The sequence below is a fragment of the Leisingera coralii genome (assembly GCF_049056525.1).
GTDB classification, from domain to species: domain Bacteria; phylum Pseudomonadota; class Alphaproteobacteria; order Rhodobacterales; family Rhodobacteraceae; genus Leisingera; species Leisingera coralii.
The window spans coordinates 1-90,653 of sequence record NZ_JBHUPT010000062.1; the positions used below are offsets into that span (position 1 = coordinate 1).

A 90,653-nucleotide genomic window follows, 5' to 3' on the forward strand; every position below is an offset into this window, starting at 1 on the left:
AGGCCATCATCCCGATAGACCAAAGGCCAGCCATGCACTAACTTTCAACTTGGACCACTCAAGTGGGGCGGCTCAATTTTTGATTGCGCGCATCCAAAGTGCTGAATTGAGAACGGCGACTGCTCACTACGCACGCTCTCTGGGCATACGATACCAAGTTCATGCTGCTCCTACGACAAACGGCAGCTTTTCATCGCGGCGGCGCTGCCAAAGTCAAAGCCGGATCTGGCGAATGGGATGGGTTTCAAATGACGCTTTATGCTCTGCTCTGCCGCTCGTGCCTGGCGCAGCATTCGAAACATTGGGCTCTTCGGTAGCTTTCGCTGCATTTCTGAAGAACGGCTGAAATGGTGGCAGGGTGAACCTGCCGCCTTTTTTTGTTGGCCAGCGGGATTTGGACAAGCCAAACGCCCCTAGCGGTCAGGGTGAGGGCGCCGCCCTCCCCCTCGGGCAATCCTATTAGACAGGGCCGTGTCCTCGGCTGCGCCTGCGGGCCGCACCAACCCTGTCGAATAGCGTTGCCTCGCCCCCTCCCGCGTTCGCCACGTGGCAGATCAGCAGGAACAGGCGGCTGCGCCGACTGAACCTGCAAATCAGCCCTGATTTTCCCAAAGGAAGTCAGATCAAACGAAACAGGCCGCGCGAGTCGAAAACGGGAAATGGGTCAGCAATCTGACAGAAAGGTCAGTTTTGCTTGGCATTCGACAGAAGGGAAGTGGCGGACCGAGGAGGATTCGAACCCCCGACCCCTTGATTCGTAGTCAAGTACTCTATCCAGCTGAGCTATCGGTCCACTGCGGCGGGATTTAATCATAGCACCGGGGAGTCGCAACCCCAAAAACAAAAATAGTTTCATCCGCCTGCCATAATTCCACCTGCCCCTGGCAGCGGCTCAGAGGGTGCCGTCGCCCTTGGGCAGGCAGATCTCGAAGACCGTGCCGCCGGGGCCGGTTTCCTTGAGCGTCACCGTGCCGCCGTGGCCGCGGGTCAGCTCGCCGGCGATGGCCAGCCCCAGCCCGGTACCGCCCTTGCGGGTGCCGCCCTGAAACGGCGTGAACAGATTGTCCTGCGCCTTTTTCGGCAGGCCGGGACCGGTATCCGCCACCGTGATGTACCAGGCGCCTTCGGTCTCTCGGGCGGCCACCGATATCGTGCCCGCCTGCCCGGTTGCGGCAATCGCCTGCCGGGCGTTGCGCACCAGGTTCATGATGATGCGGAACAGCTGCTCCGGATCGGCGCGCAGCATCATCGGGGCGGGCACGGAGTTGATGATCCCGACCTTGGCACTGTCGGCTGCCAAGAGCTCGCTCTCGGCAATGTCGCCGACGATCTCATGCAGGCAGACGACCGCAAAGGTGGGAGACGGCTCCTCCGCCCGGCCGAACGCCAGCGTGCCCTCGCACAGCGAGACCGCGCGGGTGATCGAGTTCACGAGCTTCGGCGCCAGGCGGCGCACCAGCGGGTCCTCACTGCGCTCGATCCGGTCGGTGAACAGCTGCGCCGAAGTCAGGATGTTGCGCAGATCATGGCTCACCTTGGCCACCGCGCCGCCCAGTTGCGCCAGACGCTCGCGCTGCTTCAGCGCATGGGTCAGCTCGGTCTGCAGCTGCATCAGCGCCTCTTCCGCCTCGCGCAGCTCCACCACGCCGGAGCTGGGATGGATGATGCCGCGCGCATCCTCGGGTGCCGCCGCATAGCGCTGCATATGGCCGACCACGCTCTTGATCGGCTTCACCAGCACGATCCGCACCGCAACAAACAGCAACAGCGCGGTGAAAACGGAGATCACCGCCGACAGGATCAGGATCCGCACCCCGTAGTCCAGCATCGCCTGGCGCAGGGGCGCGGTCTCCATGGTGACCTCGATCAGCAGGCCCGCGTCCCGCACCGGCGCGCCGATCACCCGGATGATTTCATTCTCCGGCCGGGCCAGCCGTATCATTGCGTCCTTGATAAGCGTCATCGCGCCCGCCATGCGCAAATCATAGGTGCCGGTGATCTGCTGCGGGATCGGCGAGGCCAGCATCAGCTGGCGGATCTCGTCCCGGCGCAGCACCACGTTGTAGACGCCCGCGTTCTCCAAGAGCTCCGCTTCCAGCTCGGTTTCCAGCATGTCGTCCGCCAGCAGCGCCAGCGAGGCGATCTGCGCGCGCTCCAGCCGGTCCGACAGGTAATCCAGGCGGAACCGGGCGATCGAGGGGACAAAGATCAGCACCTCGGCCAGCATCACGAAGACCGTGGTCAGGATCAGAAATCTGCCCGAAAGCGTGTTGAGCATCCCCCCGCCCTTACCTCATGGAAACCAGCGCTGAACCAGGCGCACCGCGCGTTTTACCCAACTGCTTTCAAAAAGCCGCGGGGAAAAATACGCTCCCGCCGCCCGTTTGTTAATCTCGCCGAAGGAGGGATAAGGCGCAACCATGGCTGTAATCTGGCTCATTTTCAGGCGGTTGGCCAGTGCCATGGACCACAGGCTGATGAGCTCTCCGGCCTGATGGCCCGCGATGGTGGCGCCGACGGGACGCCCGCCGGAAACCATCACCTTGATAAAGCCCTTGGTCTTGCGTTCGGCGATGGCGCGGTCGTTATGCTCATAGTCAAAGCGCACCACCTCCAGCTTCACCCCGTAGCGGTCGCGCGCCTGCGCCTCGGTCAGCCCGACCTGCGCCAGCTCGGGGTCGGTATAGGTCGCCCAGGGGATATGGCTGGTCTTGACCTTCGACGGCAGCCCGAACAGCGCGGAGCGGATGATGACGCTGGCGTGGTAGCCCGCCACATGGGTGAACTGCATTCCCCCGGCCACGTCGCCGATGGCATAAACCTTCTTGTTGGTGGTCAGCAGGCTCTCGTCCACCTTGATGCCGTTGCCCTGTGTCTCGATCCCTGCGGCCTCCAGGTTCAGCAACTCGGTGTTGGCCTTGCGCCCCACCGCCATCAGCAGATGCGTGCCCTTGAACCGGCTGCCGTCCTTGGTCTCGACCTCGATTGCCCCCGCCTGGCCGGAGACGCGGGAGACCATGGCGCCCTCCGCGATCTCCACGCCCTCTGCGCGCAAGGTCTCCAGCACCAGCGCTGCGGCGTCCGGGTCATCCTTGCCCAGCGCCTTGTAGCCTTCGATCACGGTCACCTTGCTGCCCAGCCGGATATGCGCCTGCGCCATCTCCATGCCGATCGGCCCGCCGCCAATGATCAGCAGATGCTCCGGCTTCTCGCGCAGATCGAACAGCGTCTCGTTGGTCTCATAAGGCACCTTGTCCAGCGCCGGGATGGGCGGCACCAGCGGCGCCGACCCGGTGGCGATCACGATCCGGCGCGCGGTGATGCGGTACGGCCCTGCCTCCACCTCCGAAGGGGAGACGAAATGGCCGAACTCGCGGATCACCCGCACGCCCAGGCCCTCAAAGCGCTCCTGGCTGTCCACCGGCGCGATGGTGCCGATCACCTGATGCACGTGATCCTTGGCAGCGGCGTAATCCGGCTGCGGGCGCTGATCCGCCACCCCGAAATCCGCGGTATGCGCCTGGCCGTAGGCGGCCTTGGCACTGGCCAGCAGCGCCTTGGAGGGCACACAGCCGTAGTTCAGGCAGTCCCCGCCCATCTTGTGGCCTTCCAGCAGAACCACATCGGCGCCCATCTGGCTGGCGCCTGCCGCCACCGACAAGCCCCCCGATCCGGCACCGATAACCAGCAAATCGCAGTCGATACGGGTCATGTTCAGGCGTCCTTGTTCCTGCGGCCGCGGATGTTGCCGCGGACAGCCTTGACCAGGATCGGCATTGCGGCCAGCACGCACAGGCCAAGGATCGGCCCGATCACATGCGGCTCCCACAGCAGGCTGAGGTCCGGATCGCCGCCGCGGTCGAACACCGACCCGACCCCGACCCCGATCCAGGTAAAGACGATGGCGCCGGGGATGATGCCCACCGCGGTGGTCCACAGGAAGTTGCCGAATTTCACCCCCACCAGCGCAGGCAGCAGGTTGGCGACAAAGAACGGCACCGCCGGCACCAGCCGCAAAAGCAGCAGAACCTCGATCTCATTCTCCCGCAGCGCCTGTTTCAGCATCTGTACCCGGCCCTCTGCGGCCTCGATCCTGGCCGTCAGAACCGCTCCCAGCCCCATGCGCGCGGCCAGAAAAATGCCCGCCGCTCCGATGGTGGCTGCGACCACATTGAACGCGGTGCCCGCTGCCAACCCGAACAGGAAGCCGCCGGTAACGGAGGCCACCGCCGCCCCGGGCAGCGAAAACACCACAATCACGATGTAAATCCCCATGAACAGCGCCACCAGGCCCAGGTAATTCTGATCCCGGAACGCCATCAGCGCCTCCCGGTTGTCGCGCAGCGTGTCGAAGGTCAGGTAATCCTTCAGCGTCACCGCCCCGATCAGCGCCACAGCCACCACCGCGATCAGCGGCAGATGGCGGGCCAGGCCGGGCTTTGATCCAGCTTGCGGGTCGGTACTCGGGGTCTCGGTCATGTCGCTCATCGGTCCGTGGTTGCTGCAGAGCTTGTTGCTACGTGTTAAATGGCGCCGGCGCGAGGGCAAGCAGCCCTGCCTCACAGGTGCTTGAACACAGGCCCGGATTCCGTGAGCTTTGTGGCAGAATCAGCGGCCCCATGTTACAGCCGCGCTGTCCGGACCGGCCGTTCCGGGGCAGTTTTTGGCAGAAATGTTGCATATTGCCCGGAAAAGGCGGCCTGCGGGGTTTGACTTGGCCGTCATTCCCTCCTAAAGACCGGGCTTCGAGATAGACCCCGGGCGGGCGATTCCGCGCCGTACCCGTAGACATAAATGTGGAGACCGGAGCGATGAAACGCACCTATCAGCCTTCGAACCTGGTTCGCAAACGCCGCCACGGCTTCCGTGCGCGCATGGCCACCAAAGCAGGCCGCAAGATCCTGAACGCACGCCGCGCCCGCGGCCGCAAAGAACTGAGCGCATAAGCTCAGTTCCCGTTCTGACGGAGATGACACCGCCGGAGGCCCCCAAGGACGGCAAAGCTGCCCGCGGGGACACGCCTCCGGCGGTGTCCGTTTGCGCACCGGATGCGCCCAAGCTTGAGGTCATGGCCAAGCGCCGTGATTTCCTCGCCTGCGCCCGCCCCCCTGCCCGCAAGCAGGGCACCAAGGGGATGATGGTTCAGGGCCGCAAGCGCCAGGATGATGGCGGCATCCGGGTGGGCTTCACCTGTTCCAAGAAAGTCGGCAACGCAGTCGCCCGCAACCGCGCCAAGCGCAGGTTGCGCGAGGCCGCGCGGATGATTCTGCCCGCGCACGGCCGTCCCGGCTGGGATTACGTGCTGATCGGCCGCGCCGTGGAGACCGCCCAGCGCCCCTTCGAAGAGCTGAAGCGCGACCTGATCTATGCGCTGAAGAAAATCCACGGCCATTAACCGCACCGGGCCTTCGGTATTATTGCCACCCGGCCGCCCTGCTCCTATCTATCCCGCATGACCCCGCTGGCCCATCTCTTCGCCCTGCCTGTGTGCGCCTACCGGCTGCTGTTCAGCCCCTGGGTCGGCTTCAACTGCCGCTACCAGCCCACCTGCTCCGCCTACGCACTGGAAGCACTGGAGAAACACGGCGCCATCAAGGGCGCTTGGCTGACTGCGCGGCGCATCGGCCGCTGCCATCCCTTGGGCGGCGACGGCTATGATCCGGTGCCGGGCTGCGACCCGTCGCACGACCACCCCACAGCCACCCGCAAAGACAGCGCACAGGACAGCCTGGGCAGCTGAGCCCGCTACTTCTTCTCGAATAGATCGTGATCTCCCCCAGCGTCACGCCAAAGCGGCTCGTATAGGCCTTATTCAACAGGCTCTGCCCCTCTAGCAGCCACATCCAGTCATCAAAGGACACCCGCATGGTGCCGCCCTGCGGCACCGGCAGGTCGATGGTATGGGCCCGGTTTCAGGTGTCGCCGCGCTCTTCCCCGGGCGATCCCCTGCACGCCGTCTGCGGTGCCTTCCCAGCTGTCCTCGCCTGTCTTGGTCAGAGTCCGCCATGCTTGATGATGATCTGGACGAAATCCATCCGCTGTTTGCCGGTGCCCCCGCGACAACGGAGTTCAAGAAGCACAGGAAGTCTATCGTGCGCTTTGCGCGTGAGGCGATCGAACAATACGGCATGGCCGAACACCCGCCGAGGGCCGGGTTTCAGGCTGCTCCAACCTCAGTCAAAATGTTTTAGGGATTAACTTCTCCTGTTTTACTATTTATTTTCATATGGTTACAAGCTTTATAATAAAAAACAAAAAATAATCTTGAGATTCGGGAGAGCCTCCCGAATACTCCTCCCATCACATGACTTCACGGGGATCGAGGGAGGAGCCCAAAGCCATGAACCTCAAGAACACTTGCATTGCAGCCATCATCACAGCCTGCGCGACGGCAACACCGCTGCTGGCGGAAACCCTGCGCATCGGCGGCAATTTCCCGGCTGAACATTCCAGCTCCAAAGCCATAGAGCGTTTCGCCGATGCCGTCTCCGGAGCCACCGGCGGCGACCTGGAAATCGCCAGCTTCCCGGCCATGCAGCTGGGTGGCGCCAAGGAAAACGTAGACCAGGTCCGCACTGGCGTGATCTTCGGCACCTGGATTGGCACAGCCTACCTCTCCCGCACCGTACCCGAGCTGGAGGCGGTCTCGCTGCCGTTTGCCTATCCGGACCGTGAAACAGCCTTCCGGGTGATCGACGGCAAGGTCGGCGAGCTGCTGGCCGAAGAGCTGGCGGATCAGGGCTTCGTCGCGCTTGGCTGGATGGAGCTGGGGTCGCGCAATGTGACCAACAGCACCCGTCCGATCGAATCCGTCAAGGATTTCGGCGGCCTCAAGATCCGTCTGCAACCGAACGAAACCCATCTCGCCACCTTCCGCGCCATCGGCGCCAGCCCGGTGTCGATGGGCATCTCTGAGGTCTACTCGGCTCTGCAGCAAGGCGTGCTGGACGGCCAGGAAAACCCCTATTCGATCATCAAGAGCCGCCAGTTCGAAGAGGTGCAGACCTACCTGTCGGACAGCAACCACTTCTTTGACTATATCGCTCTGGTGGTAAACAAGCGGAAGTTCGAGCGTCTGAGCGAAGAACAGCAGGCAGCCCTGCGCGAAGCCGCGGCGGATGCCGTCGCCTGGCAGCGCGCTCAGGCCGCAGCCGAGGATACGGCAGCACGCGAGAAGCTGGTGGAGGCCGGTATGACCTTCACCCCTATCCCGGAAGACGTCCGTGGCGAATTGCGCAGCCTCACCGCGCCGGTGATCGAGGATCTGAAGTCCCGCATTGACCCGGCCATCATCGACGCCGTGCTTGAAGAAGTGAACGGCTGATGTCTGCCCAGGTACAGCAGGGGCCCGCACAGGCGGGCCCCCTTTTCGGCCGATGCAAGACGGCCGTCAGCCACATCGATGCCCTGTCCAAGGGCGCCGTCATCACCGCGATGGCCGTGATGACAGGGCTGGTGATCATCCAGGTGGTGTTCCGCTATGCCTTCTCCAGCGCCATCGACTGGTCTGAGGAAGTCGCCAGGCTGGCCTTTGTCTGGGCCATGTTCCTGGCCATTCCGCACGGCATCCGTCACGGCGTCCACGTCGGCATCGACGCGCTGGTGGTGCGTTTCTCAGAGCGTGCGCAGGAGGCGCTGTTCCGGCTGTCGGCGGTTCTGGGTGCGGTGCTGATGGTGGTGATCTTACGCGTCTGCGTTGATGTCACCCTCTACACCTGGCCGGAGATGATGCCGACCCTGCCGCTTACCAATGCCGTCTACTACATCGCGGTGCTGATTGCCGCGGTTCATTCAGTTCTGCATCTTCTTCTGCTGGCCTGGGGCGGCCGCGGCACCTGGTCCGGGGAGGCCACGCAATGACCCTCACCGTTATCCTCATCTTCTTCGGGCTGGCCCTTCTGGGCATGCCGTTGGCCTTTGCGCTCGGCTTTGCCTCGCTGGGCGGGCTCCTGGCGGGCGGCATCGAGTTGTCAGTGCTGCCGCAGCGCATGATGCACTCGGTCAATTCCTTCCCGCTGATGGCGATCCCGCTGTTCATGCTGGCGGGCGAGCTGATGGTGCGCGCCGGCATCATGCAGCGGCTGGTCGATTTCTCCAATTCCATCGTCGGCAAGCTGCATGGCGGCATGGCGCATGTGGCGATCGTGGCCGGCATGATGCTGGCGGCAGTTTCCGGCGCGGCCGTGGCCTCGGCCTCGGCGCTGGGGTCGACGCTGGTGCCCGCCCTGCGGCAGAACTACGACGACGGCTTCTCCAGCGCGGTTGTGGCCTCGGCTGCAAACCTCGGCGCCATCATCCCGCCGTCGAATGCGATGATCGTCTACGCGCTGATGGCAGGCTCCACCGTCTCGGTCGGCGGCCTGTTCATGGCGGGCATCGTGCCTGGTATCCTGCTGACCGTCGGCTTCATGGCGCTGGGGTCCTGGGTCAGCTGGCGCAAGGGCTATCAGCTGACCGGCGAAAGCTTCCGCATCGGCCATGCCCAGCGCGAGACCTGGCGGGCGCTGCCGGTGCTGCTGATGCCGATTGTCGTCGTGGGCGGCATCGTCGGCGGCGTCTTCACCGCCACCGAAGGCGCGGGCATCGCCGTGGCCTATGCGATGGTGATCGGCTTTTTCGTCACCCGCAAGCTGACCGTCGCCGACCTGCTGCCGTCGCTGTTCAACGCCGCGGTGGGCGCGGCCATGGTCGGGGCGCTGATCGCCTTTGCCGCCGGCGTCACCTTCCTGTTCACGATCGACATGGTGCCCGCAGCGCTGGCCGGGTTCCTGGAAAACGTGACCTCCAGCCCGATGATCTTCCTTCTGATCGTCATGGTGATCCTGATCGTCGTCGGCATGTTCATTGAATCCAACGCCGCCTACATCATGCTGGTGCCGCTGTTCGCTCCGGTTGCCCTCAGCTTCGGCATCGACCCGCTGCTGTTCGGCTTCCTCTTCGTGTTCAACCTGATCATCGGGATGATGACCCCGCCGGTCGGTGTGGTGCTGTTCGTGATGAGCGGCGTCACCCGGGTGCCGATGACCAAGCTGATCGCCAGCGTCTGGCCCTTCGTCGCACTGCAGTACGTGGTGCTGGCGCTTTGCCTGGCCTTCCCCGGCATCGTCACCTGGCTGCCGCGCACCCTCGGCTACTGATCCCATGAACAGTCAAGACACGCAAAAACACACAGACCGGCCCGGCCAAGGGCCAGCCAAGGACGAGCAAGGAAAACAGATGCGCATTCTGATGATCAACCCCAACACCTCGGAAGGGGTGACCGCGCGGCTCGAACAGGCGGCCCGCGCGGTGATGTCCCCGCAGACGGTGCTGGACAGTGTGACCGCGCCGGCAGGCGTGCCCTACATCTCGACCCGGACCGAGTCTCTGATCGGCGGCGTCTCGGTGCTGGAGATCCTTTCGGAGCGCCACCAGGACTATGATGCCGCCATCGTTGCTGCCTTTGGCGACCCGGGGCTGGGGGCGGCGCGCGAGCTGTTCGACCTGCCGGTGGTGGGGCTGGCCGAGGCGGGCATGCTCACCGCCTGCATGCTGGGCGGGCGCTTTGCCATCGTCACCTTTGCCGCCGCGCTGGAGCCCTGGTACCGCGAATGCGTCGCCTGGCACCGGCTGGAGGCGCGCTGCGCCGGGGTGCATACCCTCTCCGGCGCGTTCCGCTCGATCAATGACGTGCAGGAGGAAAAGGCCGGCCTGCTGGTCGAGCTGTGCAACCAGGTGGCAGCCAGCGGCGAAGCGGACACGATCGTGCTGGCTGGTGCCCCCTTGGCCGGGCTTGCCGCGCAGGTGCGCGACCAAGTACCAGTGCCGCTGGTGGACTGCGCCGAAGCGGCAATCGGCCAGGCCGAGACTCTGGCCCGGCTGCGTCCCGCCAAGGCGCAATCCGGCAGCTTCCGCCGCCCTGCCGCCAAGCCCTCCACCGGGCTAAGCCCGGCGCTGTCGGCCCGTATTGCCCATGACCCCGCTCACTGAGACGGCTGGAGTAGCCCGGCGCAGCCGCAGCGCAGTCAGCCGCGCGCCGCTGCACGAACAGGTGGCGGACCTGCTGCGCGGCCTGATCGTAACCGGCCGCCTGGTGCCGGGCGAGAAGCTGCGGATCACCGCGCTCGCCCGGCAGCTCGGGGTGTCGCTGACCCCGATGCGCGAGGCGCTCAAGATCCTCGCCGAGGAGCAGTTGATCGAGCTGACGCCGAACCGCCCGACCCGGGTGGCGGCGGTCACGGTGGCCGATACCCGCGCCCTGTTCGAAGTTATGGCGGGCATCGAATCCCAGGCTGCCGAGCTTGCCGCCCATCGTATGACCCCAGCGGATCTGGCCAGGCTGGAAGCGCTGCACACCGAAATGCTGCAATGCTTCTGCCAGCGCGACAACGAAGCCTACTTTGCGCTCAACAGCCAGCTGCACGACCTGATCGTGGAATGCGCCGGCAACCCGATCCTTGCCCATGTCCGGGCCAAGCTGTCGCTGCGGGCCCGGCGGGTGCGTTTTGTCGCGGTCAATGACGGCAGCCGCCGCGAGGCGGCACTGGCCGAGCACGAACGGGTGATGGCTGCCTTTCGCGCAGGCGACCCGGACGAGGCCCGCCGCGCCTGGCGCATCCACCTGCTGAACTCCGGCGCGGAGGTCTGCCGCATCCTCGCCGCCCGAGACCAATCCCCCGAATAGAAAAGGAACGCATCCGGCATGCCTGAATTCGACCTTACCATCCGCGGCGGCACCATCATCACCGCCGCCGACCGCTACGCCGCCGATATCGGTGTCCGCGGCGGCCGTATCGTGCAGATCGCCAGCCGCATCACCGGCGCTGCCGAAGAAATCGACGCCAGCGGCCTGCTGGTGATGCCGGGCGGCGTCGACGCCCATGTGCATCTGTCCCAGCCCACCAGCGACGGCACCGTCATGGCCGACGACTTTGCCAGCGGCACCCGTGCCGCGGCGGCCGGAGGCAACACCACGGTGCTGCCGTTTGCGCTGCAGGAAAAGGGCAAGTCGCTGCGCGCCTGCATACAGGACTACCATGCCAAGGCCGAGGGCAATTGCGTCATCGACGTCTCCTTCCACCTGATCGTCAGCGACCCCACCCCGCAGGTGCTGGGCCAGGAGCTGCCAGCGCTGGTGCGCGATGGCTATACCTCCTTTAAGGTGTTCATGACCTATGACGACCTCAAGCTCGACGACAGCGAGCTGCTGGAGGTGTTCGAGGTGGCACGCCGCGAGCGGGCGCTGGTGATGGTCCATGCCGAGGGCCACGATGCAATCAAGCACATGACCCGCAAGCTCGAAAAACAGGGTAAGACTGCCCCCTATTACCACGCCATCGCCCACTCCGAGATCGCCGAGCGCGAGGCCACCCACCGGGCGATCAGCCACGCCCAGCTGACCGATACGCCGATCATGATCGTGCATGTCTCCGGCCCCGACCCGATGGAGCAGATCCAGTGGGCCCGCCGCCGCGGCCTCAAGGTGCTGGCAGAGACTTGCCCGCAGTACATCGCCCTGACCAAGCAGGACCTGGCGGGGCTCAACATGGATTTCGAGGGCGCCAAATACGTCTGCTCGCCGCCGCCGCGCGACCGCAGCAGCCAGGAGGCGGTCTGGCAGGGGTTGCGCGACGGCACTTTCGACGTCTTTTCCTCCGATCACGCGCCGTTCCGCTTTGACGGGCCGGACAACACCGGCAAGGACAATCCCAACGCCCGCACTTCCTTCAAATGGGTGCCCAACGGCATTCCCGGCATCGAGACGCGGCTGCCGATCCTGTTCTCCGAAGGCGTCAGCAAGGGACGCATCACCGCCGAGCGCTTTGTCGCCCTGACCGCGACCAATCCGGCCCGCACTTACGGGCTCTATCCCCGCAAAGGTTCGATCATGGTCGGCGCGGATGCGGACATCGTGCTGTGGGATCCGCAAAAAACCGCTCCGATCCGCCAGCAGGACTTGCACCACGGCGCCGATTACACCCCCTACGAGGGGATGGAGATCACCGGCTGGCCGGTCCGCACCATCCTGCGCGGCCAGACGGTGGCGCTGGAGGGCACCGTCACCGGCGCCCCCGGCGATGGCGCCTACCTGACACGCGAGCCGTCCGAATTTGTCTGACCAGCCTGGCCATGCCTGAACAAACGGCTGCCGCAGGGCGGCCGTTCGTGATTCTGTCCAGCCCTGCGATCAAACCGTTCTTTTGGAAGCAATTCTCGCCTCCAGTTCAACGCCTTATGCGTTATTTGATTTTTTATCATTTTTCAGGCAACCTGCTGAAACACGAAAAAAATTCCAAACGGGGAGCCTTCAACATGTTCAAGCCAGGCAGGCATTTTCTGCAGATTCCCGGCCCTACCAATGTGCCCGACGATGTGCTGCGCGCAATGGACCAGCCCACCATGGACCACCGCAGCCCGGAATTCGGCGAGCTGGGCTTGCGGGCGCTCTCCGCCCTCAAGACCGTGTTCAAAACGGACAGTGACGTCATCATCTACCCGGCCTCGGGCACCGGCGCCTGGGAGGCGGCGCTGGCCAACACGCTATCTCCCGGCGACAAGGTGCTTATGTGCGAAACCGGCCAGTTCGCGTCGCTGTGGTTCAGGCTGGCGCAACGGCTGGGGCTGGAGCCGCAGGTGATCGAAACCGATTGGCGCACCGGCGCGGACGTGGCGGCCATTGCCGGGGCGCTGCAAGCCGACACGGGCCACACGATCAAGGCGGTCTGCGTGGTGCACAATGAAACCTCGACCGGCTGCACCTCCGACATCAAGGCGGTGCGGGCGGCGCTGGATTGTGCGGCGCACCCGGCCCTGCTGATGGTGGACGTGATCTCCTCGCTCGGCTCGATCGACTACCGGCATGACGAATGGGGCGTGGATGTCACGGTCGGCGGCTCGCAAAAGGGGCTGATGCTGCCGCCGGGCCTGTCCTTTAATGCAGTCAGCACCAAGGCCAAGGCGGCCGCGGCCAAGGGCTCGATGCGCCATTCATACTGGAGCTGGGAGGAAATGCTGAAGGCCAACAGCACTGGCTTTTTCCCCTATACGCCGGCCACCAACCTGCTTTACGGGCTGGCAGCCGCCGTAGACCGGCTGCATGCCGAGGGGCTGAACACCGTCTTTGCCCGCCACCAGCGCCATGCCGAGGCCACCCGCCGCGCGGTGCGCGCCTGGGGTCTGGAAGTGCTGTGCCGCACGCCCGAGCATTACTCTGGGGCGCTCACGGCTGTACTGATGCCTGACGGCCATTCCGCCGATGCCTTCCGCAAGGCCGTGCATCAGCAGCTCAACATGTCGCTTGGCAACGGGCTCGGGCGGTTGGCAGACCGGGTATTCCGGATCGGCCATCTTGGCGATTTCAACGACCTGATGCTGGCCGGCACGCTCAGCGGCGTGGAAATGGGGCTGAAATTGGCTGGGGTTCCGCACCGGTCAGGTGGTGTGCAGGCGGCGCTGGAATACCTAGCGGGAGCCGCTTCCGGAACGCGCGATGCGCAAGCTGCTTAGCACCGGCCGTCCATGCCCGCACGGCGGCTGTATTGCCCGGCCGCCGTGCCATTACCGCGGGGCAGGCGCGGTCCGGCGGTGCCCGGCTGCCCCTGGCCGGCTCTCAGGTCTGCGCTTCTTCGCGTTCCGCCTCCCAGACCTTCAGGATCCGGCAGGTCTCTTCCCCGGAGCTCAGCAGATGCCGCCGCCAGACCCTATGCGCCGCCTTGGCATCGCGCGCCCGCAGCGCCTGCATCAAATCGTCGTGGTCCTGCATCGCTTCGATGCGGTGCGGTCCGGAGGCCACGGAAATGAACCGCGCCCGCTCGGCCCGGCGGGCCAGCTGCGCGCGCATTTCCTTCAGGATATCGTTGCCGGCAAATTCAACAATCTTGTCGTGGATTTCCCGGTTCAGCTCGAAATACGGCTCCTTCTCGCCGCGTTCATGATGCCCGCGCATGGTTTCGTGCAGCTGTTCCAGACCGGCCAGCTGCTCATCGGTGATACGGGTGGCGGTCAGCTCCGCCGCGAGCGCCTCGATCCCCGCGATTACCTCGAACAGTTCCTTGGTGCCCTCGACCGTGATCGGCGCCACCCTGGCGCCGCGGTTTGGCATCAGCTCGACCAGCTGTTCGCCCGCCAGCACCTTGAGCGCCTCCCGCAAGGGCGTCAGCGACACCTGCAACTCTTCCGCCAGCTCGTTGAAGCGGATCTTCTCGCCGGTGGGCAAAATTCCCGAAACGATCATCTGGCGCAGCTGATTGACAACCTGCTCATGCAGGGACAGGCGGCTGATGGTCAGCTTGCCCTGGGCATTGTATCCTCTGCGCTTTTTCGGCGCCGGCTTTCCGTCCATACCGTGTCTTCCCTGTTCCGGCCCCGGCCGCACCGGGGCACGTTGATATTTACGCATCTGCGTCCTGCCGGGTCAATTAGGCTGTTTGTTCCAGCTTATCAACGCAGTGACCGCAATCTTATCACTAATCAAATCCCCACAGCAGCCGTCGCAAGACAGAAAGGCAGACATGACCGGACTTCTCACAGACAAGGCGGAGGCGCTGGCCAGCGCCTTGATCCGCAGCCGCGCAGGCGGCCCCAAGACCGGCCTGAGCGTAGAACACAGCGGGCCGCTCAGCGCCAGGCAGGCCTATCAGGTGCAAGAAGCGCTGGCCCGGCGCTTCGGGCCGGCCGGAGCCTTCAAGGTGGCGTGCAAACCGGGCCAGCCGGTGATCATGGCACCGATCTATGCGGCGGACATCCAGCCCTCCGGGCACAGCTTCCCCACGCCGCAGGGCGAACAGATCGGCATCGAGCTGGAAATCGGCTTCAAAATCCTCCGCCCGCTGCCGCAGCCCGGCACGGCTGATTACCGGCAGCGGCTGCGGGACTGCGTCTCGCTGGTACCGGTGATCGAGGTGGTGCTGACCCGGCTGGAGGATCCGGACGCCGCATCGCCGATGCTGCGGCTGGCGGACAATCAGCTGAACGGCGGGCTGGTGGTGGGGCCGGAAAGGGCGGACTGGCACGATCTGGACCTCACCCAAGCCACTGCCACGCTAGAGTTCGGCGATACCCGCGTGCTGGACGGCACGGTGCCGGTCCCCGGCGGCGACGCCTTTGAAAACTTCTGCAAGCTCGCAGAAATGGCCGGCAGCCATTGCGGCGGGCTGCAGCCGGGCCATGTGGCCATCACAGGCTCGTTGAACGGCCTGCCCTACATCAGCTCCGGAACTGCAGTGAAGGGATGGATCAAAGGGCTGGGCGAAGTGTCAGCTGCCTTCCCCTGACAAGTATGGCCGCTGCCGCAGGAGGATGCGGCAGCGGCCCTGCGCCCGGAATCAGCCGAGCGCATAGCGCGGCCAGTGCCAGCCGCTGCCTGCCTGTTCCATTTCCTCAGCCAGCGACAGCAGCAGATCTTCGCTGTGCAGATCGCCAACCAGCTGGATGCCAACCGGCAGCCCGGCGGCATCCAACTGTACCGGAACCGCCAGCCCCGGATGGCCGCTTGCATTGACCCAGCCGGTGTAGACCGCATGACCGCGCGGCCCTGCCGCCTGCCCGTCTATCAGCGGCGGATAGGCTTCGCCTGCAGGCCAGGGCTGCGCCGCAGCCGCAGGCGTCATGATCACATCCCATTCGCCAAACGCCTGCGACACGGCCGAGCGCAGCCTGCGCACCTCTTCCAGTGCCGCAAACAGATCGCGCGCCGGAATACCGCGGCCATTGGCGGCCATCTCCAGGTACTGCGGCGAGGCGCGCTCAGCCATGGCTGGAACCGTAGCGGCCAGATGCGCCAGCCCGATCTGTGCAAAACTGCCCCAGAACCGGTCGAGCGGCCCCAGATCAAACGGCAGCGGACCAGCCGTCACCTCATGCCCCAGCGAGGCCAGCAGGTCCGCCGCCCCGCGAGCCGACCGGCGGATCGCCGGATCGCAGGGATTGTCCCCGAACTGCTCGGAATACAGCACTTTCAGGCTGCGCTGGGCCGGAGCCGCAGGACGGCGCCCGCGCGAGGCCGGGTCCGCTGGGTCAGCACTGGCCAGCACCCCGAACATCAGCCGCAGGTCCCGCACCGAGCGCGCCAGCGGGCCAACCACCTCGAAATCCATCAGGATCTGCGGCAGCCCGCCGTGGCGCGGGATGGCACCGATGGTGGGTTTCAGTCCGAACAGCCCGGTGTGCCCGGCCGGCCGCCGGATCGAGCCGCCGCCGTCGGTTCCCAGCGCCGCGGCTGCCAGCCCCGACGCCACGGCGGCCACGGCACCGCCGGAGGACCCGCCGGGGGTCAGCTCCGGGTTCCACGGGTTCCGCGTGACCCCAAATTTCCGGCTGGCGGTATACCCTTCCACGGCAAATTCCGGGCAAGTGGTCTTGCCGGTCAGGATTGCCCCGGCCTCCCGCAGCCGCTGCACCGGCAGTTCATCGTGGCACTGCACCTCGCTGAACACCTCCCCGCCCCAGGCGGCGGGCAGCCCGCGCATCACCAGATTGTCCTTCAATGCAATAGGCACGCCCTCCAGCGGCGACCGTGCCCGGCCCCGCCGCAGCCTGGAAGCACTGTCTTCCGCCTGCGCCTCCAGGTCCGGAGCCAGCGCCGCATAGGCGTTGATCCCGGGGTTCAGCCGCGAGATTCTATCGCGCAGCTCTGTGACCACCTGTACCGGGCAGGCCTCCTCCCGTGCATAGGCATCACCCAAACCACCTGCGCCAAGGCGCCAGAAGTCATAAGCCATGGCTCAGTTCCCCATCATCGAATCGGGCAGCCACAGCACCAGATCCGGCACCGCGATCAGCAGCAGGGTGAACAGCACCATGATCAGCGCATAGGGGATCGCGCCCTGCACCACATCACGGAACGGACCGCCATCCTTTCGCACGCCCTGAACCACGTAGAGGTTCATGCCGACCGGCGGCGTAATCATACCCAGTTCACACATCAGCACGATGAAGATGCCGAACCAGATCGGGTCGATACCCGCGGCAGTCACAATCGGCAGCGCCACCGGGATCGTCAGCACCTGCATCGACAGCACATCCATGAACATGCCCAGGAACAGGTAGAAGACAATCAGCGCCATCAGCAGACCCGCAGGCGACAGCCCGAAGGAAGCCACCCATTCGGTCATCGTCTGGGCAATCCCGCCCAGCGCCAGCGTCACGTTCAGCATGAAGGCAGCGGTGATGATCAGCAGGATCATGCCGGTGGTCTTGGCGGTCTGGCGGAAGCAGTTGTCGAAGAACTCGACGCTCAGCTTGCCCTCGCGCCAGGCAAACCCCAGCGCCGCCACCACGCCGAGTGCCGCGGATTCAGTCGGCGTTGCGATGCCGAAATAGATCGATCCCATGACGATGGCGAAGATCACCGCCGGCGGCACCAGGTGCACCAGCGCAGCGATGCGTTCTGGCATCGGAACCTTCTGTTCCGACTGGCCTTCTGCACCGGGCAGGACCTTCGACTCCACTGCGATGTAGACCATGAACAGCAGCGTCAGGGCGATCCCGGGCACGATGCCCGCGATGAACAGCCGGCCAATCGATTCATTGGCGAGCGAGCCGTAGATCAGCAGGTTGACGCTGGGCGGGATCAGAATGCCCAGCGTGCCGCCCGCCGCCAGCGAACCAAGCGCCTGCCGGGCGCCGTAGCCGCGGCTTTTCAAGGCAGGCAGCGCGACCGTTCCGACGGTTGCTGCGGTGGCAACTGACGACCCCGAGGTGGCCGCAAACAGCGAGCAGCAGCCAATGTTGGTATGCAGCAGCCCGCCGGGCAGCCTGCCCAGCCACAGCGCAAGCGTCCCGTACATCCGGTCCGCAATGCCGCTGCGCAACAGCAGTTCACCCAGCAGGATGAACAGCGGCACCGCTGTCAGGATATTTTCATTCTGCACCCCCCAGATCACAGGCCCCATCGAGTTCAGCAGCGGCCAGCCATACAGCAGCACGCCGCCGATCACCCCCAGCACCACCATGATGACGGCAATGGGGAAGCTCATGAGGAGCAGGCCCATCATGCTGAAAAAGCCCACAAATACCGATCCGATTCCCATACTTCTTCCTTTCCCGGTTGGTGTTCCGCCGGTCTTGCACCGGCGGGGTGCCGTCAGCGGCGTTCGAGGTCGCTCATTTCTTCCTCGAGTTCCTCGATGGCGCCTTTGGGGTGAAATGCCTCAGACACCTGGCCAAGACGCCCGGTCGCCACCATTACCGTGGCCTTGCAGGCCAGCCAGATTGCGCAAACCGCAAACAGGCACAGCGCCCCGTACCAAGCGGCCTGCGGATAGATGAGCGGAGTGGCCCAGGGTGTCGGCGCAGTGCTGCCGTAGCTGAGCGTGTCGTCGATCACGATCCGTCCGACATAGAGGATGAACAGGCCGAAACCGGCGATCGAGACGACCGATATCCAGTCCATGATGGCCTGCAGGCGGGCCGGAAAGCGCGCGTGCAGCACGTCGATGCGGATATGGGCCCGGTCCACCAGCGCTACGGCAAAGGCGAGGCTGGAACCGACCGCCAGCACATATCCGCCCAGTTCATCCGCCCCTTCGAAGGAGAAGTTGAACAGTTTCCGGGACAGGGTTTCGACGGAGACGAAAATGGAAAGCGCGACCAGCGCAGCGCCGAACAACCGGCTGGCCAGCTGAGCAAGATAGTTCATTTGGGGAGGTCCTTTCGGAAGTCCTGGAAGGCAGCCGCGATGCCGCCTTCCAGTCCTGGATCAGTTGGTCAGGCCCAGAGCGGCCTTCCAATCGGCGGAGCAGCTGGCGTTTGTTGCGTCGCAGACTTCCGCCCAGGCCGGGAATGAAATCTCCGTCACTGCATTGCCGATGATCTCGCGGTCGCCTTCGCTGACCGGCACCAGTTTCAGGTCATAGGATTTGACCGTGTCGCAGGGGCTTTCGCCGACATTGCAGCGCACCGCATCGTCGAACAGCTCTTCCGAGTAGGCCCAGATCTCATCCACCAGCCCGTCAAACGCGGCTTCCAGCTTCTGCTGATCCTCTGGCGCCATCGCATTGTAGGTGTCCAGATTGATGCCGTAGCCGTTCAGCGCCAGCTGAAAGGCAACCGGCAGCATGTATCCGGTGACCTCAGGCCAGCCTGCCGAGTTGGCAGAACTGGGGCCGGTGATGGCGCAGTCCACCACGCCGCGGGCCAGCGACTGATGCACGTCCGGGAAACCGATTGGCACCGGGGTTCCGCCCACCGAGGCAACGAAATTGGCCAGGTTCTGATCATAGACCCGCACCTTCTTGCCCTTCAGATCGCTCAGCTGGCTGATTTCCGGCTTGCAGAACAGCACCTGCGGGCCGAACGGCCACACGCCAAGAAGCTTGGTGTTGAACTTGGCTTGCAGTTGCGCATCCACCGCATCCTCGAAGGCATCGACCGTCTTGCGGCCCGTCTCATAGTCCGGGTTCAGTCCGACCAGATCGAGCCCGAGAATGGTCGGCTCGTCACGCGAAATCTGCGACATCCGCAGCGACACGATGTCGAACAGCCCTGCTTTGAGGATCCGCAGCTGCTCTGTATCCTTGATGCCGGTCACATCCAGCGGCTTGTAGTCGGTATCGGCATCCAGCCCCGAGCGCTCCGCAAAATTCTCGAAGAACGGCTGTTCCACATTTTTCTGGATCAGACCGGTTGCCACCGGCTGCCCTAGAACCTTCAAATCATAGGTTCCTGCCATGGCTCCGCCGGCAGCAGCAGTCAGCACTGCTGCCGTTGCCCATTGTATGGTCGTCTTCATTTTTTTCTCCTTGCTGGGTTGCTGGGTTATCCGCCGGCCGCTTCTGCGGCGGCCGTTCTGGAACGTCTGGAGGGCAGGACCTATGCTCCGCCGTCGCGGAATAGGCGCCCCCATCCTTTGACCTGACGCGGGTCGGCCCCGGCCAGTTTCATGCAGTGCCAGATCGTGAAAGCAACGCTGTCGAGAACCGGAATGCCCAGTTCCTCTTCCAGCGCCGGCGCGATCCGCGTGCCGTTGAAATTCGTGCATTGGATGGCGATCGCGTCGGGTTTGCCCTCCGCCACCTCGCGCACCATGTCCGCGATCTGGGCCTCGCCGTATTCGGCAAAGGAATAGTTGCCGGGATCCTCCAGCCGCCGGTCGCCGGTGCAGCTGTAGCCTTCGGCCGCGAAATTCTTCAAAATCGGTTCCTGAATTTCCGTCAGATAGGGCGTCACCAGCCCGTAGCTCTGCACATCCAGCGCCTCGAAGGCGGCGAACAGCGCCAGCGTCGAGGTTGTCGAGGGCACACCGCAGCGGGCCTCGATCTGGCGCACCAGTTCCTCGTCATTGTCCCGTCCCAGCCAGCTGCCCGAGGTGCCGCCCCAGGCGATCACATCCATCCGCGCATCCGCCAGCAGCTCAGCCGCCGCCAGCTGAGGGCCGAACTTGAACTGTCCCAACGCATCGCCGCTCATGGAGATTTCCGTGACCCGGAACCGCCCGAAATGCACGGAGACATGATCCAGCCCCGCCAGAACCGCCGCCGATTGCGGCTCCATGATCGTATTAGAGGACGGGGTCAGCAGACCCAGCTTCAACCGTGGTGCCATAAACTCGCCTTTCATGCCCATTGGATGACAACCAGAGTACCGGCGCCCGATAAAATTTCAAATTATTTATTATATTTCTCTCATACTATTGTTTTTCATATTATTTACGACAAACAAATCCACCCAAGCCCCTCTCTTCCTGTTGAAAACAGTGAAACGCCCAAGACAGATTCGCCCGGCTTGTGGCAAGCAAAGGCCCGCATCCCTTGCAATGAGAGGTGAGCGGTAACCTTGACCGGCACTGCTGCTTTACAGCGCGGCCGCCCAGGTTTTGGCGGACCCCGTGCCATTCGGGTCCCTGACTTATCTTTCGGGCACCCGCCGCCGCATTGCCTGGTAATGCGAATGGGACCGCACCAGCCGCCGCTCCGGCGCTGGTGAATTCCGCAGGGTTCACAACAACCCGCAGGAAGCGGCGGCCGAGGCCATAGCCCCGGGCGGTCAAGCCGGAGCATCGACGGCAATGCGCCTCCATCTGACCACGATCGAGACCGCTCTGAAGCGTGACGCGCGCCAGGACGGCACCGCACCGGCAGGCCACCGCGGCTTGCAGCGGAACCACCCGTCACTTACGGTCTGTCCTGCCAAATCTGCGTGAACCAGGACATGAAAGCACCTTCTCCAACCACACCGCTGTCTGCCAAAGCCCTGCAGCTGCTGGGCGGCTGGGTGGCTGTGCTGATCGTTGCGGCCGGGTTTTCAGCCCTGCTGGAGCACCAGAAGCTGCTGGCCGAGCTGCAGACCGAAGCCCACAGCCTCCACCGCCTCGCTTCGCAACGCGCAGATCAGCACGACGCCCATCTGACGTCACTTTCTGCTTTGGCCGTTGCCGGAGAGGACGTGCGGCGCGACCTGTTCCTGGATGTCGGCGCCAGCATTCTGCGGTTCTACCCGCGGATCGGAGCCATTGATCTGGTGCCGCTAGGCGGCGACGGCTACCTGACCAGCCGCACCGGCCTGCCAGAGGAAACCATCGCGCTGATCCGCCGGTCCGCGAGGGCGTCAAACGGGCAGCTGGTACTGGCCTCCGCACCCGGCACGCCAACAGGCTACATCCTCGTGAAGCGGAGCCCGAACACCGAGAACGCGCGCTTCGGTCTGGCGCTGCAGATCGACGCGCAGGCGCTGCTGGCCTCCGACAGCGGTTTCTGGTCACGCCCGTCGGTATCACAAACCCTGCATCTGCCCGACGGAACCGCCTTGATAAGCGGCGGCCCTGCCGAAGGCGTGCAGTTCGAAAAGTCCCTCGGCAGTGCCTCCCAACCGCTGGTCTTTGCCGCTGGAATATCGCCCGGCCTGGCTGACCTGCTGCCGCCGGGTCGGCTGCTGGCCGCGGCGGGGCTCGCCACCGTTTTTTATCTGCTCTCCGTTCTCGGCCTGCGCCAACTGTTCCGGGCGCGGCAAGCGGAATCCCAGGCCAGGCTGAGCGCCCAGGACGCCCGCCTCGCCCATGCATCGCGTGTCAATGCCTTGGGCGAGATGGCCAGCGGCATGGCGCATGAGCTGACCCAGCCGCTGACCGCGATCCTTAGCCAGGCCCAGGCCGGGCGGCACCTGGCAGCACGCGGCGCTTCCGGTCAGACCGGCCCGGTGTTTGATGGTATTGTCAGCCAGGCGAAGCGCGCCTCAGCCATTCTCGAGCGGCTGCGCAACTGGACCCGGCCGCGCACCGGCCCTGCCGGTCCGGTGCCGGTGCAGGCGGCGGTCCGCGGCGTCGAACTGCTGCTGCGCCCGGAGGCCGAGCGCGCAAGCGTCCGCTTGGCCGCCGATCCGGGGCCGCCCGAATTGATGGTTCGGGCCGATCCCGTCGAGCTGGAACAAGTCGTTTTCAACCTGGTTCGCAACGCAATCGAGGCAGCAGCGCAGGGCGATGCGAAGCAGGTATCGGTCATTGCGCGGCGCAGCGGAAGCGAGGTTGTGATCGAAGTCGCGGACAGCGGGCCGGGCGTGCATGCGGAAATCCAACCGCGCCTGTTCGAACCCTTCGTGACCGGCAAACCGGGCGGCACCGGCCTCGGGCTAGCGCTGTGCCAGCGGCTGGCCGAACGTATGGGCGGTGATCTGTCGCTGGCCGCGGATGCGCCGCAAACCCTGTTCCGCTTGCGCCTGCCGGATGCACAGAGCTTGACGGCGGAGGCGGCGGAATGAGCAACCCGGTCTATCTGGTCGATGACGATGACGCGGTTCGCGATGCACTGTCCTTGCTGCTGCGGACCGTCGGCATCGAAGTCCGCGGTTTTGCCGCGCCGGAGGCGTTTCTCAGCGCCCTCGGCACGCTGCCGCCGGGCTGCCTGATCCTCGACATCCGGATGCCTGTGGTCTCCGGCCTCAAGCTTCAGGAACAGCTGCGCGCAAACGGCGTGGACTGGCCCGCAGTGGTGATCAGCGGCCACGGCGATATCGAGGCCTGCCGCCGCGCCTTCCGCAGCGGTGCCATCGACTTCCTCAGCAAGCCGGTGGACGAGCACGACCTGATCGATGCCATCCAGCGGGGGCAGGCGGAACTGGAGCGCCGCCGCCAGCAGGCCTCTGAAACCGACGAGGCCCGGCGCCTGCTAGCGCGGCTCACGGGGCGCGAAACCGAGGTGCTTGAAATGATCGCCAAGGGGCTGACCACGCGGCAGATTGCCGGGGTTCTGGATCTGTCCCCCCGCACCGTCGACAGCCACCGCGCCGCCATCGGAACCAAGGCCGGAACCACATCCGCGGCCGAGCTGACCCGGCTTTGGCTGGAGGGGAACGGCACTCCGTAGAACTACCGAGACAGATGTAAAGCCTACCAATTCCCGCATATCGGCCGCGCCGCTAGGGTTCCTCCATCAGAATTGAAGGAGGACCGGAATGATCCGCAAACTGACCCTCGCCGCCGCTGTGCTGGCCCCCGTTTCCGTTGCCGCGCAGGACCTGCCCACTGCCCCTTATCTGCCGCTGGACATGGCGCAGACCGCCGCGCAGACCGCGGTAGACGCCTGCGCAGCCGAAGGCCACAATGTCAGTGTCGCCATCGTTGCCCGCAGCGGCGTGACCAAGGTGATCCTGCGCGCCGACAACGCAGGCCCGCACACCGTCGGCAGCAGCACCGGCAAGGCCTTCACCTCGGCCAGCATGGGCCGCGATACCGCCGGCCTGGCCGGATTCATCGGAAGCAATCCGCAGAATGACGGGCTTCGCGATATGGACAGCCGGCTGGTGATCCAGGCCGGCGGCCTGCCGATCCGCATTGGCGGCGCGCTGGTGGGCGGCATCGGCGCCGGCGGCGCACCCTCGGGCGACATTGACGCGGCCTGCGCCCGCGCCGGCCTGGATGCCATTGGCGCCGAGTGAACCGTTTTTTAAAGGACTGCGGCCGCCTCGCGTGGGGGCGGCCGCCTCTCAAGGAGGATCCTGCCAATGCTGCGCATATTCCTGAGCCTGTTCCTGCTGGCCGCAGCCGCCGCGGCGCAGGCGCAGACCCCGCCTTCCTCCGCCGACCTGGCGGGTTACGAGGGCCTTCACCTTGCCGCACATGAAGGGGACGCCACCGCCATCCGCCGCATTGCCGCCGCAGGGGCTGATCTCAATGCCCGCGACCGTGCCGGCCGGACCCCGGCACATGTTGCCGCCTTCGCCTCCAATGATGCGGCCCTGCGAGCCCTGGCTGAGGCCGGAGCTGACATGAATGCACTGGAGAGCCGGGCCTATGATGTGCTCACCATCGCCGCAGTTGCGGATGATCCCGAAATGGTCTCGCTGGCGCTGGAGCTGGGCAATGACCCCGGCTTGATCACCAGCATCTATGATGGCACCGCCCTGATCGCTGCAGCCCATTTGGGCCACCATCAGGTGGTCCGCCGCCTGATTGCCGGCGGCGCGCCGCTGGATCACGTCAACAACCTGGGCTGGACCGCGCTGATGGAGGCGGTGGTGCTGGGTGACGGCGGGCCGGATCATGTTGCAACCGTACAAGCGCTGATCGAGGCCGGAGCCGATACCGGGATCGCTGACTTCGACGGCGTCACCCCGCTCCAGCACGCCAAAGCCCGCGGCTTTGCGGAGATTGCCAAAATCATCGGTGCCAGCAGGCAATAGCTTTGCGGCAAAGGCTGGAACAGGCCTGTTTCAGAGGCAGCTCTACAGCCTCGTTTCACTCGCCTTGCTTATCAGCCGGTTTGCCCCTGTGATGGCACAACGGGTGATCATGCCGCGTCTCACCTACACACTGCCGGCCCGATGGCGCGGATCGGAAGAGGCCGCGGCAGGCTCGTGCCCCATGACTTCCGGGTAACGTACCGGGTTAAATCGAACGGCAAGAACGGCCGCGGCTGCAACCCAGAATAAGTGCATGGTCCAGCCCAAAGTGAAACTGCCGGTCGCGCGATGTATTTCGGCCAGGACAAAGGGCGGTATAGCTGCCATCAGAAAGCCACCCCCCTGCATCAGCGCCGCAAGGGAGCCGGCTTGCGCAGAATCCGGCAGATGGTCAAGCGCAACCACGAGGCACAACGCGAAACTCCCGGCGAGCCCCGCGCCGCATAGCGCGACCCAGAGCGCTGAAAACGCCAAAGGCGCGAAAGCCAAGCCAGAATAACCAACGGCCTGCAGCACAATCGTTATCCACAGCCAAGGGCGGCGGTCAGGGGAGTTCCGGGCAAGCAGAGGCAAGACAACGGCACCGCACCCTTGGCTGAGCGCCATGACCGAAACAAGCGTCCCGCTGCCGGCACTGGTCCAGCCCAATTCCTGGTAGTAAGGCGCGAGCCAGGCAATCAAAGACGCATACCCTCCGTTTATGAGCCCGAATACTCCCATCAGCAGCCAGGTCCGCGGAAGCTGCAGCAGCCGGATGACGGCTTCGCGGCGGGGCCGTGCACTCCGGGTTTCGGCGAGGATCAAGGTCGTGGCAGCCGCGGCCAGAAACACTGGAAGCGAAAGCCAGGCCAGCGATGCCCGCCAGGTCAACCCGCCGCCAGTCAGATAAGGCATCAGCTGCGCCCCCAGAGCGCCGCCGGTCATGATCATCGCGGAATAGAGGCCGGTCATGACCGCAACCTGCGCTGGGAATTTCTCCTTGATCAAACCCGGCATGACTGCCTGGGCGAAAGCTGCACCCGATCCGCACAACACCGCCGTCAGGAGCAGCACGGTACCGTTCACCGCAGCAAGCCGCAGCAGTGACCCGAGAAGGAGCAGGGTAAGTGCAATCAGCAGGCTCCGGCGTGTACCGAGACTGGCTTGAAACCCTGGTGCGGCAACAGCGCCAAGGCCCATCAGGAGCATTGGCAGCAGCGTCAGCAGAGACAGCCCGCCATATCCAAGGCCAGTGTCCGACGCGATCAGCGGCAATACCGGCCCTGGTGCCGCAAGAAAGGGGCGGAGATTGAGTGCGATCAGCACAATCACGACTACCAGTGCAGCCCGCCGGGGCGCAGACGCATTCACAAGGGGGATCTCCCCTCCGGTTTCCGGACATTACGCCACAAGCTTCCGGGTTCATTCCGCAAAGCTTCAAGCCCGGCCCCGTCTACTGCCGCCCGTGCGGCCTCGGTTGCCTCGTTCATGACGGCCTGCGGATCCAGCGTTTGAGACACACGTCCGCGCATGACAATCCGCCCGTCGGCAATAACCGTGTCCGCATCCGCTGCATTCGCGAAATGGGTTATGGCGTGCAGCGGCATGTCCGGCGGCGTCAGATGCGGCTTGCGCATATCCACCAGCACGATGTCGGCCTTCTTTCCTGCTTCCAGCGAGCCGAGATCCTGTTCCAGCCCCAACGCGCGGGCTGCATCGATGGTTGCCATTTCCAGCACCTTGCCCGGCGGCAGAACCGACGGATCCCGGAAGTGGCGGCGGTGGTAATGCATGGCCTGCGCCATGTGGCGGAACATGTCATAGCCCCGGTCCGGCGCCGACGCATCCGAGCCAAGCGCCACCCGGATCTCCCGCGCGATCAGCTCGGGTGCGGGGCAGCGGCCCAGAATGGACATTATGGAGCTGGGATTGTGGGCTACTGCGGCACCGGTTTCCTCCAGCGCCGCGATATCCGCCCCAGTAAGGTCCACACAATGCGCCAGCAGGGCGAAGGGGCCAAGCAGGCCAAGATCACGGGCATAGGCGATGGTCCCGTTGCGGTGCCCGTCCTGCGTCAACAGAACACCGTGCTTTTCCCGCAGCGCAGCCACAGCAGCTGCCATACGGCGCACCTCCGCCTCTCCGGCAGCTTTGCCGCCGCCTGGCCCGTAAACCGGCATCACCAGGCAGATGCCGGTTCCGGTCTCCAAGATGCTGTCATGCCTGGCCATCAGATCCGCGCTCACCGCCAGCTGGTGCTTGAAATCCACGCTAACCTTGGTGCCGCTGCTGTCGCGGTAGCCGCGCGGGAATGGCGGGCGCCCCGGCCCCACAGCCAGCATCGTGCGTAGCCCGCTTTCACGCACCGCGGCGCAATAGGCATCGCCAAAAGCCGGATCATCGCTGCGGTAGATATCCGCCCCGCCGCCCAGCAGGGTGACGCAGGTGGTGACACCGGCCATCAGCCGTTCAAGCAGCGTCAGCCGCGCTTCGGCAGACCAGAAGGCAACATTGGTCCCGCCCGCATACAGCGCCTCGCACGCCTTGAACCAGGCTTCGGAGTCCCCTGCCCCAAGCCCCCGGACAAGCCCATGCCCGGCATGGGAGTGGCAGTCGATCAGCCCCGGGATTGCGGTCATGCCGGTGGCGTCGATCACTTCGGCGGCCTCATCGGCCAGCGGTGCCAGGTCAGCGTCGCGTCCGATGGCGGTGATCCGGCTGCCCTCAATAGCGATTGCCGAGTCCTCGACAACCAGGCGGTCCGCATCAACGGTCAGGGCGGTGGCGTGCCGGATCAGGATGCTGGTCATGCAGGCGCCATCCGCAGCGGATAGGCCGGGGTAAAGATCTCTTCGACCGGCGGATGGCCAAAGGTCCGGTCAGGGTATTGCGCCACCAGCCCGTCGAAACGGCGCTGCGCACCCGCACGCAGCGCGTCGTGGTCGGCGCCGGGAATGACGCCGTCCTGCATCACGATGCGGCCGTCGATCACAACCGTGCGCACATCGCGGCCGGAGCCGTTCAGGAGAACTGTCTGGATCGGGTCAATGACCTGCCCGACGGCCGGATCATCCAGGCCAATGACGGTGATGTCGGCCCGCGCACCGGGAGCGAGGCGGCCCAGGTCGCTGCGTCCCAGCGCCTGCGCTCCGCCCAGCGTCGCGGCATCATACATGTCGGCGGCACTGACGGCTTGCGGGTTGCTGTCTGCCATCCGGGCTGTGATCAGCCCCAGTTGCATGTTCAGGATCATGTCCGGGGGATGGGTGTCCGTCCCCATGCCGATGGTCAGACCCGCATCACGGTACCGCGCAAAGGATTTCAGCACCGCCCCCCCGCGCGCCATCACCAGCGGGCAATGCGCCAGCGCGGCGCCGCCGTCGGCCAGGATGTCCAGATCCGGCGCGCCATATTCAATCCCGTTGACGCCCGACAGGAAGGTCAGGTGCGGCAGGATCGCCCGCTGCGACAGGAAGCCGAGGTCGCGCAGCCATTCCGGCGGGCTCTTGCCATGCATCCGCACGACACTTTCGTACTCAAAGGCGGACTGGCAGCAATGCAGCCGCACCGGCACGTCCAGATTCCGCACCGCCTGCGCAGTCCGCGACAGCAGTGCTTCCGTGCAGGTCTCTATCCGGTCGGGGGCCAGCATGGTCCGGATCAGCCCGTCGGCCCGGCCTTCAAAGCGCTCGCAGAACCGCACAGCTTCGGCGAGGCCCGCAAGGCCCCGCTCCTCGTCAAAATGGAACCCGATGCCGCCGTCTTCGGCGACATAGGTGTTGCCGCTGCGGTAGGCGGGTCCGAGGTAAACCCGCAGGCCAAGCGCCTCCGCCGCCTCCGCCGCGCCGGCGAATTCGTCCCAGGTCTCGCCCCATTCGCGGTAAAACAGCGAGGCAATGGGCAGCGCGGTGGTGATGCCGTTGCGGATCAGCCGGGTAAAGGCATAGTGCTTCTGCCAGCGCAGATCCTCCGGCGGGTACATCTCGCGCGGGCCTTTTTCCATATAGCTTTGCGGCCAGACGCGGCCCTTCTTCCAGGCCGGCTGGTTGTCCAGGCCCAGAACGGTGGTGTCGAGGTCCGACAGCGCATCGAGGTCGATGAACCCCGGCCCGATCAGGGCGCACCCGCAATCGATGCGCCGCGCCACTTCCCCTTGGAACCCATGGCCGGCAAACAGGATCGCGCCGTCTTCGAACACGACTTCGCCGCGCGGCAGCAGCACATGGTGCCCGTTTTCATGGCCGACCACCCAGTCGGCGGTCATCAGGATGCGGCCCTGCTCCCTGCCCGCTGCCATTACGGAGCCTCCCGCAGGCTGCGGCCGTCGCGGGCGACGATGCGGCCCGCCTTCAGCACCAGCTTGCGCGGAGGGTGCGAAACCACCGCATGGGCGACGGTTTCGGCCTCGACCAGAACCAGATCAGCCTGGCAGCCGATTTCGAGCCCGTAATCCTCAAGCCCCATGACCCTTGCGCCGCCCCAGGAGCAGCACCACAGGGCATGTTCGACATCGCTGTCAGCGCGCAGGTTGTTGCGCTGGCCCAGCAGCATGGCACGTTCCAGCATGTCCGCATTTCCATAAGGCCCCCAGGTGTCCCGGATCCCGTCGGACCCGGCACAAAGCGTCACGCCCGCCGCCCGCAGGTCCTCTGCCAGCGGCACCGGGCGGAAGGGTGTGGCAACTGTCGCGATATGGATCTGCGCCTCGGCCAGCTGCGCCACCAGCGCCCGGGCGCGGTCGCGGTCGGGCATGCCCAGGCAGAAGGCATGGCTCACTGTCACCCGCCCCTGCATCCCCAGCGCGCGGGTCCGCTCGATGATCATCTCCATGCTGAACGCCCCCAGCTCACCGGGCTCGTGCAGGTGGATGTCGATGGGTTTTCCATGCTTTCCGGCCAGGGCAAAAACCGCGTCAAGCTGCCCCTTGGGGTCGGCATCCATGCCGCAAGGGTCAAGGCCCCCGACCACATCCGCGGGCCCGCGCAGCGCCGCATCCATCAACTCCAGCGTGCCGGGGCGCGTCATCAGCCCGGACTGCGGGAAGGCGACGATCTCGATATCCACCAGCCTGGCCAGTTCGCTGCGGGTGCGCGCAACGCCTTCGATGCCGGCAAGGCCCGTTTCGGTATCCACATCCACATGGCTGCGGATCGCGGTGGAACCATGGCCAACCGACAGCAGCGCCTGGCGCATCGACTGGCGGTGCGGATCGATGTTCCACTCCTGCCGCAGCCGGCGTTCGGTGGTGATCTTGTCGCGCAGGCTGGGACCCGCCTGATGCGGGCGCCAGCCCATGCCCCACAGGGACTTGTCCAGATGGGTATGGGCCTCCACCAGTCCGGGCAGCAGGATCGCCCCGCCGCAAGCCTCCTCCGGCACGCCGGGCCGGGCCGGCAGATCCGGACCGATCTGCGCTATGCGCCCGCCCTCGATCAGCATGTCAGCCGGTTCCGCGCCAAAAGGGCGCAGGTTTCTCAGGAGTATATCGTCAGTCATGCGTGCGTCAGCTCCCTGTTGCGGCAGTCAGTGAGTCGGTTGCGGTCAGCTCAAACTGCCGGTCCGAAACGATGTAGTTGTCGGCATGCAGCCGCGCGACCGGCTGATAGGCTTCAGGCCGGACATAGCGCCCTGCCGCATCAAGGCAGGTGTCGCGCACATGCATCTGCACCACCTCGCCCAGCACGATAGCACGGCGCGGATAGTCGATGATCTGCGACACCCGGCACTCCATCGAAGCCGGCGACTCGGCCACCCTTTCCGGCCCGATCTTGAGAGAGGGCGCATGGCTGAGCCCGGTCAGTGCGACCTCGTCCACATCATCGGGAAAACTGATACCGCAATCCACCATCTGCTGGGCGATGGCCATGTCGCAAAGGTTGACGACGAACTCGTGCGACCTGCGGATATTGCGCATTGTCTCCTTCTCGGTGCCGTCGGGACGGGCCTGGATTCCCAGGATCACGATGGGCGGATCCTGCGAGAACACGTTGAAGAAGCTCATCGGTGCCGCATTCGGAGTGCCGTTTTCGCTTCTGGTGGTCACCAGCGCGATGGGCCGGGGCGCCACGAAACTGCACAGCAGCCGGTAGCGGTCCTTCGGCGGCAGCGCTTCGAAATCGAACTCCATCAGGCAACTCCCTTCTGCGGCTCCAGCCGGGCGACCGTGCCCGAGGTATCGCTTGCGGCGCTGCCTTCACCGGGCCGGGGGCCAGCGGCCTGCTCCCCGGTGACCGCATGGCAGGCGACGACGGTGCCGCCGCTGCGGGCAACAAGCGCAGGCGATTGCTCGCGGCAGCGCGCGGTGGCAATCGGGCAGCGCGGGTTGAAGGAACAGCCCGGCGGCGGGGTGATCGGATTGGGCACTTCGCCGATTGCAGGCGCCCGGTCGCGCCGCCCCAGGCTGATATCGGGAACGGTGTCCATCAGCAGCTGCGTATAGGGATGTTCCGGCGCGGCAAAGATCCGCTCTGCCGGGCCCGCCTCCACCAGGCGCCCCAGATACATCACGCCAACGTAATCCGACATGAAATCCACCACGGCGAGATCGTGGCTGATGAACAGATATGTCAGGCCAAGCTCATTCTGCAGATCCTTCATCAGATTGAGAACTTGGGACTGCACCGACACGTCAAGCGCCGAGGTCGGCTCGTCGCAGACCAGGAACTCCGGCCGCGAGGAAATCGCCCGCGCGATCGAGATCCGCTGGCGCTGGCCGCCGGAGAACTCATGCGGGAATTTCTCGCCGTCGCGGGCCGAAAGGCCAACCATTTCCAGCAGCCGCCCGACCTCAGCCCGCTCCTCCTCGCGGCTTTCGGTTATACCGAAACTGCGCAGCGGTTCGGCAATGATGTCCCGCACCCGCCAGCGCGGATTGAGGCTCGCATAGGGGTCCTGAAAGATCATCTGAATCCGCCTGCGGAAGTCTCCACGGTCGGCGGCGGCCAGCTTGGTCAGGTCGGTGCCGTCGAAAGTGATGCTGCCAGAAGTGGCGCCATGCAGACCCACCACCAGCTTGGCGACCGTGGACTTGCCGCAGCCTGACTCGCCCACGAGCGAAAAGGTTTTGCCGCGCGGAATGTCGATACTGAGCGCGTCGACGGCACGGAGCGTGCGGCGTCCTTTGCGTTCAATCAGCCGGTTGAGCAGCGGCGGCGACAGGTCAAAGGTCTTGGACAGGCCCTTAAGCGAGACCAGCGGCTGGGTGTCGGTGGCGGTGCTCATGCCAGTTCCTCCTGGTAGAGATGACAGGCGACATGGCCGCCCTCGACCGGCAGTGCCGCCGGCTTGGTCCGTTTGCATTCCCCGAAGGCCCGCGGGCAGCGCGGGTGGAAGGCGCAACCCGAAGGCAAGTCGGTCAGACGCGGCATGGCACCGTCGATCTGGGTCAGCCGATGGGCGTTCGAGCCGACGCGCGGAATGGATTGCATCAGCCCTTTGGTGTAGGGGTGGCGCGGGTCGCGGACGACCGTCTCCACCGGCCCGATCTCGACGACGCGGCCGGAATACATCACCGCCACGCGGTCCGCGGTCTCGGCGATCACCCCCATGTCATGGGTCACCAGGATCACTGCCGCACCGCGTTCGCGGCACATGCGTTTCAACAGATCGAGAACCTGCGCCTGGATCGAGACGTCGAGCGCTGTGGTCGGCTCGTCAGCGATCACCAGAGACGGCTCGGCGCAGAGCGCCAGGGCGATCACCACCCGCTGCCGCATGCCCCCGGAAAACTGGTGCGGATACTGGTCGATCCGCGCCTCGGGGGCGGGGATGCCGACTTCGGCGAGGCACTCGATGGCACGTTTGCGCGCCGCGTCCTTGCCCATGGGAAGATGGGTGCGGATGGTCTGCACCAGCTGCTGGCCCACTGTCATCAGCGGGTTGAGGCTGGTCAGCGGGTCCTGGAAGACCGCGCCAATCCGGCGTCCGCGCAGCCGCCGCATCTCCTCGGAGGAGAGGTTGTCGATGCGCTTGCCCTCAAACAGGATCTCGCCGCGGTCGATGCGGCCGGGCCGTTCCAGAAGGCCGGTGATTGCGGTGCCGGTCAGTGACTTGCCGGCGCCCGACTCGCCTACCATGCCGAGGATTTCACCGGGGGCGAGGTCGAAGGTGATACCGTCGACCGCGCGCAGCGGGCCATGCCGGGTGTCAAAGCAGATCGACAGGCCGCGCACACTCAGAAGCGGCGATTTGGGGAAGGTCGTGGTATTCATCGTCATTCCTTTCAGCGCAGCTTCGGGTTCAGTGCGTCGCGCAGCCAGTCACCCAGCAGGTTGACCGCCAGCACCAGCGCCACCAGCGTCAGCGAGGGGAAGATCACCACCCACCAGACACCCGAGAAGAGGTACTCGTTGCCGACCCGGATCAGGGTGCCGAGCGAGGGGTTGGTGGGCGGCATGCCGACGCCGAGGAAGGACAGCGTCGCCTCGATCAGGATCGCCATCGCGAGGTTGATCGTCGCGATCACCAGCACCGGCCCCATCACGTTGGGCAGGATGTGGCTGAACAGGATGGCAAAGGGTTTGCGGCCCACCAATTGCGCGGCATAGACATATTCGCGGCTCCGCTCCACCATGGTGGACGAGCGCACGGTGCGGGCGTACTGCACCCAGGTGGTGACGGTGATGGCAAAGACCAGCACGATCAGCGCCGCGCTGTCATGCATCTCCCGCGGCAGCGCGCCGCGCACGATGCCGCTGACCAGCAGCGCCACGAGGATGGTGGGAAAGCTCAGCATAACGTCGGCGATGCGCATGAAGAACGCATCCACCGCGCCGCCGAAATAGCCGCTGACAAGGCCGACCACGATGCCGATCGCCATTGCAAGCGCCACGCTCACGAACCCCACGGCCAGCGAGATCCGCGACCCGTACAGGATGGCCGACAGGACATCGCGCCCCTGGTTGTCGGTGCCAAGCAGGAACCGCGGATCGCCGCCTTCCGCCCAGACCGGCGGCAGCTCGCTGTCCCAGAGGCTCAGCGTCGAGACATCAAACGGATCGTGCGGTGCGATCCACGGCGCCAGCAGCGCTGCAACCAGGATGAACACTGTGACAGCAGAGGCCAGGACCGTGACATATGAGGTTCGGAAGCGATAGAAGAGATCGCTTTTCAGGAACGCCGAGAGGCGGGATCGGGGGGATACTTCAAGAGCCATTGCGTGTCTCCTCACGCCCGCACCGAAAGGCGCGGATCAATTGCGAAGTAGAGAAGATCGACGATCATGTTGATCGCCACGAAGACCAGCGCGACCATCACCAGGTAGGCGGACATCACCGGAATGTCGCCAAAGCTGACAGCCTGGATGAACAGCAGGCCCATGCCCGGCCACTGGAAGACAGTCTCGGTAATGATCGCAAAGGCAATCATCGCCCCCAGCTGCAAGCCGACGATGGTGATCACCGGCATCAGGGTATTGCCAAGCGCGTGACCGAAGTTCACCGCCCGGTTGGTCAGGCCGCGGGCGCGGGCGAACCGCACGAAGTCCGAGCGCAGCACTTCCATCATCTCGGCCCGGACCAGCCGCATGATCAGCGTGACCTGGAACAGGCCCAGCATCACCGCCGGCAGGATCAGGGACTTCAGCCCGCTGACGGTCAGGAAACCGGTGCGCCACCATCCGATCTGCACCGTCTCGCCGCGTCCGAAGGACGGCAGCCAGTTCAGCCAGACCGAGAACACAAGGATCAGCAGGATGCCGGTCACGAAGGTTGGCACCGATATGCCGATCAGTGATATGACGTTGAGCATGTTGCTCAGCACCCCCTTGGGATGCAGCGCGGCATATATGCCCATTGGCACCCCGAGCAGCAGCGCAAAGACGGCGGCGGCCAGCACCAGCTCCAGGGTTGCCGGCAGGCGTTCGGCGATCATTTCGGCGACCGCGCGCTTGTTCCGGTAGGAAATGCCGAATTCACCCTGCACAGCACCCGTGACGAAGCGCGTGAATTGTACCGTGACCGGCTGGTCGAGACCAAGTTGCTCGCGCAGCTCCTGCCGGTCCTCGGCCGAGGCGTTTTCGGGCAGCATGCTGTTCACCGGATCCCCGATGAAACGGAACATGGAAAAGGCGATCAGGGCGACAGCGAGCATCACGATGACCGATTGGATCAGCCGCTTCAGAATGAAAGCGATCATTGGAGGGTCCTCCATTAGTCGGCTGTGGGCTGTGGTAAAAAGGCGGGCCTGCAAGCCGCAGCGTGCAAGCCCGCCAGGCGGGGAGGATCAGTTGATCTTCGCGTACCAAAGCCGGGGTTTGTTGTCGGCGGTGATCGGCAGATCGACGCCATCGCGCACCGCCCAGGCCAGTGGCTGCTGGTGCAGCGGGATGATCGCCACGTCATCGCGGGCAATCCTCAGCGCCTCGCTCATCATAGCGGTGCGCTTTGCAGGGTCGAGCTCGACCGCCACCTTGGAGGTCAGGGCGTCGATTTCCGGGTTGGAATAGCGGCCCGGGTTCCAGGCGCCCATCCGGTCGCTCGGCGTGTGCAGCAGCGATGACAGCACGCTGTAGCTGTCAAGCATCGGCAGCGTCGCCCAGCCCATCATGTAGATGTCCGACGACCCTGCCAGCAGCTTCTCGAAGTGCTTGGACTTGGTCTGTGCCGTCAATTTGGCCTTGACGCCGATCCGCGACCACATGGCGGTGATCGCCTGGCAGATTTCCTCGTCATTGACATAGCGGTCATTGGGGCAATCCAGGCCGACCTCGAAGCCGTCGCCGTACCCGGCCTCCGCAAGCAATGCCTTTGCCGCGGACAGGTCAGCCGGCTTCAGGACGTCCAGCGCCTCGTCGTAGCCCGGCACCGGCGGCGCCACCAGCAGCGCTGCGTTGCGGGACATGTCGCGCATGATCTTCTTGCGGATCAGTTCCATGTCGATCGCGCGCCACAGGGCTTCGCGCACGCGGTGGTCCTGCAGCGGGTTGCTGTCCGTCAGGTTGGAATTGTGCAGTTTGTCCTTCTGGTTCATGCCCAGCATGATGGTGCGCAGCGCAGGGGCAATGATGACGGAAGCGCCATCAGAGCGGTCGATGCGCTCGATATCCTGCAGCGGCGCGGGCGTGATGAAGTCCAGTTCCCCCGACAGCAGCGCGGCAATGCGCGTCGCGTCAGAGCTGATCGGGCTGAATTCGATGCGGGTCAGGTTGTGCTGAGGCTCATCCCACCAGCCCTCATGAACGGTCAGAACGGTGCGGGCATCGGGCTGGCGGCTTTCCAGCTTGAACGGCCCGGTGCCGTTGGAATTGGCTACGGCAAAGTTTTCCCGGCCGCTGCGCATGTCAGCCGGCATCAGGGCGTCATGCTCCGCCATCCACTCCTGATCCAGGATGAGCATGTTGGTCAGGTAATTCAGAACAATGGGGTCGGGCCCCGCCAGCACCACGTCCACGGTATAGTCGTCAACCTTCTCGACGGCTTCCATGCCGGGGATGTTGCTTTTTACAGGCGAGCTGTCATGCGCCGCGCGTTCCAGCGAAGCGACGACGTCATCAGCCGTGAAGGCATTGCCGTTATGGAAAGTCACCCCTTCACGCAACGTGAAACGGATACGGGTTGGCTCGATGAACTCCCAGGACGTTGCAAGCGCCGGCTCGACCTCGAGATCCTGATTGTAGCGCACCAGGCCCTCGTAGACGTGGTTGAGGAAGCCGATCGTGTTGCTTTCGGTCATCGAGTGCGGATCCATCGCCGCGATATCGGTCGAGTCCGCCATCCGCAGCGTATTGGCGCCCGCGGCCCCGGCCAGGCCAGCCGCCAATGCGCCAGCAGCGAGTCCAGCTTTGAGTCGGGATGTGAAGGTCATTTCTATCTCCGTGTTGTGGATGGGAATGCCTGCTTCTTCCGGCAGTGCTAACAATCATCGTATACAATGTTCGTATACGTTCAACCTTTTTATTTTCGGACAAAAAAGGTATACGTTTTCAATGGCTGATGCGATAACTGGGCAGATACCCGTGTCCCGGTGCACGGCTCCCGCTTAGAAAGGACAGGCCATGAAAGCTCGAATCGGGACGGAAACGGACAGTGGCGGCGCCGATTCGGGCAGCCCCACCCGCGTTGACAGCAACCTGATCTACTCGCGCATCTTCGACGCCATCGTCGATCACAAGCTGATACCGGGGACACATCTGAAGGAAGATGAGCTCTGCGACCTGTTCGGCGTTGGCCGGACCCGTGTGCGCTCGGCGCTGTCACGGCTCGCCGCGGACCATGTCATCGAGCTGGTTGCAAACCGCGGCGCCTTTGTCGCCCGCCCATCGATCGAGGAAGCCCGCGAAGTCTTCCGCGCCCGGCGTGTCATCGAAGGGCATCTGATCCGCCGCGCTGCCGAACGGCGCGATCCGCCGATGCGGCACGCGCTCACCGAACACTTGCATGGCGAACATGCAGCCAGAGAAGCGGGAGACACGGCCCAGGTAATCCGCCGCTGCAGCCGCTATCACCAGTTGCTGGCTGATCAGGCAGACAGCCCTATCATGGCCGGTTTCGTCCGCGAACTGATTGCCCGCTCATCGCTGATTGTGGCGATCTACGAAAAATCGAAGCCGGACAACTGCGAAATTGATGAGCACCGCCTGCTGTCTGACTACGTCCTGGGCGGCCACGCCGATGAGGCCGCCGAGCTGATGGAACGGCATTTGCAGGGAATTGAAGACCGCTTGGACCTGAACCGCAAGGGCGAACCCGAAAGCGATCTGCGCCAAAGCCTCGGGTTTGGCTGAGCACCACGACCGGCTAAAAAGCCAACTGCCCGGAAACGCTCGGAAATGCTGGTTGCGGCGCTATCAGGGTTGCCCGGCTGCTCCAAAGTGATTTCCGGCAGCCGCCGATCCGGAGGCCGCGCCCTTTGGGAAGCCGGTGCCGGGAAGAGGCTCTTGGGGCACTGGCTGCCGGACCATTGCCACGTTCTGCCAGGCATGACGAAAACCGCGCCATGGAAGCGGAACGGCGGTTTCAGCTGTTCCCAAAGCCCCGGGCGCCGTTCCGGCCCGGCTCCGGAGATGCAGTTTTCAAAGCGCCCTGAGCAGACTACCGGCTTCACACACCGCTTTCGGCGCTCTGGATGCCGGAGCTGTCCGGCAGCACTCACAAAGAAGGGATGGCAGCCTCATCGAGAGAGAGCTGATCACTTTTTTCCAAAGTGAGCCCTGCAAAGTCCCAGAGCTTCGGATCAAGCAGATGCGAGGGGCGCGCGTTCATCAACGCCCGGAACATAACTTGCCGGCGGCCGGGGCTGTTCTTCTCCCAGCCGTCAAGAATTTGCTTCACCTGCTGGCGCTGAAGCCCGTCTTGGCTGCCACACAGGTCACAGGGAATGATCGGATAGTTCATTGCCTGAGCAAACCGTTCGCAATCCTGTTCGGCAACATGAGCGAGCGGACGGTACACGAAGAGATCGCCTTCCTCATTCACCAGCTTCGGCGGCATGGTCGCAAGCCGCCCCCCGTGAAAGAGGTTCATCAGAAAAGTTTCCAGTATGTCATCGCGGTGATGGCCAAGCACAACCGCTGTGCAGCCCTCTTCCCGCGCGATGCGATAGAGATTGCCGCGGCGCAAACGGGAACACAGGGAGCAGTAGGTGCGTCCTTGCGGGACTTTGTCCATGACGACGGAATAGGTATCCTGATACTCGATACGGTGCGGCACACCCATTTTCTCGAGAAACTCCGGCAGAACCGTTGCCGGAAAGCCAGGCTGCCCTTGGTCGAGGTTGCAGGCCAGCAGCTCCACCGGAAGCAAGCCGCGCCACTGCAGCTCGTGCAGAACGGCCAGCAGTGTGTAGCTGTCTTTGCCGCCGGAAAGGCAGACCAGCCATTTTGCGCCCCGTTCGATCATGCCGTATTGCTCAACCGCCTCGCGCGTCTGGCGCACGATGCGCTTGCGCAGCTTGCGGAATTCCGTGGAGCCGGGCGCTCCGGCAAAGAGCGGGTGGATGTCGTCAAGGTCAACTGTCATGGGAGAGGGCATAGAGCATATCCCGCCAGGCGAAAAGAGGTCAGGATTGCCAATCGGCAACGAACTTCAGCCTGTCCCAATCTCAGTATTTGACCCGTCAAGACTTCCTGGCGAGCCCCTAAATCGTTCAGCGGGAAGGCCATTGGCCTGTTGATCTGCGCTGCTCCCCCGCCCTTGGACCGCCGGACGCTGGATTTTCCGGCCCAGCCACGATGACGGGCTGCAGCGCCAGCAGGTGAAACAGGTCCTGAACCAGCGGGAATCAAACCCGCCCGGCCGGCGCCAGATGATGTTCCGGGCGCTGATGAATGCGCGCCCGCCGCATATTCTGGCCCCGAAACTGTCTGATTTCACCGGTCTCGGGCCGAAGAATCCGGAAGCTGAGCCGGAAAATTCCGGAAATCACAAGCTGCGTTAACTCCCGGGTTAGATCAGCGCCCTAGTCTCATGCCGGAACGACTGACTGCAGACGAAGGGTCTGAGAATGACAAACACGGGTTCAGGCCTCCTGGCACGGCTACGGCAAAACCTTGCCCCCGCTCTTTTCGGGCCGCCCGTGCTCGCTTTCCTGCCTGCGCTGACGCTGGCCACCTACTGGCTCGGCGGCGAGCCGGCGCTGCTGTCGGTGGCGCTTGGCCTGCCGGTGCTGATCGCCGCCGCTGGCGGTTTCAGCAAGCTGGGCGGCCGGGGCCAGCCGCGCGACAGCATCACCGGCATGCTGCTGCGCAACGGGTTCGAGCAGGAGACGGCCCGGATCTACGAGGATTGCGCCGTGTCCGATCTGCGCTCCGCCGTCTTCATCGTGGAACTCGACGACTACAAGGAGCTTGCGGACCGGCACGGCCAGGAAGCCGGCGACCGGATCATGCAGCATTGCGGCGCGCAGATCGCCTCGGCCCTGCGCCAGAACGATACCGTGGCCCGGATCGGCGACAGCCGTTTTGCCGTGTGCCTGGCCCCAACCCTGCAGCTGGACCTGGAACTGTGCATTCAGCTGGCGGGCCGGATGCAATCCGCCACGGAAGAGCCGGTGCCGCTGGACGGCACCACGGTCTACATGACCGCCTCCATCGGCTTCTGCCAGCGCAACCGGGCACCGGGAAAAACCAGCGCCGAGTGGACCGCTGCCGCCACCGCCGCCCTGGCCGAGGCGCAAAGCAACGGCCCCGGCGGGGTCCGCGCCTATTCGGCGGACATGGCAGGCCGCGGCAAGTCCCGCTCCAGCCTGCGCGAGGAAGCCGCAAGGGCACTGGAGACCGGCCAGATCCAAGCCTGGTTCCAGCCGCAGATCTGCACCGACACCGGCCGCGTTTCGGGATTCGAGGCGCTGGCACGCTGGTCGCATCCGGTGCAGGGGCTGATCCCGCCCTCCGCCTTCCTGCCCGCGCTGGAGGAGGCCGGGCTGATGGACCGGCTCAGCCAGCTGATGCTTTACAACGCCCTGGTGGCGGTCAAGGCCTGGGACGCGGCCGGCGTGCTTGTGCCCAGCGTCGGGGTGAATTTCGCCACTCAGGAGCTGCGCAACCCCGGGCTGGCCGGGCGCGTCAAATGCGAGCTGGAGCGGTTTGAGCTGCCCGCCGAGCGGCTCTGTGTCGAGATCCTGGAAACCGTGATGACCGATCAGCCCGACGATGTGGTGACCCGCAACATCTTCGCCCTCAGCGAACTGGGCTGCCACATCGACCTCGATGACTTCGGCACCGGCCATGCCTCCATCGCCGCGGTGCGCCGTTTCAATATCTCCCGCATCAAGATCGACCGCTCCTTTGTGATGAAGGCGGATCAGGACCCGGAACAGCAGAAACTGATCTCGGCGATCCTCACCATGGCGGAGCGGCTGGATCTGGACACCCTGGCCGAAGGGGTGGAAACCGCGGGCGAGCACGCGCTGCTGGCGCAGCTGGGCTGCGGCCATGTGCAGGGCTTCGGCATCGGCCGCCCGATGCCGTTCGACCAGACGCTGGACTGGATTACCGCCCATGAGGCCAAGCTGCAGGATACCCCCGTCATCGGCCGCCGGACCCCCTGACCCGCTGCATTCCTTGCAATTTATGCCGCGCCGGGACGCTCTGCCGCCCCGGCGCGGCCTGATTCTGCTTGACCTTTGCGGCCCACCTCTGTTGAACCCCTCCTGTCCTTCCCTATACGAGGTGGCAGTCCCCAATGGACGATCAGAACAAAAATCTTATTCTCGCAACCGTACTCAGCTTTCTGGTGATCCTCGGGTGGTACACGTTCTTCCCGCCCCCGGAGCCCGAGCAGGCACCTGAAACCGCGATCAGCGAAACCGCCCCCGCAGGCGACACCGCGCTGGCCCCCAGCGCCTCGGCAGAGGCCGTGGCCGGCAGTGCCGCGGAACAGGCCGAAGCGCCCCAGGCCGCGCGTCTGGCCATCGACACGCCGCGGGTGACCGGCAGCATCTCGCTGCAGGGCGGCCGGATCGACGATCTGTCGCTGAAGGACTACCGCGAGACGCTGGACGAGAATTCCCCGATCGTCAAACTGCTGAAGCCGGTGGGCGAACAGCAGGCCTATTACGCGCTCTACGGCTGGGCCCCGGGCGCGGGCCTGTCGCTGGATGAGGTGCCGGGCGCCAACACCATCTGGAGCGCCGGGGCAGATGCCACCCTGACCCCGGACAGCCCTGTCACCCTGACCTGGGACAACGGCAAGGGCCTGACCTTCAGCCGCACCATCTCGGTCGACGAGGATTACATGTTCTCGGTCACCCAGTCGGTTGCCAATGCCTCCGGCGGCACCGTGTCGCTGGCGCCCTACGGCACCCTGGCCCGCCACGGCCAGCCCGAGGGCCTGAAGAACTTCTTCATCCTGCACGAGGGCCTGGTCGGCATGTCCGACGGCGAGCTGGCCGAGATCGACTATGACGACATGGCCGACTTCGAGGCCGATCCGCGCGACGGCTCCAGGGCCGAGGTCCGCCAGGTCGCTGAGAACGGCTGGATCGGCTTCACCGACCACTACTGGATGTCGACCCTGATCCCCGAGCCGGGCCAGGCCTTCCGCTCGATCGCGAAATTCGACGAGCGCCGCGAGATCTACCAGACCGACATCGTGCTGCCGACCGTGACCGTCGCCGACGGCCAGTCCTCGGAAGTGACCACCCAGCTGTTCGCCGGCGCCAAGGAATGGGACGCCATCCGCGGCTACCAGTCGGAAGGCATCGACGGCTTCCTGGACGTGATCGACTGGGGCTGGTTCTTCTTCCTGACCAAGCCGATGTTCTGGCTGCTGCACAATCTGAACGTCCTGATCGGCAACATGGGCTGGGCGATCATCGGCCTGACCGTGGTGATCAAGGTCCTGGTGTTCCCGCTGGCCTATAAATCCTACGCTTCGATGGCGAAGATGAAAGAGCTTCAGCCGGAGATGGAGAAGCTCAAGGAGCGCGCCGGCGACGACCGCCAGAAGATGCAGAAGGAGATGATGGAGCTTTACAAGCGGGAGAAGGTGAACCCCGCCGCGGGCTGCCTGCCGATCCTGATCCAGATCCCGATCTTCTTCTCGCTCTACAAGGTGATCTTCGTCACCCTGGAACTGCGCCACGCACCGTTCTTCGGCCCGTTCCAGGACCTCAGCGCGCCGGACCCGACCTCGATCATGAACCTGTTCGGCCTGCTGCCCTTTGCGGCCCCGGCCCCGGAAAGCATCCTGGCGCTGGTCTTCATCGGCATCCTGCCGATCCTGCTGGGCGTCTCGATGTGGCTGCAGCAGAAACTGAACCCGGCGCCCACCGACCCGACCCAGCAGATGATCTTTGCCTGGATGCCCTGGGTGTTCATGTTCATGCTCGGCGGCTTCGCCTCCGGCCTGGTGGTCTACTGGATCGCCAACAACACGATCACCTTCACCCAGCAGTATCTGATCATGCGCAGCCACGGTTATAAGCCGGACGTGTTCGGCAACATCAAATCGAGCTTCAGGAAGAAGCCGAAGGCTGAGAAGGAATGACCTTCGAGGTCACAGATATCTGGCGCCACCCGCTCAAATCGCACGGGCGGGAGGCACTAGAGGCAGTAACCGTGAGCGCCGGGCAGACCATGCCCGGCGACCGCGTTTGGGCGGTTGCGCATGAGGCGTCCAAGGCGGACGGCTCCGAATGGGCGCCGTGCCAGAACTTCACCCGCGGCTCCAAGGCCCCGCAGCTGATGGCCATCGGCGCTCGGCTGGACGACGCCAGCGGCCAGCTGACCCTGACACACCCGGACCGGCCCGATCTGACCTTTGATCCGGAGAACCCGGAGGATCTGCCGCGCTTTCTGGACTGGGAAAAGCCGCTGCTGCCCGCGAACCGGGCCGGCTCCTCCCGCATCGTCCGGGTGCCGGGCCGCGGCCTGACCGATACCGATTTTCCCTCGATCAGCCTGTGCAACTGGGCCTCCCACCGCGCGGTGGAACAGGCCATCGGCCATGAACTGTCGCCGCTGCGCTGGCGCGGCAACATCTGGTTCGATCTGGGTGAGGCCTGGGCCGAACACGGCTGGCTGGGCCGCGAGGTGCAGATCGGCGGGGCTGTGTTTGCCGTCCGCGAGCGCGTGGTGCGCTGCCTGGCAACCACCGCCAACCCGGAAACCGGCGAGCGCGACGCCGACACGCTGAAAACCCTGAAAGACAACTGGGGCCATCAGGATTTCTCGGTCTATGCCGAGGTGGTCCGCGGCGGCCCTGTCCGCATCGGTGATGCGGTGAAAGTACTGTGATGCAGATGCAATTCCCCTTGGCCGAAGAGCCAGACGAGTTTTCCCTGGAAAAAGGCCGCAAGCTGTTTGCGGGCCAGACCGAGTTCCTGAAGGGCGTGGTGGCGATGAACGGACTGCCCGGCGCCGACCGGATGGAGGTCTGCTTTGCCGGCCGCTCCAATGTCGGCAAGTCGAGCCTGATCAACGCGCTCACCGGCACCAAGGGCATCGCGCGCGCCTCCAACACGCCGGGCCGCACCCAGGAGATCAACTTCTTCACCCAAGGCCCGGAGCTCTATCTGGTCGACCTGCCCGGCTATGGCTATGCCAATGCGCCGCTGGCGGTGGTGGAGAAATGGCAGCGGTTGCTGAAGCAGTACCTGTCCGGCCGCCAGAACCTGCGCCGCGCCTTTGTGCTGATCGACAGCCGCCACGGCGTCAAGAAGGTGGACGAGGACATCATGAAGCTCTTGGACAGCTCCGCGGTGACCTTCCAATGCGTGATGACCAAGGCCGACAAGGTCAAGGAGAAGGACCGCGCCAAGGTGCTGGAGCAGGTCCGCGGCGCACTGGCGAAACACCCGGCGGCCTATCCGGAGATCGTGCTGACCTCGTCTGAGAAGGGCGACGGCATCGCGACACTTCGCTCGATCATCGCCAGCCTCTGATCCATGCTTGCCCGCCTCGCTTCCTGCCTGGTTGTGATCGCCCTGGCCGTGGCCGGGCTGATCCCGTCCGGCTGGATGCCGGGCACCGGGCAGGACGGCAAGGTGCTGCTGGTGATCTGTACCGGCCACGGCCCGGTGGAAACTTGGGTCGACCTGGATGGCGAAGGCGGCCACGCCCCAACCGAACAGATGGAAGACCGCAGCTGCCCCTTTGCCGCCCTTGGCGCGGTGGCGCTGCTGCCGGACAGCCTGATCGGCCTGAACCTGGATGCGCCTCTAAGCGGCCGCTGGTCGCGCGAGGCCTTCACCCACCACAGCGCCGGCTTCCACTGGCGCTACGACGCCCGCGGCCCGCCCGCGCTCTCCTGATTTTCTGAACACCCAATGATTTCCGCCGGCACATTCGTGCCCGGCCCTGTTCCGATATGGAGAGACTCAATGGCGACCAGCCAACCGCATTCCGCGGGCCAATCGCGTCCGCTGTCCCAAAAATTCTACGCCGCCGTTTGGCGCTGGCACTTCTACGCCGGCCTGTTTGTGATCCCCTTCCTGATCATGCTGGCCGTCACTGGCCTGATGATGATGTTCATCACCCAGTTCGACGGCCGCGACGGCGAGAAGATCACCGTCAGCCAAGGCGCCGCCGAGCTGAGTATCCCCGCGCAGGAGGCCGCCGTTCTGGCCGCCCAGCCCGGCACCATCGCCGAATGGATCGGCCCCAAGGCCCCTGATCTGGCCGCAGTGTTCCGGGTGAAAACCGACGCGGGCCAGCGCCTGGTCGCCCTGAACCAGTACAGCGGCGAGGTGATCGAGGTCTGGGACCGCCGCGCAGGCTGGTATGACCTGGCCGACAACATCCATTCGACCCTCCTGATCGGCGACACCGGAGACCGGCTGATCGAGATCGCGGCGGGCCTAGGCATCGTGCTGGTGCTGACCGGCCTCTACCTGTGGTGGCCGCGCGGCAATGCCGCCAGCGCATTCATCCCCAACTTCCGCGCCAAGGGTCGGGCGCTGTGGAAGAACCTGCACGCCGTGACCGGTTTCTGGATGTCGGCGCTCTTGGTCATCTTTCTGATCTCCGGCCTGTCCTGGACCGGCATCTGGGGCGGCCAGATGATGCAGGCCTGGAGCACTTTCCCGGCGGCGAAATGGGACAACGTGCCCCTGTCCGACGACATTCACGCCAGTATGAACCATGGGCATACAAACGACGTACCTTGGGCGCTGGAGCAGACCCCGATGCCCGCCTCCGGCTCTGACACAGGCATCACCGGCATCGCCGAAGGCGCGCCCGTGGATGGGGCCAGCCTGATCGCCCTGGGCCGTGCCTTGGGGATGGAGGGCCGCTTCCGCCTCGCCTACCCCGGCGGCGAAACGGGCGTCTGGACCCTCAACCGCGACAGCATGAGCGGCGACGGCGACAGCCCCTTCATCGACCGCACCGTGCATGTGGACCAGTACAGCGGCAAGATCTTGGCGGATGTGAAATACGAGGACTACTCATGGGCCGGTAAGGCGATGGCCGTCAGCATCCCCTTCCACATGGGCCTGATGGGCACCTGGAGCTTCCTCCTGAACGTGGTGTTCTGCCTCGCGGTGATCTTTGTCTGCGTCTCAGGTCTTGTGCTGTGGGTCAAGCGCCGCCCCGCCGGAGCCGCCCGCCTGGCCGCCCCGCCGGAACCGGCAGAGATGCCGTTCTGGAAAGGAGCCGCGCTGATCGCGGTGCTGGTGTCGCTGGCCTTCCCGCTGACCGGGCTGGCGCTCTTGGCCGTGCTGGCCTTTGACGTGCTGCTGCTGGGCAACCTGCCGGTGCTGAAACGCGCGGTGAGCTGACGGCGCTAAGGCCCAACTTCTGAAAAGGGCAACGCCCGTCCGCCGGGTGGGCGTCCCAAGCTTTCGTGTGGCAGTTTATTCCTCAAACCACATCCTCGGCAGCGTATGCTCTACCCGTAGCAAAACGCCCGCCCGAGGGGGCGGACGGGCGTTGCCCGGCGCGCTTCGCGCTTGTTCCGGGCTTTAAACGTGCTGCGCGCCGTTCACCTCGATCTCGGTGCCGGAGATATAGGAACTCTCTTGCGAGCACAGGAAGTAGATCGCCGCCGCCACTTCCTCCGGCTGGCCCAGCCGCTGCATCGGCAGCTTCTCGACGATCTTCTCGGTGCCGGGCGACAGGATCGAGGTTTCCACTTCGCCCGGCGCAATGGCATTCACCCGCACCCCCATCGGCCCGAAGTCATGCGCCATCTCCCGCGTCAGCGCCGCCAGCGCCGCCTTGGAGGTGGCATAGGCGGCCCCGGCAAAGGGGTGCACCCGGCTGCCCGCGATCGAGGTCACATTGACCACCGACCCCTTGGCCGCCGCCAGCTCTTCCTTGAGGCCGCGGGCCAGCACCACCGAGGCAAAGAAGTTCACGTGAAACACCTTGCCCCAATCCGCCAGATCGGTGGTCAGCGTGCTGAGCCGCTCGCCCCCCGGCCCCTTGGGCGAAATGCCGGCATTGTTGACCAGCGCGTCCAGCTTTCCGTCCAGCCGCTCCTGGATCACGCCAACGGCGTTGATCGTGTCGGCCGGATCCGACAGGTCCAGCTGCACGTGATCCTCGCGGCCGCCGCCCCAGGGGCACTCCTCCGGGAAGGGCTGGCGCGAACAGGTGATCACCCGCCAGCCCTCGGCATTAAAGCGGCGCACGGTGGCGTGGCCGATGCCGCGGCTGGCGCCGGTCAGCAGCAAAGTCTTCTGGCGCATGGCGCACTCCTCATGAGAGAATCTGGCCTGAGCCTACCAGCCGCGCCGCCATCCGCAACGGGGGTGCGCCAAACGCAACCCTTGGCAGCGGCGCCGGAACCCCGTAACACATTCAGGCCAAGGGATGATGCAGCAATGAAGAAACAAGACATGAATCGCGATTGGATTGCCACCGCCGAAACCCTCTCCAGCGCGCTGCCGTATTTCCAGCGCTTTGCCGGGGCGATTGTCGTAATCAAGCTGGGCGGCCACGCCATGGGCAGCGACGAGGGCATGGAAACCTTCGCCCGCGACATCGTGCTGATGCGCCAGGTCGGGGTGAACCCGGTGATCGTGCATGGCGGCGGGCCGATGATCAACGCGATGCTGGAGAAGCTGCAGATCAAATCCGATTTCGTGAACGGCAAGCGCGTCACCGATGCCGCCACCATGGAAGTGGTGGAGATGGTGCTGTCCGGCGTCGTCAACAAGCGCATCGTGCAGGCGATCAACCGCCAGGGCGGCCGCGCCGTCGGGCTGTCGGGCAAGGACGCCAACCTGATCACCTGCGACCAGGCCGACCCGGACCTGGGCTTTGTCGGCGCACCCGCCGAGATGGACCCCAAGGTGCTCTATGGCCTGTTTGAAAAGAACATGATCCCGGTGATCGCCCCGATCGGCGGCGGCCGCAACGGCGAGACCTTCAATATCAACGGCGACACCGCCGCCGGCGCCATCGCCAAGGCGCTGACCGCCGACCGGCTGCTGCTGCTGACCGATGTCGCCGGGGTCAAGAACGCCGATGGCGACGTGGTGACCGAGCTGAAGGCGGCGGATGTCGAGGAGATGACCGCCAGCGGCGTGATCGCGGGCGGCATGATCCCCAAGACCGAAACCGCGCTGGATGCGGTGCGGAATGGCGTGCGCGCCTGCACCATCGTTGACGGCCGGGTGCCGAATGCGGTGCTGCTGGAGCTTTACACCGACCACGGCGCGGGCTCGATGATCCGCGCCTGAGGCGGCTTTTGCAGGGGGAATGCGGGGCGCTGCCCCTCTTGGCCCCCTGGGCCAATTCACCCCGGGGTATTTTGGGCCAGAAAGAAGCGGCAGCCTGCCGGCAGGCTTGCTTTTTGGCGATATATGCGCATCGCTGCATGTATGGAGAATGAGAGCCTGATCCGCCTAGGGGTCTTCCTGGGCCTGTTTGCGCTGTTTGCGGCGGCAGAAGCCTGGGCGCCGCGGCGCGGCCGGAGCCTGCCGCGGCAGCGGCGCTGGCTGACCAACCTGTCGATATCCGTTCTCAACACGCTGACCCTGCGGGCGCTGGCGCTCGGTCTGCCGCTGCTGGCGGTCGGGGCGGCGCTGGATGCGGCAGAGCACGGCTGGGGGCTGCTGAACGCGGTGCGCTGGCCTGCCTGGGCAGAGCTGCTGCTGGCGGTGCTGGTGCTGGACTTCGCGATCTGGCTGCAGCATCTGATCACCCACAAGGTGCCGCTCCTGTGGCGGCTGCACCGGGTGCATCATGCCGACCGCGACATGGACGTGACCACCGCGGTGCGGTTTCACCCGGTCGAGATTGCCCTGTCGATGCTGCTGAAGATCGGGCTGGTCTATCTGCTGGGGCCCTCTGCCCTGGCGGTGGTGCTGTTTGAAATCCTGCTGAACGGCACTGCATTGTTCAACCACGCCAACCTGGCGCTGCCGCGCAGAGTGGACGGTCTGCTGCGGCGGCTGCTGGTGACGCCGGACATGCACCGGGTGCATCACTCGATCCATCGCCACGAGCATGACAGCAATTACGGCTTTGCCCTGTCGGTCTGGGACCGGATCTTTGGCACCTATACGGCGCAGCCCGGTAAGGGGCACGACGGCATGACCGTGGGGCTGAAATGGCAGGACGGGCGGCCTGCGCGGCTGGGCTGGAGCCTGCTGCTGCCGTTCCGCCGCCGCTGAACGGCGCGGCAGTAAGACGCCGGCAGGCGATTGCGGGACGTTTTTGCCCTCCGGCAACGGGCCCCGCGCTGCTAGGCTCGCCCCGAGCCACCAGACCGGACGCCGCATATGACCCTGACCGACCTGCCAGATTCCCCTGCCCGTAAGTCCCAGCTGTATGCAAGGATCGAAGCCCGGGCCGCGCAGGCCGGGCTGATGGTCCTTGGCGCGCTGCACCCGCGGCGCCAGCCCGTCAAGGCGCTGGAGGGCGGCACCCTGGTCCTGCTGGGCACGGCGAAGGGGTTCTGGCCGCGCTTCACCGCCAGCCCGGAGCACGGCGATGGCGCGCCGGACCCGGTGGACCGCTGGTCGCAGCGGGTGATCGGCGCCCTGGCAGCCGGGCTGGGCGGCTGCGCCCATTACCCCTTTGGCGGGCCGCCCTATACCCCCTTCATCAACTGGGCGCTGGCCTCGGGGCGGTTTTTCACATCGCCGTCACAGATGATGGTGCATGATCAGGCCGGCATGATGATTTCCTTGCGGGGGGGCCTTCACTTCAAACAGGAATTTGACATCCCCCCTCCTCCTTTGGCAGAGTCACCGTGCCATAGCTGCCGCTCCCGTCCCTGCCTGACCGCCTGCCCGGCCGCTGCGCTGGCGGATGGGGGTCCCTACGATCTGGCGGCCTGCCACGGCTATCTAGATACCAGCGCAGGCGCCGGCTGCATGACCGGCGGCTGCCTCGCCCGCCGGGCCTGCCCGCTCAGCCGCAACGCCGGCCGGGACCCTGACCAAACCGCACATCACATGAGGCATTTTCATCCGCAATGACCTGCACCTTGATCCTGACCCGCCACGCCAAATCCGCCTGGGACACCAATGTGCCCAGCGACCACGCCCGCCCGCTGAACAAGCGGGGCCGCCGCTCGGCCCCGGCCATTGCCGATTGGCTGCGCGGCAACGGCTATCTGCCGGATCAGGTGATCTCCTCCTCGGCGCAGCGCACCCGCGAGACCTGCGAGCTGATGCAGCTGGGGGTGCCGGCAGCCTTCACTGAACGTCTGTATCAGGCCAACTCGGAGATCATGTTCAAGGTGCTGAGCCAGGCCGAGAAGCCCCGCGTGATGCTGATTGGCCATAACCCCGGCATTGCCGCCTTTGCCCATTCCATCGTCGCCAGCCCGCCGGACCATTCCCGGTTTGACGATTACCCGACCGGCGCGACGCTGGTGGTGGAGTTCGGTATCAAGAGCTGGAACGACCTCAGCTGGAGCAGCGGCAAGGTGATCGATTTCGCCGTTCCCCGGGAGCTGCTGGGCGAATAGCCCCTGCGGCACGGCAGCGCATCCAGCGCGGGAGGCCTCTGGCGCCTGCGCGTTTGCGGGCCTAGGTTACCTGCCGGACACGCCGCCTCTGAGGACTGGAGATCACCATGAACCGCCGTACCCTGCTGCTGGCCGCAGCCGCCCTGCCCCTGGCCCGCCTCCCCGCCCTTGCCGCCGCGGACGGCACCATCCGGGTTCTGAAGTCGCCCACCTGCGGCTGCTGTACCGGCTGGGTGGAGCATCTGACCGCCGCCGGGCTGGACACCGAAGTGCGGGACGTGCCGGATGAGCAGCTCTGGGCCACAAAGGAGCGCCTGGGGATCACCAGCGAGCTGTCCTCCTGCCATACTGCGATGGCCGGCGGCTACGTGATCGAGGGCCATGTTCCGGCCGAAGACATCCAGCGTCTTTTGGCAGAGAAGCCCGCCGCCATCGGCCTGACCGTGCCGGGGATGCCCATCGGCTCTCCGGGGATGGAGATGGGGGATGAGCGCGAGGCGTTCGATACGCTGCTGATCCTGGCGGACGGCACCACCGAAGTCTTTGCCAGCCATTCCTGAACAAAAAAGGCCGGGCATTGCGCCCGGCCTCTTTTTTGTCTTCCCAAGCCCCGTAGGGTGGGCGATTCCGCCCACCGCGGGTACGGCTGTCAGTGGCCCAGGATCTGGCTGAGGAACAGCTTGGTACGGTCGCTCTTCGGGTTGTTGAAGAACTCTTCCGGCTCGTTCTGCTCCACGATCTGGCCCGCATCCATGAAGATCACCCGGTTCGCCACCTGACGGGCAAAGCCCATCTCGTGAGTCACGCAGAGCATGGTCATGCCTTCCTCCGCGAGCTCGATCATGGTGTCGAGCACCTCCTTGATCATCTCCGGGTCCAGCGCCGAGGTCGGCTCATCGAACAGCATGATGCGCGGCATCATGCAGAGCGAGCGCGCGATGGCCACACGCTGCTGCTGGCCGCCCGACAGCATGCCCGGGTATTTGTGGGCCTGCTCCGGGATCTTCACCTTTTCCAGGAAATGCATCGCCCGCTCTTCGGCTTCCTTCTTGGGGGTCTTGCGGACCCAGATCGGCGCCAGGGTGCAGTTCTCCAGGATGGTCAGATGCGGGAACAGGTTGAAGTGCTGGAACACCATGCCAACCTCGGAACGGATCTTGTCGATGTTCTTGAGGTCGTTGGACAGTTCTGTGCCATCCACCACGATCTTGCCCTGCTGGTGCTCTTCCAGCGCGTTCAGGCAGCGGATCAGGGTGGACTTGCCGGACCCGGACGGGCCCGCGATGACGATGCGCTCGCCTTGGTTGACGGTCAGGTTGATGTCGCGCAGCACGTGGAACGAGCCGTACCACTTGTTCATGTTGGTGATTTCGATGGCGACCTCGTCGCTCACCTGCATCTTGGAGCGGTCGATTGCGCGGTCGGACATAAGTTCAGACATGTGTTGAACTCCTTAACGGTGGTCGGTGGCGAGACGGCGCTCGAGCCACTGTGAGTATTGAGAGATGCCGTAGCAGACGACGAAGAACAGAAGCGCGGCAAAGCCCAGGAGTTCCCAGTACACCCCGTTCCATTCGGTGGAGGCGAGGATCGGGCCGCGGATCATGCCGACAAGGTCGAACATCGAGATAACCGAGACCAGGGTGGTGTCCTTGAACAGGCCCACGGCCACGTTCACGATGCCCGGGATCGAGATCTTCAGCGCCTGCGGCAGGATGATCAGCCGCATCGCCTGGGGGTAGTCCAGGCCAAGGCTGTCAGCCGCTTCGTACTGCCCCTTCGGAAGCGCGGCGAGACCGCCCCGGATCACCTCGGCGATATAGGCCGCGGAGAACATGGTGATCATGATCACCACGCGCAGGAACAGGTCGACGGTGCTTTCCGGCGGGAAGAAGTAGGCCAGCATCACCGATGCCACGAACAGCAGGGTGATCAGCGGCACGCCGCGCACGAACTCGATGAAGATCACGCACATCCACTTGATCAGCGGCATGTCCGACTGGCGCCCCAGCGCCAGCGCGATGCCCAAGGGCAGCGACAGCGACACGCAGGTCACGCCCAGCATCAGGTTCAGCATGAAGCCGCCCAGATCGCGCGAGGGCACCGGCGACAGCCAGGCATCCTCCGATGCGCCTTCAGGGATCAGCATGCCGCCGATGATCCAGACCGCCAGCGCCACTGCGATAGCCCCGAAAAAGCCGATGGCAAAGCTGCTCTTGCCAAACTTCTGGAACACGGCCGCAGCCGCTGCAAAGCCCACAACAGCGACCACCGGAACCATCAGCGTGCCGCCCCAGATCAGCCAGAAGGCCAGGAACGGGTAGACGGCAGTGAAGGCCAGCAGCTTGCGCGGCAGGTCGAAGAACAGAACCGGCGCCGCGGCCAGCAGGAACAGCACCAGCGCCAGGTTCGGACGCCAGTATTGGTCACCGGGGTACTTGAAGCCGTAGAGAAGCTGGTTCCAGCGCTCGGTCAGCACCGAGAAACAGGCCCCGGTCTTGCCCTGCAGCACCTCGCGGCACTCGGCCAGCGAGCTGGTGGTCCAGACCCCGTTCAGCACCCAGGGCAGGATGTTGCTCAGCACCATGTAGATCGCGGCCAGCGCCACGATGGTCAGCGCGGAGTTCGCGGCGTTGGAGAACAGGTTCTCGCGCAGCCACTTGATCACGCCGGTTTCAGACGCCGGCGGCGGGGCCGGCGGGATCTGGGTTTCGCGGACAAAGGCGACGGAATGTGCGTGTGTATCGCTCATGTCTCAGCGCTCCTTCAGCTTCACAGATGCGTTGTAGACGTTCATCACCATCGAGATCACCAGCGAGGCGGTGAGGTAGAACAGCATCAAGAGCAGCACGCATTCGATGGCGCGGCCGGTCTGGTTCAGCGTGATGCCGCCAAGGGTTGCGGTGATATCCGCATAGCCCACGGCGATGGCGAGCGAGGAGTTCTTGGTGATGTTGAGGAACTGCGAAATCAGCGGCGGGATGATGACCCGCAGCGCCTGCGGCAGAACCACCAGGTTCATCACCCGGCGCGGACGCAGGCCCAGCGCGGATGCCGCTTCGGTCTGGCCCTTGGACACCGCCTGGATGCCGGCCCGGACGTTTTCCGCGATGAAGGCGCCGGTGTAGATCGACAGCGCGAACCACAGCGCGATCAGCGGGCCGCCAACCTTGATGCCGCCGCTGAAGTTGAAGCCCCTCAGCTCAGGGTATTCCCAGGTCAGCCCCATGATTATTGTCAGCGCCAGGAACGGCACCAGCCAGGCTGCGAGGATCGGCAGCAGGGTCTTGGGGCGGACACCGGTGGCTTCCTGCTTGTGGTTGGCCCAAACGTTGATCTGATGCGCCACACCCCAGGACAGGGCAAAACCGGCCAGGATCAGCAGCCAGTTCATCGCGGTGCTGGCAAAGATGCCGTTCTCGAACCAGGGCATCGGCGTGTAAATGCCGCGGTTGGTGAAGGCAAAGGAGTCAAACAGCATGCTGGCGGTGGCGTCGTCGCCGCGGAACGCCCGCGGGCCCGGCAGCACCGCCGTCATGATGGTGAAGATGATGATGATCCAGATCAGCACCGGGATGTTGCGGAAGATCTCCACATAGGCCGCCATCAGCTTGGACACGAGCCAGTTGTTGGAAAGCCGCAGAACCCCGGCGATCACCCCGAAGATGGTGGCGGTGATACAGGCCAGGAAGGCCACCAGCAGGGTGTTCAGCAACCCGACCAGCGCGGCGCGCGCGTGGCTGGACTGGCTGTCGTATTCAACCAGGGTCTGGTTGATGTCGTACCCGGCCGAGTCGCCAAGGAAGGTGTAGGAAATATTGAGCCCGGCAGCCCGCAGGTTCTGGATCAGGTTGTTGCCCAGATACCAGATACACAGGGCCAGAACGATCGCCGCAATCACCTGGAAGGTCAGTGAACGGTAGCGGGTATCGTTAATGAGCATAGACAGCCGAAAGGTTTCGTTCGGCGGGTCAGTAAGCGTTGACATGTATTGTGATCCCCTGGCTCCGGTTTTTTTGTCCTGGCGGCGTTTGTCGCCGCTCCGCATTGGACCGGAGCTTTTTTCAGATAGGAAAAGGGCGCAGGAAATTCCTGCGCCCCTCCCGGTGGTATGTTTAGCGGAACGGCGGAGCGTACAGCAGGCCGCCTTCGGTCCACTGGGCGTTCAGGCCGCGGGCCAGGCCGACCGGGGTGTCTTCACCGATGGTCTTGGCAAAGATTTCGCCGTAGTTGCCGTTGGCTGCGACAGCTTTCTGCGCCCAGGTGGCGTCCAGGCCCAGCATCTCGCCCAGGGTGCCTTCGGTACCCAGCAGACGGTTGATTTCCGGGTTGTCGGTGCCGGCCGCCATTTCGCTGATGTTGGCCGAGGTGATGCCCAGCTCTTCAGCTGCGATCAGCGAGTTCAGGGTCCAGCGGACAACGTCACCCCACTCGTGGTCGCCGTGGCGGACCAGCGGGCCCAGCGGCTCCTTGGAGATGATTTCCGGCAGGATCACGTGGCCCGACGGATCGTCGAAGGTGGCGCGGGTTGCGGCCAGGCCGGAGGCGTCGGTGGTGTAGACGTCACAGGCGCCCGCCAGGTACTGCTGCTGCGCTTCGGCGTTGGTTTCGATCGGAACCGGCTCATACGAGATGTTGTTGGAGCGGAAGAAGTCCGCCAGGTTCAGCTCGGTTGTGGTGCCGGTCTGGATGCAGACGGTGGCGCCGTCCAGTTCCTTGGCCGAGGACACGCCCAGATCTTTCGGGACCATGAAGCCCTGGCCGTCGTAGTAGTTCACGCCGACGAATTCGAACTTCAGGTCGACGTCGCGCGAGAAGGTCCAGGTGGTGTTGCGCGCCAGCATGTCGATCTCGCCGGAGGCCAGCGCGGTGAAGCGGGTCTTGCCGGTGGTCGGCACGAATTCAACAGCGGTCGAGTCGCCCAGCACGGCTGCAGCCACAGCACGGCACACGGCAACGTCAAAACCTTCCCATTCGCCATTCGCATTCGGGGCCGCAAAGCCGACCAGGCCGGTGGTGACGCCGCAGTTCAGCTTGCCGCGGGCCTTCACGTCATCCAGCGTGCCGGCAGCAGCTGCGCCAGCCGCCAGACCAGCAACGGTCAGAGCGCCCAAAAATACGGTTTTTTTCATTTTTACCTCTTCCTGATAGTCCGCCTGTACGGCGGTTCTTATTACCCGGCGATCCCCCGCCGGAAATGAGACCGAAGAAGGGTTTACCCCTTTTTCGCGCCCAAGTGTGGGCGCATTCATCAACAAACGTCAAGGGCGGGATCAGGAAATTCGATGGGCGCGATGCGCACAAATGCCCCGGGAGTAAATATTTTTACTCCACGCGGGCCGAATTGGTAATTTTCTGATCTCTCAGGAGAAATCAAAGAACCGTTTGGCGTGCAAAAATTCCTGCCGTTTGACTTCGGCGGCCGCCGCGGCCTCCTCGTCCTCGCCCCACTGCTCTTCCTGCCAGCGCTCGTCCAGCCGCGACAGCAGCCAGATCTCCTCGGCGCCGCGCCAGCCATGCGCGGCGGCAAAAGCCAGGATCAAAGAGCCGGAAATCCCTACCAAATCGTGGAAAGCGGCCAGCTGGAACGGGTTCATCGCGTGAACCTTTTCCGCCAGCGCCGCCAGCGCCGCGGCGTCCTGCGGCTGGTGCAGCACACCTGTGCGCGGCTGCAGCCGCACCCCCAGCGCCTCCGCCGCCCAGTCCAGCGCCGGGTCCCATTCCTGCGCTTGACGCAACGTCAACTCAACCGGTGCGTCGGCGCGGTAGCACAGAAGGTCGGAATCGCCGTATTCGGCCAGCATGGCGGCAACTTCACTGTGCTGATGTGTCACCTTGTCAATCGCCGCGTTCGCAGAACGGGTGCACGGCATCGAGGACGGGTCGACTGATTCGGTCTGCGCGTCCCACTCGGCGGCAATGGCTTCGCCCATTTCCCGGGTCGGCACCACCAGCGGCGCCTTGGCAGGCGTCTTGACCCGGCGGCCGTCCAGCTCCACCGCAAAGCCGCCGTCGCTCTCCGCAACCGAGACCTCTTTCCAGAACCGTTTCTGTGCCCAGCCGCTCATATCCTCACCCCTTCCAGATTTCTGCCAGCAGCGGGCGCAGCTCCGCGAAATCGCGGATCAGGTAGTCCGCGCCCAGTGTCTCTGCCGGATGGTATCCCCAGGGCACGGCAATGGTGGTCACCCCCGCTGCCCTGCCCATCTCAATGTCAAACCGCGTGTCGCCGATCATAACCGTGCTTTCGCGCGCCACCCCGGTCTCCGCCATCGCCGTCAGCACCATCGAGGGGTGCGGCTTGGACGGGTGGTGATCCGCCACCTGCCGGGTCACGAAACAGTCGAGTTCATGCGCCGCGATCAGCGCCTCGACCCCGCGCTGGGATTTGCCGGTGGCGACGCCCAGCAGGTACTCCGGCACCGCGTGCAGCTCCATCAGCGCCTCCCGCGCACCGGGATAAAGCGGCGAATGCGCCGCGCCTGCGGCCAGGCGGGAGGCCATGTAGGAGGACTTGTAGCCCTCCACCAGCACATCAACGGTGGCGGCATCCTGCTCCGGTGCCAGCTCCCGCATCGCCAGCGGCAGCGACAGCCCGACAATGGACAGGATCGCCTCGCGCGGCGGCACCTCCAGGCCGGCGCCGTGAAACGCCTCTGCCATCGCGCCGGTGATCGCGCCCTGGCTGTCCGCCAGGGTGCCATCGACGTCGAACAGGATCAGCCGCAGCGGTGAACTCACTTCAGATCCTCAAACGGGTCATCCGCCGCCAGGTCCTCGGTCCAGCCGAAGGTGTCCCAGCTTTCCTTCATGTGATCCGGCAGCGGCGCCACCACGGCGATTTCCTTGCGGGTCACCGGGTGTTCAAACACCATCCGGCGCGCATGCAGATGCAGTTTCTTGGAGATCACCCCGCCGATCGAGGCGCCCCAGCCGTCGCCCAGGTTCTCCTGCCCCGAGCCGCCGTATTTGCCGTCGCCGGCAATCGGATGGCCCATGCCGGACATATGCGCCCGCAGCTGGTGGGTGCGCCCTGTGATGGGTTCCATCGCCACCCAGGCTGCGCGGCTGGCGACACGGTAGAGCGTGGCATAAAGCGTATGCGCCCGCTTGGCACCAGGCGTGTCGTCGATGTCGCGCGGATGCACGTTGATCATCTTCTCGCCTTCGCCGGACTTGCCGTGGCCCGGCGCCTTCACCAGCCCGTTCTTGATCTCGCCCAGGTACGGCGTCGGCACACCGGCCACCAGGGCCCAATAGATCTTGCGGGTGTTCTTGTGGCGGAAGGCGGCGGTCAGCGCCTGCGCCGCCTTGCGGTTCCGCGCCAGCACCAGCACGCCGGAGGTGTCCTTGTCGATCCGGTGCACCAGCTTGGGCTTTTCCTCCAGCCCGAACTTCAGCGCCTCCGCCAAGCCGTCCACATGCTTGGTGGTGCCGGAGCCGCCCTGCACCGCCAGCCCTGCGGGCTTGTTCAGCACGATCACATCGTCGTCGCGGTAGATCACGCAGGATTGGATCATCTTGGCATCGGCGTCCGAAATCCGCATCGGCCGCGCCTCGGCCGGCTTCATGTCGCTCTCGGCCAGCGGCGGCACCCGCACCACCTGCCCCGCCTCGACGCGGGTATTGGCCTTCACGCGGGCACCGTCCAGCCGCAGCTCGCCCTTGCGGCACATCTTCTCGATGCGGCCCTGGTTCACATGCGGAAACAGCCGCCGCAGCCAGCGGTCGATGCGCTGGCCGCCATCGTCTTCGCTGACGGTAATCATCTGAACGCCGCTCATGCGAACACTCCCCTTCCGGCCATCAGGCCGAGAAACAGACCGCCGACCGACAGGCCGACGGACAAAACAACATACAGCGCCGCCTGCCCGAAGGCGCCGCGCTCGATCAGGTTGGCGGTCTCTAGCGAGAACGCCGAGAAGGTGGTGAACCCGCCCAGAAGCCCGGTCATCACCAAGGGGCTCAGGTGGGTCAGACCGCGCATCGCCGCGGCCACCACAAACACCCCCATCAGGAAGGAGCCCAGGATGTTCACGGTGATCACCGCCACCGGGAAATCGTGATGCCCCAGCAGGCGGATCATCCCCAGCCCGGCCAGATAGCGGCACACCGCCCCGATTGCGCCGCCAAGGGCCACCATGGAAACCGAAGAAATCATCCCCGTCCTGTCGCCGGCGCAGGCAGGGATGTCAAGTTTTGCCCGTGTTGCACCGCGCGCAGGGCTGTCGCAGGCACAGGCCCCGCCCTTCTTCTGGCCCCCAATATCCCCGCCGGAGGCAGCGGCTTTGCCTGCAAAGCCGCTTTACTTGTTCCGCTTCAGCCGGAGGTTCGCGAAGTAATCCGTGCGCCGCTTCAGTTCGCGCTCAAACCCGCGCTCGACCGGCTGATACAGCACCGGCCGCTTCACCCCGTCGGGGAAGTAGTTCTGGCCGGAGAACCCGTCCTCGGCGTCATGGTCATAGGCATAGCCGTCGCCGTAGCCCTGCTCCGCCATCAGCTTGGTCGGCGCGTTCAGGATGTGCTTGGGCGGCGGCGCGCTGCCGGTTTGCTTGGCCAGCCGCCGGGCGGCCTTGATGCCGACATAGACCGCATTGGATTTCGGTGCCAGCGCCAGGTAGACTGCGGCATTGGCCAGCGCCAGCTCACCCTCCGGGCTGCCGAGGCGCTCATAGGTCTGCCAGGCATTGAGGCAGACGGTATTGGCCTGCGGATCGGCCATGCCGATGTCCTCGGTCGACATCATTGTCAGGCGCCGGGCCAGGAAGCGGGGATCCTCGCCGCCTTCCAGCATCCGCGCCAGCCAGTACAGCGCCGCATCCGGGTCGGAGCCGCGGATCGATTTGTGCAGCGCCGAGATCAGGTTGTAATGCTCGTCGCCGGACTTGTCGAACTTGGCCGCGCGGCGCATCAGCCGGTTAGACAGCGCTTCGCGCCCCAAGGGCGCCTCCACCTTCCAGGCCGCGACCTGTTCAATCAGGTTGAGCAGCGCCCGGCCGTCGCCATCCGCCATCTCATGCAGCGCATCGCGGGCATCGCCACTCAGCGGCAGGGCGCGGCCCAGCTCCTTCTCGGCGCGCTGGGTGAGGCGTTCGAGATCGGCCAGAGACAGCCGCTCCAGCACCAGCACTTGCGAGCGGCTGAGCACAGCGGCGTTCAGCTCAAACGAGGGGTTCTCGGTTGTCGCCCCGACCAGAAGGATGGTGCCATCCTCCATATGCGGCAGGAAGCCGTCCTGCTGGGCCTTGTTGAACCGGTGGATCTCGTCGACGAAAAGCAGTGTGCCCTGGCCGTTCTGGCGGCGGATCTTGGCTGCCTCGAACACCTTGCGCAGCTCCGGCACCCCGGTGAAGATCGCCGAGATCTGCACGAAATGCAGATCCGTCTCCTTGGCCAGCAGCCGCGCGATGGTGGTCTTGCCAACGCCCGGCGGCCCCCAGAAGATCAGCGACGACAAGGACCCCGAGGCCAGCATCACACCCAGCGGCGCCTCCGGCCCCAGCACCTGGGCCTGGCCGATAACCTCGCCCAGCGACTGCGGCCGCAGCCGGTCGGCCAGCGGCCGGTTGGGCGCGGGCTGCTGCGGATCGCTGTCCGCCGTTGCGGGGCTGCCGAACAGATCTGACATCAGAGCCGGAACCTCAAAGACATGTGGCGGCCGCGCCGGTTCAGATCCAGCTGGATCCAGCGGCCGCTGCCCGCGAGAATTGCATAAACGTCATCGGTGCCGGCCACTGCCTGGCCATTGACCGCCAGCAGCTGGTCGCCCGCCTGCACGCCGCCGCGTCCGGCATAAGGCCCGGGATCGGTGACCACCACGCCTTCCGCCGACAAGGGCAGCCCCAGGCGGCTGATCACCTGCGGATTGATCCGGGCCACGGTCAGCCCGGGCAGCGCGGTCTTCTCATCCAGCTGCACCGGGTTGGCGGGCGGCTGATCGGGAGCCGTGATCATCGGCACCTCGATCTCCTGCCGCGCGCCGCCGCGCAGGCGGGTGATGACGGACATATCCCCAAGCCCCGCCACCGACATGCGGAACACCATCTCGGACGGCGAATTCACCACCTCGCCATCCACATGGGTGATCACGTCACCCACCCTGAAACCGGCCTTGGCAAAGGGGCTCTCGCGGTGCAGGTCGGAGATCACCATCCCTTCCGGCACATCCATCCCCAGGGAGGCCGCCAGATCCGCATCCACCGGCTGCCCGGCCATGCCGGCCCAGGGGCGCTGGAACTCTTCCGCGCCGTTTCGGGCCTGATTGACGAACTCCCGCACCAGGTTGGCGGGAATGGCAAAGCCGATGCCGTTGGAGCCGCCGGAGCGCGACAGGATGCGGGTGTTGATGCCAATGAGGTCGCCATTGACGTCGATCAGCGCGCCGCCGGAGTTGCCCGGGTTGATCGGCGCGTCGGTCTGGATGTAGTAGCCAAAACCGTCGCCCGCCCCCATGCCGGTGCGCGCAAGGCCCGAGATGATGCCGCTGCTGACGGTCTGGCCGACCCCGAACGGGTTGCCGATCGCCAGCGCCAGCTCACCCACCTCCACCTGGTCGCTGTCGCGCAGCGTCAGGAACGGCAGGTCCTCGGCCGCCTCCAGCTGCAGGATCGCCAGGTCGCTGGCCTTGTCGCCCAGGATCACCCGCGCATTGTATTCGCGCCGGTCCGCGGTCACCACGCGGATTTCGGTGGCACTGCCGACGACGTGGTAGTTGGACACCACGATGCCATCCGCCGACAGGATCACGCCCGAGCCGAGCGAGTTCTCCACCCGCGGCTGCGGCTGGGCAAAGCCGCGGAAGAAATCGTCGAAGAACGGATCGTTCATGAACGGCGAGCGGCGGCGCTGCTGCACCTGGCGCACCACCTTGGCATAGATGTTCACCACCGCCGGCGCCGCCTCCTTGACCAGCGGCGCAAACCCCAGCGCAATCTCCGCCCGGCTCTGCGGCACCCGTGTTTCGGCGGCGGCAGGCAGGGCGAGAACAATGGCAAGGGCGGTCAAGGCAGGACGGAACATGGGCTCTCCAGCAGCTGTTGCCCGAAGGATATGCGGAGTGCGCTGGCGGAATGCAAGACGGGAGCGCACCAGGGGGCGGAGGGGCGCTGCCCCGCAGGCCGGGCAGAAAAGGGGCGCTGCCCCTCTTGGCCTGACGGCCAATTCACCCCGGGATATTTCCGGCCAGATGAAGGAAGGGCCGGCAGGGCTCAGTCCAGCGGCGCGTGCAGCCTGGTGCCCTTGGTGATGATCCCGCCGCGGCTGCCGGGGGTGATGCTGCCGTAGCGCTGCTTGAAGCACTCCGGCAGTTCCCGGTCGCCCTCCGGCGACAGCCACAGACGGAACAGGTGGCGGCGGCGCGCGGGCTCCGGCCAGTCGGCAAAGCCGGTGCGGTCATGCAGCTGGGAGTGGTTGTAGACAAACTGCATGTCCCCTGGCTGCAGCCGCATGGTCAGATGCAGCGCCGGGTCATTGGCCAGCGCGTCGAACATGTCGAGCGCCGCCACATGCTCCGGCGTCAGCCGCATCGCTTCGGGGAACCGCTGGGCGCTGTCGATATACTGGCGCTGGTAGAACACGGTGAGCCTGCCCTCGTGCCAGCTGAGCGGCGGGATGGTCATGAAGGGCTGCATTCCCTCCGGCACCTCGCCGCGGCGGTCGGTGGCGATCGGGTCGAACAGCCGCGCCAGCAGGTCCGGGCATTCGGCGCGCATCCGGTTATAGATCGCCTCGGCGCTGACCAAGAGCGAATCGCCGCCCTCCTTCGCCGCCTGCAGGCACAAGAGGCCCACCACATCGGCGCTGTCGGTGTGAAAGGTCTGGCGTGCATGGGTCTGGTAGATGCGGGTGTTGGGGTCATTGGCATCGGCGCCAATGTCGCGCACATGGCCCAGGATATGGCCCGCCGCATTCTGCGAGCGTGCAGAGCCCAGATGCGCCCCCACGCCGCAGAAGATGGCGGCGGCCATTTCCTGGCTATAGCCCGCCACCGGCAGGCCGCGCAGCACCTCGAACCCGATGCCGTGCAGCAGCTTGTCCTTCAGCGCCGCCAGATGGGCGGCAAAGCGGGTCAGCGGAAAATCCGCCTTGGTGATTTCACCGATGTCGCGGCCCAGGCTCAGGTAGTGGCGTGCGGCCTGTTCCAGGTCGGCGATGTCCTCCGGCACCAGCTGCACCAGCCAGCGCCCGGGATGCGCCTGCATCTCCGTGCCGGTCCATGCCGCCGGGCCTTCGATCCGTTCAGGCATTTGTTCCAGCATGCTGTCCTCCCCGCTGCGGCGCCTCTGCCCCAAAGATGCGGAAGACGCGGCGGCATGCAACAGAAACTGCCACCGCCCTCTCCCTCTTGCCGCCGGGAAGAGAGGCACGCGCCGCAAGGCGCGCGCCCGGTTCATGCCTCAGGCCTCCGCCAGGTCCTGCTGGGCGGCGGCTGCACGGCGCGCCTCTACCGCCTCGGCCAGATGTTCCAGCTCGGTGACCGTGTCTTCCCAGCCGAGGCAGCCGTCGGTGATCGACTGGCCATAGGTCAGCTCCCCCTTGCCCAGATCCTGGCGGCCCGCCACCAGGTGGCTTTCGATCATCACGCCGGTGATGCGGGTGTCGCCGCCTGCGATCTGGCCCGCCACGTCGCGCAGCACCGCGGGCTGCTTCATAGGATCCTTGCCGCTGTTGGCGTGGCTGGCGTCGATCATCACATGGCCGCGGATGCCGTCCTTTTCCGCCAGCTTGCAGGCCGCATCGACCGAAGCCGCGTCATAGTTGGTGCCGCCGCCGCCGCGCAGGATCACATGGCAGTCCGGATTGCCGCTGGTGGCCGCAATCGCCGCGCGGCCGGATTTGGCCAGCGCCATGAAATGATGCGGATGGGCGGCCGAGCGCACCGCGTCCACCGCGATCTGCACATTGCCGCGGGTGCCGTTCTTGAAGCCGACCGGGCAGCTGAGGCCGGAGGCCATCTCGCGGTGGATCTGGCTTTCGGTGGTGCGGGCGCCGATGGCGGCCCAGGCGACCAGGTCGGAGATGTACTGCGGCACCGCGGTGTCCAGGAACTCGGTCCCCACGGGCAGGCCGAGGGCGTTGATGTCCAGGCACAGGCGGCGCGCCAGGCCCAGCCCTTCGTTGATGCGGAAGGAGCCGTCGAGGCCGGGGTCGTTGATCAGCCCCTTCCAGCCGCTGATGGTGCGGGGCTTCTCGAAGTAGACCCGCATCACGATCTCCAGCTGGCCGGCGAGCCGTTCCCGCAGCGGCGCCAGACGCCGGGCATAGTCCATCGCCGCCTTGGGGTCGTGGACGGAACAGGGGCCGACAACGGCGATCACCCGGTCGTCGCGGCCATGCAGCACATCCTGGATCGCGGTGCGGCTCGCCAGCACGGTATCGGTGGCCGCCGCGGTGCTGGGCAGCTGCGCAGCAAGATCCTCGGGCGAGATCAGTTCCTGCATGCCGGTGATGCGGAGGTTTTCGGTCTGGGGTGTCATGTTTCAGCTTCCTTGGCGGGGGGCCCTGGGCGCTGCGGCGGAGACAAAAAAACCGCCTGCAGCTTGCGGGCGGTTGGGTGGTATCCTGGTGCGTTCCGATGTCCTAACTCAGAATGCGCTGACCCCTCCGTCCGCCATGTGGCGCGGATAAAAGAAATACCAGAATGCGGCATAGGTACGGGTCATGGGCCGGACGCTAGCGGAGATTCGCCCCCCTGTCACCCCGGAAAATGGCAGCAGGCCCTCCGCGCGGGAGGGCCTGCATCACGTGCCGGGGCGGATCAGAAATCCTGCCAGAGGTCGCGGGCAGCATTGCCCTCTGCCGCGGGCACGGCTGCGGCGGGCGCCGGGCTGGCCTCGATCTCCCAGTCATCGCCGCCGTGGGCAGACGGCGCTGGCGCCGCAGGGGCCGCAGGCGCGGCGGCGCTGCCGTCCACCTGGAAGCGCGCCACCAGTTCGGCGAGTTTCACGGCGTCGGTGTTCAGCATGTGGCCTGCCGCGGTGGCCTCCTCCACCATCGCCGCGTTCTGCTGGGTCACCTGATCCAGCTGGGTCACGCCGGTGTTGATCTCATGCAGGCCGGTGGACTGCTCCTCCGCCCCTTCGGCGATCTCCGACACCAGCTGCGAGATATGGCTGACCCGGCCGACGATCGAGTGCAGCGCCTGGCCGGCGCGGCCGACCAGATCGACGCCTTCCGCCACCTGGCGCGAGCTGTCGCCGATCAGGGTCTTGATCTCCATCGCCGCATCGGAGGAGCGCTGCGCCAGGGCGCGCACTTCGGACGCGACCACCGCAAAGCCGCGGCCCGCCTCACCCGCACGGGCAGCCTCGACGCCTGCGTTCAGCGCCAGCAGGTTGGTCTGGAAGGCGATGTCGTCGATCACCGAGATGATCTGCGAGATCTTGTTGGAGCTGTCCTCGATGCCGCTCATCGCGGTCACCGCATCCTGCACCACCTCGCCGCTGCTTTCAGCCTCCTGACGGGCCTCCCGGACGGTGTTTTCCACGTTGCGGGCGCCCTCTGCCGCGGATTTCACGCTGGCCGTCAGCTCATCAATTGCCGCGGCGGTCTCCTCCAGGGTCGCCGCCTGGCTTTCGGTGCGGTGCGACAGGTCGTCGGAGGCCTGGCTGATCTCAGCCGCGCCACTGCGGATGCTGGCCGAGGCACCGATCACCTCCTGCACGGTGGCGGTGAGGTTGTCGATCGATTCGTTGAAGTCCGCACGCAGCTGCTCGTATTCCTCCGGGAACTGCTCCTCGATGCGGATGGTGAGATCGCCGTGCGCCAGGCGCGACAGGCGCTCGCTCAGCTCCTGCACCACGCCCGCCAGCTCGGCGTCCTTGCTTTCCGCCTTCTGCTTTTCGGCTTCCTGCATCCGCACCAGCTCGTCGCGGAACTTCTCCAGCGCGCGGGCCATGTCGCCGACTTCGTCGCCGCGCTCCTGGCCCTGGATCTCGACAGCGTTGTTGCCCTCGGCCAGGCCGCGCATCGACACCACGATACGGCGGATGCCGGAGGCGATGCCGGAGCCGGTGACCAGCGCCATCACCGCACCGATCAGAATCGCCGCACCGATGGCGGCAGGGATCATCATCCGGGTCTGCGCCGCGATTTCATCGCTGGCAGCGCGGCGGGCGGCCATGGTCTCGGCGCCCTTGGCCTGCAGCGAGTCCATGGTGGCGCGGAAGCTGTCGAAATAGGCCTTGCCCTGGCCTTCGGCGACCCGGTCGGCCATATCGTCCATGGTGGCGGCATCGCCGATCTCGCGGCGCATCCGCATCGAGGGCGCGGCCACCTGGCTGCGCCATTTGCCGATGATCCGGGTCATGTTGTTGAGCCGGTTCACCTGCATCAGCTCATCGCCCATCGTCGATTTCAGCCCCGCAAGCAGCCCGTCGAACTGGATGCTGCTGTCGACATAGATGCCCTGGAATTTCGGGTCGCCGGTCAGAAGGAAGCCGCGCATCGCCGATTCCATATTCACCGCCGCAGCCCGCAGATCCTTGGCCTTGCTGATGACCTGGTGGGTTTGCTCCACCGCCTCCAGCGAGGTGTTCAGATAGTCCGGATCCGCGATCCCCGCATTCACCAGCGACAGGAAGGTGTTGCGCCGGTTGGACAGCTGCACTTCCTCCTCTTCGATGACATTGGTGAGTTCGGTGCTGAATTCCTCAAAGAAGACGCGGCCCTTGGACTGTTTCACCTCGTCGGCCATGTCGTTCATGGTCTTGGCGTCGCCGATCTCGCGGCGCAGCTCGATGGCGGCGGCGGCGACATTCTCCTGCCAGCCGGTCAGCGTCTGCGCCGCCTCGTTCAGGTCTGCCAGCATCTCCGGGTCATCCGCCGCCAGGGTTTCCAAGGCGGCCACCGCCTTGGCCACCTCGGCCTTGCCTGCCTCGTAGGGTTCCAGGAACTCTTCCCGCCCCGCCAGCAGGTAGCCGCTAAGGCCCGCCTCCATATCAAAGGCGGCCACCGCCAGCGCCTGCGCCTCGCTCAGGATCTCTCCGGTGTGATCAACCGCCTTGGAGGTCTTTTCCATGCGGCCCAGGTCGACAACCGCCAGCACGCCGACGCCAAGCACCAGCAGCAGGGGAAACAGGGCCACCGAAACGATTTTTGCCTTGGTACTGAGATTTGCCAGTGAGAACCGCCTGGCTGCGGAGGTCTTATTCTTTTTCATCACATCCGATCCGGAGCTTATGGGATGCGGCAGTGAAATCAGAATAAAATTACGAATCTCTTTCGCACAAAAAGTGAATTCTAAACATCCTGCGATTGTCGTCGCGTAACGAAAAACCCCCGCTCCGGGCGGAGCGGGGGCCAGATAGCCGAACCCTAAAGGGTCAGCGCGTCTTATTCTTCAGCTTCTGCAGCTGCTTCTTCTGCTGCCAGGCGGGCCTTGTCGGCTGCGCCCTTGGCGGAAACGTCGCGGTCGACGAACTCGATGATTGCCATCGGAGCCATGTCGCCATAGCGGAAGCCGGCCTTCAGGACACGGACATAGCCGCCCTGACGGTCCTTGTAGCGCGGGCCCAGAACCTCGAACAGTTTCGCGACGTCCTTGTCCTCTTTCAGCTTGGCTGCGGCCTGACGGCGGGCGTGCAGGTCGCCGCGTTTCGCCAGGGTGATCAGTTTTTCAACGATCGGGCGCAGTTCTTTTGCCTTGGGCAGGGTGGTCTTGATCTGCTCGTGCTCGATCAGCGAGCCGGCCATGTTGGAGAACAGGGCCTTGCGGTGCTCATGAGTACGGTTCAGGCGGCGGTAACCACGTGCGTGACGCATTTTTCAGTTCCTTGTCTTGCGTTTTGCTTTGTCAGGCGGCTGATGCGTGTCAGCTGCTCTCCTTGGGGCAGGTGCCCATGTCGTCCCCGGCAGGCCCGGGCATTGAAGAGGAGGGCCGGAGCCCTCCTCGAAACCATCAGAAGCTGTCTTCGAACTTCTTGGCCAGATCTTCGATGTTGTCCGGCGGCCAGTCCTCGACGTCCATGCCGAGGTGCAGGCCCATGCCCGACAGAACCTCTTTGATCTCGTTCAGCGACTTGCGGCCGAAGTTCGGGGTGCGCAGCATCTCCGCTTCGGTCTTCTGGATCAGGTCGCCGATATAGACGATGTTGTCGTTCTTCAGGCAGTTTGCCGAACGCACAGACAGTTCCAGCTCGTCCACTTTCTTGAGCAGAAGCGGGTTGAACTCGAGACCGTCGTCCTCGTCCTGGCGGCCGGCCGATTCGGGTTCGTCGAAGTTGACGAAGATACCCAGCTGGTCCTGCAGGATGCGGGCGGCAAAGGCCACGGCGTCATCGGGGGTGATGGAGCCGTCGGTTTCCACCTTCATGGTCAGCTTGTCATAGTCCAGAACCTGGCCCTCACGGGTCGGCTGAACGTCATAGGAGACCTTCTTGACCGGCGAATAGATCGCGTCGATCGGAATCAGGCCGATCGGTGCGTCTTCCGGCTTGTTCTTCTCTGCCGAGACATAGCCCTTGCCGGTGTTCACGGTCAGTTCCATGAACAGGTCGGCGCCATCGTCCAGGTGGCAGATCACGTGATCGCGGTTCAGAACCTCGATGCCGGCGGTTTCGGCAATGTCGCCTGCGGTGACAACAGCCGGGCCCTTGGCATTGATCGACAGGCGCTTGGGGCCTTCGACTTCCATGCGCAGGGAAACCTGCTTGAGGTTCAGGATGATGTCGGTGACGTCTTCACGCACACCGGCAACGCTGGAAAACTCGTGCAGGACATTGTCGATCTGCACGCTGGTGATGGCGGCGCCCTGCAGCGAGCTCATCAGCACGCGGCGCAGCGCGTTGCCCAGGGTCAGGCCGAAACCGCGTTCCAGCGGCTCTGCAACAACGGTTGCCTGGCGTGCAGGATCGTTGCCCGGCTTCACTTCCAGCTGTGCCGGCTTGATCAGCTCTGCCCAGTTCTTATGGATCATGCGTTCCCTCCATTCCTGTCCCTGCCCCATGTCCGGAAGGCCAAGGACGCCCGAGGTTTAAATGACGCACTGGGGCCCTGCGAATCAAGCGGGGCCCCAGCAAAAAATTTTGCGATTAGACGCGGCGGCGCTTCGGCGGGCGGCAGCCGTTGTGCGCGATCGGGGTCACATCACGGATCGAGGTGATGTTGAAACCGACGGCAGCCAGTGCGCGCAGTGCCGATTCACGGCCCGAACCGGGGCCCTGAACTTCGACTTCCAGAGTCTTCACACCGTGTTCCTGTGCCTTCTTGCCTGCATCTTCTGCAGCCATCTGAGCGGCATAGGGGGTCGATTTCCGCGAGCCTTTGAAGCCCATGGTGCCGGCCGACGACCAGGAGATCGCGTTGCCCTGCACGTCGGAGATCAGGATCTTGGTGTTGTTGAACGAAGAGTTCACGTGAGCAACGCCGGAGGCGATGTTCTTGCGCTCTTTACGCTTAATGCGGGATTTATCGCGTGCCATTGATCAAGCCTCCCTTACTTCTTCTTGCCGGCGATCGGCTTCGCCGGGCCCTTGCGGGTGCGGGCGTTGGTATGGGTACGCTGACCGCGGACCGGCAGGTTGCGGCGGTGGCGCAGGCCACGGTAGCAGCCAAGGTCCATCAGGCGCTTGATGTTCATCTGAACTTCACGGCGCAGGTCGCCTTCGACGGTGTAGTTGGCGTCGATGTGCTCGCGCACGGCCAGAACTTCAGCGTCGGACAGTTCGTTCACACGGCGGGTCGGGTCGATGCCCACGGCTTCGCAGATCGCTTTCGCCGAGGTGTTGCCGATACCGGTGATATAGGTGAGGGCGATGGGAACCCGCTTTGCAGTCGGGATGTTAACGCCGGCAATACGTGCCACGTGTCACTTTCCTTTTCGTTGCGGTTCCGTAGTTCCGGAACCTTTTTTCACAACACTTGACCGTGGCAGTGTGGCCAGAGGGTCCAGCATTTCGAGGTGATAAGGCAGACAGACGAATCCGCCTGCCGGGAATCATTCCCAGAAGGGATGGGGTTGCCTATGTGGAATTGCCGCGGGGGTCAACCCGTGTTCAAAGAAAACGCGCCCCTGCCCCCCGGCCCTGCGGCCTCTGGGAAAAAGAAAATGCCCCGTGCCATGATGGCACGGGGCATTTCAATCCGGTAAGCGGCGGCTCACTCGCCCATGATCCAGGCCATGTTCTGGCGCACCTCGTCGATCGAGGCGAGGCCGTCGATGCGCTGCAGGTTGCCCTTGGCGTAGTAGTAGCCGATCAGCGGCGAGGTCTTCTTGTAGTATTCCATCAGGCGGGTCTTGAGGCTGTCCTCATTGTCGTCCGCCCGGCGCTTGACCTCGGTGGAGCCGCAGTTGGCGCATTTGCCGTCGGCGGGCCAGGGCTTGGTCTGGTCGTGGTAGACCTCGCCGCAGCCGCCGCAGGTGGAGCGGCCGGTGATGCGGGCGACCAGCGCCTCGTCATCGACCTGCATCTCGATCACCGCGTCGAGCTTGAGGTCCATCTCCTCCAGCAGCTTGGCCAGCGCATCGGCCTGGGCCAGGGTGCGCGGGAAGCCGTCGAAGATGAAGCCGCCCTCGGCGCCGCCCTGCAGCTTCTCGCGGATCAGGCCGATCACGATCTGGTCGGTGACCAGCTTGCCCTCGGCCATGATGGCGGCAACCTTCTTGCCCATTTCGGTACCCGAGGTCTGGGCCTCGCGCAGCATGTCACCGGTGCTGAGCTGCACCATGCCGCGGCTTTCCACAAGGTAGCGCGCCTGCGTACCTTTGCCCGCCCCCGGCGGGCCAAGGAGAATAATGTTGGTCATCGGCGAGAGGGTCCCCGTTTTGTCCGTTTCTTGTTGCGCCCGCGCAGCTGGCTCTTCTCGATAAGGCCCTCATACTGATGCGCGAGGAGGTGGCTTTGCACCTGCTGGATTGTGTCCATGGTGACGGATACCACAATCAGAACGGACGTGCCGCCAAAATAAACAGGGATGGCGAATTGGCCGCGGAGGACCTCCGGCAGCAGGCAGACCAGGGCCAGATAGGCCGAGCCCAGAACCAGCACGCGGTTCACCACATACTCAATGTATTCCGCGGTTTTCTTGCCCGGGCGGATGCCGGGAACAAAGCCGTTCTGGTTCTTCAGGTTGTTCGCCACGTCCTCCGGTTTGAAGGAGACGTTGAAGGTGTAGAAGTAGGCGAAGAACACGATCATCACCACGAAGAACAAGAGGTACAGCGGCTGGCCGGGGCCGAAGTTTGCCAGCAGCCACGACATCACCGGGCCGGTCGCCGCGCCTGAGGAGAACGCCGAGATGGTGGTCGGCAGCAAGAGCAGCGAGGAGGCGAAGATCGCCGGGATCACGCCCGCCGGGTTCACCTTGACCGGCAGATGCGAGGAACCGCCGTCATAGACCTTCATGCCGACCTGGCGGCGCGGGTACTGGATGTGGATCTTGCGCAGCGCGCGTTCCATGAACACCACGAACATGATCACCGCGACAACCATGAAGATCACGCCGATGATCACGGCCGGGCTGATCGCGCCGGAGCGGCCGGAGGCGAAGAACTGGGCGATGGCGGCCGGAACCTCGGCGATGATGCCGACGAAGATGATCAGCGAGATGCCGTTGCCGATGCCGCGCTGGGTGATCTGCTCGCCAAGCCACATCAGGAACATGGTGCCGCCGACCAGGGTGATCATGCAGGCCATGCGGAAATACATGCCCGGATCGGTCGCCAGGTCGCCCTGCTCCAGCGACACGGCGAGGCCGTAGGCCTGCGCGGTCGCCAGCGCCACGGTGCCGTAGCGGGTGTACTGGTTGATCTTCTTGCGGCCCTGCTCGCCCTCTTTCTTGATCTGCTCAAGATAGGGCCACATCGAGGCCAGCAGCTGAACGATAATGGAGGCGGAGATATAGGGCATGATGCCGAGGGCAAAAATCCCCATCCGGCCAAGCGCGCCGCCGGTGAACATCGACACCATGCCGCCGATGCCCTGGCCTGCCTGCTCCATGAACTGGCGCAGGGCGGCTGCGTCGATTCCCGGAACCGGAATGAAGGTGCCCAGGCGGTAGACAATCAAAAGGCCGATGGTGAACAGGATGCGGTTGCGCAGATCCGTGGCCTTGCCAAGGGCAGCCCAGCTGGTGTTCGCCGCCATTTGTTCTGCTGCTGATACCATGAAAAGGTCTCTTCTTTAGCGGAAACGCCGCCCGGAACCGTTTTCCGGCTCGGGCGGCGTTCAAGGAAAACTGAGGACTATGTAAGCGGCATTGGCGCCGCTCACAAGCCGTTACTCTGCGGCGGCGGGGGCTGCCACAGTCAGAGTGCCGCCAGCTTTTGCCACGGCGTCAACGGCAGCGGCCGATGCACCGGTGACCGAGATGGTGGCTTTGGCGGTGATGTCGCCTTTGGCCAGGACGCGGATGCCGTCCAGCTTGCGGCGCACCAGGCCGGATGCGACCAGCGAATCCTCGGTGATGTTTGCTGCGTCCAGCTTGCCTGCGTCGATGAACTTCTGGATCAGGCCCAGGTTCACAACGGCGTATGCCTTGCGGTTCGGCTTGTTGAAGCCGCGCTTGGGCAGACGCTGGTACAGCGGCATCTGGCCGCCTTCGTAGCCATTGATCGAGACGCCCGAACGGGATTTCTGGCCTTTGATACCACGGCCGCCCATTTTGCCTTTGCCGGAACCCGGGCCACGGGCCACACGGGTGCGTTTCTTGGCGGCGCCGGGATTGTCGCGCAGTTCGTGAAGTTTCATGTCGCTTCTCCTTGCCGGATGTGGCCCCCGAAGCGTGATGGGCCAAACGCGGCGTTTCTTGATTGGTGATTCCGTGGCGCGGAACGCCACCGGGTGCCTATAGACCCGATGGGGGACGGGATCAAGCCCCGCGGGCGGGGCTCGCCCTAAAGCGCACCGAAACAGCCGCCAGGGCCCCTGCCCTGCCGGTTGCGTGTCCTAACATCTATCTCGTGTTCGTTCCGTCGCTGGCCGTCCGTTAAAGGGTGGCGGCGCCGCCGGGGTGGAGATGGGATGGGGTTGCCCCCATGCGAAAACGCGCGTTTCACGCGCTCCGGGTGCCACGCCGGAGCCCAGTTCCAGGTGCCGGGGGTGTCAGGCCCGGCGGGTGATCATGACCGGGGAGGATCCTGGCACAGCTGGGTTAAGTCCCCGTAGGCGGGGCGTACGCCGGGTGTGCAACAGGCTGGATGCCCCGGTTCTGATGGCCCCGGAGGGCAGCGACCGAGCCTCGGGGCGGGTGCTGAAGGCGCCCTCCCCGAGGGGGAGGGTCGGGCGCTGCCCGGCGGTGCCGCCGGGCGGTGGCTTTGCTGTGCGGGAAACAAAAACGCCCCCGCCGGAATGGCAGGGGCGCTTTGGGGCCGGGCGTTGGAGAGGGAGGAGGATCCGCAGCCGGCCAGGGAGATCAACTGCCGTAGACGTGCTCGCGGGCGGCGCCGGGGATGGCGCAGCGGCTGAGGCCGATGTCGGCCAGGTCGCGGCTGGACAGGGCGCGCAGCTCCTGCACGGTGCGCTGGTATTCGCGGCGCAGCTTCCAGTTCTGGATCAGGCCGACGGCAATGCCGCGCAGGCGGGTGGAGAAGCCTGCGGAGGCGGGGGCGGAGAGAGTCGAATAAGCCATTGTTCTTGTTCCTTCACATCGGTGCCGGGACGGGCTCCCGGTGCGGTGCTTGATCTGTTCGTTCGAAGTGAAGGGGAAATGGGGATGGCCCCGGGCGGGCGCAACGGCTGCTTCGGTCTGGCAGCTATGCAGCGCCCGCATAGCACATTCCCGTGAGGGTTTTGCAGCGCTGCCAAAAGAAAACGCTCCCGCCCGGCAGGGCAGGAGCGCTTTGGCCCCGGGCTTGAAGGAGGAGGAGGAGAGGAGCGCCCGGGAGGGAGAATTACTTGCCGTAGACGTGCTGCTGCGCGATGTCGGCGATATCGCTGCGGCGGACGCCGATGTCTGCCAGCTCGTGATCGCTCAGCGCGTCCAGTTCGTTGTAGGTGCGCTGGAACTCGCGGGCTTTGGCCCAGGAGTCGGCCAGGCCTTCGAATGCCGTGCGGATGCGGGCGGTGAAGCTGTGGCCGGTGTGTGCAGCGGAGATAACATGTGCCATCGTATGTGTCCTTGTGTCTGACGCCGGGCCTATTCCCGGCGGTGCGTTGTTTGGTCTTTTCTGTGACAGCCCCGAGATAGGCCTGCCGCCCGATTCCAACAACTGACGCAACCGGCAAGCCGCTATGCGGCCATTGCAAGGGACTTGCCACAAGGGCAACGCCCTGCCCTGCCCCCTGGGCAAACGAAAAACGCCCCCGGCGAACCGGAGGCGTTTTCCAAAGTCTGAGACCGAAAAGGGCTTAGCCGCGCTCTTCGATGATCTGAACCAGGTGCGGGATCGAGTTGACCATGCCGCGCACGGAGGGGGTGTCCTCCAGCTCGCGGGTCTTGTGCATCTTGTTCAGGCCCAGGCCAACCAGGGTTGCGCGCTGTTTGGCGGGGCGGCGGATCGGCGAGCCGATCTGCTTGACGACGATGGTTTTTGCCATGTCTCTCTACTCCTTACGCTTCAGCTTCGGCAGCTGCCGGTGCGTCGTCCCGCTTGGGCAGGATGTCAGCAACCTTTTTGCCGCGGCGCTGAGCCACCGAACGCGGGCTCTGCTCTTTCTGCAGGCCGTTCAGGGTGGCGCGGATCATGTTGTAGGGGTTCTGCGAACCGATCGACTTGGAAACCACGTCCTTGATGCCCAGCATCTCGAACACGGCACGCATCGGACCACCTGCGATGATACCGGTACCTTCCGGTGCGGTGCGCATCACAACTTTGCCTGCGCCGTGACGGCCGGCCATGTCGTGGTGCAGGGTGCGGCCCTCTTTCAGCGGCACGCGGATCATCTGGCGCTTCGCCTGCTCGGTCGCCTTGCGGATCGCCTCAGGCACTTCTTTCGCCTTGCCCTTGCCAAAGCCGACGCGGCCTTTCTGGTCGCCAACGACAACCAGGGCTGCGAAGCCAAAGCGCTTGCCGCCTTTTACGGTTTTCGACACGCGGTTGATCGCGACCAGGCGATCTGCAAATTCCGGTGCCTCTTCACGCTCGCGGCGGGGGCCGCGGCGGTTTTCACGTTCTGCCATCAGGCATTCCTTTCAGTGCGGCGCAGTCCAGTAAGACCGGGGCGCCTGTTCTATCAATCCTTGGTGAGATCCGGCCCGGAGGCCGGTCTCCCGGATCATCGGGGCAGCCTGTGAAGGCTGCCCGCATGAGATTAGATCTTCAGGCCGCCTTCACGCGCAGCGTCGGCCAGAGCCTTCACCTTGCCGTGGAACAGGAAGCCGCCGCGGTCGAAGTAGGCCTCGGTCACGCCAGCCGCTTTTGCGCGCTCGGCGATCAGAGCACCAACTTTGGTCGCTGCTTCGATGTTGTTCTTGCCAACAACACCCAGATCTTTTTCCAGGGTCGAAGCGGAGGCCACGGTCACGCCGCGCAGGTCGTCGATCAGCTGAACAGAGATGTTCTTGTTCGAACGGTGCACGGACAGACGCGGACGGCCTGCGTTCACTTTGCGAAGCTTGTTCCGGACGCGCAGCCGGCGCTTCAGAAACAGGGTACGTTTGCTGTTTGCCATTTTGCTGGTCCTTACTTCTTCTTGCCTTCCTTGCGGAAGATGAACTCGCCCTTGTAGCGGATGCCTTTGCCCTTGTAGGGCTCCGGACGGCGCCAGTCGCGGATTTTCGCCGCCACTTCGCCCACCTGCTGCTGGTCGATGCCTTCCACAACGATTTCGGTCTGCTTCGGCGCGGTGATGGTGACACCTTCCGGAGCAACGAAGTCGACGTCGTGGCTGTAGCCCAGGTTCAGCTTCAGGGTGTTGCCCTGCATCTGAGCGCGGTAACCCACACCCTGGATCTCCAGCTCTTTCTTGAAGCCCTGGGTCACGCCGGTGACGAGGTTCGCGACCTGAGTGCGGGACATGCCCCACTGCTGGCGCGCACGCTTGGACTTGCCGCGCGGCTCGACCTTCACGATGTTGTCCTCGACGGACAGGGTCACGTCGTCGGTTGCGGTGAAGGTGCGGGCGCCTTTCGGGCCTTTCACTTCGATGGTCTGGCCGGACACAGAGGCGGATACGCCGCTGGGCAGTTCGACCGGTTTCTTACCAATACGGGACATTGCGAGGCCTCCTTAGAAGACGGTGCAAAGCACTTCGCCGCCAACGTTGGCTGCGCGTGCGTTTGCGTCCGACATCACACCCTTGGGGGTGGAGACAATCGACACGCCCAGGCCCTGACGGACCGACGGGATGTCATTGACGCCCATGTAAACGCGGCGGCCGGGCTTGGAGACCCGCTTGAGCTCGCGAATGACAGGTTCGCCGTCGAAGTATTTCAGGCTGATTTCGATGGCCGGGTGGCCATTTTCACCAGTGGTCTTCTCATAACCGCGGATGTAGCCCTCGTCCGCCAGCACGTCCAGCACCCATGCCCGCAGCTTCGACGCCGGGGTCATGACGGTGGATTTGCCGCGCATCTGAGAGTTACGGATACGGGTGAGCATATCGCCGATAGGATCGTTCATATCAGTCTCTCCCTTACCAGCTCGATTTCACCAGGCCGGGGATCTGGCCAGCAGACCCCAGCTCGCGCAGCGCGATACGGCTGATCTTCAGCTTACGGTAGTAAGCGTGCGGACGGCCGGTCAGCTGGCAGCGGTTGTGCAAACGGCTCGGAGCCGAGTTGCGCGGCAGTTTCGCCAGTTTCAGACGCGCCTTGAAGCGCTCTTCCATCGGGCGGGATTCGTCGTTTGCGATTTCTTTCAGCTCGGCACGCTTTGCGGCGTATTTTGCCACCAGGCGCTCGCGCTTCTTCTCGCGTTCGATCATGCTTTTCTTAGCCATGGTCTCTTCCTTCCCGCGATCAGCTGTTGAAGGGCATGTTGAAAGCTTTCAACAGCGCCTTAGCTTCCGCGTCGGTTTTTGCGGTGGTGGCAATTACGATGTCCATGCCCCAGGCTTCGTCGATCTTGTCGAAATCGATTTCCGGGAACACGATGTGCTCTTTCAGGCCCATGGCATAGTTGCCGCGGCCGTCGAAAGAGGTGCCGGACACGCCGCGGAAGTCGCGGATACGGGGCATCGCGATGGTGATCAGACGATCCAGGAATTCATACATCCGGTCGCCGCGCAGGGTCACCTTGGCGCCCATCGGCATGCCTTCGCGAACGCGGAAGCCGGCGATGGAGTTCTTGGCCACGGTGGTGACAGCCTTCTGGCCCGCGATTGCGGTCAGGTCGGCCTGAGCGGATTTGGCTTTCTTGCTGTCTTTGACAGCAGCGCGGCCACAGCCGATGTTCAGAACGATTTTCTCCAGCTTGGGGAGCATCATGTCGTTCTTGTAGCCGAATTCCTCTTTCAGGGCGCCACGGATGGTGTCCTTGTAGAGCGTCTTCAGGCGCGGGGTGTAGGTTGCAGCGTCAAGCATCAGACAGTCTCCCCGGTGGTCTTGGCGAAGCGCACCTTCTTGCCGTCTTCCTCGCGGAAGCCGACGCGGGTTGCTTTGCCGTTGCTGTCCAGCAGTGCCAGGTTCGACAGGTCGATCGGCAGTGCCTTGGGCAGACGGCCGCCCTGGCTGTTCTGGGTCTGGCGGGTGTGGCGGATTGCCATGTTCACGCCGTCGACAATGGCTTTGCCGGCTTTCGGGTCAACGGAGGCGATGGTGCCTTCCTTACCCTTGTCCTTGCCGGCCAGCACGACGACCTTGTCGCCTTTGCGGAGTTTAGCAGCCATGATTACAGCACCTCCGGAGCCAGCGAGATGATCTTCATGAAGTTCTTCGCGCGCAGTTCACGAACAACCGGGCCAAAGATACGGGTACCGACCGGCTCGTTGTTGTTGTTCAGGATAACGGCTGCGTTCCGGTCAAAACGGATCGCGGTGCCGTCTTCGCGGCGGACTTCTTTGGCGGTGCGCACGACAACGGCCTTACGGACGTCGCCTTTTTTCACGCGGCCGCGCGGGATGGCTTCCTTTACCGAGACGACGATGATGTCGCCAACGGATGCGTATTTACGCTTGGAGCCACCCAGAACCTTGATGCACTGAACCCGGCGGGCGCCGGAGTTGTCAGCTACATCCAGATTTGTTTGCATCTGGATCATGTGGTTTCTCCCGACCTATGGGGCAGCGATGCGTGCTGGTATCCCCCAGGGTTTCGACTGACTGTTAAGTCTAGCCGCCAGGAGTCTCGGATGAGACTCTTAGGCTTCCAGAACTTCCCAGCGTTTCGTTTTCGATTTCGGCGCGCATTCGATGATGCGGACAGTGTCGCCGACCTTGAAAGCGTTCTTTTCATCGTGAGCCCGGTATTTCTTGGACTTACGGATGGTTTTCTTCAGAACCGGGTGCGTGAAGCGGCGTTCGACCGAGACGGTGACGGTCTGGGCGTTTGCGTCGCTGGTCACAACGCCTTGCAGGATACGTTTGGGCATTGTGTCGCTCCTTATTCGGCTGCTGCTGCAGCTTTTTCGTTCAGGATGGTCTTCACTTTGGCAGCATTGCGGCGGGCCGCTTTGATGCCGGCAGTGTTTTCCAGCTGACCGGTTGCCTGCTGAAAGCGCAGGTTGAAGCTCTCTTTTTTCAGGGATGCGAGCATATCGCGGAGTTCATCCACGGTCTTCTCGCGCAGATCATTGGCGTTCATCGCCTTTGTTCCTTGTCCAAAGCACCAGAAGGCCCCTGACGGGTCACCTTGCAACCTGGTGGGTTATGTCAAACCGCGCCGGAAAGCGCGGAAAAAAGAATCACTGGGCCCAAATCCATACGGATTGGGGACAAGCGATGGGTCCCTATAGAGGAGACGGGGGGCAGGGGCAAGTGCGTTTGCTGCAACAGCCTGCTACTGGCTTCCTTTTGCGTTGCCATTTGCAGCGGCCCCATCCTAGTAGAACTGTTTCCATCGCTCAGGACCAACAGATAAATGCTCGCGGCCGTTCCTTTTCTTGAGCCTGTCATCCACTACGGCGCGCACTTCCTGGCCCCTTTCGTCATCGCGCGGCCCCTTTTCGGCAGGCCGCGCTGGCTCGCCGCAGCGGGGCTGATGATACTGGCCAATATGATTGACGCGGACCATTTGCTGGCCACGCCCATCTTCGATCCCAACCGCTGCAGCATAGGATTTCACCCGCTGCACACGGGTTATGCCGCTGCCGCCTATGCCGCGGCGCTGCTGGTTCCAAACTGGAAGATCCGCGCCCTTGCCCTAGGCTGCCTATGGCACTTGGCCGTAGACGGGCTGGATTGCGTGATGCAGGGGACGTGGAGCGGCTGATCGCGGGTAATCCGCTTTTTGGCCACGCCGGAATTCCACGGGAATTCCGGCCATGAAAAATCGATTTTTCATGGCCGTTTTCCGCTGCCTAAAAACGGCAGCCCGGGCCTCACTCCCACTTGTAATTGAAGCTCACAGAAATCCGCTCGTCCTCGGCCATGTTCAGCGGCACCTCGTGGCGGATGAAGCTTTCCCACAGCAGCACGTCGCCAACGGCGGGCGCCTGATAGACAAAGGTCTTCAGCTCCTGGCGGCAGGTCTTCAGGCGCGGCGGGTGCGCCATCATCATGGCGTGGCGCGGATCCTCCAGCTTGAGCGCGGAGGCGCCGTCCGGCATCGACACATAGGTGGTGCCGGAAATCACCGAATGCGGGTGGATGTGGCTGGCATGGGTGCCGCCTTCCGGCAGGATGTTGATCCACAGATCCTCCAACACCAGCGCGCGCCCGTCCAGGTCCAGCTCCAGATCCTTGGCAAAAGCCGCTACGTGCTGGTCCAGCGACTTCACCAGGTCGGCAAAAATCGGGAACCGCCAAGGCAAATCCGTCAGCGAGGCATAGGAGGTATAGCCGGGATAGCCGTTCTCCTCGCACCAGTCCTGCCCGGCATCGTCGTCGCCGGCAATGACAAGGCAGGAGTTTTCCAGTTCCTGAGCGTCGATTTCAGGTCCGAACTCGGACAGCTGCGCGCGGTAGAGGCGGGTCACGAAGAGCGATTCAATCTGGGCCATGGCTGCGTCTTAGCGCAGTCCGCAAGCAAGCGCGAGACCCTGCCGCAGGCGCGGATCCGGATGCGAACCACGCCCGGCGGCGCAGGCCATAACCGCGGATATGTTCAGATAGTGCAATTTGTAACGGGGAAACTCACGCTGATTTAACGATTGACGGCCATCTTGGGTCAAAAAACTCCAGAATGATGTCTCAGTGAAATGGTCCAGGTCACATGAAATCAAAACTTACCGTCAGTACGGCAATCCTCTCGATCATCGTTTTGGCCGGCGGCCTGATGGCCGCCCTGGTCAGCCTCCTGCTCTATTCGCACGGCGTGCGCGACGACATGCAACAGCGGGTCGCCAAAATCGAAGCGGTTTACCTGAGCCTTGATGAAATCGAGCTCGAATTCCTCATGGCCCGGCGCGCCGAAAAGGATTTCCTGCTGCGCCGCGACGAGAAATACACCGCCCGCCACGCCGAAACGATGGCCCGGATCAAGGAGACCTATGCAGCCCTAAGCCGGCAAATGCCTGAGGTCGCGGAACTGTCGGGATCGGTACAGCAGCTGAAAGAGATCGGCGCTGCCATCGACGCCTACGACGCCAGTTTTGGCGCGCTGGCCGGCAGCAATATCCGCCTGGGCCTGGATGAGAACAGCGGCCTGGAGGGGCAGCTGCGCAAGGCGGTCAAGAATGCCGAGGGCACGCTGAAGACGCTGGATCAGCCGGTCATGCAGGTGAAAATGCTGATGATGCGGCGGCACGAAAAGGACTTCATCATGCGCCAGGCGCCGAAATACCTGGACCGGCTGAACGCCCGGGTGGAAGAGTTCCGCGCCTTCCCGGCCAGCTATTATGACAGCGCCGCGCAGCAGAAGGAGATCCTGGGGCTGATGGAGGTCTACCAGAAATCCTTTGCCGCCTATGTGGAAGAATCGCTGAAGGAAAAACAGCTGCGCAAGGACGTGTCCGGCCACTATGCCGAAGCCGAGCCGCTGCTGGCCGCGGTCCACGAGGAAGTGCGCGGCCTGCTTGACCAAGTGCGCACCCGGGGCGAGACCGTCAGCGCCGAGGCTCAGACCAACGCGCTGCGGGCCGGCATCGGCGGCTCGATCCTGTTCGTGGCGGTGGCCCTGCTGCTGGCACGCAGCATCGCCCGGCCGCTCAAGCAGACCGACACCGTTCTGAAGAAGATGATGCAGAACGACTTCAGCCCGGAAATCCCGAAAACGAGCATCCGCGAGATCGCCGCAATCGCCAATGCGGCCGGCGAGTTCCGCAAGGCCGAGGCCGCCAAGCAGCAGCTGACCGAGGAGATTTCCGAAGTCATCGCAGCCTGCGGCGAGGGGGACTTCTCGCGCCGGATCGCAACCAGCGGCGGCGGCAGCCGGGACAGCGGCCTGGGCCAGGGTGTGAACACGATCGGCGAAGTGGCCGAGAAGGGCCTGGGCGACGTGCTGAGGGTGCTGGACGCGATTGCCGAGGGCGATCTGACCCAGCGGATGCCCGCAGGCCAGAAGGGTGTTTTCAAGGATATTGCCGGCGCCATCGACAACCTTGCCGGCAGCCTGGAAACCGTGGTCCGGCAGCTGGCAGGCAGCGGCGATATGCTGAACAACACCTCGCAGGAGATTTCCACTGCCGTCGCCGATGCCTCGCAGCGCGGCGAATCCTCGGCCGCGGCGCTGGAGGAGACTTCCGCCGCGCTGCAGATTGTCCGCGACACGGTCCACGATACCGCCAGCAGCGCGCAGGACGCCCGCCAGTTCGTCAACGACGCCCAGACCAAGGCGGAAGCGACCCGGGAAGTGGCCGAGAAAACCGTCTCCGCGATGCAGCGCATCAAGGAATCCTCGGACGCGATCTCCAAGATCACCGGCCTGATCGACGACGTGGCCTTCCAGACCAACCTGCTGGCGCTCAATGCCGGGGTGGAGGCCGCCCGCGCGGGCGAAGCCGGGCGCGGGTTTGCGGTTGTCGCCTCCGAAGTGCGGGCGCTGGCGCAGCGGTCTTCGGACGCGGCCAAGGAGATCAGCACCCTGATCAGCAGCAGCCAGAGCGAAGTCACCGGCGGGGTCGAACTGGTGGATGAGGCTGGCGAAGCGCTGGTTGCAATCCTGCAGACCGTCACCCAGGCGGCGGAGAAGGTGAACGAGATTGCCGAGAACACCACCGAACAGGCCAACAGCATTTCCGAGGTGAATGTGGCGCTTGAAGCTTTGGACAAGGACTCCCAGCGCAGCGCTGCCATGCTCGAGGAAACGGCGGCGGCCGGCCAGATGCTGCGGGACGAGGCTGCAAGCCTGGCCCGGGCGATCTCCGGCTTCCGGCTTGAGCCTGCCGCGCCTGCGGCTGCCGGTCCGGAGCCGGTCCGCGGGGACATCGTAAAGGCGGCATAACCGCCGTTAAACCGCCTGCACCGGCCTTTCCGGCCGGTGCAGCAAGCCTGCCGCTTCAGTTGCCAAATGCGGCCTGAGCAACACCAACAGCTACAGTTCACACTCTTCGCAGGCTAAGTCACGCAGGAGCAACCGGCAGCTTCGCTCCAGCGCGGTTCCAAGATCTCCGGACGGCGCGGCCTCCGCCATTGCCAAAATTTGACGGTGCAGGCCCGCAGCGCCCGGCTGCTGCGGTCAACTGTTCTCCATCACCCGGATCGGGCAGCCGCCATGGGCGTTCGGTTTGCCGGCGTGATGCGGGTTCAGCACCAGATACCAGACCGGTTCCCGGCCAGGGGCCTGGGTGCGGGAGTAGGTGCAGCCATCCGGCGAGGTCCAATGCTTGGCATTGCCGCCCCAGACAGGCCCGTCGCCCTGGTAGTTGCGGGAAACCACGCGCCCGCCATCCAGATTGCGGTATCCTGTGGCCGGGCCAAAAACAGCGGAGATATCCGTATTGTCGTATTCAGGGGCGGCAAAGTTGCTTGCGCCGCAGGCAGAAAGGGAAAGGAGAAGGGCCGTCGGGACAGTCAAGAGTTTCATTTGAGCCTCCTGTTAAAACACCAGGGCAGCCCCGAACTCCGGACTATTCAGTTCGGCAAGGAACACGTCATCCGGGACCGCTTGCGGGTGAACTTCGCGCAGAAACATGGCCACTTTTGGGACCGAATGGAGCAACCCAGCGCCTTAATCCCGGCATTCTAAATCAATTTTGCCTAGTCCACCGCTGTCAGCGTGAACAGAAAAGCCCCCGCAGTGTTACCTGCGGGGGCCATATTTTTCTCTGGCAGACCGGGATTACCAGTCTTCGCGGACCACGACGCGGGTCTTGACCGGCAGCTTCATCGCCGCCAGGCGCAGGGCCTCGCGGGCGACTTCGTCGCTGACGCCGTCGATCTCGAACATCACGCGGCCGGGCTTAACCTTGGCTGCCCAGTAGTCCACGGAGCCTTTACCTTTACCCATACGGACTTCGGTCGGCTTCGAGGTCACCGGAGTGTCCGGGAAGATACGGATCCAGACACGGCCCTGACGCTTCATGTGGCGGGTCATGGCACGGCGGGCAGCCTCGATCTGGCGTGCAGTCACACGCTCAGGGGTGGTTGCCTTCAGGCCATAGGTGCCGAAGTTCAGGTCCGAGCCGCCTTTTGCCAGGCCGTGGATCCGGCCCTTGTGCATCTTGCGGAATTTAGTGCGCTTTGGCTGAAGCATCTCAAATCCTCCTTAGCGACGGCCGCCACCAGCACCACGGGGTGCAGGGCCGTCCTGGATTTCTTGTGCTTTACGGTCACGCGCCGAAGGATCGTGCTCCATGATCTCGCCTTTGAAGATCCAGACCTTGATCCCGATGATCCCGTAGGGGGTCATCGCTTCGGAGTGTGCGTAATCGATGTCGGCACGCAGGGTGTGCAGCGGCACGCGGCCTTCACGGTACCATTCGGTACGCGCGATTTCCGCACCGCCCAGACGGCCAGCGACGTTCACCCGGATACCCAGGGCGCCCATGCGCATGGCGTTCTGAACCGCACGCTTCATCGCGCGGCGGAAGGACACACGGCGCTCCAGCTGCTGAGCGATCGACTCGCCGACCAGCTGAGCGTCCAGTTCCGGCTTGCGCACTTCAACGATGTTGAGGTGCAGCTCGGAGTCGGTCATCTTGGCCAGCTTCTTGCGCAGGACTTCGATGTCCGCGCCTTTCTTGCCGATGATAACGCCCGGACGTGCGGTGTGGATGGTGACGCGGCATTTCTTGTGCGGGCGCTCGATGATCACGCGCGCAACGCCTGCCTGCTTGCACTCTTCCTTGATGAACTCGCGGATCTTGATGTCCTCGAGCAGCAGATCACCATAGTCCTTGGTGTCGGCGTACCAGCGGCTGTCCCAGGTGCGGTTCACCTGAAGGCGCATGCCGATCGGATTGACTTTCTGACCCATTAGGCTTGCTCCTCAACTTGACGCACCTTGATGGTGATCTCCGAGAACGGCTTCAGGATTTTGCCGAACCGGCCACGGGCACGCGGACGGCCGCGCTTCATGGTCAGGTTCTTGCCAACCCAGGCCTCGGCGACGATCAGCTCGTCGACGTCCAGGTTATGGTTGTTCTCAGCGTTCGCAATCGCGGACTGAAGGCATTTCTTCACGTCCTGCGCAATCCGCTTGTTGGAGAAGGTCAGGTCGTTCAGAGCCTTTTCCACCTTCTTGCCGCGGATCATCTGCGCCACCAGGTTCAGTTTCTGCGGGGAGGTACGGAGCATGCGCAGTTTTGCCATTGCTTCGTTGTCTGCCACGCGGCGGGGGTTCTTTTCCTTGCCCATGACTTACTTCCGCTTCGCTTTTTTGTCTGCGGCGTGGCCATAATAGGTGCGGGTCGGCGAGTATTCACCGAACTTCTGACCGATCATGTCTTCCGAGACGTTGACGGGGATATGCTTCTGGCCGTTGTAAACACCAAAGGTCAGGCCGACGAACTGCGGCAGGATGGTGGAACGGCGCGACCAGATCTTGATCACTTCATTGCGGCCCGATTCACGCGCTGCTTCGGCCTTCTTCAGGACGTAAGCATCAACGAAGGGGCCCTTCCATACGGAACGTGCCATGGATTAGCGGCCTTTCTTCTTGGCGTGGCGCGAGCGGACGATAAGCTTCTGCGACGCCTTGTTTTTGTTGCGGGTGCGCTTGCCCTTGGTCGGCTTGCCCCACGGGGTCACCGGGTGACGCCCGCCGGAGGTCCGGCCTTCACCACCGCCGTGGGGGTGGTCGATCGGGTTCATAACGACACCGCGGACCGACGGACGCTTGCCCTTGTGGCGCATGCGGCCGGCTTTACCGAAGTTCTGGTTCGAGTTGTCGGGGTTCGACACGGCACCGACGGTGGCCATGCATTCCTGACGCACCAGGCGCAGTTCGCCCGAGGACAGGCGGATCTGAGCGTAACCGCCGTCACGGCCAACGAACTGAGCATAGGTACCGGCTGCACGGGCGATCTGGCCGCCTTTGCCGGGCTTCATTTCGATGTTGTGGACGATGGTACCGATCGGCATGCCCGAGAACGGCATTGCGTTGCCCGGCTTGATGTCGGCCTTCGCGGAGGCGATGACCTTGTCGCCGACTGCCAGGCGCTGCGGCGCCAGGATGTAGGCTTGCTCGCCGTCTTCGTATTTGATCAGCGCGATGAATGCGGTCCGGTTCGGGTCGTATTCGATCCGCTCAACGGTGGCCGCTACATCAAATTTGTTCCGTTTGAAGTCAACGATCCGGTAGAGGCGCTTTGCGCCGCCGCCACGGCGGCGTGCAGTGATCCGTCCGGTGTTGTTCCGGCCGCCCGATTTGGTCAGGCCCTCAGTGAGGGATTTGACCGGACGCCCTTTCCAAAGCTCCGAACGGTCGATCAGAACCAGCCCACGCTGGCCCGGCGTCGTCGGTTTATACGACTTGAGTGCCATGCTTTCTGTCTTCCGTTTAGCGTGCCAGGCCTTAGGTTCTTGTCTTTGGCCCAGCTATGTTTAAGGCCCCCGTAGGTGCCTGAGATATAGGGCCCCGAAGGTCCCCGAGTTCACGCATCCTGACAAACGTAACGACCCCGGAACGAATCCGGGGCCTTCAGGATGGGTGGCGTGTAGCAGAGTCGTGGGGAGGTGGCAATGGTCGAATCTTCCAGACACGCTTGCACAAGTTCAGTTCACAGTAGCGACTCTTCTTGAAAACATCTCCTGTTCGCCAACTTCCGTCAACCGCCAGAAAAGCAGGACATTTCCCTGCGTCGATCGGCTCGCCTTAACGGTCAAAACTCCCAAGGCCATCAACTGAATCTTCACAGATTGGAAAACTTCGCTGTCAACGCGAAAGGTATGTAAACCGCGGGAATACCCATTGCGGTTTTCCCAAATCGACTTAGCCATTAGCTCATTCACTCTCAGCTCCGATTCTGACTTCAACAAATGCGGCGCAACTAGAGCAAAGAGTTCACCAAAGGTTGTCTCAAGTGAGAAAGTAGAACCCCTCCCTCCTTGGTATCGCCCGCTAATTGTTAAACCGGCGTCCAAGCCAGCCAGGTTGCCCGGTATACCGATTGGAGGTCTTGCTTCTTCAAGTTCTTGCTTCAGTCGCTCGTTCTCTTCTTGTAAAGCCACAAGCTTATGCAAATCTCCAGCTGAAGTTACCTGATCGCCCCGCACCCATCCTGGTCTAGTTTTTGTCGCTTTCGCATGATCCAAAGCCTCACGCACCCCGAGCTTCAATCCATCATTCGATGACCATTCTTTACGAATTCGACCTGTTGAAACTTTCTCAATAAATGCCTCCAATAGATCCCTACCAGACTTGTCTTGCTCACATTTCTCCTGTGGCAGTCTGCCCCTGTTTCCGTGAAGCATAACCAAAACAGGTATGCCTTGCTCCACAGCGTAGTGATACTCTTTTTCGGTGTAGCTCAGGCCGTCCGGAGCGAGGGAACCATAGCGACCAGCTATGATCAGAACATAATAATCACACTGATCTATGACGCTCTTGATGAATTCAAACTGCTCGTCATCAGCGGCAGGAAACGCCTCCATTCCGACGGGGATATCCCCAGCTCGAATGACAGTTTCCTCAACAGCCTTACGTTCTTCGATTAGATCTTTGTAAGTAGAGCTAATAAAGACCTGATATTTCTTAGCCATACAGCCTGCACCTCTGGTTCTCCACTTCACTGCACCCTAATCAACTTTTAGATGACTTCAATCGGAAAGGCGCGCCAGCGCCGTCCCGCGGGGTGGCGCTCTCAACGTGGCGTCTGGCAGTTTATCCCGGCCAAGTCCGTACGACCTCACCGACACGCAGAACATCAGCCAAAGCGCCGCCCCATGGGGGCGGGTCATGCCGGAGGCATGCTTTCAGCATGACGCTGGCGCGGCGGCCTGCGGCCTTGACTCCGCGCCGGGCCCAGAACCCAGTTCAGCGCATAGTGCCCGGCATTGGCTGAGACACGTTCTTTGAACGCCGTCCGTTGCATAGAGAGCGCACGCTGGGCTTCGCGGATCTTAACCGGCAGCGGCTATACCTCAGGGCAAAGCTGCCTTTAGGACCCCGCCATGCCCTCCAAGCGCCCTGCCCCAGCGAAAAAGGCCCCCGCTTCCACGAGGGCCTCTCAATCTTGTCAGAAAGGCAAATCTCGGGATCAACTGGGCACGCCGATGGTGCTGCCTGCTTCCAGCCCTCTTCAGCGCACCAGAGGCCCCTGCCCTCAGATCCCGATGGTTCCCAGGGCGCGGCGGCGGCGGAGGGGCTCGGCGGCGACGGCCTCCCGCTGGACGTATTTCAGTTTCCCCATGGCCTCGCGGAAGGCCTCATGCGCCGGCTTGCGCTCCAGGTAATCCGCCAGCCGCAAGATGTTGATGGGCTGCTTGCGGATCAGCGCGACGATCCGGTCGAAGGCGTCCTGCTTGGCATAGCCGTCGATCATCAGGGCGGCGCTTTGGGTGGGGGTCAGGAGGTAGTAGTCAAACGCGCCCCGGGGCGTATAGCGGGCGATGTCAAAGGGCGAGGCGCCAAGGGCATGCGACTTGGGCATCAGGACACGGATGCCGCTTTCCTTGTGCACAAAGCTGCTGCCCGAGGACTGGGTAAAGCCCAGCGGCGCCAGCTTCTGCGCGGCATGCTCCCGCATCGCGCCGGTCAGCACATCCATGTCGGCGCGGTCGTAGTGCAGATCGTCAAACACCGAGAGGAGGCGCAGCTGCGCGTCCGCCACGCAGATATACGGCGTCTTGTTGAGCTCCTGCAGGCGGGCGGCCAGCTCTGCCGCCTGTTCCGGGGTGGCCTGAACGGAAACAGCCCCGGCAGGTTTCCCCACCGAGGCTGCAAGCTTTCTGATCCATGACCAGATCAAGGCAAATCTCAGAGTCCGGTGGACACGTCGATGGTGTTGCCTTCTTCCAGGGTCACATAGGCCTTTTTCACGTCCTTGCGGCGGCCCATCTGGCCCCGGAAACGCTTGACCTTACCCTTGGTCACGGTGGTGTTGACCGCTTTCACCTTCACACCAAAGAGAGCTTCGACAGCTTCCTTGATCTGCGGCTTGTTGGAGTCGATTGCCACTTCGAACACCACTGCGCCGTTTTCGGACGCCATGGTGGATTTCTCGGTGATGATCGGCTTGCGGATCACGTCGTAGTGTTCTGCTTTAGCGCTCATTTCAGGCGAGCCTCCAGAGCTTCGACACCTGCCTTGGTGATCACCAGGGTGTCACGCTTCAGGATGTCATAGACGTTGGCACCGATGGTCGGCAGCACGTCCAGACCTTCGATGTTCTTGGCGGCGCGGGCAAAGCCCTCGTTCACGGCAGCGCCGTCGATGACCAGAGCGCGCTTCCAGCCCAGGTTCTTCACCTGCTTGGCCAGAGCTGCGGTCTTGCCCTCAGCGGCGGCGTCCTCGATGATGACCAGTTCGCCCGCTTTCGCTTTGGCGGACAGCGCGTGGCGCAGGCCCAGCTTGCGGAACTTCTTGGTCAGCTCGTGGCCGTGCGAACGCGGGGTCGGGCCCTTGTAGATACCACCCTTGCGGAAGATCGGCGCGTTGCGGTCACCGTGGCGTGCGCCGCCGGTGCCCTTCTGGCGGTAGATCTTCTTGGTCGAGTAGGAGGTCTCCGAGCGGGTCTTCACCTTGTGGGTGCCGGCTTGCGCGTTGTTGCGCTGCCAGCGGACCACGCGGTGCAGGATGTCCGCACGCGGCTCCAGGCCGAACAGGTCTTCGGACAGCTCGATGTCGCCAGCCTTGCCGCCGTCGAGTTTGATCACGTCAAGTTTCATGCTTCACCACCTTCCGCGGGAGCTTCCGCAGTTTTCAGAGCGGCCGGGAACGGCAGACCCTCGGGAGCTTTCTTCTTCACGGCGTCCTTGACGGTGACCCAGCCGGACTTCGGGCCCGGAACGGCGCCCTTAATGAAGACCAGGCCGCGCTCGGCGTCGGTTTTCACCACTTCCAGGTTCTGGGTGGTCACGCGGGCTGCGCCCATGTGGCCGGCCATCTTCTTGCCTTTGAAGACCTTGCCCGGGTCCTGACACTGACCGGTCGAACCGTGCGAACGGTGCGAGATCGACACACCGTGCGAGGCGCGCAGGCCGCCGAAGTTGTGCCGCTTCATGGCACCGGCGAAACCTTTACCGATCGAAGTGCCGGTCACGTCCACTTTCTGGCCAGCCAGGAAGTGTTCGGCCGAGATCTCGGCGCCGACTTCGATCAGCGCGTCTGCGGGGACGCGGAACTCTGCCAGCTTGCGCTTGGGCTCAACCTTGGCGGCTGCGAAATGGCCGCGCATGGCTTGCGAGGTACGCTTTGCCTTGGCCGCGCCTGCACCCAGCTGAACGGCGGTGTAGCCGTCTTTTTCCTCGGTGCGCTTCGCAACAACCTGCAGGCCGTCCAGCGACAGAACGGTCACCGGGATCTGCTTGCCGTCTTCCATGAACAGCCGGGTCATGCCGACTTTCTTTGCGATAATACCGGAACGCATAATCTATACCCTCCGATCTTACGACTGCAGCTTGATTTCGACGTCAACGCCGGCGGCCAGGTCGAGCTTCATCAGCGCGTCCACGGTCTGCGGGGTCGGGTCGACGATGTCCAGGAGCCGCTTGTGGGTGCGGATCTCGAACTGGTCGCGGGATTTCTTGTCGATGTGAGGGCCACGCAGAACGGTGAACTTCTCAATCTTGTTCGGCAGCGGGATCGGGCCGCGCACCTGGGCGCCGGTCCGCTTGGCAGTGTTGACGATTTCCTGGGTGCTGGCATCCAGCACGCGGTAGTCAAATGCCTTCAGCCGGATACGGATGTTTTGGCTTTGCATCGTATAGCCTTATTCTAGGCGTTGGGGTTGAGAGGAGGGCCTGCGCTCACCGCAATCCCTCATCGAACCCAAAAGGCGGGAATCATCCCGCCTCCATTCGCATCAGCGAACTCGCGCCCTATACGCCCTATGGCCCCATGTGGCAAGGGGTTTCGCCGCGAAACGGTTGCGTTTGGGGAGGACGGCGGGTTTGGGGTTTGTTAGGGAAGGTTGAGGGGCCGATTTAACCAAGCAGTACGTTCCAAATCTGCACCTGGTAGCGGCTTCCAAACTATGCTTAGGCGGCTAATGAAAAGCAATCGGACTTACCCATCAGCTTGCCTACTCCACCTCACACAACCTATAGAAAAGGGGAGGCAGAAAGCATCACTTAGAGGTAAAATTGCGCCGCAAACCCATTCACTCCTCCATAAAGGCAAGGCTCGGTTACGACGAAAGTGCTACTGACGATGAAGTTTATGATGACTGGAAAGGAAGACTTCGTCGTGTTTGCAAACCTTGCTGGGAGCTTAAGTACTGCCCATACGGCCCGCTAGTCGAACAATCACCAATTCTGCCTGGAGAAAGAAAAGGGCAAGTAGAGCACACCAGATACCTGGCGAAGTGTTTGGAGACCGGCACTGTTGGTAGTCTTACGTCGCTAACCAGCGAACTTCGAGAAGATTACGAAGATTGGCTTCACGACGAACAGCTACTTATTTCACAAGTTCTGTTTTCTATGGAACAAGCCGAAAGATTTGCCACTATAGCCGAGATGGGGAGCAAGCAAGAAAGACTAGAAGCCCTACTAGGAAGCGAATTGCCTCCAATTCATGTTTATCGCGTCGAGTACGACGGTGGTGTCTTTCAGGAATATAGTGAGGAACAGTTTCCACCAGAAACTTGGAGAGAGATCCAAGAAGGTGTGGAACGCCGAAAGTTGGAAATTCAAAAAGCTCTTGAAACAGGGCAAATTGACAACCGCCAACCTCTCGAACCAGCACGACGAGAGATGTTCCTAGAAATGGTAAAGAGCTTTGATCCTGAAAGTTATCCTGAAGAAATCCCGCAAACATTTCACGACGGAGAATGCACCTTCTTCGGCCACATATGTCCGGTGTTTTTCGCTGCCGAAGCAGCAACCGAGACACAAGATGAACGCAGAATAGGCCGACGGCATCTTAAGTTTGAAACTATGATGCGCATCGTTCGTCGTGACGACTACCGCTGCCAACACTGCAAAAAGAAGCTTCAAGATGACGAAGTGGAATTTGACCACAAGATTCCTGTGTCAAAAGGTGGCAGCTCAGAGGAGCATAATATGAGGCTAACGTGCTTCGACTGTAACAGGGACAAGTCTGATAGCTTTTTTCCCTAGGGGCTTTGTTTCACCGGAGCTTGTGCAAGACGGCCTTCGGCCCCAGGCCGGTCCCTGCCCTGTTCGGAGGCTGGCGCATAGAAAAAGGGCCGCTCGATTGAGCGGCCCTTTCTATCAAGTATCAGGAGACCTGATTACTCGATGATCTTCGACACGACGCCGGCGCCGACGGTGCGGCCGCCTTCGCGGATGGCGAAGCGCAGGCCGT

The 90,653-nt window shown here is 64.0% G+C and carries 98 protein-coding genes, 1 tRNA gene and 3 pseudogenes; 32 read left to right on the forward strand and 70 right to left on the reverse strand.

Annotated features, from left to right (window positions below; all coding sequences use genetic code 11):
* Positions 1-716: 716 nt before the first annotated feature.
* The 4 genes from ACFMBG_RS18430 to ACFMBG_RS18445 form a co-directional block, all read right to left on the reverse strand.
* Positions 717-793: transfer RNA gene (locus ACFMBG_RS18430), tRNA-Arg, on the reverse strand.
* Between the two features lie 99 nt (positions 794-892).
* Positions 893-2,278, reverse strand: a complete 1,386-nt coding sequence (locus ACFMBG_RS18435; protein WP_421056156.1) for a sensor histidine kinase — start codon at positions 2,276-2,278, stop codon at positions 893-895.
* 15 nt (positions 2,279-2,293) lie between these two features.
* A complete protein-coding gene (locus tag ACFMBG_RS18440; RefSeq protein WP_421056157.1) occupies positions 2,294-3,712 on the reverse strand; it encodes a dihydrolipoyl dehydrogenase family protein in 1,419 nt (472 codons plus the stop codon).
* A gap of 2 nt (positions 3,713-3,714) precedes the next feature.
* The gene (locus ACFMBG_RS18445) at positions 3,715-4,488 is read right to left on the reverse strand and encodes a TVP38/TMEM64 family protein (protein WP_421056158.1); all 774 of its coding nucleotides are present in this window, start codon (positions 4,486-4,488) and stop codon (positions 3,715-3,717) included.
* 323 nt (positions 4,489-4,811) lie between these two features.
* Between ACFMBG_RS18445 and rpmH the strand changes: the two genes are divergently transcribed.
* The 3 genes from rpmH to yidD are packed head-to-tail and all read left to right on the forward strand — an operon-like array spanning position 4,812 to position 5,740.
* Entirely contained in the window at positions 4,812-4,946 is a 135-nt protein-coding gene (gene rpmH, locus ACFMBG_RS18450) for a 50S ribosomal protein L34 (RefSeq protein ID WP_008554144.1), read from the forward strand.
* A gap of 23 nt (positions 4,947-4,969) precedes the next feature.
* Complete coding sequence (gene rnpA, locus ACFMBG_RS18455; RefSeq protein ID WP_421056159.1) at positions 4,970-5,395, forward strand: ribonuclease P protein component; 426 nt, start codon at positions 4,970-4,972, stop codon at positions 5,393-5,395.
* A 57-nt stretch (positions 5,396-5,452) separates the two neighbouring features.
* Positions 5,453-5,740, forward strand: coding sequence for a membrane protein insertion efficiency factor YidD (gene yidD, locus ACFMBG_RS18460; protein ID WP_421056160.1), 288 nt, complete (start codon positions 5,453-5,455; stop codon positions 5,738-5,740).
* 19 nt (positions 5,741-5,759) lie between these two features.
* On the opposite strand, the pseudogene ACFMBG_RS18465 reads toward yidD, so the two are convergent.
* Positions 5,760-6,000, reverse strand: a pseudogene (locus tag ACFMBG_RS18465) (DUF3833 family protein); the annotation flags it as partial.
* Positions 6,001-6,005: 5 nt separating this feature from the next.
* On the opposite strand from ACFMBG_RS18465, the pseudogene ACFMBG_RS18470 reads away from it, so the two are divergent.
* From ACFMBG_RS18470 to ACFMBG_RS18505, 8 genes and pseudogenes are all read left to right on the forward strand, one after another.
* Positions 6,006-6,137 (forward strand): annotated as a pseudogene (locus tag ACFMBG_RS18470) (tRNA 2-thiocytidine(32) synthetase TtcA); the annotation flags it as partial.
* Positions 6,138-6,340: 203 nt separating this feature from the next.
* Positions 6,341-7,324: a TRAP transporter substrate-binding protein gene (locus tag ACFMBG_RS18475; RefSeq protein WP_421056161.1), complete on the forward strand. Its 984-nt coding sequence runs from the start codon at positions 6,341-6,343 to the stop codon at positions 7,322-7,324.
* A complete protein-coding gene (locus tag ACFMBG_RS18480) occupies positions 7,324-7,860 on the forward strand; it encodes a TRAP transporter small permease (protein WP_421056162.1) in 537 nt (178 codons plus the stop codon). The genes ACFMBG_RS18475 and ACFMBG_RS18480 overlap by 1 nt, the downstream gene beginning before the upstream one ends.
* Positions 7,857-9,137, forward strand: a complete 1,281-nt coding sequence (locus ACFMBG_RS18485; RefSeq protein ID WP_421056163.1) for a TRAP transporter large permease — start codon at positions 7,857-7,859, stop codon at positions 9,135-9,137. Before ACFMBG_RS18480 ends, ACFMBG_RS18485 begins: the two co-directional genes overlap by 4 nt.
* Before the next feature lie 79 nt (positions 9,138-9,216).
* Positions 9,217-9,969: an aspartate/glutamate racemase family protein gene (locus tag ACFMBG_RS18490; protein WP_421056164.1), complete on the forward strand. Its 753-nt coding sequence runs from the start codon at positions 9,217-9,219 to the stop codon at positions 9,967-9,969.
* On the forward strand, positions 9,953-10,663 hold the full coding sequence (locus ACFMBG_RS18495; protein WP_421056165.1) for a GntR family transcriptional regulator: 711 nt from the start codon (positions 9,953-9,955) through the stop codon (positions 10,661-10,663). The genes ACFMBG_RS18490 and ACFMBG_RS18495 overlap by 17 nt, the downstream gene beginning before the upstream one ends.
* An 18-nt stretch (positions 10,664-10,681) precedes the next feature.
* On the forward strand, positions 10,682-12,097 hold the full coding sequence (gene hydA / locus ACFMBG_RS18500) for a dihydropyrimidinase (RefSeq protein ID WP_421056166.1): 1,416 nt from the start codon (positions 10,682-10,684) through the stop codon (positions 12,095-12,097).
* A 194-nt stretch (positions 12,098-12,291) separates the two neighbouring features.
* On the forward strand, positions 12,292-13,485 hold the full coding sequence (locus ACFMBG_RS18505; RefSeq protein WP_421056167.1) for a pyridoxal-phosphate-dependent aminotransferase family protein: 1,194 nt from the start codon (positions 12,292-12,294) through the stop codon (positions 13,483-13,485).
* A 103-nt stretch (positions 13,486-13,588) separates the two neighbouring features.
* On the opposite strand, the gene ACFMBG_RS18510 is transcribed toward ACFMBG_RS18505, so the two are convergent.
* A complete protein-coding gene (locus ACFMBG_RS18510) occupies positions 13,589-14,320 on the reverse strand; it encodes a GntR family transcriptional regulator (protein WP_421056168.1) in 732 nt (243 codons plus the stop codon).
* Positions 14,321-14,489: 169 nt separating this feature from the next.
* Here ACFMBG_RS18510 and ACFMBG_RS18515 point away from each other — a divergent pair, with 169 nt between their 5' ends.
* The gene (locus ACFMBG_RS18515; protein ID WP_421056169.1) at positions 14,490-15,251 is read left to right on the forward strand and encodes a 2-keto-4-pentenoate hydratase; all 762 of its coding nucleotides are present in this window, start codon (positions 14,490-14,492) and stop codon (positions 15,249-15,251) included.
* Positions 15,252-15,302: 51 nt separating this feature from the next.
* Here ACFMBG_RS18515 and ACFMBG_RS18520 read toward each other — a convergent pair whose 3' ends face one another.
* The 5 genes from ACFMBG_RS18520 to ACFMBG_RS18540 all read right to left on the reverse strand — a co-directional run bounded on the left by ACFMBG_RS18520 (position 15,303) and on the right by ACFMBG_RS18540 (position 20,520).
* On the reverse strand, positions 15,303-16,697 hold the full coding sequence (locus ACFMBG_RS18520) for an amidase (protein WP_421056170.1): 1,395 nt from the start codon (positions 16,695-16,697) through the stop codon (positions 15,303-15,305).
* Positions 16,698-16,700: 3 nt separating this feature from the next.
* Positions 16,701-18,008: a TRAP transporter large permease gene (locus ACFMBG_RS18525; protein WP_421056171.1), complete on the reverse strand. Its 1,308-nt coding sequence runs from the start codon at positions 18,006-18,008 to the stop codon at positions 16,701-16,703.
* A gap of 53 nt (positions 18,009-18,061) precedes the next feature.
* Complete coding sequence (locus ACFMBG_RS18530) at positions 18,062-18,616, reverse strand: TRAP transporter small permease subunit (protein WP_421056172.1); 555 nt, start codon at positions 18,614-18,616, stop codon at positions 18,062-18,064.
* 60 nt (positions 18,617-18,676) lie between these two features.
* Positions 18,677-19,708 carry a TRAP transporter substrate-binding protein gene (locus tag ACFMBG_RS18535; protein ID WP_421056173.1) on the reverse strand — a complete coding sequence of 344 codons (1,032 nt, stop codon included), beginning with the start codon at positions 19,706-19,708 and terminating at the stop codon, positions 18,677-18,679.
* 80 nt (positions 19,709-19,788) lie between these two features.
* Positions 19,789-20,520: a maleate cis-trans isomerase family protein gene (locus tag ACFMBG_RS18540; RefSeq protein WP_421056174.1), complete on the reverse strand. Its 732-nt coding sequence runs from the start codon at positions 20,518-20,520 to the stop codon at positions 19,789-19,791.
* A 606-nt stretch (positions 20,521-21,126) separates the two neighbouring features.
* On the opposite strand from ACFMBG_RS18540, the gene ACFMBG_RS18545 reads away from it, so the two are divergent.
* The 4 genes from ACFMBG_RS18545 to ACFMBG_RS18560 all read left to right on the forward strand — a co-directional run bounded on the left by ACFMBG_RS18545 (position 21,127) and on the right by ACFMBG_RS18560 (position 24,588).
* Positions 21,127-22,668, forward strand: a complete 1,542-nt coding sequence (locus tag ACFMBG_RS18545) for a sensor histidine kinase (RefSeq protein ID WP_421056175.1) — start codon at positions 21,127-21,129, stop codon at positions 22,666-22,668.
* On the forward strand, positions 22,665-23,273 hold the full coding sequence (locus tag ACFMBG_RS18550) for a response regulator transcription factor (protein WP_421056176.1): 609 nt from the start codon (positions 22,665-22,667) through the stop codon (positions 23,271-23,273). The genes ACFMBG_RS18545 and ACFMBG_RS18550 overlap by 4 nt, the downstream gene beginning before the upstream one ends.
* Positions 23,274-23,361: 88 nt before the next feature.
* Positions 23,362-23,844, forward strand: a complete 483-nt coding sequence (locus ACFMBG_RS18555) for a GlcG/HbpS family heme-binding protein (protein ID WP_421056177.1) — start codon at positions 23,362-23,364, stop codon at positions 23,842-23,844.
* A gap of 66 nt (positions 23,845-23,910) precedes the next feature.
* Entirely contained in the window at positions 23,911-24,588 is a 678-nt protein-coding gene (locus ACFMBG_RS18560; RefSeq protein WP_421056178.1) for an ankyrin repeat domain-containing protein, read from the forward strand.
* A gap of 123 nt (positions 24,589-24,711) precedes the next feature.
* On the opposite strand, the gene ACFMBG_RS18565 is transcribed toward ACFMBG_RS18560, so the two are convergent.
* The 10 genes from ACFMBG_RS18565 to ACFMBG_RS18610 form a co-directional block, all read right to left on the reverse strand.
* Positions 24,712-25,938, reverse strand: coding sequence for a cyanate transporter (locus ACFMBG_RS18565; RefSeq protein ID WP_421056179.1), 1,227 nt, complete (start codon positions 25,936-25,938; stop codon positions 24,712-24,714).
* Entirely contained in the window at positions 25,935-27,377 is a 1,443-nt protein-coding gene (locus tag ACFMBG_RS18570; RefSeq protein ID WP_421056180.1) for an amidohydrolase family protein, read from the reverse strand. Before ACFMBG_RS18570 ends, ACFMBG_RS18565 begins: the two co-directional genes overlap by 4 nt.
* Positions 27,374-28,864, reverse strand: a complete 1,491-nt coding sequence (locus ACFMBG_RS18575) for an amidohydrolase family protein (protein WP_421056181.1) — start codon at positions 28,862-28,864, stop codon at positions 27,374-27,376. The genes ACFMBG_RS18570 and ACFMBG_RS18575 overlap by 4 nt, the downstream gene beginning before the upstream one ends.
* Positions 28,864-30,063, reverse strand: a complete 1,200-nt coding sequence (locus tag ACFMBG_RS18580; protein ID WP_421056182.1) for an amidohydrolase family protein — start codon at positions 30,061-30,063, stop codon at positions 28,864-28,866. The genes ACFMBG_RS18575 and ACFMBG_RS18580 overlap by 1 nt, the downstream gene beginning before the upstream one ends.
* 7 nt (positions 30,064-30,070) lie before the next feature.
* Positions 30,071-30,694 (reverse strand): flavin reductase family protein, encoded by a 624-nt coding sequence (locus tag ACFMBG_RS18585; RefSeq protein WP_421056183.1) that lies wholly within the window; start codon positions 30,692-30,694, stop codon positions 30,071-30,073.
* A complete protein-coding gene (locus tag ACFMBG_RS18590) occupies positions 30,694-31,788 on the reverse strand; it encodes an ABC transporter ATP-binding protein (RefSeq protein WP_421056184.1) in 1,095 nt (364 codons plus the stop codon). Before ACFMBG_RS18590 ends, ACFMBG_RS18585 begins: the two co-directional genes overlap by 1 nt.
* Positions 31,785-32,777 carry an ABC transporter ATP-binding protein gene (locus tag ACFMBG_RS18595; protein WP_421056185.1) on the reverse strand — a complete coding sequence of 331 codons (993 nt, stop codon included), beginning with the start codon at positions 32,775-32,777 and terminating at the stop codon, positions 31,785-31,787. Before ACFMBG_RS18595 ends, ACFMBG_RS18590 begins: the two co-directional genes overlap by 4 nt.
* A gap of 11 nt (positions 32,778-32,788) precedes the next feature.
* Positions 32,789-33,721, reverse strand: a complete 933-nt coding sequence (locus tag ACFMBG_RS18600; RefSeq protein WP_421056186.1) for an ABC transporter permease — start codon at positions 33,719-33,721, stop codon at positions 32,789-32,791.
* A gap of 11 nt (positions 33,722-33,732) precedes the next feature.
* The gene (locus ACFMBG_RS18605; RefSeq protein WP_222506314.1) at positions 33,733-34,701 is read right to left on the reverse strand and encodes an ABC transporter permease; all 969 of its coding nucleotides are present in this window, start codon (positions 34,699-34,701) and stop codon (positions 33,733-33,735) included.
* Between the two features lie 87 nt (positions 34,702-34,788).
* A complete protein-coding gene (locus ACFMBG_RS18610) occupies positions 34,789-36,369 on the reverse strand; it encodes an ABC transporter substrate-binding protein (RefSeq protein ID WP_421056187.1) in 1,581 nt (526 codons plus the stop codon).
* Positions 36,370-36,559: 190 nt separating this feature from the next.
* Between ACFMBG_RS18610 and ACFMBG_RS18615 the strand changes: the two genes are divergently transcribed.
* Positions 36,560-37,288, forward strand: a complete 729-nt coding sequence (locus tag ACFMBG_RS18615; RefSeq protein ID WP_421056188.1) for a GntR family transcriptional regulator — start codon at positions 36,560-36,562, stop codon at positions 37,286-37,288.
* 364 nt (positions 37,289-37,652) lie between these two features.
* On the opposite strand, the gene ttcA is transcribed toward ACFMBG_RS18615, so the two are convergent.
* Positions 37,653-38,522, reverse strand: coding sequence for a tRNA 2-thiocytidine(32) synthetase TtcA (gene ttcA, locus ACFMBG_RS18620; RefSeq protein WP_421056189.1), 870 nt, complete (start codon positions 38,520-38,522; stop codon positions 37,653-37,655).
* A gap of 214 nt (positions 38,523-38,736) precedes the next feature.
* Here ttcA and ACFMBG_RS18625 point away from each other — a divergent pair.
* The 7 genes and pseudogenes from ACFMBG_RS18625 to ACFMBG_RS18655 all read left to right on the forward strand — a co-directional run.
* Positions 38,737-38,940: pseudogene (locus ACFMBG_RS18625) on the forward strand (tRNA 2-thiocytidine(32) synthetase TtcA); the annotation flags it as partial.
* 66 nt (positions 38,941-39,006) lie between these two features.
* The gene (locus ACFMBG_RS18630; protein ID WP_421056190.1) at positions 39,007-40,551 is read left to right on the forward strand and encodes a putative bifunctional diguanylate cyclase/phosphodiesterase; all 1,545 of its coding nucleotides are present in this window, start codon (positions 39,007-39,009) and stop codon (positions 40,549-40,551) included.
* Positions 40,552-40,685: 134 nt separating this feature from the next.
* Positions 40,686-42,491, forward strand: coding sequence for a membrane protein insertase YidC (yidC, locus tag ACFMBG_RS18635; protein ID WP_421056191.1), 1,806 nt, complete (start codon positions 40,686-40,688; stop codon positions 42,489-42,491).
* Positions 42,488-43,240, forward strand: coding sequence for an MOSC domain-containing protein (locus ACFMBG_RS18640; protein ID WP_421056192.1), 753 nt, complete (start codon positions 42,488-42,490; stop codon positions 43,238-43,240). The genes yidC and ACFMBG_RS18640 overlap by 4 nt, the downstream gene beginning before the upstream one ends.
* Positions 43,240-43,887 carry a ribosome biogenesis GTP-binding protein YihA/YsxC gene (gene yihA / locus ACFMBG_RS18645; RefSeq protein ID WP_421056193.1) on the forward strand — a complete coding sequence of 216 codons (648 nt, stop codon included), beginning with the start codon at positions 43,240-43,242 and terminating at the stop codon, positions 43,885-43,887. The genes ACFMBG_RS18640 and yihA overlap by 1 nt, the downstream gene beginning before the upstream one ends.
* Before the next feature lie 33 nt (positions 43,888-43,920).
* Positions 43,921-44,256 (forward strand): DUF2946 family protein, encoded by a 336-nt coding sequence (locus ACFMBG_RS18650; RefSeq protein WP_421056194.1) that lies wholly within the window; start codon positions 43,921-43,923, stop codon positions 44,254-44,256.
* A gap of 69 nt (positions 44,257-44,325) precedes the next feature.
* Positions 44,326-45,723, forward strand: coding sequence for a PepSY-associated TM helix domain-containing protein (locus tag ACFMBG_RS18655; protein WP_421056195.1), 1,398 nt, complete (start codon positions 44,326-44,328; stop codon positions 45,721-45,723).
* A gap of 183 nt (positions 45,724-45,906) precedes the next feature.
* On the opposite strand, the gene ACFMBG_RS18660 is transcribed toward ACFMBG_RS18655, so the two are convergent.
* A complete protein-coding gene (locus tag ACFMBG_RS18660) occupies positions 45,907-46,635 on the reverse strand; it encodes an SDR family NAD(P)-dependent oxidoreductase (RefSeq protein WP_421056196.1) in 729 nt (242 codons plus the stop codon).
* A 135-nt stretch (positions 46,636-46,770) separates the two neighbouring features.
* On the opposite strand from ACFMBG_RS18660, the gene argB reads away from it, so the two are divergent.
* From argB to ACFMBG_RS18685, 5 genes are all read left to right on the forward strand, one after another.
* Complete coding sequence (gene argB, locus ACFMBG_RS18665) at positions 46,771-47,631, forward strand: acetylglutamate kinase (protein ID WP_421056197.1); 861 nt, start codon at positions 46,771-46,773, stop codon at positions 47,629-47,631.
* Between the two features lie 141 nt (positions 47,632-47,772).
* Complete coding sequence (locus ACFMBG_RS18670; RefSeq protein ID WP_421056198.1) at positions 47,773-48,567, forward strand: sterol desaturase family protein; 795 nt, start codon at positions 47,773-47,775, stop codon at positions 48,565-48,567.
* Between the two features lie 108 nt (positions 48,568-48,675).
* Entirely contained in the window at positions 48,676-49,377 is a 702-nt protein-coding gene (locus ACFMBG_RS18675; RefSeq protein WP_421056199.1) for a ferredoxin, read from the forward strand.
* Positions 49,374-49,871, forward strand: a complete 498-nt coding sequence (locus tag ACFMBG_RS18680; RefSeq protein ID WP_421056200.1) for a SixA phosphatase family protein — start codon at positions 49,374-49,376, stop codon at positions 49,869-49,871. Before ACFMBG_RS18675 ends, ACFMBG_RS18680 begins: the two co-directional genes overlap by 4 nt.
* A 107-nt stretch (positions 49,872-49,978) precedes the next feature.
* Positions 49,979-50,431 (forward strand): DUF411 domain-containing protein, encoded by a 453-nt coding sequence (locus ACFMBG_RS18685; RefSeq protein ID WP_421056201.1) that lies wholly within the window; start codon positions 49,979-49,981, stop codon positions 50,429-50,431.
* Between the two features lie 89 nt (positions 50,432-50,520).
* Here the strand turns inward: ACFMBG_RS18685 and ACFMBG_RS18690 are convergent, their stop codons facing one another.
* The 33 genes from ACFMBG_RS18690 to rpmC all read right to left on the reverse strand — a co-directional run bounded on the left by ACFMBG_RS18690 (position 50,521) and on the right by rpmC (position 77,489).
* A complete protein-coding gene (locus ACFMBG_RS18690) occupies positions 50,521-51,312 on the reverse strand; it encodes an amino acid ABC transporter ATP-binding protein (protein WP_039173494.1) in 792 nt (263 codons plus the stop codon).
* A 12-nt stretch (positions 51,313-51,324) separates the two neighbouring features.
* Positions 51,325-52,623 carry an amino acid ABC transporter permease gene (locus tag ACFMBG_RS18695; protein WP_421056202.1) on the reverse strand — a complete coding sequence of 433 codons (1,299 nt, stop codon included), beginning with the start codon at positions 52,621-52,623 and terminating at the stop codon, positions 51,325-51,327.
* A gap of 3 nt (positions 52,624-52,626) precedes the next feature.
* Complete coding sequence (locus ACFMBG_RS18700) at positions 52,627-53,859, reverse strand: amino acid ABC transporter permease (RefSeq protein WP_421056203.1); 1,233 nt, start codon at positions 53,857-53,859, stop codon at positions 52,627-52,629.
* Positions 53,860-53,986: 127 nt separating this feature from the next.
* On the reverse strand, positions 53,987-55,003 hold the full coding sequence (locus ACFMBG_RS18705; protein WP_421056204.1) for an amino acid ABC transporter substrate-binding protein: 1,017 nt from the start codon (positions 55,001-55,003) through the stop codon (positions 53,987-53,989).
* Positions 55,004-55,234: 231 nt separating this feature from the next.
* A complete protein-coding gene (locus ACFMBG_RS18710; protein WP_421056205.1) occupies positions 55,235-55,939 on the reverse strand; it encodes an ATP12 family chaperone protein in 705 nt (234 codons plus the stop codon).
* A gap of 4 nt (positions 55,940-55,943) precedes the next feature.
* Positions 55,944-56,612: an HAD-IA family hydrolase gene (locus ACFMBG_RS18715; protein ID WP_421056206.1), complete on the reverse strand. Its 669-nt coding sequence runs from the start codon at positions 56,610-56,612 to the stop codon at positions 55,944-55,946.
* Positions 56,609-57,655 (reverse strand): RluA family pseudouridine synthase, encoded by a 1,047-nt coding sequence (locus ACFMBG_RS18720; RefSeq protein ID WP_421056207.1) that lies wholly within the window; start codon positions 57,653-57,655, stop codon positions 56,609-56,611. The genes ACFMBG_RS18715 and ACFMBG_RS18720 overlap by 4 nt, the downstream gene beginning before the upstream one ends.
* The gene (gene crcB, locus ACFMBG_RS18725) at positions 57,652-58,032 is read right to left on the reverse strand and encodes a fluoride efflux transporter CrcB (RefSeq protein WP_421056208.1); all 381 of its coding nucleotides are present in this window, start codon (positions 58,030-58,032) and stop codon (positions 57,652-57,654) included. Before crcB ends, ACFMBG_RS18720 begins: the two co-directional genes overlap by 4 nt.
* Positions 58,033-58,176: 144 nt before the next feature.
* The gene (locus ACFMBG_RS18730; RefSeq protein ID WP_421056209.1) at positions 58,177-59,499 is read right to left on the reverse strand and encodes a replication-associated recombination protein A; all 1,323 of its coding nucleotides are present in this window, start codon (positions 59,497-59,499) and stop codon (positions 58,177-58,179) included.
* Positions 59,499-60,890, reverse strand: a complete 1,392-nt coding sequence (locus tag ACFMBG_RS18735) for a trypsin-like peptidase domain-containing protein (RefSeq protein ID WP_421056210.1) — start codon at positions 60,888-60,890, stop codon at positions 59,499-59,501. Before ACFMBG_RS18735 ends, ACFMBG_RS18730 begins: the two co-directional genes overlap by 1 nt.
* Positions 60,891-61,078: 188 nt before the next feature.
* Positions 61,079-62,128: a TauD/TfdA family dioxygenase gene (locus ACFMBG_RS18740; RefSeq protein ID WP_421056211.1), complete on the reverse strand. Its 1,050-nt coding sequence runs from the start codon at positions 62,126-62,128 to the stop codon at positions 61,079-61,081.
* A gap of 138 nt (positions 62,129-62,266) precedes the next feature.
* On the reverse strand, positions 62,267-63,346 hold the full coding sequence (locus tag ACFMBG_RS18745; RefSeq protein WP_421056212.1) for a 3-deoxy-7-phosphoheptulonate synthase: 1,080 nt from the start codon (positions 63,344-63,346) through the stop codon (positions 62,267-62,269).
* Positions 63,347-63,627: 281 nt separating this feature from the next.
* Complete coding sequence (locus tag ACFMBG_RS18750) at positions 63,628-66,030, reverse strand: methyl-accepting chemotaxis protein (protein WP_421056213.1); 2,403 nt, start codon at positions 66,028-66,030, stop codon at positions 63,628-63,630.
* Between the two features lie 173 nt (positions 66,031-66,203).
* The gene (gene rplQ / locus ACFMBG_RS18755) at positions 66,204-66,632 is read right to left on the reverse strand and encodes a 50S ribosomal protein L17 (protein ID WP_421056214.1); all 429 of its coding nucleotides are present in this window, start codon (positions 66,630-66,632) and stop codon (positions 66,204-66,206) included.
* 136 nt (positions 66,633-66,768) lie between these two features.
* A complete protein-coding gene (locus tag ACFMBG_RS18760; RefSeq protein WP_421056215.1) occupies positions 66,769-67,785 on the reverse strand; it encodes a DNA-directed RNA polymerase subunit alpha in 1,017 nt (338 codons plus the stop codon).
* A 115-nt stretch (positions 67,786-67,900) separates the two neighbouring features.
* The gene (gene rpsK, locus ACFMBG_RS18765) at positions 67,901-68,290 is read right to left on the reverse strand and encodes a 30S ribosomal protein S11 (protein ID WP_027235523.1); all 390 of its coding nucleotides are present in this window, start codon (positions 68,288-68,290) and stop codon (positions 67,901-67,903) included.
* A gap of 14 nt (positions 68,291-68,304) precedes the next feature.
* Complete coding sequence (gene rpsM / locus ACFMBG_RS18770; protein ID WP_421056216.1) at positions 68,305-68,673, reverse strand: 30S ribosomal protein S13; 369 nt, start codon at positions 68,671-68,673, stop codon at positions 68,305-68,307.
* A gap of 293 nt (positions 68,674-68,966) precedes the next feature.
* Positions 68,967-69,614 carry an adenylate kinase gene (locus tag ACFMBG_RS18775; RefSeq protein WP_421056217.1) on the reverse strand — a complete coding sequence of 216 codons (648 nt, stop codon included), beginning with the start codon at positions 69,612-69,614 and terminating at the stop codon, positions 68,967-68,969.
* Positions 69,611-70,975 (reverse strand): preprotein translocase subunit SecY, encoded by a 1,365-nt coding sequence (gene secY / locus ACFMBG_RS18780; RefSeq protein ID WP_421056218.1) that lies wholly within the window; start codon positions 70,973-70,975, stop codon positions 69,611-69,613. Before secY ends, ACFMBG_RS18775 begins: the two co-directional genes overlap by 4 nt.
* 111 nt (positions 70,976-71,086) lie before the next feature.
* Positions 71,087-71,557, reverse strand: a complete 471-nt coding sequence (gene rplO / locus ACFMBG_RS18785) for a 50S ribosomal protein L15 (RefSeq protein ID WP_421056219.1) — start codon at positions 71,555-71,557, stop codon at positions 71,087-71,089.
* A 664-nt stretch (positions 71,558-72,221) separates the two neighbouring features.
* A complete protein-coding gene (locus tag ACFMBG_RS18790) occupies positions 72,222-72,437 on the reverse strand; it encodes a DUF1127 domain-containing protein (protein WP_421056220.1) in 216 nt (71 codons plus the stop codon).
* Positions 72,438-72,699: 262 nt separating this feature from the next.
* Entirely contained in the window at positions 72,700-72,915 is a 216-nt protein-coding gene (locus tag ACFMBG_RS18795; RefSeq protein WP_421056221.1) for a DUF1127 domain-containing protein, read from the reverse strand.
* Between the two features lie 241 nt (positions 72,916-73,156).
* The gene (gene rpmD / locus ACFMBG_RS18800; protein ID WP_019298002.1) at positions 73,157-73,345 is read right to left on the reverse strand and encodes a 50S ribosomal protein L30; all 189 of its coding nucleotides are present in this window, start codon (positions 73,343-73,345) and stop codon (positions 73,157-73,159) included.
* 13 nt (positions 73,346-73,358) lie between these two features.
* The gene (rpsE, locus tag ACFMBG_RS18805) at positions 73,359-73,928 is read right to left on the reverse strand and encodes a 30S ribosomal protein S5 (protein ID WP_039174353.1); all 570 of its coding nucleotides are present in this window, start codon (positions 73,926-73,928) and stop codon (positions 73,359-73,361) included.
* A gap of 131 nt (positions 73,929-74,059) precedes the next feature.
* Entirely contained in the window at positions 74,060-74,419 is a 360-nt protein-coding gene (rplR, locus tag ACFMBG_RS18810) for a 50S ribosomal protein L18 (RefSeq protein WP_421056222.1), read from the reverse strand.
* An 11-nt stretch (positions 74,420-74,430) separates the two neighbouring features.
* On the reverse strand, positions 74,431-74,964 hold the full coding sequence (gene rplF / locus ACFMBG_RS18815; protein ID WP_421056223.1) for a 50S ribosomal protein L6: 534 nt from the start codon (positions 74,962-74,964) through the stop codon (positions 74,431-74,433).
* A 12-nt stretch (positions 74,965-74,976) separates the two neighbouring features.
* Positions 74,977-75,369, reverse strand: a complete 393-nt coding sequence (gene rpsH / locus ACFMBG_RS18820) for a 30S ribosomal protein S8 (protein WP_008554600.1) — start codon at positions 75,367-75,369, stop codon at positions 74,977-74,979.
* Between the two features lie 13 nt (positions 75,370-75,382).
* The gene (gene rpsN, locus ACFMBG_RS18825; RefSeq protein WP_027235536.1) at positions 75,383-75,688 is read right to left on the reverse strand and encodes a 30S ribosomal protein S14; all 306 of its coding nucleotides are present in this window, start codon (positions 75,686-75,688) and stop codon (positions 75,383-75,385) included.
* A gap of 19 nt (positions 75,689-75,707) precedes the next feature.
* Positions 75,708-76,271, reverse strand: coding sequence for a 50S ribosomal protein L5 (gene rplE, locus ACFMBG_RS18830; RefSeq protein ID WP_421056224.1), 564 nt, complete (start codon positions 76,269-76,271; stop codon positions 75,708-75,710).
* Complete coding sequence (gene rplX / locus ACFMBG_RS18835) at positions 76,271-76,576, reverse strand: 50S ribosomal protein L24 (protein WP_421056225.1); 306 nt, start codon at positions 76,574-76,576, stop codon at positions 76,271-76,273. The genes rplE and rplX overlap by 1 nt, the downstream gene beginning before the upstream one ends.
* Before the next feature lie 2 nt (positions 76,577-76,578).
* Entirely contained in the window at positions 76,579-76,947 is a 369-nt protein-coding gene (gene rplN, locus ACFMBG_RS18840) for a 50S ribosomal protein L14 (protein ID WP_005621870.1), read from the reverse strand.
* A gap of 99 nt (positions 76,948-77,046) precedes the next feature.
* Complete coding sequence (gene rpsQ, locus ACFMBG_RS18845) at positions 77,047-77,277, reverse strand: 30S ribosomal protein S17 (protein WP_008555996.1); 231 nt, start codon at positions 77,275-77,277, stop codon at positions 77,047-77,049.
* An 11-nt stretch (positions 77,278-77,288) separates the two neighbouring features.
* Positions 77,289-77,489: a 50S ribosomal protein L29 gene (rpmC, locus tag ACFMBG_RS18850; protein ID WP_008554543.1), complete on the reverse strand. Its 201-nt coding sequence runs from the start codon at positions 77,487-77,489 to the stop codon at positions 77,289-77,291.
* Positions 77,490-77,765: 276 nt separating this feature from the next.
* Between rpmC and ACFMBG_RS18855 the strand changes: the two genes are divergently transcribed.
* Positions 77,766-78,116, forward strand: a complete 351-nt coding sequence (locus ACFMBG_RS18855) for a DUF6122 family protein (RefSeq protein WP_421056226.1) — start codon at positions 77,766-77,768, stop codon at positions 78,114-78,116.
* 109 nt (positions 78,117-78,225) lie between these two features.
* Here the strand turns inward: ACFMBG_RS18855 and ACFMBG_RS18860 are convergent, their stop codons facing one another.
* Positions 78,226-78,846: a TIGR02466 family protein gene (locus tag ACFMBG_RS18860; protein ID WP_421056227.1), complete on the reverse strand. Its 621-nt coding sequence runs from the start codon at positions 78,844-78,846 to the stop codon at positions 78,226-78,228.
* A gap of 212 nt (positions 78,847-79,058) precedes the next feature.
* On the opposite strand from ACFMBG_RS18860, the gene ACFMBG_RS18865 reads away from it, so the two are divergent.
* Positions 79,059-81,227, forward strand: coding sequence for a methyl-accepting chemotaxis protein (locus ACFMBG_RS18865; RefSeq protein WP_421056228.1), 2,169 nt, complete (start codon positions 79,059-79,061; stop codon positions 81,225-81,227).
* Positions 81,228-81,461: 234 nt separating this feature from the next.
* On the opposite strand, the gene ACFMBG_RS18870 is transcribed toward ACFMBG_RS18865, so the two are convergent.
* The 12 genes from ACFMBG_RS18870 to rpsJ form a co-directional block, all read right to left on the reverse strand.
* Positions 81,462-81,809 (reverse strand): hypothetical protein, encoded by a 348-nt coding sequence (locus ACFMBG_RS18870; protein ID WP_421056229.1) that lies wholly within the window; start codon positions 81,807-81,809, stop codon positions 81,462-81,464.
* A gap of 255 nt (positions 81,810-82,064) precedes the next feature.
* On the reverse strand, positions 82,065-82,478 hold the full coding sequence (gene rplP, locus ACFMBG_RS18875) for a 50S ribosomal protein L16 (protein WP_027235542.1): 414 nt from the start codon (positions 82,476-82,478) through the stop codon (positions 82,065-82,067).
* A 12-nt stretch (positions 82,479-82,490) separates the two neighbouring features.
* On the reverse strand, positions 82,491-83,201 hold the full coding sequence (rpsC, locus tag ACFMBG_RS18880) for a 30S ribosomal protein S3 (RefSeq protein WP_058285585.1): 711 nt from the start codon (positions 83,199-83,201) through the stop codon (positions 82,491-82,493).
* A complete protein-coding gene (gene rplV, locus ACFMBG_RS18885) occupies positions 83,201-83,581 on the reverse strand; it encodes a 50S ribosomal protein L22 (RefSeq protein ID WP_421056230.1) in 381 nt (126 codons plus the stop codon). The genes rpsC and rplV overlap by 1 nt, the downstream gene beginning before the upstream one ends.
* Positions 83,582-83,584: 3 nt before the next feature.
* Complete coding sequence (gene rpsS, locus ACFMBG_RS18890) at positions 83,585-83,863, reverse strand: 30S ribosomal protein S19 (RefSeq protein ID WP_008554066.1); 279 nt, start codon at positions 83,861-83,863, stop codon at positions 83,585-83,587.
* Positions 83,864-83,866: 3 nt separating this feature from the next.
* A complete protein-coding gene (gene rplB / locus ACFMBG_RS18895) occupies positions 83,867-84,709 on the reverse strand; it encodes a 50S ribosomal protein L2 (RefSeq protein ID WP_024088538.1) in 843 nt (280 codons plus the stop codon).
* A 231-nt stretch (positions 84,710-84,940) separates the two neighbouring features.
* Positions 84,941-85,927: a DUF4062 domain-containing protein gene (locus tag ACFMBG_RS18900; protein ID WP_421056231.1), complete on the reverse strand. Its 987-nt coding sequence runs from the start codon at positions 85,925-85,927 to the stop codon at positions 84,941-84,943.
* 563 nt (positions 85,928-86,490) lie between these two features.
* Entirely contained in the window at positions 86,491-87,099 is a 609-nt protein-coding gene (locus tag ACFMBG_RS18905) for a hypothetical protein (RefSeq protein WP_421056232.1), read from the reverse strand.
* Between the two features lie 44 nt (positions 87,100-87,143).
* On the reverse strand, positions 87,144-87,440 hold the full coding sequence (locus ACFMBG_RS18910; RefSeq protein WP_421056233.1) for a 50S ribosomal protein L23: 297 nt from the start codon (positions 87,438-87,440) through the stop codon (positions 87,144-87,146).
* On the reverse strand, positions 87,437-88,054 hold the full coding sequence (rplD, locus tag ACFMBG_RS18915; RefSeq protein ID WP_421056234.1) for a 50S ribosomal protein L4: 618 nt from the start codon (positions 88,052-88,054) through the stop codon (positions 87,437-87,439). Before rplD ends, ACFMBG_RS18910 begins: the two co-directional genes overlap by 4 nt.
* Positions 88,051-88,755: a 50S ribosomal protein L3 gene (rplC, locus tag ACFMBG_RS18920; RefSeq protein WP_421056235.1), complete on the reverse strand. Its 705-nt coding sequence runs from the start codon at positions 88,753-88,755 to the stop codon at positions 88,051-88,053. Before rplC ends, rplD begins: the two co-directional genes overlap by 4 nt.
* Before the next feature lie 18 nt (positions 88,756-88,773).
* On the reverse strand, positions 88,774-89,088 hold the full coding sequence (gene rpsJ / locus ACFMBG_RS18925; protein ID WP_024809816.1) for a 30S ribosomal protein S10: 315 nt from the start codon (positions 89,086-89,088) through the stop codon (positions 88,774-88,776).
* Between the two features lie 382 nt (positions 89,089-89,470).
* Between rpsJ and ACFMBG_RS18930 the strand changes: the two genes are divergently transcribed.
* Positions 89,471-90,445, forward strand: a complete 975-nt coding sequence (locus tag ACFMBG_RS18930) for an HNH endonuclease (protein ID WP_421056236.1) — start codon at positions 89,471-89,473, stop codon at positions 90,443-90,445.
* Positions 90,446-90,579: 134 nt separating this feature from the next.
* Here the strand turns inward: ACFMBG_RS18930 and ACFMBG_RS18935 are convergent.
* A partial coding sequence (locus ACFMBG_RS18935; RefSeq protein WP_217353393.1) for an EF-Tu C-terminal domain-related protein occupies positions 90,580-90,653 on the reverse strand: 74 nt, incomplete at its 5' end.

Bases quoted from the DNA above. Each gene is read 5' to 3' on its own strand.
- ACFMBG_RS18435 (WP_421056156.1), bottom strand. From the start codon at position 2,278: ATGCTCAACACGCTTTCGGGCAGATTTCTGATCCTGACCACGGTCTTC.
- ACFMBG_RS18440 (WP_421056157.1), bottom strand. From the start codon at position 3,712: ATGACCCGTATCGACTGCGATTTGCTGGTTATCGGTGCCGGATCGGGG.
- ACFMBG_RS18445 (WP_421056158.1), bottom strand. From the start codon at position 4,488: ATGAGCGACATGACCGAGACCCCGAGTACCGACCCGCAAGCTGGATCA.
- rpmH (WP_008554144.1), top strand. From the start codon at position 4,812: ATGAAACGCACCTATCAGCCTTCGAACCTGGTTCGCAAACGCCGCCAC.
- rnpA (WP_421056159.1), top strand. From the start codon at position 4,970: ATGACACCGCCGGAGGCCCCCAAGGACGGCAAAGCTGCCCGCGGGGAC.
- yidD (WP_421056160.1), top strand. From the start codon at position 5,453: ATGACCCCGCTGGCCCATCTCTTCGCCCTGCCTGTGTGCGCCTACCGG.
- ACFMBG_RS18475 (WP_421056161.1), top strand. From the start codon at position 6,341: ATGAACCTCAAGAACACTTGCATTGCAGCCATCATCACAGCCTGCGCG.
- ACFMBG_RS18480 (WP_421056162.1), top strand. From the start codon at position 7,324: ATGTCTGCCCAGGTACAGCAGGGGCCCGCACAGGCGGGCCCCCTTTTC.
- ACFMBG_RS18485 (WP_421056163.1), top strand. From the start codon at position 7,857: ATGACCCTCACCGTTATCCTCATCTTCTTCGGGCTGGCCCTTCTGGGC.
- ACFMBG_RS18490 (WP_421056164.1), top strand. From the start codon at position 9,217: ATGCGCATTCTGATGATCAACCCCAACACCTCGGAAGGGGTGACCGCG.
- ACFMBG_RS18495 (WP_421056165.1), top strand. From the start codon at position 9,953: ATGACCCCGCTCACTGAGACGGCTGGAGTAGCCCGGCGCAGCCGCAGC.
- hydA (WP_421056166.1), top strand. From the start codon at position 10,682: ATGCCTGAATTCGACCTTACCATCCGCGGCGGCACCATCATCACCGCC.
- ACFMBG_RS18505 (WP_421056167.1), top strand. From the start codon at position 12,292: ATGTTCAAGCCAGGCAGGCATTTTCTGCAGATTCCCGGCCCTACCAAT.
- ACFMBG_RS18510 (WP_421056168.1), bottom strand. From the start codon at position 14,320: ATGGACGGAAAGCCGGCGCCGAAAAAGCGCAGAGGATACAATGCCCAG.
- ACFMBG_RS18515 (WP_421056169.1), top strand. From the start codon at position 14,490: ATGACCGGACTTCTCACAGACAAGGCGGAGGCGCTGGCCAGCGCCTTG.
- ACFMBG_RS18520 (WP_421056170.1), bottom strand. From the start codon at position 16,697: ATGGCTTATGACTTCTGGCGCCTTGGCGCAGGTGGTTTGGGTGATGCC.
- ACFMBG_RS18525 (WP_421056171.1), bottom strand. From the start codon at position 18,008: ATGGGAATCGGATCGGTATTTGTGGGCTTTTTCAGCATGATGGGCCTG.
- ACFMBG_RS18530 (WP_421056172.1), bottom strand. From the start codon at position 18,616: ATGAACTATCTTGCTCAGCTGGCCAGCCGGTTGTTCGGCGCTGCGCTG.
- ACFMBG_RS18535 (WP_421056173.1), bottom strand. From the start codon at position 19,708: ATGAAGACGACCATACAATGGGCAACGGCAGCAGTGCTGACTGCTGCT.
- ACFMBG_RS18540 (WP_421056174.1), bottom strand. From the start codon at position 20,520: ATGGCACCACGGTTGAAGCTGGGTCTGCTGACCCCGTCCTCTAATACG.
- ACFMBG_RS18545 (WP_421056175.1), top strand. From the start codon at position 21,127: ATGAAAGCACCTTCTCCAACCACACCGCTGTCTGCCAAAGCCCTGCAG.
- ACFMBG_RS18550 (WP_421056176.1), top strand. From the start codon at position 22,665: ATGAGCAACCCGGTCTATCTGGTCGATGACGATGACGCGGTTCGCGAT.
- ACFMBG_RS18555 (WP_421056177.1), top strand. From the start codon at position 23,362: ATGATCCGCAAACTGACCCTCGCCGCCGCTGTGCTGGCCCCCGTTTCC.
- ACFMBG_RS18560 (WP_421056178.1), top strand. From the start codon at position 23,911: ATGCTGCGCATATTCCTGAGCCTGTTCCTGCTGGCCGCAGCCGCCGCG.
- ACFMBG_RS18570 (WP_421056180.1), bottom strand. From the start codon at position 27,377: ATGACCAGCATCCTGATCCGGCACGCCACCGCCCTGACCGTTGATGCG.
- ACFMBG_RS18575 (WP_421056181.1), bottom strand. From the start codon at position 28,864: ATGGCAGCGGGCAGGGAGCAGGGCCGCATCCTGATGACCGCCGACTGG.
- ACFMBG_RS18580 (WP_421056182.1), bottom strand. From the start codon at position 30,063: ATGACTGACGATATACTCCTGAGAAACCTGCGCCCTTTTGGCGCGGAA.
- ACFMBG_RS18585 (WP_421056183.1), bottom strand. From the start codon at position 30,694: ATGGAGTTCGATTTCGAAGCGCTGCCGCCGAAGGACCGCTACCGGCTG.
- ACFMBG_RS18590 (WP_421056184.1), bottom strand. From the start codon at position 31,788: ATGAGCACCGCCACCGACACCCAGCCGCTGGTCTCGCTTAAGGGCCTG.
- ACFMBG_RS18595 (WP_421056185.1), bottom strand. From the start codon at position 32,777: ATGAATACCACGACCTTCCCCAAATCGCCGCTTCTGAGTGTGCGCGGC.
- ACFMBG_RS18600 (WP_421056186.1), bottom strand. From the start codon at position 33,721: ATGGCTCTTGAAGTATCCCCCCGATCCCGCCTCTCGGCGTTCCTGAAA.
- ACFMBG_RS18605 (WP_222506314.1), bottom strand. From the start codon at position 34,701: ATGATCGCTTTCATTCTGAAGCGGCTGATCCAATCGGTCATCGTGATG.
- ACFMBG_RS18610 (WP_421056187.1), bottom strand. From the start codon at position 36,369: ATGACCTTCACATCCCGACTCAAAGCTGGACTCGCTGCTGGCGCATTG.
- ACFMBG_RS18615 (WP_421056188.1), top strand. From the start codon at position 36,560: ATGAAAGCTCGAATCGGGACGGAAACGGACAGTGGCGGCGCCGATTCG.
- ttcA (WP_421056189.1), bottom strand. From the start codon at position 38,522: ATGACAGTTGACCTTGACGACATCCACCCGCTCTTTGCCGGAGCGCCC.
- ACFMBG_RS18630 (WP_421056190.1), top strand. From the start codon at position 39,007: ATGACAAACACGGGTTCAGGCCTCCTGGCACGGCTACGGCAAAACCTT.
- yidC (WP_421056191.1), top strand. From the start codon at position 40,686: ATGGACGATCAGAACAAAAATCTTATTCTCGCAACCGTACTCAGCTTT.
- ACFMBG_RS18640 (WP_421056192.1), top strand. From the start codon at position 42,488: ATGACCTTCGAGGTCACAGATATCTGGCGCCACCCGCTCAAATCGCAC.
- yihA (WP_421056193.1), top strand. From the start codon at position 43,240: ATGCAGATGCAATTCCCCTTGGCCGAAGAGCCAGACGAGTTTTCCCTG.
- ACFMBG_RS18655 (WP_421056195.1), top strand. From the start codon at position 44,326: ATGGCGACCAGCCAACCGCATTCCGCGGGCCAATCGCGTCCGCTGTCC.
- ACFMBG_RS18660 (WP_421056196.1), bottom strand. From the start codon at position 46,635: ATGCGCCAGAAGACTTTGCTGCTGACCGGCGCCAGCCGCGGCATCGGC.
- argB (WP_421056197.1), top strand. From the start codon at position 46,771: ATGAAGAAACAAGACATGAATCGCGATTGGATTGCCACCGCCGAAACC.
- ACFMBG_RS18670 (WP_421056198.1), top strand. From the start codon at position 47,773: ATGGAGAATGAGAGCCTGATCCGCCTAGGGGTCTTCCTGGGCCTGTTT.
- ACFMBG_RS18675 (WP_421056199.1), top strand. From the start codon at position 48,676: ATGACCCTGACCGACCTGCCAGATTCCCCTGCCCGTAAGTCCCAGCTG.
- ACFMBG_RS18680 (WP_421056200.1), top strand. From the start codon at position 49,374: ATGACCTGCACCTTGATCCTGACCCGCCACGCCAAATCCGCCTGGGAC.
- ACFMBG_RS18685 (WP_421056201.1), top strand. From the start codon at position 49,979: ATGAACCGCCGTACCCTGCTGCTGGCCGCAGCCGCCCTGCCCCTGGCC.
- ACFMBG_RS18690 (WP_039173494.1), bottom strand. From the start codon at position 51,312: ATGTCTGAACTTATGTCCGACCGCGCAATCGACCGCTCCAAGATGCAG.
- ACFMBG_RS18695 (WP_421056202.1), bottom strand. From the start codon at position 52,623: ATGAGCGATACACACGCACATTCCGTCGCCTTTGTCCGCGAAACCCAG.
- ACFMBG_RS18700 (WP_421056203.1), bottom strand. From the start codon at position 53,859: ATGTCAACGCTTACTGACCCGCCGAACGAAACCTTTCGGCTGTCTATG.
- ACFMBG_RS18705 (WP_421056204.1), bottom strand. From the start codon at position 55,003: ATGAAAAAAACCGTATTTTTGGGCGCTCTGACCGTTGCTGGTCTGGCG.
- ACFMBG_RS18710 (WP_421056205.1), bottom strand. From the start codon at position 55,939: ATGAGCGGCTGGGCACAGAAACGGTTCTGGAAAGAGGTCTCGGTTGCG.
- ACFMBG_RS18720 (WP_421056207.1), bottom strand. From the start codon at position 57,655: ATGAGCGGCGTTCAGATGATTACCGTCAGCGAAGACGATGGCGGCCAG.
- crcB (WP_421056208.1), bottom strand. From the start codon at position 58,032: ATGATTTCTTCGGTTTCCATGGTGGCCCTTGGCGGCGCAATCGGGGCG.
- ACFMBG_RS18730 (WP_421056209.1), bottom strand. From the start codon at position 59,499: ATGTCAGATCTGTTCGGCAGCCCCGCAACGGCGGACAGCGATCCGCAG.
- ACFMBG_RS18735 (WP_421056210.1), bottom strand. From the start codon at position 60,890: ATGTTCCGTCCTGCCTTGACCGCCCTTGCCATTGTTCTCGCCCTGCCT.
- ACFMBG_RS18740 (WP_421056211.1), bottom strand. From the start codon at position 62,128: ATGCTGGAACAAATGCCTGAACGGATCGAAGGCCCGGCGGCATGGACC.
- ACFMBG_RS18745 (WP_421056212.1), bottom strand. From the start codon at position 63,346: ATGACACCCCAGACCGAAAACCTCCGCATCACCGGCATGCAGGAACTG.
- ACFMBG_RS18750 (WP_421056213.1), bottom strand. From the start codon at position 66,030: ATGAAAAAGAATAAGACCTCCGCAGCCAGGCGGTTCTCACTGGCAAAT.
- rplQ (WP_421056214.1), bottom strand. From the start codon at position 66,632: ATGCGTCACGCACGTGGTTACCGCCGCCTGAACCGTACTCATGAGCAC.
- ACFMBG_RS18760 (WP_421056215.1), bottom strand. From the start codon at position 67,785: ATGATCCATAAGAACTGGGCAGAGCTGATCAAGCCGGCACAGCTGGAA.
- rpsK (WP_027235523.1), bottom strand. From the start codon at position 68,290: ATGGCACGCGATAAATCCCGCATTAAGCGTAAAGAGCGCAAGAACATC.
- ACFMBG_RS18775 (WP_421056217.1), bottom strand. From the start codon at position 69,614: ATGACCAACATTATTCTCCTTGGCCCGCCGGGGGCGGGCAAAGGTACG.
- secY (WP_421056218.1), bottom strand. From the start codon at position 70,975: ATGGTATCAGCAGCAGAACAAATGGCGGCGAACACCAGCTGGGCTGCC.
- rplO (WP_421056219.1), bottom strand. From the start codon at position 71,557: ATGAAACTTCACGAACTGCGCGACAATCCCGGCGCCGCCAAGAAACGC.
- ACFMBG_RS18790 (WP_421056220.1), bottom strand. From the start codon at position 72,437: ATGGCTTATTCGACTCTCTCCGCCCCCGCCTCCGCAGGCTTCTCCACC.
- ACFMBG_RS18795 (WP_421056221.1), bottom strand. From the start codon at position 72,915: ATGGCACATGTTATCTCCGCTGCACACACCGGCCACAGCTTCACCGCC.
- rpmD (WP_019298002.1), bottom strand. From the start codon at position 73,345: ATGGCAAAAACCATCGTCGTCAAGCAGATCGGCTCGCCGATCCGCCGC.
- rpsE (WP_039174353.1), bottom strand. From the start codon at position 73,928: ATGGCAGAACGTGAAAACCGCCGCGGCCCCCGCCGCGAGCGTGAAGAG.
- rplR (WP_421056222.1), bottom strand. From the start codon at position 74,419: ATGGCAAACAGCAAACGTACCCTGTTTCTGAAGCGCCGGCTGCGCGTC.
- rplF (WP_421056223.1), bottom strand. From the start codon at position 74,964: ATGTCCCGTATTGGTAAGAAACCGGTCGAACTGCCCAGCGGCGTATCC.
- rpsH (WP_008554600.1), bottom strand. From the start codon at position 75,369: ATGAACGATCCTATCGGCGATATGCTCACCCGTATCCGTAACTCTCAG.
- rpsN (WP_027235536.1), bottom strand. From the start codon at position 75,688: ATGGCTAAGAAAAGCATGATCGAACGCGAGAAGAAGCGCGAGCGCCTG.
- rplE (WP_421056224.1), bottom strand. From the start codon at position 76,271: ATGCTTGACGCTGCAACCTACACCCCGCGCCTGAAGACGCTCTACAAG.
- rplX (WP_421056225.1), bottom strand. From the start codon at position 76,576: ATGGCTGCTAAACTCCGCAAAGGCGACAAGGTCGTCGTGCTGGCCGGC.
- rplN (WP_005621870.1), bottom strand. From the start codon at position 76,947: ATGATCCAGATGCAAACAAATCTGGATGTAGCTGACAACTCCGGCGCC.
- rpsQ (WP_008555996.1), bottom strand. From the start codon at position 77,277: ATGCCCAAACGTATCCTGCAAGGCGTTGTGACCAGCGACGCAAACGCC.
- rpmC (WP_008554543.1), bottom strand. From the start codon at position 77,489: ATGAACGCCAATGATCTGCGCGAGAAGACCGTGGATGAACTCCGCGAT.
- ACFMBG_RS18855 (WP_421056226.1), top strand. From the start codon at position 77,766: ATGCTCGCGGCCGTTCCTTTTCTTGAGCCTGTCATCCACTACGGCGCG.
- ACFMBG_RS18860 (WP_421056227.1), bottom strand. From the start codon at position 78,846: ATGGCCCAGATTGAATCGCTCTTCGTGACCCGCCTCTACCGCGCGCAG.
- ACFMBG_RS18865 (WP_421056228.1), top strand. From the start codon at position 79,059: ATGAAATCAAAACTTACCGTCAGTACGGCAATCCTCTCGATCATCGTT.
- ACFMBG_RS18870 (WP_421056229.1), bottom strand. From the start codon at position 81,809: ATGAAACTCTTGACTGTCCCGACGGCCCTTCTCCTTTCCCTTTCTGCC.
- rplP (WP_027235542.1), bottom strand. From the start codon at position 82,478: ATGCTTCAGCCAAAGCGCACTAAATTCCGCAAGATGCACAAGGGCCGG.
- rpsC (WP_058285585.1), bottom strand. From the start codon at position 83,201: ATGGGTCAGAAAGTCAATCCGATCGGCATGCGCCTTCAGGTGAACCGC.
- rplV (WP_421056230.1), bottom strand. From the start codon at position 83,581: ATGGGCAAGGAAAAGAACCCCCGCCGCGTGGCAGACAACGAAGCAATG.
- rpsS (WP_008554066.1), bottom strand. From the start codon at position 83,863: ATGGCACGTTCCGTATGGAAGGGCCCCTTCGTTGATGCTTACGTCCTG.
- rplB (WP_024088538.1), bottom strand. From the start codon at position 84,709: ATGGCACTCAAGTCGTATAAACCGACGACGCCGGGCCAGCGTGGGCTG.
- ACFMBG_RS18900 (WP_421056231.1), bottom strand. From the start codon at position 85,927: ATGGCTAAGAAATATCAGGTCTTTATTAGCTCTACTTACAAAGATCTA.
- ACFMBG_RS18910 (WP_421056233.1), bottom strand. From the start codon at position 87,440: ATGAGCGCTAAAGCAGAACACTACGACGTGATCCGCAAGCCGATCATC.
- rplD (WP_421056234.1), bottom strand. From the start codon at position 88,054: ATGAAACTTGACGTGATCAAACTCGACGGCGGCAAGGCTGGCGACATC.
- rplC (WP_421056235.1), bottom strand. From the start codon at position 88,755: ATGCGTTCCGGTATTATCGCAAAGAAAGTCGGCATGACCCGGCTGTTC.
- rpsJ (WP_024809816.1), bottom strand. From the start codon at position 89,088: ATGCAAAGCCAAAACATCCGTATCCGGCTGAAGGCATTTGACTACCGC.